Source organism: Armatimonadota bacterium (genome assembly GCA_022563855.1).
In the GTDB taxonomy this organism is placed as follows: Bacteria; Armatimonadota; Fimbriimonadia; order Fimbriimonadales; family Fimbriimonadaceae; genus JADFMN01.
In genome coordinates this window covers 1-115,343 of sequence record JADFMN010000002.1, presented here as the reverse complement: position 1 = coordinate 115,343, position 115,343 = coordinate 1, and the positions used below count along the sequence as shown (strand labels likewise).

The window sequence follows — 115,343 nt, the reverse complement described above, 5'->3', positions numbered from 1 at the left end:
GGCCCCCACCTAACCTCCCCCGGCCACGGAGGTGGTCGGCGTCGGAAGCTGACAGGCCGGGGGAGGGACTTGGGAACTGTCGCGCGGTTCCCTGACGCCTGCAGGCTGACACTCGCGGTGCCCTGATAAGGGTGAGATTCCGTCGAATTTGCCAGCCGAGCGGGAAACGGGCCGGACTCTCGGCGGCGCACCGTCGCCGCAGGCACCCTCCTTCCTATGGACCTTCTCGTTATCGGCTGCTCGGGCTTTCTTGGCAGGCCAGAGCGGATAGACCGTAGTACACGGGTGCGTCTGGCCGCCCCTCCGATGCCTGCGCTTGCGGGTGGAAGGTCGGTCAAAGCTGACAATCGGCAGGCTCAGTGCGAGCCTGGACGTATCATTTCCCTAATAGACAGTGGAGTAACGTCCGATAATAATCATCGGAGCTCTTCTCTGTTATGAATTCAAGGGTTTTTGACGGAAGGTCGATCCGGCCGCGCGATGGCTTTATGTCTAGGGGCAAAGGTCGCGCTCTGTGGCGCAAGGTGCTCGCACCGATCGCCGTGCTGGTTGGCGTCGCGATAGTAGAGGTTCTCACTACCACGTTTTCCGGATATCCGGAAGCTGCGCCCATCGTTCTGGTGGCAGTCATCGTCTCGGGTTTCGTTGCAGGCCTCGAGTCAGGCGTGCTCAGCAGTTTGATCGCCGTGGCGTACGCCTTATTCATGGTAGCTAGCCGGCACCCGCAACACGACACGGACGCGTTGATCTGCGTGCATGCGGTGTTCCTTGCTACTGCCGCTCCGGTTCTCGGCATCATGGCAGGAGCGTTGCGCAACAAGGTCAACCGCACCGCAGAGACGCTGCAGAATCATCTGGGCAACACACCGCTCGGAGTCATCGAAATGTATGACGACTTCGAAATTCGGATCTGGGCTGGCTCTGCCGAGTCAATCTTCGGATTCGGAGGCGAAGAGGTGGTCGGAAAGAACTTGTTCGACCTTCCTGGCATATTTTTTGGGGACGACGACAGCAACGAGGCGAAAAAGGTCTTAGAACAGCTGGGAAAAGGAGACGCTTCATGTGCGGTACACCACTCTCGGAGCGAGGGCACAAATGGGTCGCCTGGACACTCGAGATGGTTCTGGTCTAGCACCTTAGAATCCCGTTGGAAAGAGAGCCGGTATCTCGTCTTAGTCGAGGACATAACGGAGAGGGTGCACGCCGAGGAACAGCTGGAGAAAAGCAAGTCTGAATTGATAGATCGACTTGTCCGCGCTGTAGAGTGTCGCGACGATAAGACCGGTTTCCATATCATACGAATAAGCCTCTTCTGTGAGGCGCTCGGGCGGGCGGTTGGCCTAGCAACAGAGGAATGCAAGCTGTTGCGTCAGGCCAGTCCGATGCACGACATAGGGAAGATCGGCATCCCTGACAAAATTCTTCTTAAACCCGGCAAATTGAGCGATGAGGAGCTTGCGATCATTAGAAAGCACCCGATCATAGGCGCCAACATTCTCGCCGGCAGCGATCACTCTCTCATCGAAATGGCCGAGCAGATCGCGTTGACCCATCACGAAAAGTGGAACGGCACCGGCTATCCGAGTGGCTTAAGGGAAAGCGACATCCCGTTGTCCGGCCGCATTTGCGCGGTCTGCGACGTCTTCGATGCGCTTGTATCCTCCCGTCCCTACAAGCAGGCATGGGGCGTCGATGAGGCCGTGAAAGAACTAAGGAACCTCGCTGGCATCCACCTCGATCCGCAGCTCGTCGAACATTTCTTGGAGATACTTCCAGAAATCGAGGAGCTCATGGCAGAGTACTCTGACAATACCCAAGCGAATTTACAGCGTCGCGCCGGATGATCCCCGCGAGCAAACGGCCTGGGCGCACGAAAGCGAGTTCCTCGCGTTAGGCGTGCCCGTCTGCTCAATCAAGTCATCGACCGCAAGGAGCTCGGCGCACCAAAAACAAGCAGCCTCACGGCACTAAGCGGTGAGGCTTCCCAGAGCAGTAGTTGCGAAGACTATCCGCCGCCGGTGGAGCCGCCACCGCGACCGCCGCCGCCTGTCCGATCGCCTCCGCGACCGAACCCGGCACCACCCCTTGTCTGGATGTTCGGATCGGCCTCGAACGGCTTGCCCTTCATTTCGCTCCAGATCGCAAGCTGCTCTTTCGTCAAGACCTTGTCGATCTCAGCGTTCATGATCTCGTTGTTCTTGGCAATTTCGGCGTTAATCTGCGCCGAATCGATGCCGTTTTCACGGCCGTTGCTGCGAATCTGCCCGTTGGCTTGGTTCAACGCTTCGTTGAGCTTGTTGATCTCGATCTTCTGCGTAGCCTTCAGGCCAAGCTTCTTTTCGATCTCAGGATCCATCACGGCTCTAACGCTGGCCAGCTGAATCCTGATCTGACCGAGGCGAGTCCACTGCTCATCGGTGAGGATGGCCTTCGTCTTTTCGTTGACCTCCTTGCGGACGGCGTCCATCTCCTCTCGCATCGCCTCCCTATCGAAGGTACCGCCGCCGCTGCCGCCGCCATCGCGACCGCCGCGCCCGCCAGCGAAGCGAGCGCGCATCGCTTCTCCTAGCTCCTCGCGCAGGGCTTCCAACTTGGTCTTCTGGTCGGCGGTCAATTTGATGTCCTTCTGCACATCTGAGCGGTTGAGAAGCTCCGCCTCGCTCCTCATTCCTCTTTGACCCATCATCTGGAAGTTGCCGCCGCGCATGCGACCGCCCTGATCGCCGCCGCGTCGCTGACCACGGTCACCGCCGCGCTGGGCGAACGCCGTTGCCGTCATCAACAGAGCCGCGATCATCGCGACGATTACAATAGTTTTAGTTGCCATTTCCGTTGCCTGTTTTCTTGTCGTCGCCGCCCGTCTTCGGCGGGCGCACCTTGTTATAATCAGATTTCGACTGATCGGAAAGCCTGTCGACCGAATCCCTCCTCAATCGCTCGGCGTCCTCAGGGCTGCGAACCACGCGCGGCGTCAGGAAGACGATCAGTTCGGTCATCTCTTCCCGCTTGTCCGTCGATCTGAACAGTTGACCGAGGATCGGAATGTCGCCGAGGATCGGAATCTTCTTGACGGTCGTCCGCACTTGGCTGCGCATGATGCCGCCAAGAATGATCGTCTCGCCGTCCATTACGCTGACAGTCGTTCTTGCCATTCGCTGATTGACGATCGGAGCGTTGAAGTCGGTGAAGCCCTGCAGATCGTTGGCCGTCTGGACCACGTCGAGCGTCACCATGCCGTTGGCGGAGATGTGCGGAGTGACCGTCAGAACGATTCCAACGTCTTGGAAGGAGTAGTTGAATATGAAGTTGCCGTTGACGTCCACGCGCTGGCTCACGATGAACGGCACGCTCTGGCTGATGTTGATCTCGGCCTCGACGTTGTTCGACGTGAAGATGCGCGGAGTGGACAGCACCTTGAACTTCTCATCGGTCTGCAGCGCGTTCAGGAAAACGCCCAAATTACCGCCAGTAACGGTGTAGCGGAACCCTTGTGCGGGCGGATTCTGGTTGCCGAGCCCGAAGTCGGTCTCGCCAAGGCCGGTGGCACCGCTGCCCAGGAAGTTGCCGCTGACCAAGCTCCACTCGACTCCGAGCTTCGTGCTCTCGTCGAGGGTTGCCTCGACAATGATCGTCTCGATCATCACCTGCTCGGGGATTCTGTCGAGCTGGGACAGCAGGTTGCGGACCATCTCTGCGATTTCGGGCGAGCCGATGACGATCAGGCTGTTGGTGTTTGGGTCTGCGATGATCGTGACCTGGCCCTGCGCCTGCAACGTGTTGATAACCTGCCCGCCGAGCCCTCTCCCGACTCCGCCCTGGTTCTGCGCCTGGCCGAATCCGCCTCCGCCACCGTATGTGACCATCGTCAGCAGCTCGCCGTAGTCGAGATCGGGGTCTTCCAACTCGTACTCGAGCGAGTTCGAGCCTTCCACTCCCCGACCGCCTCCGCCACCACCGCGATTACCTTGGTTTCGGTTGTTTCGGTTGCTTTGGGTTCCACGATTCGTGGTGCCGCGGTTTGTTCCTCCACGGTTCCCGCCGCGCTGCTGCTGGAACGCCTGGTTCAGAAGCTCTGCGACATCGTCCGCCCGCGCATTGTCGAGCGGGAATACGAACGTCGTGGCGACGTATGGCACGTCGTGGTCCAACTCGCTGATGACCTGGGCCAGCGTCTCATGGTTCTGGTCGGTCGCCGTGATGATGAGCGAGTTCGTGCGCACGTCGGCGATGACCGAACCGCCTGCCGTCACGCCGCTGCGCAATCTGCTGATCCGGCTGAAAAAGTCCGCGTTCCCCGACTGTCCGCCCCGCCCGGTTGTCTCATTCGCCGCCATGACGCTCTGGATCGTCGGCACGACGTTCTCTGCCAGCGCGAACTCAAGCGGATAAACCTTGACGGTCTGCGGAGTCTCGGTCTGCTGATCGATCTCCTCGATCAGCGCCTCGACTTCTAGCTGCTTGTCGCGCGGAGCGTTGACGATTACGGTGTTGCTGAAGTCGTCTGACGATGCGCGAACCGTCGCGCCAGTCTGCGAACCGGAACTCTGGCCGCGGAACGAGAAGCCCCCGCGACCGCCGCGACCGCCGCGACCTCGGCTAAACATCTGAACGAACGGATTGGTCTGATCCTGCTGGAGGAAGACGTCGTTGACCACGCGTGCGACCGCGCTCGCGTTGGCGTACTGAATGCGATACACCTTGAGCACGTTGTTGTCGCGGTTCTGACCAGCACCTTCGATCATGCGACGGATCGCGTCTTCGTCCATCCCGCCGCCGCGCTGCTGACGCGCCCGGATCACCATGACGCCCTCATCCTTGGCGAGTTCGTAGTTCATCAGCTTGAGCTGGGCGTTCAGCGTTGCGAACGCCTCTGCGAGCGAGACTGGCTTAGGAGTGATCAGAGTCACCTTTTCAGTCAGCTTCGGATCCTTGACGATCGTGACGCCCGATTCGCGGGCCAACAGCAGGATTACGCTGTCTACGCTCGCCTTGCGGAAGTTCATCGTGATCCGCTTATCTTTGTCCAGTTCGAACTGCTCCCACACGGGAGTGCCTTGCATGTTCCCGCCATCGCCAAACTGGGCGAGGGCCTGCATCGGCACAAAGACGGCCAACGCCAGCAGCAACAACATCAACTTAGTTCTCATTAGTATCCTCAATTCTGTCCGAACCCGATTCGAGTTCAAAGTTTACACCGTTCAATTCGTCTGTCCCAAGAAAACCGGCAACGTCCGGCCTCACGGGCTCAATAATCGCTCCCTCAAAGAGGTCGTCGGACTCGTCCGGGCCGCCCATCAGGTTCAACCGCTTCTCCTGACCGCCAATTCCCCGTATCTCTATGTACGAAGGCGCGATCTTCGTTATCGTCGCTTCCTTCACTTTTTCGCCCACATATAGGTACAGTCCCTCGTCCGTCGCCAGGTTCTCGAGTACGGCAAGGGGAACGCCGTCCACGTAAAACGAGCCTGTATAGAACCAGCCAGCCTCACCGCCAGTATACGACGCCGGAATCTCGTTCGGCGCCAGCCCGCCGCCAAAGCCCGATCCTGCCCGCGCTACTACCGGGTAGAACGCATTCTTCAGCTCTTCGTTCAGTCTTTCGAACCTAGCATCGAAATCTTCCTGCGTGAAGCCATCCGGCAGGTCGCTGTTGGCGCTGGAAGCGGTGCGGGATTTGGCCGTCAAACCGTCCGTCCCAGTATTTCTCGTGAGCCACAAGCCGAGGGCGGCGATAACCAGCACTCCCAGCCAGACAAGCGGCCTCGTGTACTTACTTTTCATCGGTCGCTCCCTCGACGAACGTGGCGATGCCGATCGTCGCCCTGACCCTGTCCGTGACCCCATCGACGCCGGAGAGCTGCACCAGCTTCACGGCCATGAGGCTATCTTCATCCTCGAACGCCCGCACGAAATCCATCATGTCGGGAAAAGCGCCCTCGGCGATCACGAGGTAGTTGAGTTGGACAAGGCCGTCGACGTCCGTCCTTCTCTGCGGCCTGAACGAGCTGACTTCGATGAAGTGCTCGCCCGCGTGCTCGGTCACCCATTTCATCGCAGCGGGAGCGATCTCGTCAACCGTCAGATACCAGGTGAGCTTCGAAACCTCAGCAGTCGCATCGACGAGATCTGCCTGCAGGTTCTCCGTGTCACGTCCTGTTTTTTGCAGATCTGCGGCGCGCGAGCCGTCGTCGATTTCGGCCACCGGCTTCGACACGAGGACCTCGGCCGCCACGACGACAACGAGGACGACTGCCGCCGCAATCGTCGCGAGGCTATACATCTTGGCTTTTGGCATCATCGTCGCGTCCTCCTAGCTTTCCTCGTCGTCTCGGCGAGCGGCAGGTTGCCGACGACGTGCGCGGTCACGTTGAACTGCACGACCGGTGTGGTTTCTATTTCGCCGTCGTTCGCATACTGCAGCTCAACATCGCGCAATCGCTCGTTCAAGGCGAGGCTGGCGATCAGCCCGGACACGAGATCCCTGTTCAGCGCGGTGCCGCGAATCTGGATGGGCTTGCCCCTCTCCCAGGTCAGGCCGGTCAGCCATGCTCCTTCCGGCATCGAGTTCGACACCAGCGTCAGAACATCGACCGCCGGCTGCGACGGAGCGAACGCCTGATTCAGCACGCTGACCTTGCGCGTCGCGGAGTTGAGGCTATCCCGCCTGCCGGCGAGCGCACTCTCGGCGCTCGACTGGCGCCTGTTCGCAACTACGGTCGCGTCGGAGATGACCTTTGCCGCGTCGTACCGGCCTAAATAGAAGAACGTCCCGACGATCAACACGGCGGCCCAAGAAAAAACCGCGAGGCGCGCCCGGTTTTGGATCGATCGTTTGACCCGCTTGGCATAGTGCTCGGGCAGCTCGATGTCGAGCAAGCCCGCAGAGTGCGACGCCATCGCCTTCAACGCGCTGCTATCCGTCCGGGTGGTATCGCTTCCAAGGTCGACACCGGATGCGACGAGCACAGTAGCACCATTGAGGCTAGCTGCCGCGATAGTGCGCTCCAACTCGGCATTTCGCCCATCGACGTCTCCGGGATCAGTGACGATCCTGCTGTGCACGACCTTCCCGCGCTTGACGACGTCCAACGTCAGGTCGCCGTTGTGCGCGTCAACGATCACCGCTTCAGCGCTGTCTCCAGCTAGGCTGGCAGAGCCGACTGCGGAAGGAGCGCTCCACGCGATCTTTGCCCCCGCCTCTTCGACGGCCTTGCGCGCCGCGCGCAACGTTTCGCCCGATGCAGCGGCGACCGTCGTGATTCTGCCTTCGGACGTCAGCTCTTCGCTGGGCCAAAAGTCGAACGCGACGTCCGCTGGATCAAGCGGGAACAGCTGCTTGAGCTGGAGCTGAATAACAGTGCGTGCGTCTTGGCGCGACACGTTCGGAGTGTAGAACTCCCGCACGAAGGACGCGCGTCTGCCGAGGCAAAGCCCAACAACCGGCGGCGAACCGATCTTTGCCAGCGCCTCCCGGACATCGGCACCGACGACGGTCTGATCGGCGAGCGGATCGTACGCCCGTACGCCGTTCTGAGACCACTCAATGACGGGAATCGGTTGGTCAGCCCTCATAGTCAGTTGATCAGCTCGGAATCGAAGCCGGCCTCCTCATTCCAGCCCCAGCGAAACGCCACGTCAGCAAACGGAAACCGGACTGTGCGACGGATTTCTGGGCCGAATTCGCCCAGCACGACAAACGCCTGCAAGGCTACCGACCTGCCGCCGAAAACGCCCATCGCGCGAATCACGAACGACTGGGAGCCGGTCGTTGTCATGCCAGCGATCCCACCGAGGGCGTCAAGGGTTATGCCGGGGATACCCGCCAGGTCGCCTAGCGTGATGAACGTGCCTTGGCGGTCGAGAATCGCTTGGATGATGTCCGAAGTCAGCCCCGGGATGGAGAACAGCGTCGCTTCGGTCGCGGTGTTGACGTTGATCATCCCGCGTGATTCGTTAGTCGTCGCAAACGTCAAGATATCTAATAGTACGTCGACGTTCTGCAGCGTTACGCCCGGAACTTGAAACAGTTCGGCCCACGACGCAAACGTTCCTTCGTCGCGCCGCCGATCGGTGATGGCGTCGGCCAAATCCTCCGGTATGCCGAGGTCGACCATTTCGTTCTCGGCGCCCGTGTTCACGTTCAGCTTCGGCTGTCCTGAAGGCGTCACGTTCGGCGACTCGGAATCGACGGTGAAGATATCGTACAGCGGGGGCAAGTCCTCGACCGCGCCACCGAGAAGGGTCAGCGCTCCGCTGGTCTCGGTCGGCGGTTCGTACAGCGTCTGCGCATCGATACCCTTGACCATCAGCAGTTCGTCTACGGTGTCGAAGTCGGCCAGCTTGACGTTGTACGGATCTGTCAGAGCGTTGTAGTACTCGTCCTTTGCGCCCTCGATGCGCGGTTGCAAGTCGGGCTCGCGCCAATCGAGGATGGAGTCGATCTGGTCTGGAAGGAGGCCTAGGATCTCGAACTGCTCTCGGGTCGCCAAATTGAGATTGACCCGCGATCCTGCGTCGATAATCTCGACTCGAAAGTATCCGTCGCCAACGTAGATCGCTTCGTCTCCGGCCTCGCCTATGAGCGCCCAATCGTCATCGAATGTGACCGTAGCGGTATCGACGGTCAGCATCTGGGCGATCGCAAACTGAATTGCGGCTTCTGCCATTCGCTCGGCTCGCTGCTCGTCGATTCGGTGCGCCTGGCCCTTCAACATCGTGCGCGTATTCGCTGCCGCTGACGCCAGAACGGCGGCAAGCACGACGATCGCGACTAGAGCCATGATGAACGCGCTTCCCCGCTGCCTCATTGGATGATCTCCTGAGTCAACGGATCGTCAGCCGTCACGTCGCTGTTCGGAAGCCTGACGATGAACGAGCGAAGGTCCTCTTCATCTTCGAGCTGATACTCGACAAGAATCGCGGCTGGGATTCGCCGCTGACCGGTGAACGTGTCCCACTCCTCGATCCACTCGACGCCGTCGAAGAAGTAAACGCGGAACTCGATGATGTCTTCGCGCAACACGGATTCATATCCGCCCTGCGTAAAGTCGCCGTCCGACGGAGATTGAACGCGCAGGAACACGCCTTGATCGACCGGCGCGTCGCCGACTGGATACGTCGAAATGGAGATCTCCACTATGCCCCCTTGCGGCCCAAACTGGTCGTTCAGGTCTTCGAACTCCTCTTCGGAATTGAGGAACGCGCCGATCGGCGGTATCCCGACGCAGGTCATCACGAGCGTGTCCGGCTCCGCCAGGTTTCCTCCGCTCGCGTACATCAAGAAGTACGTCGTGAAGTCGGCGTCGTCGCTGCTGAGATACGCGGCCTTGAACAGAGTTTCGAGTCTGCGCTCGAAGTCCAGGTCTGCCTGAAACCGCACCTCCGCCTGAGGAACGTTCTGCTGGAACTGCATGCCGACCTGGTAAGCGGCGACGATCGCGGTGACGAGCAAGCCGTTGATGCCGAGCACGACCAGCAGCTCGATGAGGGTCAGACCTCGACGCTTCACTGTGCGCCGCCCTCGCTGGCCACCAGTGGCCGGTAGACGAGCCCCTCGGCGACGACGGCCGCGTTGTCTCCGGCGTCAATAACCCGGACTATAACGCGCAGCGATTCGAGGTCCTCGACCTCCGTCGTCGAGGTCTCAACCTCCCACTCGTACTTCGCGTACCGAACGTCTTCGAAGTCGCCGTCAGAGACCGTGATCCAGTCGCCGGTCGCCAGCAGATCCTCGTACTTCTCGTGCGCGAGCCTGTGCATGATCTCGCGCTCCTGTGCGCTCGAGTAGCTGCGCGTCAGCGACCCAAGCCCCGCGACCAGCGACGCCAAGCCGACGCCGACCAAAACGATCGCCACGAGCACTTCGACGAGCGTCAGTCCGCGCTTATGCACGTATTTCAAGCTCCCCGGCAGGCCAAGAGTCATCGACCTCCTCCTCTTCCAACTCCTCGCCGACCGTCACGCGGCCCGTCGCCGGATCGAGCGTTACTAAGACGACAAGGGAGCCGTCGAGCATCTCGAACTCGGCAGCGTCACAGCTGCCGTCAGGATAGAACCTCACTTCCCACTCGACGGAAGACACCAGTTCGTCGCCCAATAGGAAGCTCTCAGCCGCGACGAAGTCCGGAACCTCGTACACGTTCAGCTCCACCTGCTGCTCGGTAACTGGATCGAAGCTCTCGGCCACCAGTTGACTGCCGCTGTTGTCAAATCGGACGACGACTATTCGGCCCGAACCGATCGCCTCGACGCGGGCGGCTGTAAAGAAGCCGAACACGTCCTGCCGCACAGCCTGGGCGTCTTGCGACCGTTTTGCCGCGAATACGCTCGGGATGACGAGCGTCGCCAAGATCGCTACCAAAGTGATGACGACCGCGACTTCGATCAGGGTAAAGCCTCGTCTATTCACTTCCAATCAAGTCTTCGCTCGGTCCATCACCTTCCGGAGCACCGTCCTTGCCAAACGACATGAGCAAGAAGCTGTCGTCAGTCACGCCGGGATACTCGTACAGGTATTCGAAGCCCCACGGATCCAGCGGAATTTCTAACTTGCGAGAGTACGGTCCGCGCCAACCATCAACGTCCTGCGGCTCTTCGACCAGAGCGTACAGACCCTCCTCATCTGTTGGGAACCGCCCGGTATCGAGTCTGAACCGATCGACCATATCAGCCAACATTGCAAGATCGCTCTTCGCCGCTGCAACCTTGGCGTCGTCGGCTCGCCCGATCACCCGAGGGACGATCATCGCCGCGAGTACGCCGAGAATCAGGATCACGACAACCAGCTCGATGAGCGTGAAGCCGATCCGTTTCCGATTATTTTTCATTGTTCTGTCTCGCATGATCATTATCTGATCAGTTCTTGCGCCTGGAAGATCGGCAGCATGATCGAGAGCACGATGAATGCCACGAACGCGCCCATCCCCACGACGATTATGGGCTCGACCATCGATGTAAGACGTCGGAGCCCCTGTTCCACTTCGAAATCCAAGCTGTCAGCGACGCGGCCTAGCATCTTCGGCAGGTCGCCCGTCTCCTCACCGATCGCCACCATGTGCGTCAGAACGGGCGGGAATTCGTCAGCGTCCACGAGCGCGGCAGCAATCGTCTTCCCCTCACGAATATCGTCCGCTACCAGCTTGTTCTTCGCTTCGAAAACCTTGTTGCCGGCCGCAAGCCCAGCCAGTTTGATACTGTCCAAGATCGGCACGCCGCCCTTGATCAGCGTACCTAGAACTCGCGAGTAGCGCGCAATGATCGCCTTTCGCAATAACTTGCCGAAACCAGGCGCGCGCAGCGCAAACGTGTCCCTGGCCAACCTGCCCACATCGGAGGAGAGCCAGATACGGCCCAAAACGATCACAGCTGCGGTAACGATGACGATCGGCAGCCAATTCGCGATCATGAACCCTGACGTGCCTAGCAAAATCTTCGTCGCCAGCGGAAGGGCCTCGCCTTGATCCGCAAATACGCCCGACAGCTTCGGGATTACGAACGTCAGGAGGACAATGACGACGATGATCGCAACGAACGTCAAGACCATCGGATATATGAGCGCCGAAATGATCTGGCTGTGACGAGCAACTTCGTTCTCCTGCAAGTCAGCAAGCCTGTCTGCGGATTCTGAAAACTGACCGGACTGCTCTCCAGCCCGCAGCGTCTGCGTGTAAATCTGCGGGAACAGCTTTGGGAACTTTGCGAGAGCCTGGCTGAGCGGAAGCCCCTCTTTCACGTCAATCAGCGCTGCCGCAGCCACCTCGACGAGCACTGGGCTCTCGGACTGTTCACCAAGGACCTGAAGGACGCGATCGATCGGCAAGCCAGCTCCCGTGAGATCGGACAGTCGCCTTGAGAACAGCGCTAGATCGGCCTTCGAGGCCCGGCGGGCGAACAACGCGATCGATTTGGACTGCGGTCCCTTCTTTGTTCCGCCATCTTGCTCGCGGATGTCAAGGACCTGCCGGCCGGCAGCGGTGACGGCTGCGATGGCCGAAGTGGCGTCCATCGCCTCGATGAATCCGCTCTTCTTGCGACCGCTCGGCTCAACGGCTGTGTATGCGAAAGTCGTCATCGTCTAGACATCGTCCCTCTGGCATACGCGCAGAACCTCTTGCGGCGAGGTGATGCCCGCCAGCGCCCTGGCGCGGCCATCCGCCAGCAGGGTCGTCATTCCCTGATTCTTCAAAGCGTGGCGCTTGATATAGCTCGACGGTTCGCGCTCCACCGTCATGTGACGCACCTCTTCATCCACTATGAGCAGCTCGAATACGCCCTGCCTGCCCCGATATCCAGTGTCGCCGCACTTGTCGCAGCCTGCGCCCCGCATGAACTCGACCTTGTCGAATTCTGAACGGTCGATTCCGAGAGCGTACATTTGATCCTCGTCCTTTGGCGCGCGCTCTTTGCAGTTCGGGCAGATTACGCGGACAAGCCTCTGAGCGAGTACTCCGACGATAGAGGACGCTGCAAGATACGGCTCGATGCCCATATCGAGCAAGCGAGTGATGGCCGACGCCGCGTCGTTGGTGTGGAGCGTGCTGAAGACCAGGTGCCCGGTCAACGCAGCGTGAATCGCGATGTCAGCGGTCTCGTGGTCGCGGATTTCGCCGACCATGATCACGTCCGGATCCTGGCGCACAATACTCCTCAAACCGTTTGCAAACGTGAGGCCGATGTTCGGCCGGACCTGGATCTGTCCGATGCCCGCCACCTGGTACTCGACCGGATCCTCGATCGTGAGGATGTTGAGCGCCGGCGAATAGATCTGCTGCATCGCCGCATAGAGCGTCGTCGACTTGCCGGAGCCGGTCGGGCCCGTCACGAGGAGCATTCCGTACGGCACGTTGATGATGCGCTCGAACACCTTGAGCGTGGAGCCCGACATGCCCAACTGTCTCAGGCCGAGCATGGCGGTCGTCTTGTCGAGGATTCGCATGACCGCCCGCTCGCCCAGCACCGTCGGGATGATAGAGACGCGCACGTCGATCTGCCGACCGGCGATCGTAATCTTGATGCGACCGTCCTGCGGCAACCGCCGCTCGGCGATGTTCATCTCGGCGAGAATCTTGATGCGCGAGACGATCGCCGCGTGCATGCGCTTCGGCGGAGTGAACGCGTCGGACAGGATGCCGTCAACCCTGAACCGAATCTTCACTTCCCTCTCGTACGGCTCGATGTGGACGTCGCTCACGCCGTCTCTGACCGCTTGCGCGAACACCAGATTGACGAGCTGCACGACTGCGGCCTCGCCGGCCATCTTCTGGAGATCAGCGAGGTCGGTCGTCTCGTCGACGTCGATCACGCCAGCCTCGTCTCCAGGCAGGTCGGCGATCATGCCCTCGAGGAATCGATCCTCGATGCGCTGCCTGATCAGGATTGGGTCGGCCAGCACTGGCTGGATCGGCTTGCCGGTCAGGACGCCGAGATCATCAGCCGCGCGCAACGAGTCTATCCCGCCTATCGCGACGACCAACGTATCTCCTTCCAGCCGAAGAGGCAGCACCTGATGGTTCAGCGCGAAGTCGCCCGACACCATGTCGAGCGCCTCGGACTGAGGCTTCACCTCGTCCAAATCTACGAATTCAAGTCCTAGTCGTCCGTTGTCGGTGCTCTGCCCTTCCTTGGCGCGTACTTTGACGTCGTCGATCACCTGTTCTCGCTCCAGGTCATGGAAGGTTGAAACGAACCTGAGCGGCGAATGTTCAGCGAGGTCCTGATTGGCATTCCAGCGATAGTACGGTTTGGCGCGGCGGAAGTTCCCGAATTCGCCTGATTCTCACGCCCGATTCTCGATGTGCCAGAATCTTGCCGATCCGTTATCCGCTGGAGATTACATGAAATCGATACCTGGATTTGGTTTGCGCTCGGCTCTCGTAGTCGTCACCGTTGCGCTGATATCCTCCTTTGCTGCGGCAGAGAAGGTGGCGATCGTCAACGCTCGGATCGAGATCGGCAACGGCTCGATCATCGAGCGCGGTTCTATCTTGCTCGATGGCTCGCGCATAGAAGCCGTCGGAGCCGACTTGAGCTTCGACGAAGCTGAGTACCGCGTCGTGGACGCCGCAGGCATGACCGTCTATCCGGGGTTCATCGACGCCTACACCAGGGCGTTCTTGGATCTGCCAAAGTCGCCCGAAAACGACGATCCGCCGGATTCAGTGGCGACGGCGCCAGCGACGTTCTGGCACGAGAACCGAAAGGGCGTGTTCCCCGAACTGGTCGCTGCTGAGCACGTCGACGCCGAGGGTTTTGACGATGAGTTTTGGGGTCAAGGCATCACCACGGTCCAAGTATCGTCGGGACGGGCGGCGTTCGGCGGATACTCCGCGATCATCAACCTCACCTCTGACGAGTCCGAGGTAATCCTCCGCGCGAAGTCTGGCCAGTACTTCAGCCTGGCATCGAGCAGCGGATCGGGATATCCCGGAAGCCTCATGGCGCGAACGGCGCTGATGAGACAGCTGCTGATCGACGCTGGGGCGTACCGACCGACTGGCGACGAGAACCCGGTGCTCGCAGCGCTTACAGACGCGACGTCGAGATTCGTGCCGACTCTCTTCGCCGGTCGATCGGCGCGGGACATCCACCGCGTGCTCGCCGTGACCGACGATTTTGGCCTGAAAACTATCATCGTCGGTGGGGACGAAGCGTGGATGAAGGCGGATGAACTCCTGGCACGACGCATTGCGGTCATCCTCGACGTCGAGCCGAACAGGGAGCCATCGACAGAGTTGAACGAAGATCCGGTTCGCCGGTTGAACGATCCTCCGATCGAGGTAATGCAAGCCCGCCACGCAGAGTGGGAAGAGGAGTCGCAGTACGTGGTCAAGCTTTACGAATCGGGCGTGCCGTTCGCGTTTACGGGAGACTCCGACAGGGACGCATTGCTGGAAAACGTCCGCTGGCACATCGGGCGAGGACTCCCGCGTGAGGCAGCGCTCCGCGCCCTGACGATCGGAGCCGCGGCGATTCTCGGCGTCTCCGACGACGTCGGCACGATCGAGGCGGGCAAGATCGCAAACCTTGCAATCTTCACCGGCGATTTCGCGTTGGACACCTCGGAAGTTCGCACGGTCTTCGTCGCAGGGGAGCAGCACGATATCGAGCAGGAGGAACAACAGTGATCAACGCAGCAGCACTCGTTTTGGCGCTATCGGCCACCGGACCGCTTCAACAGAGCGGGCCGTTCGAGCTTCCGGAACACAGGGTTCCGAAGACCGTCACCAACGGCAACGCACTCATAAGAAACGCGACCGTGTTGACGGTCACGAACGGCGATTTGGAATCGACCGACGTGCTGATTCGCGACGGCAAGATCGCGGAGATCGGCCGCAGTTTGTCTGCGCCAAGCGGGTTCGTCGTCATCGACGCGACTGGGAAACACCTCATGCCCGGCATCGTGGACACCCACTCGCACCGAGGGATCGACGGCACGAACGAGGGGTCCGAGTCGATCGTCGCCGAAGTCCGCATGCAAGACGTGATCAACCCGACCGCGAAGTCGATTTGGCAAGCGCTGGCCAGCGGCCACACCGCCGGCCTGCTGCTGCACGGCAGCGCAAATCCGATCGGCGGCGAGAGCGTCGTCGTCAAGTACAAGTACAACACGTCGGTCGAAGATTTCCTGATCCCCGACGCGCCGCGAATGATCAAGTTTGCACTCGGCGAAAACGTCACGCGCAAGAGCTCCACGAGCAACAGGCGCTTCCCGTCGACGCGCATGGGCGTCGAGGCCGTCTACCGCCGCGCGTTCGAGCAAGCACGCGCATATCGCGCAAAGCAGGACGCCGGAGAGGAGGTCGCGATGGATGTCCGGCTGGAGACGCTCGCCGACATCCTGGCCGGAAAGGTGTGGGTGCACTGCCACAGCTACCGAGCGGACGAAATGCTGATGATGGTCCGGCTGAGCCAGGAGTTCGGGTTCAAGATCGGCGCGATGCAACACGCTCTCGAAGCGTACAAGATCGCCCCGGAAATGGCGGCTGCTGGAGTCGGCGCAGGGATGTTCGCCGATCACTGGGGTTACAAGATCGAGGCTTACGACGCGATCCCGTTCAACGCCGCGATCTGCTACCACGCGGGCATGACCGTCTCGATCAACACGGACGGATTGAGCGGCACGAGCGCACTGAACATCGACGCCGCGAAGGTGATGAGGTTTGGCGGAGTGCCGGCGAACGAAGCGCTGAAGATGCTCACGATCAACCCAGCTTCGCAACTGGGAATCGATCACCGAACCGGCAGCATCGAGGTCGGAAAGGACGCCGATCTCGCCCTATGGGACGGCCATCCGCTCTCCGTTTATTCAAAGCCGATCATGACGATGATCGAGGGCGTCGTGTACTTCGAAAGACGCGATGCTTTTGGTGTTGACGGCATCACTCCAACCGTTAAGAACCTGCCGCCTGTTAACTACGAACGCGAGCCGAATGTGCCCGCAAGTGCAGATACTTATGTGATAGTCGGCGCGACGATACACACGGTCACTGGCGGAGTCATCGACGGCAAGTATCTGATCGTTAGCAACGGCAAGATACAAGCGTTCGCCGACTCGTTCGAAGTCGGACCGGATGGAACGGTCATTGACGCCACGGGAATGCACGTCTATCCGGGATTCATCGACGGCGGCACGCAGATCGGACTCGTCGAGGTGTCTGGAATCAGACAGACGAACGACGGTCGAGAGCTCGGCACTCACCAGCCGGACCTGCGCGCATCGACGGCGCTTTACGTAGAGAGCGCGTACATGGGGACCGACCGCTACGCCGGCGTGACCCACTCGTTCACGCGCCCCAGCGGCGGCACTATTTCCGGTCAGGGCGCGCTCATCCAGCACCACGGCCTGACCACCGAGCAGATCGCGATGCAGCCGGACGCCGCGCTCGTCGTCAACTTCCCCAACACGTCGAGGTACCCGAAGTTGAGTCTGTTCAATCAGCTTTGCTGCGACGCAGACGACTGGGCGAGCATCGGGCTGGAGTGGCTCGACGGTCTCATTCCCCCGCCGAGCGAGCACGATCACGACACGGTTTTCCCGACTCAAGAAGAGCAAGAGCGCGAACTGCCGAGGCGGATCAAGGCGCTGGATGAGTACTTCCAGAAGGCACTCGAATACGCGAAGAACCGTCCGTCGGAGCGAGACCTGCAGCTCGAAGCGATGATCCCGTATGTGACCGGCCAGAAGCCGGTGCTGCTGCGCGTGCGAAGCGCCGCGACGATCCGCGCGGCGGTGGACTTCGCCAAGCGGAACAACCTCAGGGTGATCCTCGCGGGTGCGGCGGAGGCGTGGCGCGAGGCCGAAATGCTGGCGCGCGAGAACATCCCGGTGCTGATTCCGCCAGCCGGTCGCTCGACTCTTTCTGCGAACAACACGACCAACGAATACGACCCGTACGACACGCCGTACGTTGTGCCGTATCTGCTAGCAAAGGCTGGCGTCAAGTTCGGCTTCGAGAGCGGCGGGAACGCGACGTCGATGATGCTTCCGTTCCGCGTCGGCATGAGCTGCGCGTACGGACTTTCGCACGATGACGCGATCAAGGCGCTGACGATCTGGCCCGCCGAGATGTTCGGCGTCGCCGACCGGCTCGGCTCGATCGAGGTCGGCAAAGCGGCGAACTTCATCATCACCGACGGCGACCCGTTCGAGCTGACGACGAACATGAAGTACGTCTTTATCGCCGGGCAGCCGGTGCCGCTGGTGAGTCGGCACACGTACTTCCGCGACAAGTACTGGGCTAGGCTAAAGGACCGTCGGTGACCCTTTATGGTGTAGTTATATGACACTTGAGCATGCGAACATCTGCGTCCGGAATGTGGACGCGATCGTGAAGTTCTTGCAGACCGCCTTCCCGGAGTTTCGGGTGCGCGGAGAGGGCAAGACGACGAGCGGCGACCGCACCTGGATGCACCTCGGCACCGACGACACTTACATCGCGCTGAGCCCCGCGACACAGGACACCGACAAGACGTGGAAGCCGTACTCCGGCGCGCCGGGAGTAAACCATCTCGCGTACGTCGTCGACGACGCGACTGCGCTGCGGGAGCGGATGCTCGCCGCCGGATACAGCGAGTCGACCCCGCCGAACAACCACCCTCACCGCATGCGCGTTTACTTTCACGACCCCGAGGGCAACGACTGGGAATTCGTGCAGTACTTCAGCGACGACCCAGCCGAGCGTAACGACTACGATCTGCCCGACAAGTAGCGAGCATCGCCCAAAGCTCAGCGGTGCGAAGAATAGGTCTTATACGACCTATAAGACTTATAGGACTTGTATTCCCTTGCCGGTTGCCAGCAGATCAATCTATGTGGATCGTCTCGATCCGGCGGATGATGCCGGACGAGCGCATGACGATCGACTCGGTCTGCGCGTAGCCGCGCTTGTACATCACGCCCTTCAGCAGGTCGCCGGACGTAACGCCGGTCGCGGAGAACACGACGCTCCCCGAAGCCATCTCCTCTGTGTTGAACACGCGGTCGACGTCGCCTTCGACCATGCTCTCTGCCCGTGCGCGCTCGGCATCGTCCTTGAACGCGAACCTCGCCTGCATTCCGCCGCCGGAGCAGAGCACCGCCGCCGCCGTCAGCACTCCCTCCGGCGCGCCGCCGATGCCCATCAATCCGTCAACGCCGGAATCAGGATCGAGAGCCGCGATCGCGACGGACAGGTCGCCGTCTGGTACCAAATGTACGCGGCACCCTGCGTCGCGCAACTCCTGTATCAGCGCGTCGTGTCGCGGACGATCCAAAATGCCGATGATGCACTCGTCGACGTCTTTGCCGAGCGCCTTCGACATCAGTCGCACGTTCACGCGCGGCGGAAGAGTGATATCGACAACTCCCTGACACTCTGGCCCGACGACCAGCTTGTCCATGTAGCAGTCCGGGGCGTGCATGAGGAACCCCTCGCCCTCGACCGCCGCGGCCAGCACTGCGATCGCGTTCGGGGTGCCGTTGGCGCACAGGTTAGTTCCTTCGAGCGGATCGACGGCGATCTGGATGTTCGGGCCGTCGCCCTGGCCGAGCTTCTCGCCGATGTACAGCATCGGCGCCTCGTCGCGCTCGCCCTCGCCGATGACGATCGTCGCGCACATCTCCATCTTGTTGAGCTTCTCGCGCATCGCCGAACATGCGGCCTCGTCTGCTTCGTCGCGCTTGCCCTTGCCGACCCAGCGCGAAGACGCGAGCGCCGCCGCCTCGGTCACCTGCAAGAAATCTAAGTGTTTGTACCCGTCCATGACTGTTCGCGCGCCTCCTCAGCTACAACGACATGTGGGCAGTTTACAGCACAATGCCGGCCAAACGTCCTCTACCTGCTCAGACCCGGCCCTATAGTTCATAGGCGAGGTGTCAGAGTGATCGAAATGAGTGAGTATCTAACGGGCCGCGTCTCCCCTATCGACCTGTCTGCGGACGAGTTCCGCCGGGCCGGGCACGATCTCATCGACGATCTCGCGGATCTCCTGGATGGCGTTCGCGACAGACCGGTGACGTCCGGCGACGATCCGTCTGCGGTCTGGCAGCGGCTCGTAGCGCGCGATTTGCCGGAGGACGGCCGCCCGGCGAACGAGATCGTGAAGCAAGCGTTCGAGGTTCTCCGCGACGGGTCTTTGCTCAACGGCCACCCTAAGTTCTTCGGCTACATCACCGCGTCGGCGGCGCCGATCGGGATATTGGGCGACCTGCTGGCGGCGGGGATCAACCCGAACGTCGGCGGGTGGCCGCTTTCGCCGACCGCCAGCGCGATCGAACTGCAGACGGTTGACTGGATCGCCCAACTGATCGGCTACCCGACTCCGTGCGGCGGGCTGCTGTGCAGCGGCGGCAACGTCGCCAACATGCTCTGCTTCTGGGCGGCGCGACGTTGGAAGTTCGGGGCAGGAATTCGACAAAGAGGAACAGGCGATCGGCGGCTCACGGCGTACGCATCCTCGGCGACTCACACGTGGCTGCAAAAGGCGAGCGACCTCTCGGGACTCGGAACCGATACGGTCCGCATGGTGAAGGTCGGAGACGACGAACGCATGGACGTCGATGACCTGCGACGGATGATCGAGCAAGATGTCGCAGCCGGTGCCGAGCCGTTCATAGTCGTCGCGTCGGGCGGTACGGTGAGCACCGGAGCGGTGGACCCGATCATAGAAACCAGTGAGTTGTGCAAAGAGAAGGGGCTATGGCTGCACGTCGACGGTGCTTACGGCGCGTTCGCGGCCGCCCTCCCGGAGGCCGACCCTGATCTCAAGGCGCTCTCATTGGCGGATTCGATCGCGCTCGATCCGCACAAGTGGCTCTACGCGCCGATGGAAGCCGGCTGCGCGCTGGTGCGCGATCGACAGCTCTTGTACGACGCTTTCCTGTTCCGTCCGCCGTACTACCGCTTCGACGAGCATAAGTCTGGCGAATATGTGAACTTTTTCGAGCTCGGGATACAGAACTCCCGTGGATTTCGCGCGCTCAAAGTTTGGCTGGCGCTGCAGCAAGTCGGGAGAAACGGTTACGTAGAGTCGATCCGCCAGGACATCGCGCTTGCCAAGGCGATGGGTGAAGCCGCCGAGCAAGCACCCGACATCGAGTTCCGGTCGCAGAGGTTGAGCATCGTCGTCTATCGGTACGTGCCAACGGATCTTCAGCCGGGCGAATCGACCAAGTCTTACCTGAACGAATTGAACGAGGAGATTTTGCGGCGTATGCAGGCGGGCGGCGAGGTGTTCGTCTCCAACGCCGTTTCAGAGGACGACTATCTTCTGCGCGCCTGCGTCGTCAATTTCCGCACGCAACTCGCCGACGCGCTCGCCGCCATCACCGTCGCCCAGCGTCTGGGCCAGGAGATCGACCGAGAAATGCGGCCAGCCAAGCTGCGATAAGGCTGTCGGTGCGACCTCGATTCAACCCTGATGAAACGTCCTGATCGACCGAACATCTTAGGTAAAATCGGTTCAAGCTGCCGCATAGCTCAGTTGGTAGAGCAGCTGACTGTTAATCAGCGGGTCGTAGGTTCGAGTCCTACTGCGGCAGCCACTCCCTCTTCAGGTTCGGCTTGAACTTATAAGCTGTGTGTAGCTCAGTCAATAATGCGCGGCGTAGATAAACCGATGTCAGACTAAATGTCAGGTTATCCGCCGGGTCGCGCGCGCGAGGGGACAGCGATGTCCGCTTGCGCCCAGATTCAATCGATGCCCCCTGGCACGTGATTTCTCGTTGTAACAAGGGGTCGATCGCTCACCCGCTACATAATTCGCCCCGGAAGACCGTCGCAGAACGACCATGAACGGGATTGCTGGTCGCCGAGAGCATTGTGCTGCTTACCGAGAGTTCCGACTACTACAACTACTGACTACTTGTATCACTCCGGTCAGCCAGGTACTCGTCGATCGTCTTGATGAGCCGGTACTTCTTGCCGATCCCTTTTGCGAAGCTGTAGTATGAGTCGGCGACTTCCAGAATTTCTAGTTTGACCAGCTTGTTGATAAGTCGGTGGACATTCGTTCGCCCGACACCAAGGACTTTCGCGACGGCGGTCGACATTGGAATCATGAACGTGCCGTCATCCTCTAACCGCAGATGCATCTCCTGACATATAGCGAACAGCAACGCGCAAATCGGTTTTAGAGGCGGTACGAGCCGCTTTGCTTCCCGAGCCACACTCGCCTTGCTAGCCGCGGCACAAAACGGCAGGAATCCGGCCGGAGTGCGGACATTTTCCAGTTGTGCCAACAGCTCGACCTCCACGAGTTCATCCGTCACTTCGCATTCAAACTCATGCGCGCCCGTGGAGATCAAGATTAGCGCCTGCTCTAGCGGCTGTTGCAGAGTCTCAATCAGTACCGGCTGCTCGAACCGATCCCTAAGATCGCCGTCGGCGTCCGCAATCGCGAACCGGACCAGCAGAAAACCGCTCAAGTCGAACGTCAGCCCCTCGCGATGCTTTTTTAGAAAGTGAGCGCACGCAAACAGCCGAGCCGCCGCTCGAATCTCCCATGACGCAGGGCTGGCTGACGCTAGCCAGTCTCTTGCATGCCCTTCACACGAGGCCTTGCGAGCAGCAGTCAGGATTTCCTGCGTCTCCGTTGGGTCGATCCGATCACGCGCCTTCATCTTTCGCAATCGTCGCCCAACCGTTCAATGAAGTCTTCGAGATCTTCGGGCCGAATACGGGGCGACTTGCCAACGTACACAGTACGAAGATCCCCGCGACGGATGAATTGGTGTAGCTTCGACCGGCTTATTCCAGTCTCTTCGACGACTTCCTTGATTTTCAATAATCGGCTTGCCATATTTGTTGTCCTCGGTGCGCCGTCGTGCACAGGCACACTCGATTGATAGATCAGTAACAAGGTGTTTGTGCACCGATATCGCTGATTCAGTAAGAATCGCTGCTTGGATCCGCAGAATTCGACCGATCCGGGGCTGCCCGATCTGCCCCGATTCCGTATACTTGACTCCAAGGATGGCGAAGGGTTCGCAAGTAGGCGGAACAGCGATCAGCAGTTCCGAGCTTCAGACCTGGATTGACAATCGACCAGGCAACACGATGCTCGACGCCGTTCGGCTGCTACTGCCCAGCACACAACGACTCGACATCGCATCTGGATACTTCGAGGTCGGCTCCCTTCTCGATCTGGACGGCGATTGGCAAACCGTTCGCAAGATTCGCTTGCTCATGGGCGACGAAGTGACTAAGCGCACAAAGTCTGCAATGGTCGAGGCGCTACGAGAGAAGGACAAGAACGGAATCGAGCGCCAGCAGGAGGAGGACGACTGGCGCGCGCTGGAAGGGCTCGCAGCTATCAAGGCAGGAATAATCGCAGACGCGATCGAGACCAGGGTGTACACAAAGGCCAAATTCCATGCCAAGGCAATGCACTTTCACACTACCGGTGTCGTAAACCACGGACTCGTCGGATCGTCAAACTTCACGCGACCCGGCCTGACGCAAAACATCGAGCTCAATCTCTTCACAAGCGATCCCGCTCACCTCGCCTTGCTCGAAGAGTGGTTCCAGAGATCATGGGATGAGGCAGAGGATCTCAAAGCGGAACTCCTCGCCATCATTGAGCCGCATGTCCGCGAGTACTTTCCCTTCGAGGTTTACGTCAAAGCGATGCGAGAGCGCTTCCACGGCATGGAAGCCGACGGCACAAGCTGGGAGGCCACAGAGAGCCGTGTATACCCCGTGCTGGCCAAGTATCAGCGCGATGCTTACTTCGATCTCAAGTACATGGGCGAAAAATGGGGTGGCGGACTGCTTTGCGACGGTGTCGGCCTTGGCAAGACCCACGTCGGCCTCATGTTGATTGAACAGGCGATCAGCAACCGCGAGAAGGTGCTCGTCATCGCCCCAAAGGCGGCAATCCCCTCGGTTTGGGAGCGGAACCTCAAGCGCTTCTTTCCCGACGACTTTGGCAAGTTCACCGACGACATCAGGATTCTCGCCCACACGGACCTCGGACGAGAAGGCGGTGTGACGGATGAGCAGATCGAGAAACTGCGGAGTCGCTATCAGATGATCATCATCGATGAAGCACATCACTTCCGGAACACTCACCGCAATCGGAGCAAGAAGCTCAAGGCTCTGACAAAGGGACGCAAGACTTTCTTGCTCACCGCGACCCCAATCAACAATAGCCTGCTAGACCTCTATGTCTTGATCAACTACATCGCACAGGATCGCAAAGACCATTTTCAAGAGAAGGGCGTCGCAAACCTCCGCGGCTGGTTCGCCGCCCACATGGGCGAAATCGACCAGGAGCGGCTCAAGCTTGACCTCAGTGGCGAATCGACCTTCCACGAATTCCTCAAGCACATTCTCGTCCAACGGTCTCGCGTCTATGTCAAGAGCCTTGAAAAGGACATCGACGAGACGATCAAGTTCCCTCAGCGCCAGCTCCCTGTCGTCATCGAGTATTCGCTTGGAGAGGTCTACGGCGACCTGCTCCCCGAGCTGTTCAACGCGCTCCATCCCCAAAAGCCAGAACTCAACCTTGTCATCTACGAAACAGAGAAATTCAAGAAAGAGGAGAACCAGGACAAGGACACCCTCGACTTCCAGTCGAACGTAACCAGCCTGATCAGAACGATGCTCCTCAAACGACTTGAGTCGAGTGAGAAAGCTTTGGAAGCCTCGGTCGAGAGCCTGCTCTGGAAGCACGTCGCCCTCATTCAAGAACTCAGACCCCTGAAACACGAGGCCTGGATCGCTGAGAACCTCGATCTGTTCGAGCGTATGAAGGCCCACCGGGAAGATCAGCCCAGTCGGGATGACGACGAAGAGGAAGACGAACTCCCGCTCACGAGCTACGAACTCAAGAAGCTCGAAGAAATCAAGGAGGACATCAAACTCTTCGGCAAGCACGAGGAAGAGTGGGTCGATACGCTAGAGCGGGATATGCGCACCCTTTCGCGCATCCTCTCGCACCTTCATGACGCAATCCATCCCGAGAACGACGCCAAGCTCCAAGCATTCATCAAGAAGATCAAGGCCACGCCGAGATTGATGACCGACAAGTTCGTCGTCTTCACGGAGTTCAAGGACACAGCGCGTTATCTCGAAGAGCAGCTAAAGCTCGCCTTCCCAGACGAGGCGATCGTCGAAGTCGATAGCGGCCGGCACGTCAGCGACAGAGAGAAGGTCATCAAGCGTTTTGCCCCCTATTACAACTGCGACAGCGACGATGAGTTGTCACAGGCGCTCGAAGACCCGATTCGCATTCTCGTATCGACCGACGTTCTCAGCGAAGGCCTCAACCTGCAAGACGCGAACATCATCGTAAACTACGACCTCCACTGGAACCCTGTCCGCCTGATGCAACGAATCGGCAGAGTGGATCGGCGCATGGACCCGGACATACCGGTCGATTACGATAAGGTCTACGTCTACAATTTCCTGCCACCGGACGAGCTTGAGCGCTTGATCGGCCTGCATCACCGGCTGACCGGCAAGCTCGCCCAAATCAACCGTGCGCTCGGCATCGAGGCTCCGGTTCTCGATCCGACCGACGAAACTCAGGTCGTAGACTTCTACCTAAACCTTGGCGAGGGCAAGATGTCCGTTGCCGAGACTCTCAGGCGTGAAGCCGCGAAGCTAGAGCGCGACCACCCCGAGATTTGGAGCAAGGCTGCCGACTACCCGAACCGGATCTACACAGGCAAGCCAGGAGAGAAGAGGTACCTCTTCCTCTGCTACCGCGTCGTCGCAGGCTTCGAGCCCGATGCTGAAGAGAAGACCCCGGTCTACGACACGAAGTGGTACATGGTCGATCGCAAGACAGGCGATGTCACCGAGGACATGGCGAAGATCCACGAAGTGATCCAGTGCGCCGAAGGCACACCCCGCGACTTGAACGTTCCGAAAGAAGAGCGAACGAAACTTCGCAAAAGCGTCGAAGAGGGCGACATAGCCAAGCACCGCTTCACCGCTCAGATTCCGCAAGGGTACAAGGACAAGCTCGTTTGCTGGATGGAGATTTAGGGAGACATGCCACTAAGCCCGGAAGACTTGCAGACAATCGGCTCATACGAGTCATTGGCCCTGGTGCTGAACCGAGAACTCGACTGGCCTGAAGGCCCGTGGGACGAATTTCGGATCGAAGACCTGTACGGTTTGAACGACCTCGGTAACCTTCATTCGCTCTCCGCGATCAACCTCAAAGGACAAGAATGGGGCATCTTTCTCGCTGATTTCGGGGAGGAGAAACTCGAGCGCAAAGGCCTGGGGAAAGCTCTCAAGGCTCTGGCGGAAAAAGCCAGAGAAAACCGCCCGTGGCCGACGTGGCCGATCGAGACGATCCTGTTCATCTGTCGCTCGGAGAACGACCACTGGACGTTCGCACGATATTCAGGCACCCGCAACAAGGCGAAATTGGAAACGTTCGGATGGGACGATCCACGCCACTCAAGGACGGTTGTCGAATTTAACCTCGCCGGTCTCGACTGGAACAAGCAGGATGAATGGCACAAAGCGTGGGACGTCAAGCGCGTCGTCAGGAACTTCTACACGCGGTTTCGCGACATATTTGAGGCGCACGAAGAAGACGTCGTTATCGACCGGAACAAGGGCAAAGGTAAGCCCAAGAAGATGCCTGCTGGCGAACAGCGAACGCTGTTCCTCCAGAGGATTACGAACCGCCTACTGTTCCTTGCGTTCCTACAGAAGAAGCGCTGGCTCGAAGTTGACGGGCACAAGCCCGACTATCTCTTCCACCTCTACGACCGTTGGAAGGCTGACCCGCAGGGTCGGACCTTCTTCCAGGTTCTGCGCGTTCTCTTCTTCAATGTCCTCAACGAGCCTGATGATGCAAAGAGGGCGACAGTCGAACCGATCGTCGGAAACGGCCCCTACCTGAACGGTGGCCTGTTCCACGAGGAAGCGCACGAAGACGAATCAAAGTGGGATAGCGACGGCCTTGCGATCCCGCCTGACGAACTATTCGAAGACCTCCTTGGCGAGAAGGGCCTTTTCCGGCAGTACAATTTCACGGCGATCGAGAACTACGACGAGACGGATCAGGACGTCGCTGTCGATCCCGAGATGCTCGGCAAGATCTTTGAAGAGCTTGTCACCGACCGCCACGACGGCGGCTCGTACTACACCCCGCGACCTATCGTCGCTTTCATGTGCCAGGAGGCTTTGCGCGGCTACCTGGAGACCGAAGGCTTCGAAAATGACGCCACGCTTAGGCTAGTCGCTGAGCGCGAACCGGCTGGCTTCGACCCGAAGGACTTCAGGCCGCTCCTACAAGCGCTTGCCAGAGTCCGGGTCGTCGATCCGGCATGCGGTTCGGGCGCGTACCTCGTCGGCATGCTCCACGAGATCATCACATTGATCGAGGCACTTGAGCACCGGTTCGAGCCGCTTGAGCCACACGACGAATACCAGCGCAAACTCAACATCATCAAGAACTCGATCTACGGAGTCGACCTGAAGGACTTCGCGGTCAACATCGCACGTCTACGTATGTGGCTGTCGCTGGCGGTCGAGTTCCGGGGCAAAAACCCACCTCCCTTGCCTAACCTAGACTTTAAGATTGAAACAGGCGACGCCCTCCTTGGCCCCTCTCCAGAAGCTATTGGACAGCTCGCACTTGGTGACGACAAACTGGAAGAGATCACGAAGAAGAAGGCCCAGTTCATGAAGGCCGATCCAGAGGATCAGGACGCTCTCGAATCTGAAATCCGTGAGATGATCGACAAGGCTAAGTCCGATATGCCGAATGTCGGTGGGGAGAAGCCGTTCTACTGGCTGGCAGAGTTCTGTGAAGTTTTCGAGACAGGCGATGCAAACCGTGACGGTTTTGACATCGTCATCGCAAACCCACCTTATGTTCGCCAGGAGCTGATCAAGGACATCAAGCCCTACCTGAAGAGTGTCTACGGGGAGTTCTATTCAGGCACTGCAGATCTGTACACGTATTTCTACTGCCGTGCCGTACAGCTCTTGCGAACTGGCGGAATGCTCTCCTTTATCAGCAGCAATAAGTGGTTTAAGGCTGTGTATGGCGAAGAGCTGCGTGGTTTTCTAGCGAGCCAGACCAGCATTCGATCTATAACTAACTTCGGCGATCTTCCCGTGTTTACAGCAACTGCCTACCCGATGATCTTTGTTGCACGGAAAGAGTCGATCGAGGTCCAGTCCACAATACTCACCTTGGTACGCACCCTCGATCCGCCTTACCCGGACGTGAAAGCGTTGGTCGAAATGGAAGGATTCCTGCTTCCGACCGACGCGATTCAGGGCTCGGTATGGAGGCTGGCAGACAAAGAATCCCTTTCAAAGTTGCGGCGGATGGAGCAAGTCGGTATACCGCTTGGCAAATACGTGAAAGGCAATATCTATCGAGGAATTCTTACCGGATACAACAAGGCATTCATGATCGATGATGCTAGGCGCGACCAGTTGATAGCCAGTGATCCAAAGAGCGCCGATCTCATTAGACCGTTGGCGTTTGGAAAAGACATTCGTCGGTGGGTCGTGTCGAGAGAAGATCAGTGGGTTCTATTCATTCCCTGGCACTGCCCCTGGCAACACGAAAAAAGTATTTCAGGTGCCTCAAAGGGTGCTGAGAAGGAGTTTGCAAAGACCTACCCCGCAGTCTACAAGTATCTCAAGTCTCATCGTGCCGGCCTTGAAGCTCGCAACCAGGCTGAGACGGGCATCCGTTATGAGTGGTACGCCCTACAACGCTGGGGTGCAGAGTACTACCGCGAATTCGATAAGCCGCGTATCGTCTTCCCTGATATTGCTAAGGAAGCAAGGTTTGCTTTTGCCCCTCCTGGCTTGATGATCAACGACACGTCTTTCATGATTGTCCTGGAAGATCTCTATCTGGTCGGCATCACAAACAGTCTGCTCTTCCTCTCGCTGGTCGATATTTTTGTGCCACAGATTCAAAATGGGTTCTATAGGTTCAAGCGAGCCTATCTCGAACCGATTCCTGTTCCGAAAGCAGGCGAAAAGGACCGAAAGGCAATATCGGATCTCGTACAGAAGTGCCTCGATGCAAAATCAGCTCTTATTGACGCCGACGTCAGCGATCATGAGGCCAAGATCGATAGGCGCGTCGAGTACCTCTACTTCCACCAAGACGAGTTCGACACCTTCGAGGCCTGGCAGGAGCATCTCAAGACTGAGAAGCACAGATTAGAGCAGGACACCCGCGCTTTGATCAAGGAGCACGAGGGCAAGCAAGTTGAGCTCAAAGAGACCCTGGAGTTCGTCGACCGGCCCCCAAAGGGCGTTACTGGCGAGGCGCTTGCTCAGTGGCGCAGCAAGAAGCAAGCAGATTGCGTTCATGGTGTTCTCAAGACAATCGTCGCCTTCCTCAACAGTAAGGGCGGCACTCTGCTGATCGGGGTCCACGACAACGGAACCATCCCAGGCATCGAGCCCGACTACAAGCTCTGTGGTCAACGCCAAGACTGGGACGGCTTCGTTCAGAAGCTCGTCGCTTTGGTCAAGGATCGAATAGCGCCGCTCTATCACGAGTTAGAGCCACTGCGCGTGCGGCTCGACGGCAAAACTGTTTGCCGCATAGATATCGAGCCAAGCAAGACCCCTCGGTACCTCGATGGCGTACTCTACATTCGACTTGCTGGTGAGACGATCGCGCTCGAAGGCAGAGAGCTTGAAGACTGGCTTCGCGATCGCGAGGACAAAGGATAATGGTCAGCGAGAGGGCACTCTCTGTTTGGAACAGGTCTCGCGGTGACATCAAAGAGCGTTTCACCTTTGCCGATCTAAAGGACATTGCGGGCAAAGCCGGGCTCCCGATTCACGAACTCACCCACCTGCAACAACGCCAACTCCCTGCAAAGGGCGCATCGAAGGCACAGCTACTCGACGCGATCAGTGAGCTAATGTTGCGGGAATCGTCCAAGAGGCAACGGGAAGTCGTCCTTACGTTCTTGAATGCTTGGCGAGACCGCAGACCCGCAGACGAGCAAGAAATTGAAATGCTGTCGTCACTCCTTGGCCGCGATCAATCTGATGACTTTCGCGCTGCGCCAGTCACTGCTCCAGCATTGCCGAGCACGGGAGAACTGGTTTCCGGTGGCGCGAGCGCGCGGGTGGAGTTCAAGCAGAGCCTGGAGTACATCGACTCGGCGCACGGCAAGTACGCGAAGGTCCCCGACGACCGCAAGTCGCAGCTGATCGCCGAGGACAGGAAGGGCGTCGTCCACTCCGCACTCAAGACGATCGTCGCCTTCCTCAACAGCAATGGCGGCGCGCTCCTGATCGGCGTCCACGACACCGACGGCCCGGTCGGCATCGAGCCCGACTACACTCTGTGCGGAAACAAGCAGGACTGGGACGGCTTCCAGCTCAATCTCACCGACCTAGTCAAGAAGCGGATCACTCCGCTATTCCACGACATAGACCCGCAGTGCGTCACGATCGACGGCAAGACGGTCTGCCGTATCGACGTACCTGCCAAGCCCGCGACCCACTACCTCGACGGAACGGTTTACATCCGCTTCGGCAATTCAACTGAAGCCATCGAAGGGCAGAAGCTAGAGGGGTGGCTCCGCGACAGGCGGGAAGACTAGAATGGCACGTGTCCGCAAGATAGAGCGAAATCCCGCCAGAGGAAAAAATTACTACTTGGTCGATGCGTGCTTCCTAGCAAACTACGCCCTACCATTTAACCAACACCGAACGACCCCTGCGAATCGCCCCCAAGCAGACCGCGACCGGATCAAGGCTTGTCGACTCTGGTGGAGCGAGATTGAATCACAAATGAAGGTCAATAAAGCCCGTGTTTACGTGCCCGACATATGTGTCGCCGAGGCATTCAAGGCTTTGGCCAAGAACTACTACAAGGCAACCGGATGCTGGTGGACTTCCTCTGACGGGTATCAGAAGTCACGAGCGCGGCTACGCGATCTGGTTTCGATGTCACACAAGAAAATGAAGGCGACGCGGCGCAAGGTCCACGTTCACGATGTTCAGTCTGATAGAGAAATTATCATCGGCGTCGACCGGTTTCACGAGGCCTTTCTAAAGCAAAGGCCGAGGTGGTTGAACGTGGGCCTACCAGACCTGATTCTAGCTTCTACCGGCAGATACTTGATGGACTACTACGACATCCCCAAGGAACGCCTGTTCATCGTGACGATGGACACGACGCTAATAACTGGAATCAATAAGTGTTGCGCCGAACTCCCCAATTGTCATAACCCTACGGATCCCGCCCATTCAGCTGCAAACATATTCGTATGAACACCGGAACAGACCATGACTGAACTCGAAGCAGAATTCCACGTTTTGATGCGTTCGATCTACGATCGAGCGAAGTCAGAATGCAAGTACAACGCGACGCGCTTCATGAGGATGCTGGAGGAGCACCAAGGCCTGGAAACGGCGCACATCCTACTACGGGCACCGGAAGTTTCACACGGCTTTGTCGAACTCTACATGCGCAAGCGAATCGACCTCACCGTCGAAGCCCAGATACTTGCGAACGAGAAGTTCTGGCCCCTCTTCACGGAGACCGAACTCGACACTGCCCGGCGTTGGCTAAAGCAATACGACTACTCACCTTAGGCTCGATCCAATGAGAAGAAGTACGGATGATCTGCGTAAAGTCAAGAGCCTGAAGTGGCAGGAAAGGGTTCGGAGGCTCCTACAACAAGGACGCGTTCAACGAGCACTCAATCTCCTCGACAAGATCGCGCGGGAGCCCCAGTACAATTTGTTCGATCAAGATGGGATCGAAAGACAAAAGGCGTGGCTGTTCAAGATTGACGTCTTGCGATCTAAGAATAAAGTCCGGGAGGCACTTGCATGGACGTTGTTAGAATGTGAGATCCACCCGGAAAACGTGACCGCTCAAGCAATGAAAATCGAACTCAAGGAAGACCTGGGCTACGAAGAAATTCCACACTGGGAAAGTTCGCGTACGAGAGAATCTACCGATAGCGGGATCTGGCACGGCGTCGCAGGAATGCGCGAACTAAAGGTCGAACTCGAATCCAGTGTAATCCTTCCGCTACGCCAACCAGCTCTCTTCAACAAGTTCAAGCTCGCTCTTCCCAACGGCGTGATACTCTACGGACCGCCGGGCTGTGGAAAGACATTCATCGCGAACAGGCTGGCGAAGATCCTTGAGTTTGAGTTCTTCGACGTCAAGCCCTCCGATCTCGGGAGCATATACATACACGGCACCCAGGGCAAGATAAAGAAGCTCTTCGATGACGCGCGGGAAGCGGCGCCAAGCATGATCTTCTTGGATGAGATCGACTCAATGATTCCTAGACGAACTGATGTACACCAACACGCTGTTGGCGAGGTCAGCGAATTCCTAACGCAACTAAACAAGGCTGCAGAAGATAGAATTCTCGTGGTAGGAGCAACGAATAATCTCGACTCGCTCGATCCAGCTGCGATCCGTCCAGGCCGGTTTGACAAACTCATCTTTGTCGGCCTGCCAGATTTCGAGGCTCGGGAAGAACTCTTCCACGTCCATCTCGATGAACGCCCGATCGATGAGCTCGATTACAAAAAGATGGCAGAACAGTCTGAGGGTCTGACCTGTGCTGATATCGAAGTCACATGCAGCGAGGCGGCACATTCAGTAGTTTTAGATGAACGTAAGATCCGAACGGACGACGTCTTAATTGCTCTAGGTCGCCGAAAGCCGAAATTTGACGAGGAGGAATACCGGAAGATCGGATTCGACCTCACAAACAAGCGCGAATAATCCGCTGAAGCTCGAACGCCTAGGCTAGACTGATCTGAAGAAGAACTATGTCTGAAGGCACTGAGATCGTACGGACTACAGGAGCATTGTTCTCACGCGTCGACTTCAAAGTGGAGGCCGACCTGGAGGAGTCGATCATCAAGCTATCCCGTGAATTGTTCGGGCCAGATCGCATTTACGTCGACACCAAGAAGAAAATCAGCGCGAGCCATGGCAAAGGAAGCATTCCTGATGGATACCTCGTCGATCTTTCTGGCCATCGCCCACGACTTTACGTAGTTGAAAATGAGCTTGCAAGCCACGACCCTCTTCGTCACATCGCCGTCCAGCTCCTCCAATTTTCTATGGCATTCGACGACAGCCGCAACGCCGTCCAGCGCATCGTCCATGAAACGCTACAATTCCAACAGCAACTTGACCTGATCGAGGATTACGCAGAGAAGAGCGGCTTTCGCAACATCGACCACGTGCTACACACGGCGATCCATGATGAACCGTTCCGGGTGCTTGTAATCATCGATCAGATCCCCGACGGCCTGGAACGAAGCCTGACCGAGAAGTTCAAGTTCAGCGTGGACATTCTCGAGCTTGCTCGGTACGCAAATCCTGACAACGAGGTCTGCTATAGGTTTACGCCGTTCCTTGCAGAAGTTGCGCCGACGCCAACTCGATCAAGCGAGCCAACCGCCAAGAAATACGAAGTCGGCGACATCGACACCGTCGTCGTCCCTGCGCATGAAGACGGCTTCCAAGAAACTTTCCTCGGCGAGGATCGCTGGTACCAGATCAGGATTGGCGGAACGATGCGCTCCCAGATCAAGTACATTGCTGCCTACCGAACGGCGCCAGTCTCGGCGATCACACACATTGCCGAGGTCGCGTCGATCGAGCCCTGGCAAGACACGAATAAGTACGTGTTGAATTTCGTCAGCCCGGCAACGGAGATCGGCCCGATCAAGTACGTTTCAAAAGGTCGCGTGAAGCACCTTCAGAACATGCGGTACACCACGCGCGCCGACCTTGAGAACGCCAAAACGCTCGATGATGTTTGGTAGCTAGTTCTACCGCTGCTCAAACGGGCGCGGAACCGCTGCATCCTCTACCTTGACTTACAAGGCATGACCACTAACGTTGAGGCGAAGTTGGTCAGACAATTCGCCGGAGAGATGGTCACGACGTATACTGGAGTTGGAGCGCTTCAGCGACGCTTTGTTCAGCAGGCTTCAGCAAGCACCGGTCATCCTCCATGACGACTTCGCCAAGCCATGCGCGAGAAAGAACACTTGCGGGAATCTGATTCAGATGTATCAGAGGTAAAGGCTACGAACCAGCCTGCCTCAGGGCACGTTGCGCAGACACCCCCGGCATCGTTGGAAACTCATCCCACGTTCGTCCATCCAACTCACGACCTGTAACATGCTTGCGCACACCGCCCCACTGCTTGAAAAAGAAAGCAACGTCGCCCGTTTCGCACTGTGTGCGACTACTCCGCACCCAATCTTTTTCAATCGGTCGCGAGCGAGGTCCGGACTCGCCGCCCACAATCACCCACTGAATGCCATCAAGGTTGAGATTATCGAGAGGACCAATCAGGGGCTCTAGCGAGAGGAACTTGACTTGGGCAGGAGTTGTACGAAGATCGTCAATGCGGTGAACGACGCGCTCGTCCTCGACGCTGACCCTCATCCAAACGTTTGACGGCCAAGGAAGTTCGTCCGCCAGCTCCGCAAGGCGTGCACTTCGTTTCGTCAGCACCTGGAAGATGTGGTGGTCACACTCTTCAATTGTTTTGAAGACCTTCCGAATGAAACTCAGCGGCACGTCTTCATGGATGATATCTGACATGCTGTTAACGAAGATCAGCCGACCTTTACGTCACCGCTTTGGCTCGTCGACAAGATCGTGGTGCACTGACACCTTGAAGCCGTCCCGTTATCGGGGTGAACGCATAGCCTTTAGCCGCTTTGCCAACCGCTCCGCATAGAAGTTCTTGCACCCCTGGCTGACCTTGGTGCAGCCAGTGACCGGGTTCCACGTCCAAAGCGTCCATTCGATGCTCGATTGTCTAGGCACGGGCTTGATCCTTAAACGTCAACCGGTAGCTATGTCCATCTGGAAAGATACCGGACTTTCGGTTTGGCTTGTTTGTGACAACCTTTGCAAACATCCCTGCGGGCACCGTATACGCGCGGCAGCAGCCGAGGACGCTTTTGGGCCAGACCCGTAGTTGAAGTGACTCAACCTAGGAATAACTTGCGTAGCTCACCCTTTTTGGCGAGTCTCTCCGGCGTGTCGTGCAAGGCGATGCGGCCTAGTCTCAGAACGTATACACGCTGCGCGATGGTGAGCACTTCCTTGACGTTCTGCTCGACAATGAGAATTGCGGTGCCCAGTTCTCGGTTGATCTGCATGACGGTTTCGAGCGCGACCTTGGCCAACTGAGGTGAGAGGCCGAGGGACGGTTCGTCCAGGAGAAGTAGCCTCGGTTCGACCATTAAGGCCCGGGCAAGCGCAAGGATCTGCTTCTCGCCGCCGCTCAGTTTGCCGGCGAGTTGTCGCTTCCGTTCCTCGAGCCGAGGGAAGAGCGAATATGCGCGTTGCAGTCGCCGCCCGACCTCGTTTCCGTTCTGGAGTGTGTAGGCGCCCATCTCCAGATTCTCCTGCACCGTCATGTCTGTGAAGACCCGGCTGCCTTGTGGTACGTAACAGAGGCCGTCTTCGACATTCAGAATGGGGTTGCGGCCCTGGGTCTCGGTGCCGTCGAAACTTACGGTTCCAGACCACGCGGGCAGCAAGCCGAAGATCGCCTTCAGCATGGTGGATTTGCCACTTCCGTTCGGCCCGACGAGGGCTACGATATCCTGTTGCCCAACGTCCAAAGATATGCCGTGCAGCACCTTTAGATTCCCATAGCCTGTTTCAAGGTTCCGGACTTCGAGCAGCGGCTGAGCGGTGCTATCTACCTGTGTCATTCCAAATAGGCCTCGATCACTCGCGGGTCGTCTCTGATGATGCTCGGTGCCCCTTCCGTAAGTTTCTTTCCCTCGTCCATTACTATCACTTTGTCCGCCACTTCCATAACGGCTTCCAGGTTGTGCTCGATGAATACGACCGTCTTCCCCTGCTTAGGGAAGCCTTGCATCATCTCGAGAATCTTCTCGACAAGTGCCGGATGGATGCCTGAGACTGGCTCGTCGAGCATGAGCAAATCCGGGTCGGTCGCCAGGCAGCACGCCAATGCCACCAGTTTCTGCTGGCCGTAAGAGAGTTCAGAGCCCAGGTGGTTCGCCTGGTCAGCGAGCCCGACGAACTCCAGAAGGTCCATCGCCCTCGGTTCGTTTCTCCGTCGCCGGTCAGCCAGCCAGCGCGGAGAAAAGAACGGAGACCAGAGACCTTCTCCCAGCCCGCCTGTACCGGCAAGGAGCAGGTTGTCAAGCACCGTCATCTGCCGCAGCAACCGTAGGTCTTGGAAGGTGCGGCTAATGCCCATTCGTGCGATTCGGAAAGGGGCGTGGCGTGTCAGTTCTCTGCCGTCCAGCGACACGCTTCCTGCGTCGGGAGCGATGAAGCCTGTGATGACGTTGAAAAGGGTGGTTTTGCCGGCGCCGTTCGGCCCGATGAGGCCGACGATGGTTCGCGGCTCGATCCGGCACGAGAAGTCCTGAAGCGCGCGGACTCCGCCGAACGCCTTCGACACCCGCTCAACCGTCAAGACCAGTTCTTCCTGCACAACCTATCTCTGTCTGAATGAGTGCTCTCCTATTATTCCCTGCGACCGATACATCATGAACAACATCAGAAGCGCGCCATACAGAATCTGCCGCATGTTCGCCGCGATGTCGCTCGGCATGCCTACGAATCGTAGCAGCTCGGGAATCGCCACAAGCATAACGGCACCCACCACCGATCCCCACAGGTTCCCAGCGCCGCCGATGATGACCACAGAGAGAATGAAGATGGACTCCATTAGGGTGAAACTCGTCGGGTCGATGAATGTGATGTACTGCGCGTAGAGCACGCCGGCCACCGACGCCAGCGCCGCCCCGGTTGCAAACACGACCAACTTATACTTCGCCACGTTCTTGCCCAGCGACTGCGCGAACACTTCGTCCTCGCGGATCGCCTTCAGCACGCGGCCGAACGGCGAGCTGACCAGCCGGTGGGCGAACAGAAACGTAAGTGCCGCCAGCCCAAGGCTCAGCGCTAAGAACTCCGCGTGTGTGTTCACCTCCCACCCAAACAGGTTCGGTTGCGGAATTCCGGGCAGACCCATTGGGCCGCCGGTTAAATCTATCCAGTTGTTCATGACCGAAAATATGATGATCTGCAAGGCGAACGTCGCCAGGATGAAGTAATCGCCATGCAGCCTCAGCGACGGCGCGCCGACGACCGCGCCCAAAAGCGCCGCAAGAACGATGGCAGCGACGATGTTGGCCAGAAACTGGGTGCCGTAGTGCAACGAAAGCAGCGCGGCGGTGTAGGCACCCACACCGAAGAAAGCGGCGTGTGCCAGTGAAAGAAGCCCGCCGTAACCGGAGATGATGTTCAGCGAAACGGCAAGGATGATGTAGATGCAGATCAGGATGAGGACGTGGAGCAGGTAGTTCATACCTGCGCCTTCCGTAGCGGCTTGCCGAAGAAGCCCTGGGGCCGAAACAGCAGGAACAGCAGCAGGATGCCGAATGCAATCGCGTCCTGCCACGCGGAGTTGATTTGCCACACGCCGAAACTGCGCGCCAGGCCCAGCAACAGCCCCCCCAGTGCCGCGCCGGGCACGCTGCCCACGCCGCCGATGATGACCGCCACCACGCCCATCAACAGCGCGTTCATCCCCATGGTCGGCGTCATGTCAACGTCCAGGGCGATCAGGATGGCCGCCACCGCAGCCAGGCAGGAGCCGATGAAGAAGGTACACAGGATGATCCGGTCGCTCCCGATGCCGGAAACGTACGCTAACTCGGGGTCGTTCGCCACCGCGCGCATCGCTTTTCCCATGCGAGTTCGGGACAGGAAGAGGCTTACCGCGACGAACAGTATGACCGCGATGGCGATGGTCCAGATCTGAATAGGCGTGATGCGCGCGCCGAGGATCGGGATGCCTTCTTGAACGACTCCGGATCTCAAGGTCTTCACGCCGTCGCCGAAGATCATTGAGATGACGTTCTGAATGACCACGAACAACCCCAGGGACGCTAGCAACAGCACGAACGGCGTCGCCCCCTTCTTTCGCATCGGCCGAAAGACGCCCAGCTCCATCAACACGCCCAACACACCGGCCAGGATGATCGCCAACACCGCCGCAACCCACAGCGGCCAGCCGAGAATCACGGCGAATAGGAACGTCAGATACGCCCCCGCCGTCACCACCGCCCCGTGGGCGAAGTGGAAGAAACGGGTCGTTTGAAAGATGAGCGCGAAGCCCAGGGCGAGCAGCGCAAATGCGGAGCCCGCGCTTAACCCATTTCCCAGGATCTGTACCACGATGTTTCGTACAGTGTAGCCCAACCCGGGCAGTAAGGCGAGGATCTACTGCCCGCTGCCCGTTGAGCGCGTCTTTAGCAGCCACAGCAAACAGCGGCCGCCGTCGCCGAATTCGCGGGTCACCTGAAAGCCAGAATCCCACAGCCGTATCTTCAGCCTATCGGCGTCATACTTAGTTGTTTTCGTCAGCACGATATCCCTGCTGTCGAACTCGTACCGGACTACTACACTCTTCGACCCATCAATATCACTAAAGCCATCTTCGACGGTAGCTCGCAACTTCTCCCCATCGGGAGGTGTAGCACCTTCTAAATAATGGAATGGAGTCGATAGAAAGGTCATTAGCTTCCCAGTGTCCGAATACTGTTGTAACAGCTCGTCATCAGTACGGTCAGCGTGCAGTTCGGCGTCTATGAGCAACCAGTCATTTTCGGACATTGCATGGGCAATGGCCCGAAGTAATTTCAGTTCGGCAAAATTGCCTAGTGTGCTCCCTAAGAGCGCAAACAGCTTGGGCCATCCTGTGTTCCAAAAACCGTGATCAGAGTCTGGAAGTTGTAGGAAGTCACACAGGAAAGGGCGCTTGTCTACTTTATGGGTGTACCAGTCACCTATGCTTCCCCCCACCATGTGCGTTTCCAGATAGGCCAATGTCCAACGAACAAGATGGTAGCTGAAGTCGACGGGATAGTACGTACACGTTCGAGAGCTACCAAGCCTGCGATACAGTCCCTCCAGCATTAGTGCATCCTTTTCACCGTCACCCGGGCCAAGGCTCACGTAATCCATGCCCGGTAGTGTGTCATCCACAATATCGTCAAGCAGGGAGTCCAGCGCATTGTGCACCTGATCGTACGTGAGCCTCGCCAGCTCGTATCGGCGATCGTTGGTGACTTTTAACCACGCCTCTGCTCCTTCCAACCCCCAGTATAGATACCGGTGATCAATCTCGTCGGACCTCTCCAACTGTTCGCAGAGATGCTGCTTGTAGTAAAAAGAGGTCCGACGCAGATCGGGGAAACTAAGTACTCCCCAGCCAGCAGAGGCTTCTTCTGGCTCACGCCTGTCTCTTGTGCGCTGTTTGCCGTCACCGGACTTAGTGGCTCCAGAGCCACGTTTGCTGACTTTTCGCTTTGTGGAGCGTGCTTTCACCGGTGTCTCCAAATCAAAGTCGTTCGATTCTCCCCTTCGTTCCAGGAGGAACTCGTGAGGTAACAATATTCTGTCCGTCCGCAGTGTTTTCCCGTGCATGTACGTGGTGGGAACGTTTAGCATGAGTCTCTTATGATCGTCTCCCAGTTCTGCGTTCATCTTTACAACGTATTTGAAGACAAGATCCACTAGGCGTTTATCCTCTGAATCGCAAACGACTTTGACTACTGTTGGGTACTGTGGGTGAATCTCAATGCGCGCTATCGCACTCCTGATTTCAGCGACGGGTGTATACTTTTCTATTCCGGGGATTTTCTCCTCTATGAGGCGTACGGACACTCTATCCATCGTGGTGTCCATCATGTCTGCCATTCTGAAAATGGCGGCTAACGCCATTGGGTGAACCAGCATTGCGGTTCTTCCCAGTTCCACGCTGTCCTCCAACTGGGAGGTGTCACCTCCTGAGTGATACAGGGCGATGCCGGCGACGATTTCACGCGTTGCTACATCGTGGAAAAATCCCTTATCGTCTTTCCGAATGATCTGGTAGGCCAGTTTGCCGTGATCCGGTATCTCGCAACCCAGCTTGCCAATATCGTGGAGTGCAGCACATGCAGTAAGAATATAAAGGGACTCCCAAGAAAATTGGTCCCAGTGTTTCCGCAGAAGGCGCCACAGGTTCAGTTCAACCCTCCTGCAGTGATCCCACCCTTGCGATATGTCCTTCTTATTGCCAGCTTGTACAAACCTGGTCCAATGGTCGTACGCTGTGTCCCATAAGTCTTCGTACCCGCGGCCTAGCTCGGAATGGCCACTGAGAGTTTTCTTGAATACGTCCAAACCGGAAGTAACAGGGGGGGGGTCGAGGTCATAATTACGGCTCCTAAGCCCTTAGCATTTCATCACGAATGCGGTGAATACCTCTGCAACACGCTCGTACTGAGGTCTGGCTGGATCACTTTGATCATGACATCCTTGTGAACGTCGCCTCTTTCGTCAAATGTCGTTACGCCTGTCACTCCATCGAAGTTTGCAATCCCATAGAGCTCCTGTTTGAGTCTGGCGAGGTCAAAATCAGCTCGCCGTAAGGCTTCGATGAGTATGTTTCCAGCGTCAAAGGCATGCCCAGCCACAATGCCAGGGGGGTCACCGTATTGGTCGCTAAAGGCACGGACGAACTCCTTGACTGTAGGTTCGTCTGAGGATGGGTCAAAGGCAGGTGTGCTATAGATGACTCCCGCCTGTGTCCCCGCAGCTGCGGTGACGAAATCTGGGGACTCGACGGACAGATTGGCCAATAGGGTTGCCACGATATCCAGTTCGCGGCACTGTCTCACAATCGTCCCATTTTCGCTGGGCTGACCGGGAAAGAATATGCAATCAACTACGTAGTCGCTCACTTTGGCCAAAAGCGGTCTGAAGTCTGACTGACCCTGCGCATAGGGTTCCATAAGAGAAACCTCGCCACCAAGCTCCTCGAATGTGATTCTGAATGCCTCAGCAAGGCCTAGTCCATAATCATTGTTAATGTAAAGGACGGCCGCTCTTCGCTTGTTCAGAGACTCGAATGCGTAAGCTGCCATAACACGCCCATCATAGTCGTCGGAGGCCCAATTCCGAAAGATGTAATCGCCTGCGTCTCTTACCTTGGGATTTGAGGAGCCTGGAGACAGGACAATCACTTGTTCGCGTTCAGCGATTGGCGCTATTGCCAAGGTGACAGAACTCATTAAACCGCCCACGACGACTTTTACGCCGTCCACGGCCACTAGTTTCTGAAACGCGGTTACCCCGTCCCTCGGCTCGGACCTTGAGTCCTCAACGATCAACTTAATGCGGTACGTGTCGGCGGTTTCGTTATATCTGTCAACGGCCAATTCGAGCCCCCGTAGCGCCTGCCGTCCGCCTTCCGCAAGGCTGCCGGTTAGCGGTAGGATTACGCCCACTTTCAAAACATCTCGCTCGTTGGGGTCTGCTGTGCGTCGCGTCGCAAAGTACGCGATGGCCGCGACGACGATAAAGGCGGCGACGATGATGACGGCCCAAGGGGCCCGGCGTTTTACGGTTGCGCTCATTCGTACACCCGCCTGTCAGTCAGGGCATGGAAGGGGGACAGGCGGAGCGCATCAAAACGGCCGTCCGCCGAAGCCGACCTATGGCCTCTGCCAGGCGTCCCGGCCTCGCTAGGCCAAGGAGACCGATAAACCCCTCGCATATACGACCTTTCCTGCAGGTTCCCCACGCTGTCAAGCCTCCTTTCTACAGAGTACCAGAGTTCCACCAAACTTCCCCCTGATCCATGAGCGTTGCCCCGGAACGGCACCGGCTCCGGCAGGAGTTCCAGGATGAAAATTCCATGAAATGAAATGCAGAAGATTCTTTACACCTGCAAGTCCGTGTAGAATCATTGTTCTCCTGTTGGGCTTGGGACTGAGTTAACTTCGCTGGAGACACTGAGATGGCAAAATTCACAGCGACCGAATGGCAGAAGATTCGCGTTAGACTCAACGCCGATCCGCAACGTTATGGAATACCGGCCCGCGTCTATGGGTCGGCCGTCGTTGCCTCCGCCAACATCCGCAAGCTGGGGGCTAAAAGCAAGCGTGACGCTCACACTTGGCAATTCTTCGCGGACGTGTTTCGGCACTTCGACTTGCTGGCAGTGCAGGAGGTGCTGGAAAAAGTTGACGGCCTGCGCCACCTCAAGCAATTGATGGGCGACGAATTTGGAATGGTGATATCAGACACTACGGGCTCATTTCCGAACGAAGGTGGATTGGCCGAACGATTGGCGTTCATATTCAACTGGACAATCGTGAACCGCAAGGAAATGGTAACGGACGTTACTTATGATCGTTCCAAGGTTCTGCAGATCATCGGAGAAAATGAGCAGTCCATCCACCAAGCCGTGGAAAAAGCGAAGAAGGACAAGAAATACGTCAAAAAGCTTAAAAAGTATAACGAGTTGTTTGACAAATTCAAGACTGATGGCGGCAGTGCGCCGAGGAAACCCGTTTTTCCGATAAAGATGCCGGTGTTCGTCTCGTTCATCCGCACGCCATTCGGCGTGATGTTTGAAATTCGCGGTCATCCAGGCGCTGAATGTTACACCTTCATGGCGATAAACGCGCACCTGTTCTTCGGAACCTATATTGAAGACCGTCGCCAAGAGTTCGAGGCCTTGATGGCCTGGATCATGGGCCGCGTGCAGCAGGGAGACGTCAACGACTCGCTGAACATCTTGCTGTTGGGCGACTTAAATCTGGATTTCGACAAACCGGAAAACGATCGCCGGCGGATCATAGAGTTGATCGACGAGCTGAACAGGAAAGGAGGCAGAGAGGTAAACGTTTACTTTCCGTTCCTCCATTCGCACCCTAGGCGTGAAGGCCAGCAGTTTATGGGTAGCGACGGAAGGCTGTTGCGAACCAACGCTCGCTTGAAGGAGACCTTCGACCAAATCGGCTTCTTCTCGCGAGACGAGCGGCTCAAGCAACTCAAGAACGAAGAGGCAGGATCGACCGAGCGAGGGCAGGATTATGGCGTGTTCGACTTCGTCAACCTGTTTAGCGAAGCGCTGAAAGGCAAACCGTTCGAGCAGTTGTCCGAGGCAGATCAGAAGGCGTTCGTCAAGCGATTCGAGCACAAAGTCAGTGACCATATGCCGATCTGGTTTCGTATCCCGTTGCCTGACGTGAAGAGACCCGTAGTTTCGGCTCCGTCCTAAGAACGAGCCGACTGGCGCTTTAAGCCCTCGATCAGCTCGGCCTCTCACACCGGAGATAGCCGGTCATGAGCGCGTCTCGCGTTGCCACCGCCGATTGTCTATAGATGCCCCGCACATGCGATCCTCAGTCGGCCAAAATGCTGAATGCCTGGAGAAAAGTACAGGCATCGGCGAGTGCCGAAGTACTGAAGCAGGAAGGCCTTCATCAAGGATTCCAGTGGTAACAATGCCACTAAATCATTATGGATACTTCACAGCCTAACCTTAAATTATCATGAATTGTGGACTGCAAGAATGACAGTGGCAACAAATCACTGAGTGAAAGGCTCCCTGAGGTGCAGGGCCTGCTATGATCAAGGCGTTGTGAGCCTAGATCGGTTTCAGATCCAAGCCCGACGAATCGTATCAGTTTACTCTGAGAAACCTTGAGTTAATCTAAGCTATGGACAACAAAGACAAGCAGGCTGTTCTCCTGATCCACGGGGTAGGAGAACAACGCCCGATGGAGACTCTGCGCGGCTTCGTGAAGACCGTATGGTCCGATGACGAATCGGTGCACCACCCGTACGGAGTCGACACGGTGTGGAGCAAGCCGGACACGATTTCCGACAGTTTCGAGCTACGACGGTTAACCACCGGTCAAAACGCGGACGGCGTCAGAACCGACTTCTTTGAGTTTTATTGGGCGCACATGATGGAGGGCACGTCGGCTGCCCATGTTATTGCTTGGGCGAGGATCATCCTTCTCCGCTGGCCCTGGAAATTGCCCGGCCATCTCGTCCTGACCTGGACCCTGATCGTAGGTCTGATCTTGGTTTTCGCCTACCTCGTCTTCATGAGATCGCTCCCGGAACACTTGCAATTCGAAATCCTCCGTGAGTCGTCGGCCAGAGTCGTTAGTGCGCTGGTGGCCTTGGTCGTCGTACCAGTCATTAAGAAGGTTGTCGGAGACGCTGCCCGCTACCTCAACGCAACGCCAGGCAATATCAAGAGACGACAGGAGATCAGAACGAAGGGTGTGGACCTGCTGCAAAAGCTCCACGAGGCCGGCTACAAGCGCGTCATCGTCGTCGGTCACAGTCTTGGGAGCGTCATCGGTTACGACATTCTGACGTATGCGTGGGCACTCCACAATCGCACTGCAGACAAGGACAAGGATCACCCAAAGCTCGGAGCGCTAGAGAGCGACCTGGCAGCTCGCAAGTTCCGGTCTGACGCGTATGAGGATAGGCGGAGTAAGGCCTTAGACCAGTTGAAGCTTGACCAGGATGCCGGTAAATTCAAGCCTGGCGACTATAAGGCTCGGGAGCGAGTAGTCCTGGACAAATTGGAGCAGGACCCGGTGGCCGGAGAGTTCAACGCCGTGAAGTATCAGATTCGACAGCGAGAAGTGTTGAGAGAGCTGACCGAGAACGGTCTGACTTGGCGAGTGACCGATTTTGTCACGTTGGGCAGTCCGCTTGCTCATGCTGAGATCCTCATGGCCAAGCATGGAGAGGACCTGGACCGAAAGCAGAACGATCGCGAGTTTCCTATCTGCCCTCCGGTGCTCGAGGACGGCAGGTTTTCGTACAAACCACCTGGGCAGGCTCATCGCGCGCCCCACCACGCCGCTGTCTTTGGCCTTACCCGCTGGACGAACCTCTACTTTCCTACGCACTTCGTCATTCACGGCGATCAGATTGGCGGTCCTGTTTCCAGGATCTTTGGGCGCGGAGTGCGTGACGTTCCCGTCTCGACCCACAAGCGTCTCGGATTCTTCAGCCACACGCTCTACTGGAATCCCGGGTCTAGCACCCACACCGCGAGTCACATCGATGAACTTCGAAATGCCCTAAATCTACTTGACACGTGACCACAAGCGACCGGTTCAGAGGAGTCCCAGGCTGAGTAATCCTTGGCCCGCATGCAAAGTAACCCATGATCGTTACTCGCCACGGCCCAGACAAACAGAAAAAGCGCCCCCCGGCCATAACCGAGGGGCGACTCTGGCTTCGGCACACCGTTGGCGCAGGGGCCGTATCCGTAGCAGTCCAATTCGCCGCTAGATGCAAACAAGCTCAGCATCAGTGCTGAGATCATTCGGTGAGTCTACATCAGCGAGCCTGTTCGGCGTTCGAGGGGGGTCTCGAAGCTATGTCCTTCTCACGCACTAACTCCAGTGGTAGCAAGAAATCGTCCGAAAAGTGAATTGCTTCCACAGTCACTTCGTAGTCATCCTCCACCTTGTCGATGTATTTCAGCACAAAGGCGAGCCTATGAATTTCTCCAGGTTCATGTTGAAACCAGATGTTGTCAATATATGGAGCGTCCATATAAGATAATTCGAATGCTGGTGGAGCCTCCTCGCTCTCTTCGGGCACCTGCAAGTTCCGAACTATGATCTCTACAACATCCGCTACGTCGTCAATCACCTGGGTTCCGTCGGCCAGATAGCTCGTGCGGCGGTCACTGATTACATTGGGCCTCGACATAATGGTCACATAAATGTCGTGCCCAGCAAGATTGATGTGAGTCGGCTCTGGGTCTTCGTCCGCGACCCAACGCAATGTCATCTCGGCTTTGGTTCCGCCGTGCGATGCAATGAATTCTGCTTGCCTCCTAGCCACACGCTTCGCGAGCCGCCTCAATTCATGCCTGGCATCATGGTTTTCGATCGGTATCGATCTGGTAAATGCTTCGAAGACTGGTCGCGTGTCGAACACCTCGCTGAAGTTGCTGTGAAGAGCGGCCAAAAGCGCGACTTTTTGGTCATCCCCTTCAAGCTGTGGCAGCATGTACTCGCCGAAGGCAGCAAACACTGCACTGCGGGTCTGATTCGCGGCCGACTCACGATTGGAGAAGAGCTCTATTTCGCGCGTCCTTTGCCTTGCAAGCTCCATCTCGTTCTCCCAGACTTCGGTGCGTACACTGATCTGGTTACCGAAGTGCCACACGACAATTGTAGCAGCGGTCGCAACAAGTGAGCCGGCTAACCTTCCGAGGGCACCAATGATATCCCACACGTCCTTCTTGTCTTTCGACGGCTTATCCCTGCCACCACCTGTCGATTCAATTGCTCCGCTTTCCATGTTCTCGTTTTCCTGCATCTCTATCTCCTCGGGGCCATCAGCACTACGGCCTGATAAGTTGGTCTGCGCTTGCTGCCCGCCCCTCCTCTGCATTCTACACGTGAACATTCGAGCAAAGCCTAGAATCCTAATGGCATCATGAAATTACCCTGAAATCGTGGCAGTAATGATTAGAATGTCCGGAAATCACGACGCGATAGACACTGGGATGACGCAGTATGTTACAATATTAGCACTGTGAGCCTGGATCGGTTGATGGCTCAACCGAAATGGAAAATATCGGATTTGCCGACCCACATCGAGATTCGCGTCAGTCAACCGGCCGCCCCATGACTGAAGCACGCTTCGACATCAGCGAGAAGCAGCGAGATCGCGGTCGAAAAACCGCGACCCCATCTGAAAGCCACGTGACGAAGGGGTGAATAGATCATGGCCTTACTTTCGATTCCGCCCGTATTCCTGCAATTCAAGACCTATGCTGAATTCACTCGGAACGTCTACTGGACCAGGTCCGATAAGGCTGCCTCGGTCGCCAGCTTCGTTGTTGGCATAATACCTCTGCACTTCAACGGAAGCCAGAAGATAACCAGCCTGCGAGTGACCGGGCGCAACCCCGGCGGAACCTGCTACATAGGCATCTGGGAACACAACGTGAGCAACGGACAATGGAACAAACCCATCGTTCAGCAGTTCCCTTCCGGAAATCCCTTCGATGTCACTGCCGTACCTGCAGGCGGGTACTACGTGACAAATCCCACCGACCATCACTACGACCTCGCCGCCTATGCTATCGGGCCCGGGATTGAAATAAACGTCTACAACATCAAGGTCGAGGCGACTCCGATTGGATGAGGAGGTGCACCGGATGAGGAAATTCACAGTCGGCAAACGTTATAACAGTGCAGTCATACAGGTCTCGCGTCAAACGTACGTTAAAGTCTATGACGCAGAAGGAATCGTTCTCTTTTCTGACGAGTCAGTCACACGCGAGGTGAAACCGCTGCTTTCTCCTGGCGAGTATGTTGTCGAAACAGACGGAACAGTGAAGTCGATCAGGGCAGCAAAACACGGAGGGCTAGATGATCTTAAACGACCCAAGCGTAGTACTTAATCCGCGCGAATTCGACAACGCTCTAGCAAGAGCGAGGAAGGAGCTGATAAAGCTCCCGAACGTGCTCGGCATCGGCTATGGCTTTAAGGAAAAGAAGGGCAAGTCGACCGGCGAGTTAGCGATCGTTGTATTCGTGAAAAGGAAGAAGAGTCCTCGGTCCCTTGATCCGAAAGAGCGAATACCGTCGAAGTTCGACGGCGTAAAAACGGACGTCGTCGAGCTCGGAAAGCGCGAGCAGGAGGGCCACGACGACTCCGATATGATGTTCGTCGATTTCGCCAAGATTCATCGCGAGAATCTTCCCAATATCAAGAAGGCCAAGACCCGAAATCCACCGAAGCACACGGATTTCGGAAATCTCGCAGTCGTGGTGGACGACGGCGCTCTCGTCATCGGCGGCAACATTGACTATATTCATGCGTTCGAGATTTTTCGAGACACCCATCCCGACGTTTATGACTTCCTGATTTTCTTTTCGGACACGGCCTCCGGAATGCCGTTCACGGGCTCATTTCATAGTGCGATCTTCAATGCCACGTCAGGAATCAATTACTATGCAGGCAGTAGTTTCAACATCCGCGCCGCCTGGGGCACCAACAAATTGCTGGCATTCAACGTTATATCGACCGGCGCCTGGAGTTGGCCCGGCAATATGCGCACCATTCTGCAGGAAGTAGGCCATTATTGGAGCGCATTCGAGCGATTCAAAAAGTACGCGGCCGAAACGACCGCTCATTTCGACCTCCTTCTCGGCTCGTCCGGCCAAGGGCTCTATCACTGGGGCCGTTATTTCGACAATGCTCACTCGCCAGTTGACTATGACGGCGTAGATTGGACGCAGGCGGGCAGCAACGAATTCACTATGCACCCGATTGATAACGACGACTTTTATTATTGCAATCTAGACCTTTATAACATGGGGCTATTGGCTCCTAATGAGGTAGGGCCTCTGCGGATCATTAAGAATCCGCAGCCCCTCGGTGCTCCGACAGTGTATGGATCTCTCGAGGAAATATCTGTCCAGAACATAATTTGGGAGCACGGCCCACGGAATCCAGATCACACCGCTGCCCAACGCTTGTTCAAGACCGCTTTCATCATCCTGACAAAGGATGTCGATTCAGCCGCCGCGAATGTGGTTCCAGTGCTCGATGACGTCAGACGGGAGTTAACTTGGCAGTACCACAAGGCGACGGGATTCCGAGGAAAACTGGATACGACGATCTCTCCCGAGTTGAAGACATTTGTCTTGAGATAGTTCTCTTGGCCATGCCTGCCCCTCGCCGCCTTCAGTGAGCGTTGAGATTCCTCGGTCCGAGGCACGCGATCGGCAGTGACGATGACTGAGCTTGACGCGCTCCCAGAGTCGGGCGGCCTTGAGACCAACGAAGTCAGCCCGAGCAGCACATCGATGATCCTCGATATAGTCGGTGGCATCGACGTCGGGGAATCCTTCGCTGAGGCGCTTCTAGCCAACAGCGAGAATGCGAGGCTCTTCACAGGAGGCCTGATCGGAAACGGTCAGATCCAGCGCATCATCGGCGTCAACATGGTGCTCCCTCGAAGCAACGCAGGGATTCTGTTCGGCCTGGTTCCGGACGACACGAACACCCTCTTCCCAGCATCCAGGCGGGCGTGTTCACGCTCGGAGTCGGGGCGAGGGTCTTTGGGCGGCAGGACGGGACGACCTCCGCAAAGCTCGCGGGAGTTCTCTCCATCGACCTCGCTAGGCTGTTCATAAGACCTTCGACGCCAAAGACCATATCTATGGCTCCGACCGACCCGTCGTCCTCCTTTTGGAGCGAGTTCCCAGAAGCATCGTCGAACGCTGAGTCAGTCTCCGACATGGTCTCCGCCACGTTTGGCTTCATGATGGTGGGGACGTTCGATTTAACGACGGATTTTAAGATCGTCGAGGCGGACGAGAACTTCGTGGCGGTCGAGGACGGAGAGACCGTGTCTTTCCGCTGGCACAATCCAGCGGCGATCCAGAGATCTGGTCGCTGACGACATTGCTTCCGAGGCGGCGATATGTGCTCGTGCCACCTGCCGGCGCACTGGTTTTCGATTATGTAGGCAACGGAGAGTTTGCACCTAGAGATCCGAACGATACGTTGAAAGTGGATCTGACGACAGGCGGAACTACGCACTTCAATTACAAACTACAAGTACCCGCAAGTGACTAAAGTACGTGCCAGGCTAGAGTCCGGGGCGAAACGGAAGACACTGTGGAGAACGCCGCCGGTCGCTGCCGTGATCGTCGCATCCGAGTGAGTTATCTTCTTCATGTGGTTGTCGTCATCATACACATATCCCGTTGTGACCCCGCCACGGTTCTCGGTTGTCTGGTTACCGTTGTCGTCATAAGTGTACGTGACGAGGGTCGGGCCGTCCTGCAGCGTCGTGATCTGCCCGAACGCGTTGTACGTGAACGTCAGCGGCTCGCCGCCCTCCTAATGTTTCAGGGTCATGTTGCCGAGGTTGTCGTAAGTGAACGTCGCCCGTTCCCCAGTGAGCAACTGGCCAGTCAGCCGCTCGTGCCGTAGGTATACGTCTGCTTGACGCCCGCTAGCGATATATCGGATCGACTTCTGGCCCGCTCTGTGTGCTCTATATGCGTTTCTTACGCAGTGCTTTCGGCAACTCTAGTGCTTGATTAATGCAAGTTCGCTTATTGAAGTTACTTCATAACCCTGTGTAAACCACTCAACGTCATCGATCACCCGAAATTCCATGTGCTTTAAAATCTTGAACCTTTTCCGCAACGTGTCATCAATCGGTATGTATTCATAAATTTTGACAACAATGTCGCTTGCCTTAAGTTCCCACACTTGCAAATAGCAAGCTTGCCCTGCAACGATCCGCTCTTTCTCGTCATCAAGAATCGTCGTGAGTCCTGAAATCTCCTTTACTCCTTCGAGACCAGGTATCCATGACCACGTAGATGCAACGTGAAGCTCGCTTAGCGTATCACCATCTTTAGACAAAACAAAATCAACCGAATCGTCACCTTCACGAACGTACATCGTTGCGTCTCCTAAGGCAACAGACCGTTGCTCAACATCACCTTCACCATCAAGAGATACCTTGAACTCGACTTCCCAAAGCTCAGGCCAAGATTCCGACGATTCCGACTGCAGTCCGAAGAGTGTCGATGGCCCGTAGGTGGAAACCTCCGCAGACTGGCTCCACTGCTGTGTACACAGGATCGAACTGAAACCCAATATAGTTAGAATGAACATATGGCCAGGATACCTTCCTCACAGCGGCATGATGTACCAAATGGAAACGTTTTCCCCGCATCGCTACAATGGGAATTGAGGCAAGAGGAGCATATGTCCTGAAGAGCTTGCTGTGTCATGACAATCGTATTGTGATGTTCAAGACTGTCAAGCCAACCTTATGTGTATAGGACCATGCTCATCGACGGCTACCGTACGAGATTCCCCAAGTAGTACCTGGAATTGCAGCGTATGTGATTGTGAGGCCGCCGCGCTTACCCAAGCCCTTGCCACCAAAAATCAAGCATCTGAGCAATACGCATCTCCAGACGCAACTCCAATCTGTCGGTCTGTTCTTCGAGCAATCAAAAATGCATTTCTCAATACAATCCTCCAACGAATCTTCATTAGGCGGCGGCGGCGGCCTCTTAGGACACTTCTTCTTGATAGGCTTGCCTTCGCAAACCTGGCCCGGACAAATTGTAAACTCTTGGCCCATAACACCGTCACAGCATTTGCATACTATCGTCCCGTCGGGACATACCCAGTAGATGTATGAATCGAAGCCGTCTTTAACGCATTTCGCTCCACAATCTCTTGGGTTGTCAATTGGCTTTGGATCCTCTTTTGGCTTTGGATCCTGTTTAGGAATGCCCAGTCCCCATCGATCTTGGCCACAGCACGATAGCCCTAGAGGATCTATCAAGGATTCCGGAGACGCGTTTGCATACTGATACGGCAGCAGGCTCGGCCAGAGTGGGTCTGAAGTCGTCCATGCCCCGTGAGAGCCGGAGTACCAGCGCGCTCGGACATAAGTGCCGCCTGCGTCACCGCTGAAGTAGCCGTATGCGCCGACGAACGTGAACGGCGTGACAGATGCGCCGGTGTGGCTCTTCTCCTCGCCGTACGGCCAGTAGTCGTAGGTGTCGGTCTGCGTCTGGCTGCTGTTCAGCAGCGCGCGAGTAGAGCCGAGCGAGTCGGGGACGTAGTCCCGCTTCGTGCCAGCCCTGTTCTCTGCGAGGATCTCCCCGCCGAAGACCGTGTATCTGTTGGTTGCCACTGTTATGCTCCTTTAGCTCCTTTCGATCAGGCAATCACCGTCTTTTCTGTCAGGTAGTCGGCTCCGTCCCAGACGAACGTGGTCGACACATCGGACTCTTGCTCGCTATTGGTCTCGTGTGCGGTGCGGCGCAGGCCCGTACCGGAGTAGGTGTAGGTCGTCGATATCGATCCGGCCTTCACGTTCGTTAGCCGTTGGGCATCGTCGTAAGTGTTGGTCGTGAGGGTGCCTCCGACATTTTGGATCGTCATGCTGCCGTCGTCATCGTAGGTGTATGTGGTGAGCACCGCGCCCTGCAGCATCGTAACGATCTGGCCGAACGCGTTGTACGTGAAGCTCATCGGGTCGGAGCCTTCGTGGTTCTTCACCGTCATGTTGCCGACGTTGTCGTACGCGAAGGTCGCAGCCGCTCCAGAGACGTCCTGCTCGGACAGCCTGTAGCCATTGTCGTACGTCCAGGTCGTCAGCGTACCGTCCAGATCGCGCGTCAGGCGGTTGCCGACTGCGTCGTAGCCGTCGATCATCGTGATGATCTCAGCGTCCGCCGCGTTCAGCTCAATCTGCGTGGTCAGCTGGCCGGCTGCATCGTACTCGTACTGCCGCTTCGACCCGAGGCCCATGAGAAGAGTCGTTCGCTGGCCGGCTGCGTCGTAGGCAGCCGTATAGGTGTCGTCATCCGGGTCTTTCGCTGTCAGGCGCTGGTTCGCAGCGTCATACGTATACGTGAACCGTCCAGCGTCGGGGTCGATCATGAGATCGCGATTTCCGACCGCGTCGTACTCATAGGTGATGACGTCGCTGTCGGGGAGCGTGACTTTGGTGTTGTAGCCCGCACTGTCGAACGCCCACACCCAGTCGCCTTCGTCGTCGACCATCGTCGTCTGCTGCCCTGCCGCATCGTAGGCGAAGGTCAACACGTCGCCGCTGGCATACAGGATGCTGGCAAGCTGTCCCGCATCGTCGTAGGACATCGTTTGACGGTCTCCCGAGGGCATGATTGCCGCAGTGACCTGTCCGGCGGCATCGTAAATGGACGTCGTGACCTTGCCTATCTGGTTCTTGATCGTCTCCTGCCGACCCGCGTCATCATACGTATACGTTATCCTGCCGTCATCGGCGTCGACAGTCTCGGTCAACTGATCCGCGTCGTTGAACACAGACGTCGTGCGATTGCCGAGCGCGTCTATCGTCGCCTCAGGTCGATTTGAATCGCTCTCGTAGACCACAGTGGCGACGTTGTCTAGCGCATCCTTGACCGTTTCGACAGCGCCGACCTTGTTGTAGGTCGTGGTCGTGACGTTGTTTAGCGGATTCTTGCTCAAGACGACTCCGCCGTTCGACAAGTAGGTCGTGGTCCAGACTTTACCCAGCGGGTTCTTCGTGGTGGTCTGGCGTCTAATTGCATCGTAAGTGTATGACGTACGGTTGCCCAGCGCGTCAATGTGCGCTTTGATCGCGCTATCTTTGAAGTAGACGGTTGTCGTGAAGTTGTCCCGTGCGTCTTTCGTCGATTCAGGCCGCCCTGCAGCGTCGTAGTTGTACGACGTGCGGTTGCTTAGCGGATCGATGTCGGCGGTCTTCTGCTTGGCATCGTTGTAGACCGAGGTCCAGCGGTTGCCGAGCGGGTTCTCGGTCGCGGTCAGGTACCCCATGTTGTCGTAGTTGTACGTCGTGACCTTGCCGAGAGCGTTCTCGGTGGTCGCGATTTTGCTCCACCTGTTGTGGGTGTTGGTGGTGCGGTTGCCGAGCGGGTTCACCGTCGCCTGCAGCAGGCACGAGTCATAAATATACGTGGTTGTCTCATTAAGCGGATTCTCGACGGTCTTGACGTTGTCCGCGTCGTCGTACGTGTAGGTGGTAACCAGCCCGAGAGGGTTTTTGCTGGTCACAACCCTCTGCAGCGAATCGTATGTGAAGCTCGTCCTGCCGCCATCCGAAGCGACGGTAGCCTCGACGAAGCCGTCAGCGTTGTAGACCGTGGTCGTTGTCAGCCCTCGTTGGTCGGTGGCCGTCTCCCTCAGACCGGCTGCGCTATAGGTAAACGTCTCCTTGTTGCCGCGCACATCGGTCCGGCCTGTCATCAGGCGGTCGGCGTTGTACGACATCGTGGTGGTCTCGCTGAGAGCGTTGGTGATCGTGGTCAGGTTGAGGTCGGAGTCGTACTCGAACGTCGTGACGTTGCCCTCGGGGTCTTCGGCGGTCTCGATTTGGCCGAAGGCGTTGTACGAAGTGGTGTTGACGATGCCGAGCGGAAGCGCTGTGACCGTGCGCCAGCCGTTCCCATCGTAGGTGTAATTCTCGGTGTACCCTTCTGGTCTGTTGACCGATTCGACCGCGCCACCTGCGGAGTAGTTGTAAGTGGTCTTCGCGCCGGTCGGCGAAGTCGTGATCGTCTGATTGTCCTGGCGAAACCCGCCAAGGTACGTGTACGTCCAGATCGCCGTGCCCACAGCCATGCTCGCGACCTGCTTGTTCGTGGTGTACATGTACGTCGTTATGTAGCCGCGCGGATCTTCGATCGTGTACAGCATCGTGTTCGGACTGCCGGCGCCCGCGAACGAGTAGCCGTATTTGGTGGTGCAGCCTATGGGCGTCGAGAACTGCGTCAGCTCGTTGTTGGCGTCGTACTGCATCGTCCACCGGCGATTGCTCCAGTCCTCGACGCTCTGCAGAAGAGAGGTCGGAGAGCCTGCGATGTATGCGAAGGTGACCTTGTCGCCGCTGGGGACCTCGATGGTCTTGAGCAGCCCTTCCTCGACTCCAGTGCCGTAGGTGTACGTATGCTTCACGCCCGCAGGAGTTTCCCATCTGATGAGTTCGTGCCGCTTGCCCGCGGCTTTCTGCTTCTTGTAGATCGCCTTCATGCCGTCGGTGAAGTACTCGGTGAACTCCGCACCGTCGAAGCTGAAGGTGGTCTTGGTGGCGTTGAATACCGACGTGTAGGTCGTTATGCCGCCAGCGGTGCCGACCTTGTCGTAGGTGTAGGCCTGGAAGTTGCCGCGGTAGAGCGTGATGTCGTCCGTTCCCGAGATTACATGGTTGTTGACATTGGCAGACCGGTGCTTGCCATACATCTCGTTGACAGATGACTTGGCACTGTAGAAAAAGCTGATCGAGAGATCGAACGCCTTCGCTCTCAGATAGATCTCGGGGTCGATCAAGAGGTCGCCGGTGACCGGATCAGGGGTAGGGCGATGCGGATGAGTCCTCTCGGCGTCAACTTCGATTCCCATGTCGAAATCGGTTTTCTGACCGCTGCTGTGTCTCGGATCGGTGTGCATTTCTCGTCCTTACTCTTCAGCCATCTGACAAGAGAGGCTGATGAACTCCGAAGGGGGCGCGCATGGACCGATGTCGGGGTTGTTGGGCCCGGGAGTCGGTTGCGCTAGGTTCATATCGGAGCAGAAGCTGTTGACGGGACATTTGTCGTCGCAGTCTTCGGGTGGTGGCTGTGGTCCTCCGAAAAGGGCTACGCCTGGTCTGCCGCAACAGTCGTCGGATGGGCCTGGCCCTGTGCCGCCGCCGCCGTTACCTGGATGTGATGGCATTCCTGTTTTCCTCTCGATTCGGTCAATCTTGCGGAACCGGCGTCTCAAGCACCTTTTTCAGCGCAGAGACGACCTTGAGCGTATGCTCGGTGTCCTTGAATCACGCTAGCAAACCTAGCATCCAGTTGTCAAGGGCAACTTTGAAACTGTCACGGGCAACTATGAAATCTGCATGAAATGCCCAAATATTCCCACGTTCCTTAAGCGTTTCAAGCTGCAAGACTCGAGACGCGGGCAACAGATTGTGTCGGCATTCTTGTTCTCCTCTCTGCTCAGTCAGTCTTGCGGAACCGGCGTCTCAAGCGCCTCGTTCAGCGCAGAAACGGCCATGTCTGCCATCGGTGCTTTCCCTTCTGGCAGACCCCGTAGAATTACTATAACGTCCTTTCCACCGATTTGGCGGGCGTTTTCAACGGGCTTTCCACACACGAGCTGGCAGACCAGGCTGGCGCTGGCTATCGAGGCAGGGCATCCGTTGCTCTCGAAGGATGCTGCTTTGATCGTGCCGGCTTCGACGATCAAATGAATCCTGATGTAGCGCCCTTCTCCAGGCACTCCCATCGTTCCGGTGTGTGATGCTCCTTCCAGTTTCCCTTCATTGCGAGGGCTGTTTGCGAGGATCATCACGGTGTCGTTGAATGCCATCTACTTCTCCGCCGCAATCGCTCGCTCCAAACCCTCGACCTGCTTCAGGGTTTCCTCGTGACCAGGGTTTAGGGTTAACGCCCGCTGCATATAGTCCAGCGCTCTCTTAAACCTGCCTTTGCGCGTTTCGCTGATTCCTAAGAAGAACGCGGACTCTGCGTCGCCTTGGTCGCTCAGGGCCGGCCAGAAGCTCGACGCCTCCTGTTCCATCCCTTGCTTGAGCAGCCAGGTTGAGTAGGACTTGGCTGCATGGATGTTTCTTTCAGAAAGTGCTGTGAATGTTGCGTGTACGTTCTCCGGGCCGCCAACATTTTCCGCCAGCTTCAATCTCATCTCGGCCCAGCTCTTCCGTTCACCTTCGTTGCTGGTGACGTGTTGGATTGCGTATTGCGCTGTTGCGATATCTTGCCTCTTTAACGCGTGGTCGAACAGGGCGAACGCACTCGGCATGTAGTGAGGCGCAAGTTCCAAGGCAGATTTGTACTCTACTTTCGCCTCTTCGTACCGATCGAGTTCTATGAGAACGCCCGCCATGTTGTGCTTGCACTTGAAGCCGAGAATGCCGACGTCCATGCTTGTATAGTACGTCGACGGATCGCACTTTGCAACCATCGTGTAGTGGTGCAACGATTCCGAGCACCGTTCAGCATTCGACAGCATCAATGCGAGATGAAAGTGCAGCTCTGGGTCGTCGCCAACGATACTCAGTCCTTCTTCAAGAACATGAATCGCTTCTCCCGTCTGCCCGAGTTCTCTGTGCGAGACCGCCTTCAGCGAGTAAGTCTTCCTCACATGAGAATCGTTCGGATTCGATACTTCGAGGCATCGGTCGAACCACTTGAGCGCTTCCTCGTGGCCGTCGGTGTAATGCGCCGTCATGCCGAGGTTGAACAGCACGAACGGATGATCCGGCCTGTCTTCAAGATCTAGCTTGAGGAGCTTCTCGTCGCGCACTCTCTTCTTCCTTTGCCCGCTTTCGGACGTGTCGTATCCGGAGTGGAGCACGTGTGCACTGCATCTCGCGATCTTGCCTGGATGTTGTTTTAATTTGCCCAGAATCTGCTCATGGATGCGACCTTCAAATTCAAGGCCTGGAAGGTTGCGGAAGAGTTTGACGTGGTCTACCCGCGTGCCGCCGCTTGGACCGTCCTCGACAAACTGCACCGGTACGACAAATCCAATCACATCGTCCTTGGCATTCATCACAGCGTCAAGAATCGCCTCACCGCAATCGAGAGGCAACGTGTCGTCGGCGTCGAGCCAAAAAAGCCAGTCTCCTTTCGCGCCACGCATCGACTCGTTTCTCGCCACAGAAAAAGAGTCCGGCCATTCCATTTGTCGCACTTCCGCTCCAAATGACTTCGCAATCTCGACAGTCTTGTCCGTAGAGCCTGTATCGACAATGATCATCTGCTTGAAGAACGGCTTTGCGCTCTCAAGACAATTTGCAAGGACGCGTTCTTCGTCGCGAACAATCATACAAAGTGATATGTTGGCGGCAGTTCTCTTTCGACCAATCTCTTTAAGACGAAGCTCCGGCTTGCGCGCTTCGTCAAATTTGATCGGTTCGGCAGACGTACCTGCAAGATGTGATGCGTAACCCGACTCGATGTCTGTTCTCCACTTCTCGCGGAACTTCTTCTCGTTTGTCCGTAGCAGTTCTCCGGTCTCGGGCGCAACTTTCCGGAGTGTTTGAGATCCTTCGTGGTGGACGAAGGAATTGGAAGCAATCACGAGCCGCCAGCCCGACCGCCGCAATCGATGACAAAGGTCGTTGTCCTCGAACGTGCCCAAACCGAACCGCTCGTCAAAAGGGCCGACGTCTTCGAGTGCTGTGCGTTTGACAGCTAGGCAGAAGCCCACGAGCATATCCACCTCTCTTGGTTCCTCATCGACGTTTGCGAAATCATCTGCGAACAGGTCGATCCTGGTTCTGTCCGTATAGGTCGGATCGATGCGCTGAAGATGACCGCAGTTGTTCGTGAGAGGGCCGCTCGCCGCGATCGTACCGCTCGGTATTAGTGGCTCGATCAGCCGGATGAGGCCAGACCGGGGGACAATCGTATCGCTGTTCAAGAAGAGCACGATATCTCCCGTCGATTCGCCGAAGCCCTGATTGCAGGCCTTGCTGAATCCGAGGTTTTCATCGTTCTCCACCCCCACTACGAAGTCAAAGTCCTGGCGGACTCTCAGGCAGTCATCTGGCGACGCGTTATCGATGACGATCACCTCGTGCACCAAATCCGCGCATTTTGACAGAGATTCAAGACAAGACCGGAGCAAAGCTGCGCCACCATGGACAGGAATGACGATAGAAACTCGTGGCCAAACCTCGGGCGCGGCAGCTGGCCATGGAGAGCAAATGCCGGACGTCCGTCCGTTCATCAAGTCTGCAAGTACCTGCGGGACCTCGATCCTCTCAGCAAACCTAAAGGACTCCGGGCGCGTCGGGTGAAGGTTCCTGAGGCACTTATTTGACTCCCAAGACCTCCATACGCTCTGCCACCATCCTGAAACGAGTTCGTCGTTGTCGCTCCAACAATCTAACCTGTCTCTAACCTGATCATCGGAGCCCACGAACGTCAGCCGGTGGATCAAGCCGTAATCCTCCCCAAGGACCAAACGCCGTCCACGTTGTTGATCGTGCAGACTCGTATGGTCCGCGCTGTATAGATCAACGAGAATGCAACGCGGCGTATCTTCCCTCGGTCTAACTACGTACTCTACAGTCTTCCAATATGCATCCGACATAGCGTACACACGATCAGCAAGATCGTTCTCGGCAATTGCTAATAGGTGTCCCAGCAGTTTGGAGTCCAGGACTTCGTCTGACTCTGGTATGAGCGCATGCGAATACCCTCTGGACTTAAGCTCTGCGATCGCCGCACGTTTGTGCTCGTCCTCGCTGACCCATTCTCCCTCGATTACCTCCGCGCCGGCGCCAGCAGCGATTGCAGCGGCCTCTTCCCAGTCTCCCGGCTCGCCGCATCTAGACAGCCTGCTCACAAATACGAAAACTGGAACCCGCCCTTCGAGCGCTGCTATCGAGTCAGCAAGAAACGCGCTGTCAGCATGTAGGCGGTATACGGCGGCAACGCCGCCTTGACTCTCGGCTTTCATAAACGCGACCCTGGCCTTTAATTTACTCCACACTCGTCTGATCCAGCTCGCAATCGGTGAGAATCTGACTGAAAAACAGACGAAGCATGTAATCGTCGTGCTCTGCCAAACCCCCAACGTGCTACACGTTCACGGCGCGAGAAGCCTTGGCGCAGCCGGTGATAACGACATTCTCTCCATCGTTGCAGGACTGGGCCGAGGCCTTGTCTCTGAGTAGCTGCTCATCGCGAACCGGTGCCAGCGCACAGCCGCTGTCAGAGGCGGTAAGAGGTAGCATTGAGTGAAGATGGGCCTCAAGTGGGCAGATCGCCTGAGCGACAGTATTGCCTGCCGGTTAAATTCACTACATGGAGCTGCAGCCTGCAAAGTCGTCTATCGTAATCGTCACGTTCAACTCGATGACGACTCTTGAACGTTGCGTCTCCAGTGTTCTAAACGAGACAGCTGACAGCACTGAGATCATCTTCGTCGATAACGGATCTGCAGATGGCACGGCAGCATTTCTCAAAGAGCTTGCCACAGGTACGCCGCGAGCAACCATCATCTGCAACGATGACAACCTCGGCTATGCCGCGGCCGCGAACATTGGAGTCCGCGAAACCTGCGGAGAATTCGTTGTACTGCTAAATCCGGATACGGTCGTTCGCTCGGGCTGGCTGAACCAAATGCAAAAGGTGTTCCGCCTACCGAAAGTTGGAGCGGTCGGCCCGCTCTCAAACTACACAGCCGGGCAGCAGTACGTCGAGTTCCACATTCCCAAGCAGGGTGACAATCGCCTGAATTACGACCAATTGCATGAAATGGTCCGTGAAAGAAACTGCGGCCAGTCCGTCGGGACGAAACTAATCATTGGCTACTGCATGATGCTCTCGCGAAAGGCGCTTGAAGAGGTCGGCCTGCTCGATGAGGAACTGTTCCTCGGATGCGACGACTTCGACTACTGCTGGCGATTGCGGTATCACGGCTACCAGCTGCGCGTTGCAACGGACACGTTTGTGGAACATGTCGGCCATGTCAGCTTCAAGACCCTGCCAGCGGAGGACACCCAGCGCATGCTCGCAGCGAGCAACATAGCCTTCGCGAAGAAGCTAGAGGCCCAATACGGCCGGGGAAACGTTCCGACGTCCGAAGAACTGTTCGGCATCAACATCTTCACTCCGCCATACGACTTGTGGCCGGGCAAAACCTAGATGAATGATGTTGGACATGCCCTAGCAAATCCATGAACATCCCCAACATCGATAGAATCGCATCGTTGACCGACTGGAACGCGAAGCCAGTGCTCATTGCCGGCAAGGGTCCGTCGTTCGCAGCGAGACCGAACGACATCGCTGACAAGTTCCACGTCGTGTGCATAAATCAGACGGCGTCATTCCAGCATTGCCTTCTAGCTGTGATGAACGACTTCGAGTCGTGGCTGGATACCGAACCGAAGAACCCCGATACGGCGGTTGCGCTGCCAGCGATTCCGCATTGGTACCAATCCCCGGGCAAGTACAGTCTTGAGCACTGGGTGTCAATCGAAAAGTCAGCTAGAAGCTTGCACGAACGCGGACTCCTTTACGCGTTTGATATGAGGACGACTAGATTTAGGAAGTACCCTGACAAGCAACCAGTTTTGGCTATGTACTCTTCGACGGAGAGTGCCATTGAGATACTGGCACTGATCGGAGTCAAGCACATGTTCACGATCGGCGTTGATGGTGGAAGCACGAGGTCTAAGGAGTTCCATAGTACGGAGGGTGGGCCGGGCTCCTACGACATGCAGTTCAGGCGGATCAGTGAGCTTCAAGAGCAGTACGCCATAACGGTCGAACCGCTTCTTGGAGACAAGATAGTGCATACCGCTGAGAACCTGTTCGAGGCGTGCCAGACCCGGGATGACATTCCGTTGGCGCTCAAAGAAGCAGAATTGACTGGTCAGTGGGTTGAGCTTGGTGTCGATCGCGGTACTTACTCGCGACTCCTCCTTGAGAAGGGCAAACCGGACATGCTTTGGTCGATAGACCGCTGGGGCGGTGACAGGGGGCACGACACGGCACGGTACGTGAGCGCGGTGAAGCTCCTGCAACCGTACGCTTCCAACAACACGGTAGTCCGCGCCTCGTTCTCTGAGGCCGTCAATCTGTTCCAGTCCGAGTCCTTGGATTTCATTTACGTCGACGGGTACGCCCACACCGGTCAGGAGTCAGGCAACACGTTGAGCGAGTGGTGGCCGAAGGTCAAGCCCGGAGGAGTGATGGCCGGGCACGACTATCACGAGCGTTGGCCCGAGAATCTGGCTGCCGTGGATCGGTTCGCTGCAGAGCACGGTCTGTCGATCCATGTTACGAAGGAAAAGGAGTGGCCGTCTTGGATAATTGTCAAGAGCCCTCTCAATCCTCCTGTAGCGCCGTAATGCTGTCCACGCTAACGCCTTTGTACGCGATCCAGCGACTGATGCCGTCTGCCGCTTCAGGCTCGATCGCCCGCTGGACGTTGGTCATGAACACTCGACAGGAGTTTCTGATGCAAGTGGCGGTCAATGCATCATCCGAGCAGAGGACTCGCCTCCACGTGTACTTGTTAGATCTGATACGCTCAGGCGGGAGCGCAGGCTACGCAGACAGAGCACAGCGACAGGCGAGGCTACGACATCCTACTCGGCTGGCACGTTCTACCATCAGCCTCGGTCTGTTGATTACTATGAACTCAGGGTCGCTCCGAATCGTTCGTTCCACAGCCTCTGATGTTAGGAAGATGCCCATATCCTCGAATCGCCTTTCAATCTGCCCGCGGACCTCCCTAGACTTGTCTTCTGCGTCTAGTCCAGCGATCTGACCGAGCTGACCAGACCCCTCAGGATCCGCTTGTTCCTCGTCCATACGCTTTGCGCGTTCCAAAAGCCGATCCAATTCACCTTTTTCCATTGTCTATCCCCGACCTGCATGTTATCACGAATCTTCGACGTTGATCGAGTTTCTGGCCGTGTTGCTAGACTCATATTCATATGCGGAGGCCTGCTTCGACTGCAGCAAGACCATAGAAGGTCGGATGGTAGTATGTCGTGGTCAGCCTTTATTGGCTGGCTGCCCCGGGTCTTTGTCTCCCCAGAGCCTGCGGCGTTTGCCTCAATAGGGCCAGACTCCTCCGAGGCGGGACGTTACGAAGCGATCGCAGTCAACATCTACCAATCGATTCGTCCGATTTCCTGTTCGGACGTACACCTCGTGCTGCTTCTTCCCCGAATCATTCTTGCCGACGACGTACGTAACGCCTGGTATCGCCGAGACGCTGACGACGCAGACAGTCCGTTTTCCCCGCATCTCCATCGAGACCGTGTAGCCCGCGTGTGGGTGAGGATACAGGGAGTTCTTCACGTGTTCGTGCAACAGAGCCTCGTATCTGTCGAGGTGCTTGTCTTGGAACAGCTCGGCTACCTCGTCGTCGATGCCTTGAACAGACCCGTCGTCTGCAATTCCAATAATGAGATCGCCGCCGTCAGAGTTGGCGAACGCTGCGATCGTCCTGAGCACGCCAGCACGCAGCTCTCCTTCCTTTCGACCGCTCCTCCTGTTCCAAAGCAGCGCAGACTTGTACTCAAGCCTTCTTGTTTCTACGGATCTGTCTTCGGGGCTTTATCCATATTGAACACGGCACCGGATTCCCGGTGCCCCTCAAGTTTCGGAACGAAGCCGCCGCTATGAGTGCTTCCGTTTATCAACGGTGACCGCGTGGGCTTGTGGCTGTTCAAACATGGCGACGTAATAACCGTCATAAGGACGATGAGCCGCTGGCGACATATGACACTGAAGCAGTTCGAACCGCCCTCTCCTCGATCTGGCTCAGAACACGCCGGTAGCGTCGGCGGCTTTTGAGACATCAGTTGGGACTGGCACGCCGCCACGATGACGTCCAAGCGCGATAGGGGCCGTCACCGGAACCAAGGCAAGGGGAGAGCAAATCCTTGGTCGATAACGGCCCCTATCGCTACGCAAATAAATCCCTACTTCCAAAGACGAACTTACCACATTCCATCGTGAAATGTCTCTTAATGCGGTCAGTTTCTACCAATTCCTTTGCGACCTCAATGAACATACTCGGCTAGCAGTTTCTTCATCCTCAATGACGTCCAGAACTGCGGTGTAGCTGTTGAAATCATGAACATAAGCTCGCTGGTTCCAGCTTTCAACCTGCCGACAAGCTTGCAGTTTTGCTTCACGTTGCAAGCCTTCCTTGAGCAGATCGCTCATTTTGATCTGTTTCGCCTACTAGCGCAACGTCTCGCTGACAGTCACATCATCAGTATTCTTTCTAGATAGGTAACGAGCCCTTCTTCGAGAAGGGCTCGTGAAGTGGATCTGCTTACGTGCTCAGGCGAGCATCGCAGTCAGCGGATCAACCCTGGACCGAAGTCCGAGCTATTGGCGAGTTGCCAGAGCTTCAAAAAGCCTGTCGATGGTCGGGTTGGAGCAGGCGAAGGTCGGCTTCTTGTCCAGAGCCCGCCTTGAAACAGCGAGGTCTGTCCGAGAATCCCAATTGTACCACCAGAGCCTTGCCTCCCTCCTGTGTGAATCGTTGTGGATACCACAGACGAGCACTCGTTCATCAAGAACTAACCGCTCCTCTGCTGCTTCGATCTCTTCAAGAAGAGATTGCGAAGATTCCCTTGCTCCCAATGAACACGCTACATAAGCCATCGTGAGGCGACAGGTTCGTACGCTCCATGAAAAAACCGTGAAATGGGGAGAAGTTACAGAGAATCACAACGAGAATGATGGTTTTCTGTTGTAATATTTTCTTCTAGGGTCAATGGTGCATGCGTTCTTGCAGCGCTTAGGCCATTCGAAGGTGACTGAAAAACATGAGCACAATTGCAACACTAATTCTATTGAGTTCTCTTGCGACTCCGTTGCAGAGCCACGGTCGGGATCAGAGCGGGTGGGTGCAGGAGATGGTGACCCTCTACTATTTTCCGAACCCGATCGTTCTGGCTGCGACGCTCAACTCAAACGGGAAAATGGTCAGTCCACTCGATACGAAAACCCCTGACGATCGAGCGGGTGACCAAACAGGGGCCGATGCGAAGAAGCCCAAGTCCGTGGCGGGAGCCTTGGGGGAACACATCGACGCCCTGAACGCCTTGCAACAGAAGCTTCAGGCGGTCGAGGACGCGAAGGTCAGGCTTGTAGCAACGAAGGACGCCGAGGACATAGCCAAGAATAAGCAGTTGGACGCGAACAGTAAAGTAGAGGCTCTCGAGCCAGAGGTTCAAATAGCCCAGCGAAACGAACGCGAGGCTAAAGCAGAAGTCACCGAGGCTGAAGAAGACGTAAGCACACACTCTAATGAACCGCCCGATGAAACTCAAGAAGAACGGGCTGCACGTGAAGCGAAGCTCGAAGATGCCAAGAAAAGGAGAGAACAAAAGGAACAGACGTGGCTAGCGAGTCACCAGCTACTATCAATAATCGAAAAGAACAAGGATGAACTCGCCATCAGGCAGGAGCGGGCGACCTTAGATCTCGAGGGGGCGACGGCGGAAAGGACGGCGGCAGCGACTGCGCTATCGAGCGCGCAGACAGCCCTGAACACTGCCCGGACTTCAATTGCGGACGCGACGAAGGCTCTCAGGGACGCTAGAGAACTGTCACAGATCGAGGCTGCCGGCCGGATGGAGAAGTTCAGCAGGGATCGGGTCGCAGCGAAGTATTGGAAGGCGGAGGCCAAACCTCACGCGAAAGATCCTGTAGAGCGCGTGGAGATCTTCGTCTATCCGGACAGCAGCACTATCTACCTGCGCGGTCTGCCAGAGGACGTGAGGATCGTGAAGGAGATCATCGCCGACTTCGACCGCCCGACGCCGCAGGCACGAATCACGCTGTGGACACTGGAGCTCAACTTGATCGGAAACCGGGGACGGAACGCCCTCTCAGACGCGAGCACGAAGATTGAGGCCAGGCTGACAGAAGCCCGAATGAAGATGGCACGAGTAACGATGCATTTTCGAGCAGCTCTCAATAAGCGGGTCAACAAAATTCAAGCCAGGGCGCTCAAACTGCATCCTGGCTTGGGCAACGGGCCGGACGGTTCGAGGTTCGCCCGGTGCTTCTTCTATGAGCCCGAAGTGGCCTTCCAACTGGGATTGAACTTGTCCGAGGTCGAGAATACGCCCACGTACTACTACTTCACCCGCTGGACGCTCCCGGATCCTGCGGCGTCTACGACGCTAGGGGAGGCGTTGCTCATCTATATGCTGGGAACACCTTACCACCGCGAGGCGGTGATGAACGAGTTCAAGTGCTCCATCGAGAAAGACGATAAGATCCAGCGCTGGAAGAAGAATAATGAGGCGTGGTCTCCCGAACAGTTCATGGAAGAGATCAGCGTCGGGAACTCAACTTCGCCGAAGGCGGGGCTGACAGGTTATCAGTTGGAAGTCCTGCGTGCGCTGAAACGGACCGCTCTGGAGAGATTCATTAAAACGAGTCCGGACATTGTGGGTCTCTATTCGCAGTTCAGCCATTACTTCCCTAGCCTTGCAAGGGACTTCGTGCTGGACATGCCGATAGGTGCTAAACCTAACTACTGGTTTTGCGAACTCTACATCCCAGCTGAAAATCCGAAGAGCACGCCAGATTGGCACCGTGTCCCGCTCGACCGACAGATAGAAGCGGCCGGTATCGCGGAGACGATGGCCTATGTGACACCCGCGCTTCTCTGGTTCAGACAAGAGTTTGGGATCAGTATCCAAGCTATGGCTGGGCTGGGAAGGTATCTGAAGCGAATCAAGGAGAGCTACGAAAGCGTTGCTCGAGTCGACCAAGCAAAAGCCGACATGCTGATCGCAAACGAATTCAGGAAGACATGTGAGGACTGGTTCCGGCGATCGTTCCCAACGGACGAATCGAACGCGCGGATCGCGGCTGCGGACGAGATGCTCAAGCGAATCATGATCAGCCTCGAGGACGATATGCAAAAGGAGTTCGTCATACCTACGCTAGACGGAATCAAGAAGGACTTGATTGGCCCAGGCATCAGCGTCGGCAAGATCGACCGGACTTCGTTGCTCGCCACGAACAGGTACGCGTCGAGGGTGGAGGGCAACGCGTCTGCGGAATTGGACCTGGCCGGGCAAGAGCGCCTGGTGGACGCCGCACTGGCCCTGGCGGATATGATCTCAGCCGCTAACGGCTCGAAAGTGCCGGACATGCTCAGAAAATTGCAAGGTTTCGACCAGGAACCGACGTCGGAATTCTACGCGGTTGCATCGGGCATGCAATTTAAAGTAACGCCGGTGTTCGATCCGACGGGACAGGCGCTGAGGTTCCAGTTCGACTACGTCAAGAACACTAACGTTCTCGACTCCGACGGGACGAACCCATCGCTCCCGCGGATCGACAGCCACACAGCGAGTATGATGGTGCAGATATCGAACATGGAGATCAGGGAGCTGACCCGGTTCGAAACGAACGTGAAACTCGGAGTACCCGAAAAGCGCTGGGGGGGGATCCCGTTCCTCAACAGCATCTATCCGCTCTCGGAGATTCCGATTATCGGCTGGTTTAGCCGGAAATCAGGCAGGGACGCAGTCTCGCAGACGAGCATCATCTTCGTGCAGAACGCAATGTATCCGACGATCGGAGATTTGAGCAACCTGCTCTCATCGGGGTTCGGCGTGCCACCGCTCGGCGGCGGGACTGACTGGATCACACCACATCCAAGAGTGGAGTCGATACCGGAGGAAGCACGAGATGACGGAACAAGAAGAACCTGTGGAGCCAGATAAAGAATATCCGTGGAAACCGATGGTGGCCACCAAAATCAAGCGGCTCAGCCCTTCAAGCCGCAGAGCATGGCAGGCTCTACTCGAAGACAAGGCTAACTATCCATCGGAACTGGTCGGTGTATTGTCAAAAAGCGCTACGCGCGAACTCATTGACAAGACTCGCGCTTTCCGAGAGAAGCATGAAGGAGAATACAAGGAGAAAGCGCGTGAGCACAACATTTTAGTGAAGGATCGCAAACCCACATATCTCTATGACATCGACGTGATCGTGGCCCACGCCGTTTGGCCGGAGTGGCGTGAAAGACGGTTCTTCATGAGTCCGAGCTTTCACGATGCACATTCAACGTCCAGCGTATTGTCCACAGAGGGCGTTGAAGAGGACATCTACGATCTAGAGCGCATAGAGCTACGAGACGGTCTGTTCAAAGCCAATTCGCCAAGTCAGGGGACGGCCGACTTACCAAGTCAGGGGAATACCAAAGATGAGTGATCTTCGCACGAACAGACCATACTTCCTATTGCCTCTGGGTGATGCAGCCTTGCCGGGGGACACCCACATAGTGCAACAGGATATCCTTGGGCACGCGAGTACGCTGCTTGATCCCTACACTGACGTATACGTCATCAGCCACGGTTGGCACAGAAACCTGTTTTCAGGAGTAGCCGCGTACGATCGCCTACTAAGCAGGTTTTCAGTTCTGATGGCCCGGGGGAGACTTGCCAAAAGACCGTCGGTAGCCCCGCCACCGAACTTTCGTCCTCTATTCATTGCCCTGCACTGGCATTCCGATCCAGGGGACGACCGCTGGGTCGACAAGAGTGGCCGTCGTCAAAGGAGTAGCTTCATTGAGAACTGCCGGGAAGAGTTCGACCTCCCTCCGATCAGAACCAGCGGAACCGAAGCCCAGTTCCTCAACGACTTCGAGGACATGTTCGAGTTCATGGCACGGATATCCTCCTCCGAACTAAACGCCTTAGGTCCTGACATCGACGCACTCTCCAAAAATCTAACGGAGGCACTGGAAAAATATCCCATACGTCTCTGGTCTCTGTCTGTGCCGGCCACGACTGATCAGAAGATCTGTAGCCTTTGGAAGTGCTATACCGAAGCGCAGAACAAGGCGTACCTTTCCGACCAGCAAGAAGAGGCTCGCCCCGTAGGCGGTCCCTTCAGGGCACTTCGCACAATCGGTAAGTTCCTGCTCGGAACGTTAGGGCTTGCGGCAATAGTAGCCCTAATCGGAATCCCAGAGATACTGCTTGCCTATGTCGAGACGGCCTGGAATGGGCTGCTCGACTTCACACCGGGCGGATCGGGTTTCGTACTGTGGCAGAAGGTATTGACGGGGCTTGGGCTATACGTCGTTGCAATCGCGGTTTTCGGGCTCTTGCTTTACTTCTGCTGGTATCTTATCTACTACCGTAAGGACTCCGAAAGCCGTCCGCAAGGAAGCCCTCTAATCCCGATCCTACTGTGGGCGCCGTTGCAGCTACTCACTTCACTGCCGATACTCTTGGGTCTGATCGTCACCTTTGTTTTTCGATCTGGACTTGTCTTGGTGGGCTTGGGCCTGTCCATTTATTATGAAAACTGGTGGTGGGTGGGCGGTTTCGCGGTGGTTATCGGATTTATCTCGTTCATATTGTCGATAACTGGGAAAGTCCCTCTGGGGTTATACAGCGAAAAGGCCGCGAGCAAATACTTCAATTGGCGGGACTGGCTTGCGAAGTTTGCGAGAGTTCCTATTCGCTGGCTTCGAAACATGGTCTCAGAAGAATCGGCGGTGATGCGGCTGGCCGAGGCCGTGGACAGCCAGCTTGCGTTCTTTGAAATGCAGCGCAAGGGAGCTGAAGTCGGGCGCGAAGCAGGTGAGTTTCTACTGAACCTCATGGCTGAACTGGCTTCAAATGAAAGTGATGAAGCTGGCCCCAGAATCCACCTTATCGGCCATTCGTTTGGAGGCTTGGTCATTGCAAACGCGGCTCGTGAGTTTGTACGCCTGCAAGGTGCGAAATCATCGACTAAGGCTGTTCTGCAGGACCTGATATTTGTTCAGCCAGCGATGGCGAGCAACTGGTTCGAGCGTGAGAAAGCCCTTATAAATGAAATCAAAGCGCCGGTCTCTTGTGTGTTTTCTGCTTACGATTCAGCCAACGGTTTCTGGTATCCGCTCGCCAACAACGGGAGACTTGCTGCGGGCTACGTCGGTTTGAGCAAAGTTGCTAGTACCACCCGTCTGGGAGAAAGAGGCGTCTTCTCGACGCTTGTTGCGCCACCGCCGTTGCAAGAATTGATGCCCAAACCTCAGCCGAACGCCGTGAATCTCGATGCTAGCCGATTGATCTATGAGGGACCTGTGGTCACGGGCGGTGGACACAGCGATATCTTCAAGGACGACGTCGTATATCTTATATGGTCTGCAAGCCGACTTGAAGCCAAGCCTTAGGCTAAGCGGAATCAATGAGACCGGACGTCGGATACTAGTTTCTGCCGTGTGTCTTCGTCGAGTGATCCCATTCAAGCACGTAGGCAAGGAATCGATGTGGCAGGATCTGAATTGACGGCCGGATCCCGGAGTGTGAGTTCGGGTAGGTTCGACCTGCCTTAGCGGCGTTTTGAAGTGCATTCCGCAGGGGCAGCCAAACAGGGTTCTTAGAACCCCTGAGATCCTCCATGCCGTCCAACCCACACAATGTGGGCGCTAGCGGTTCAAAGTATCGAGCGCCGTTTCGGCATCCGGTGGCCGTCTGTTCAATTCCTGGTCTTGGTTGGCAGTACCAGTCGTTGGACTGGTCATCCACTCGCAGATCTCCAATTTCAATAAGGGCCATAGGTTGAATTACTTAGCGCAATATTTGAAAATTCTGCAAAGTAAGCAAGCCATGGGAACCCAATCGGGGTCTTGGGACTCCGGCAACGGCGGAAGGGGGGTCAAGTCACTTTGCCGCTGCGCAACGTATCGTCGAGAGCCTTAGCAGTGATCCTTCCGCCTGCCCTGATCAGGTGTCCGTAGGTGTCGGCAGTCAACTTGATCGAGCTGTGGCCAAGTTGTTGCTGGATCTTCGCAATGTCGATATTGTTGGCGATCAGCAGGGTCGCAACTGTATGACGAAGACTGTGCGCTGAGATCGGCTCCAGACCAATTTCCTTGCAGAGCGCTTTGAGTTCGTCGTTGAAGTACTTCTGATGCATCGGGCCTCCCTCGGGGCCAAGGACGAATTCCCTTCGTTCCAGCTCCTGAAGAAGCCATAGGAGTGCCGCCTGAGTCCATCGGCCCGTTTGCTCACCGCGCCCTTACTCCCCCGCGAACGGGTTGTCCTCGTCGACCTTCGCCTGCAGCCGCCTATACCCCTCACACGATCGGAACATACAGCGCCCGCACTCCCTCAAATCGTCCGTCAGCGGAAAGTCTTGCTCCATCGCGGCGATGTTCGCTCCTGTCCGTTCCATGCGCTCGAACAGCACGTCGTAGGTCTTCCTCAGGTCAAGGACGACCCTGTCAAGCACGGACTGCTGCACCGGGAACGAATGCATATCCCCGCTCACGGAGAGCCACACGGGCACGAGCCTGATCCTCTCCTGCTGCACGCCCCACTCGTTTATCGCGTACAGCGCGTAGATGTGCAGCTGCATCACGGCCTTCTTCTCCGACAATTCCGTGAGCCTCCCGGTCTTCCAGTCGAAGATCGTCACCTCCTCCTCGGTACGCACGATGAAGTCGTAGCTCGTATACGTCGGCACTCCATCAATGGTCGTCCAGGGGATTCCCTCGCCCTCGGCAGGCGGCACGACGAGCGTCGCGGGATTCTGCTCGAAGATGAATCGCTTGACCTCGCCCTGCTCGAACCGGGCGGTGCACTCGCGCGCCCGATCGCGGACGTCCTTCAGCTCCTGCACGGTCGGCTCGTCGCCGTAATAGATGCGGTCAAGCGGCTGGTATTCGGACCTCGGCCACTTCTGCCTGCTGCGAACCGCATCAGCCCACTTCCGACTGAACGCGATGAAGCCATCGACGTGGTCCGCGGCAACCTGGGGCAGGTCGTCGGGCCAGGGCTCCCCGTTGCGCCGACACCGCAGCGCCGCTGTGATCGCTTTGTCCACAGAACTGCCCGTGATAGTGTTCCAAGGAGCGAGCCGCCCCTCTCTGTGCAGCGCCCAGTGCAGTTCGGTCTTGCCGTGATCAATCTTGTTGACGGCATGCGCGTTGTACCATCGCCGCTCACAGTCGCGGAACCGCCGCATCCCCAACCAGGAGAGGTTGGGGAACAGCGCGTAGCGACTCGTCTCGCCTGGATCCATGAAGATTTATCGCTTCAACCTTACCTAGGAACATTCACAGATCTTCAACCGATCCCGGGACGGTAGAGTCGCTATGGCGAGGCAAATCCTGAGACCCATTGAGTAAAATGAGAGCAAATCCTCGATTGGCTTTCGTGGGTGCTGAGCCGCTCAGTGGATGAAGGAGTAGGTCGACTCAAAGTTGCGCAATATTAAGTCCCGCTGGAATGAGAGACATAGGCAGATCGAGGGGGGCGTAGGCAGCGTTGCTGGCGTGCATGGAGACTTACTGGCACGCGAGAGTTGGGATGTGCTTGAACTACCACATTTCGGCTTTGAGGAGGTGTCAGAATAGACTTCAATCGGCAATAAACCAATGCCTACAATTTTCGTAAAGACAGAGTTTATGGCGAGTACGCTAGCCCACATTCCCCACGTGTTCCCCTCAATTCGTGATCCAAATGAGCGCGTTGTGGTGCTTATTGGGGCCGGGCTTTCGTTTGGAGACGCGCCGTCATCGGCTTGCCTGTTGAAGAACCGACGAAAAAGTGCAGAGACTTTGCTCGGAGTCAGCTCACCGCTTGCAGAAAAGGTAACGTATAAGAAGAGCGATCTCTATAAGTGGGCTGATGACATCATCGATTTACTCAAGAGCAATCTTGAGGACGAGCCGAAACTCAAGCTTGCGGTTGCGCTTGAAGTGCACACCGATCCTGCATTCGGCGCACTGGAGTCGATAGCACCAACTCGAGCCCGACATCGTATTTTGGCGAGATTCGCGAAAGAGGGTCTCCTGGACAGCGTCTGGTCGCTGAACTGGGACTGCCATCTAGAAAATGCAATGTTAAGTGCTGGCATGGACAAAGAGAATCCTAGAGACGACGAGCCCTGGTGCAGCGCCTACGTGACCATTGTCGCTATTAGCGACCTTCCGAAAGCCCATAACAACAAAGTGTTTCGAGTCCACAAGCCGCATGGCTGCGCCCGTGTGATCCTTGACGCAAAGCGAGCACGGGACCGCGATCCAACATCCGCGACAGACTGCGATGAAAGGTTCTTAATAGGCGAGAAGGAACTTAGAGATTTGGTTCCAACGAGCACAGCACAGCTCGGCATCTATGCTCCGCTCATAGCAGACATAAACTCAGGCCACTTGACAATTATGGGATGGTCCGCATCGGAAAAGTACTTCAGGCAACTCATTTGTGACCACATTGGGCGACCGGGAGGACCTGGAATTCAGCCGGAGGACGACTTTACGTGCATCGATCCAGAATGGCAAGTGCCAGGTCACGACCTCTTGTGCGAAACATTCAACACGACGAGACTCAAGGCGCATGTCAAGATTGTAACGGATAGTGCCGGCATGTCCGGAGACAATCTCATGCGTTGGATAAACGCACTTTACGCATTGGATTGCTTGATTTGCTACGCAGACGATGATGACAAAGCCGAACTTGAAGCCCTCCAGGAAAAGATTGAAGACGAAAGAACTGCATCGAAGCGAGTTCTCGACTGGTTCGATTTTTTTCTACCGACTTGGATAAGATATTGCTGGAGGCAGGGTCTTGTGCAGTTCCAGCTTCTTGGGCAACCCGTAGACCCGGCACTATTCAAGATGGGAAGCCTGGAGTATGTTATCCCCATGATATTGAACGGTCGACCGGGTGACGACGTGAGGGCCGCGGCACGTATTCTGGTCACCCAACTTGAGGATAACTCGCTAGAGACATATGACTATGAAACGTGCCCGGGTGCATTCAAGCTAGATCAAGAAATGACAATCCCACTCCCAGCGAATATCGGCGCGAAAGCGAACACACTACTAAGCGACAATGCGCTCCGAGCAGTTTGGAATCCGAGTCTCTCGATGCTCAAGACGATGAAAGTCCTTTTGGTACCCTTCGTTCGGGGCGAACTGGTGAGCGATGATGAAAGACGCCGTGTCAAAGCGCGAGTCGCGGCGATTCAGAAGGCTACCCATCTCTCGGACCCAAGTAGAATTGGAGTCGAAGTCCTAGGAGAATGAGCTGATGAGCAGCACGCTGAATCTAGTCCAACGTGATCTTGACCGCAGGTATGAGGCAAATCTCGGCATTCGCATAGGAGACGGCTTTGGAAAAGACATGGCGATCGATGCGCCGGTGTGGTTGTATCTGAAATCTGAAAACCTCAGCACGACGCTCCCTTCGACTGGCGAATTTGACACGGTCGCACTTCTCGATCCAGAAATCGGCATAATCCACTTCTTTCTTGATTACTCACCTGATGGCGACATTGAGCCAGCGATCATTCGAGCCCTGAATCATCGCTCGCTGCTGACTCGTGAGCAAGGCCTGGAGTCCAAAGACGCATCCAAGGTAGACACAGACGGATCTTGGCGCGTGGTGCTCGTGTGGCTCGTCGCGAACGAACATCGAGATAGCTGGATTGATCGGATCGTGGCGGTTCGTGAGACAAGTGGATTCTCCGAGGAGCTCTCGTTCGACGCCATATTCTATGATCAAGCTGCGCCAAATTCCGCTATTGTCGAACACTTGTTCCCGCGACTCCTTATTACTCTGCGAAAGGTCTTGCTAATGGATGCAAGCGATGAAGCATTGCTTTGGATGAGCGCCGATACGCGTGTCAAGGAAGCACTGATCGGATTCGAGCTTAAGTTCAGTAATCTTGGAGAAAGGAGACTAGCAAGAGACATCGAAAGCTTTATCGAGTCGACTAATTCGGCACAGGATTCGAGCGCGTCATCCCGGACAAGCTATGACACTGCTGCGCAGTTCAGCTCGTTTACAGTCAAGAACTTTCGCTGCATACGTTCACTCCACTTTGATGTCGGGCCATCCCCAATCAAAGGTGCGACCTTCTTTGGCCCTAACGGAACCGGCAAGTCGTCGCTTGCAGAAGCAATGTCTTTGGCGCTATTCGGCCATTCTAATAAATATGAGGACTTTTGCTCTGATAGTCCTTCAGCTGGTTTGGGCACAGGGAATTACGATCAGAAATACCTCGAACAATACATCATACCAATCGACGATATCGATTCATCGCCCACATATGTAATTGGTTCCGGGAATGAAAACAAATTCGTCTTAAGGTCAGATAGCGAATTGGAAACAGCAAGGCTGACGGCAGCTTCCAATATCCTTAGTCAAGAATTGAGCATTGATTTTTTGTATCAGTCCCCCGAAGATGCAGCGTCGAGCGTACTCCGCAATTACTCGGTCATCGCCGACTCAGTTAAGAACCAAGTCGACCGATGGATGAAGGATTCCAATGATGAGCGTCAGCGCTACCTCCGCGACCTTGGCTTGAGCGCATCAATCAAGAGGAAAGGCACTATCTACGACAAGCTGACCGAAATGGCACTGAAGGACAATGCCGCCCAATTTCCGTCAGCCCTAACAGCTTGGCTCGAAAGCCTGTCCAACATAGAAAGCGTCTCCACAGGCAATCTCGAAGAGCAGTTTAGGCAGTGGTATTCAGATGAGCATGTCAAAAGGCTGGCAGGCGATATTGTGGAAGCTCGAAATTCAAGGAGAGATACCAATGCCTACATCGAGTCATGGCTCCAAGACTACCAAGGCCTGATAAGTCGCGCCCAGAAGCTCGTCGATGAAGCGCGGGAACGGTTCGGGCCGATCCACGGCGAGCTGGACGAGGTACTGAGGAACGCCGAAACCTGGGGCAAGTGGCTGGAAAGCCAGCGGTCTAAGAAAGGTATAGAGCGCATGCCTAAAGTCAAAGCGACTACGACCGGTCTGGCAAAGCAACGTGAAGAACTTTCTCGTGTTCGTCGCCAAGGTAGAGTGACGCGTGAACGGATCGCTCACCTCCGGGCTACGATTGCGTTTATCGACGAACATTGGAGGGAAGATCACGCCTCCGAGTGTCCAACCTGCAATGCTGACTATACTCAAACTGGTGGGATCATGGCTCAACTAGAGACTGTGCTATCGCAGACCGAGTCGGAGCTTGAACATCTCCAAGCCACGGCAGAGAAATTAGCGAAAAAAACCGAAACTGCCCAATCCAAGGCCATCGAGTCAGGCGCACCAGAGAATCCGATCGGGACGGCGGATCAAAAAGCAGTCATGAGTGCTCTGCAATGGCTTACTGCTGCATCCAGTGATTTTGAGAGGCTACTTGGCGATGACGACCAGCGGAAGGCCCTCATCGCAACCGCTCAGGCGTTGGAACAGATCCCTGCCGTACCAGAGCAAATCGCGATCACAGAGGAGTTGGTTGAGATGATCGCCAACCGTATTCAAGGGGAATTGAGGGAGGCCGACGAAGTTTTTGAAGAGCCAAAAAACTGGGATGTTGTCTCCAAGCGATTCAACGAGACCCTGAGTGATATTGTGACGAAACACCTGCCGATGACAATACAGCAGCTATGGCATGAGGTCGTTTACTCACTTACTTCAGCCTCATGGGTAAACGACCTAAAGCCTGAAATGAAAGCGGATCGGTATCGTACTGGGCAGATTCTGCGAATTATAACGCGGGAGCGCCTGGCGAAATATATCTTGAACAGATCCGAAGCGCATATCCTTGGGACGGCTTGGTTCATCTCGCAGTACTTACTGCGGGGTCGATTCAATATCCCGCTAATGCTGCTGGATGATCCTGCTCAGGAAATGGATGAGACGACGTTCCGAGAGTACAGCCGCTTTATGGAGTCTTTTGTACGCTTGCATAAACGATCAGGAAGACCTCTCACCCTGATCCATTTGTTGCACCAGGAGTCCAGGGCGATAGCCATCGCTCGCGCGACAGCTACCAACCTGTTCTCGTTCCAATGGCGGGGAGCCGGCGGGTCGAAGATCAACGAAGTAACCGTTATCGACGAGCGGATGGCACCCCAAAGCCCGCTATCGTTGTTTTCCAATTCATAGCGAATTCACGGAAACCGTCGATGAGCGTAAATTTCGGGCCGAGCAAATGGACGTGGCACAGAGTATTCGCTTGAAGTGCTCAATCGCCGGCTACTTTCAGTAGCCCGTCTAGCTTTGCGCAGTCCTTGCACCCATCTCTGCCCTCACGGGGGGAGTCGAGGCGCATGAGGTCGGCGGCCATTTGCAGGAGCCCGGTGACCAGCGACGGGTCGCGCTCGACCGGCTTTATCGTGCACCTGAACCCCATGCGGAACCCGTGCTCCATAGCCGACTCCTTGCTGATGGCATTTTCCTCGGTGGTCTCGGGCTCGAAGTAGAGCAACGCCAGCGAGCTGACCGGCGAGACGCCGTTCTCCTCGCCGATGAATGCGTAGGAGTTGAGCTGCACGTCGTACATCGGCGCGAGAGAGTCCGCGTGCTTGGTGTACCGCGCAGTCTTGTAGTCGGCGATCACGTACGATCCGTCCTTGAGCTGCAGGATGGCGTCGGGCGTACCCCAGATCAAAACGCCGCTCATCGGGTCGAGCCGCTTAAACTTCGTATAGTGCGGTGGGTCGACGTACCGCGCGATGGCACCGAGCCTTTCAATATACGGCGGGAATGCGCCCGTCGTGTCGAATGTGCCGTGCACGACCTTCTTCGTATAGGAGTCGATCGAGCTGAATATCCCTGGAAAGATTTGGAACGGCAGCTTGCTGCCTAGCCTCAGCTTGATCCATCCGCACCGAGGACAGAATCCTGGCAGCGCCAGAGCGCCGAGGTTCTTAGCCGAAATCCTGAATTCCATTTCCTTCGCCTGTCCGGACTCTAGCACACGCTGCATTGATCGCGCACATCACCGCACGAGCTACGCGGCCAACGCGACTCATGGCCTGCGGAAAAACTGTTCCTCCTAACGCTGTTAGGGACAGTGTTTTGTACCGTGCGCACGACACAAGAACGATACCGAGTGATCACGGCCATTTTGAGTTACCCACGCTGTTCATGATTCTTATCGATGAACCAGAATAGTCGAGAGGGCGCGGCGACGAGTTTCAGGTGATTCAAGAAACTCTTCCGGGCTCAGATCGCTCAAGAACCCGTACGAGAGCCGCTGTGGATCAAAGTCCGCATGACTCTTGCCAGCTTCGTGTTCTTGCAAGTGATCGTCGAGGTCCGAGAGCCACGTTCGGAACTTTGGCACTTTCTTCGCAACGTCTACGATCGTCAATCCACTTCGCGATTCGTAAGCTTCCGGGAGACTTGTAAAAGCCTCCCCCGTACCCAAGGGTGCCGCAGCTCTTTGAATTCGCTTCAACCGATCTTCGCACCACTGGCGCATCGAGCCTTGGTCTAGCGAGCCGGTATATCCATGCTTTGAGATAGACCTGTTGATCCTTGTACTTAGGCTGATGACCAGCAACCAGTAGCCAAACGGAAGCAGCGCAACGAGGATTGTTAACGCAGCACTGACGAATCCACCAGGCAAGTCATCCGGTGCAACAGCCGCTGCCCTGATCAATCCAATAACAGGAAACCCCTGAAGGACCATAAGCACGAAGTAAAGCGTTGCAGAAAGATCGCGGTCAGCAATTGCCGGACTAATTTGAATCGCGATGAATGAAACGACGGCGAGCGAAATCCACAGAATAACACTGTTCCCAAGCCGCCCTTTCGCTATGTAGAGATCTTCGATTCTCCGAATACTGGAAGCGGTTAGCTCATGCTCCGGCGAATGAGAGGCACTGTCCGCCATGACCCAAGGTACCTCATCGGTCACAATAAATGACCATCGTTGAAGTCAGGCTAATTGTGTGCCTCGCGCTGGAGAAAGACACGCCCACAAGAGAGCCGAACAGCTGATCAAGATCCTTGCCGCTGCCAGGGCGAAGCGCGGCCTGTCGCAGCGAGAAGTTTCCAGAATGCTCGACCTCCACCCGGCCACGATCGGCAAGATCGAACGCGGGGAACGCAATCTGACGATCACAGAATTTTTTAGTATTTGCGCATGCCTAGATATGCCGCCTGTAGACGTGCTGAAACAGATATAGACCCGGGCTCCGCCGCGAGGCTCGTGCGCAGAAGGGCTTCAATGGATCGTTCCACCCCCCGGGGTCATGTGCTAGGGGGAGCCCCCCCGGGGGGGGTCAAGACACGTCGCCAGACCTCAGCGCATCGTCGAGCGCCTTAGCAGTAATCCGTCCGCCCGCGCGTATCAAGTGCCCGTACGTGTCGGCTGTTAACGTGATTGAGCTGTGCCCAAGCTGTTGCTGAATCTTCGCAAGATCAATGTTGTTCGCGATCAGCAGGGTCGCAACAGTATGCCTAAGGCTATGGGCCGAGATCGGCTCCACGCCAATCTCCCTGCAGAGTGCTTTGAGCTGGTCGTTGAAGTACTTCTGGTGCATAGGACCTCCTTCGGGACCAACGAATACCAAGTCCAGCTTCCTTGCAACTGCATTTGACTGCACTTGCAAAGTCTTCGCAGCCTGCAAGGCACTCGCAACAGTGTCGTTTATCTCCAATGTCCTGCGGCTTGATTCCGTCTTCAATCGATCCAAGCGAAAGCCTCCCGGTCCTCGCTTGAGTTGGAAATTCAATCGTATGTACCTCTGACTCTCGTCTACGTCTTTCCAGCGCAATCCCAGCACTTCGCCAAGGCGCATTCCGGTACCAAGCGCAACAAGCAGCGGCCCAGCGATAGAACTCGATCGGCCGACTTCTATGAGAGCCTTGGCTTGGCCGGGTTCTAGATACTTGACCTCTCTTCGCTGTCCTTTCGAGGCCTTTAACCCGGAGGCAGGATTCGTTACCAACACGCCATTGCTGATGGCGTATGAGAAGGCGGATCTGATGGTCGCCTTTATCCGATCCACGGTGCTTGCTGACAATCCAATACTCTTTCGCGTTCGCAATAGTTCTCGAACATGCAAGAGGGTGATCTGATCCAGTCTCATCTTGCCGAGTTTCGGACCGATGTGATTCTCGTACAGCTCGCTGTAACTTCGATACGTGTCGGCTGCACGATTAGGCCTGATCTCATTCTCCAACCACTCCGCAACAAGCGCATCAAGAGTGCCAGCGTTCTCCCGTCGACCGTATGTGCCGTTTTCTATCGAATGCACGCGACGATTGTGCTCGGCGACGACCGGGCCCTTTTTCATCCTTGTGAACGTGGCGACCTTTCGTCGCCCATCGGGCGTGCGGTAGGCGATCTCTGATCGCCAACGACCATCGTTGAGCTGAAAGATTGCGCCCGTGCCCTTGTCCCGTCGTAGTCTTATCCTCGCCATGATTGCACGTTGACCTCACTCCGAAGCTGACAGAGAATCGAAAATGTCAGTCTATTTGTCAGACTATACCATGCACAACTGCGGACAGCCGCACACACTTTTCACCAAGTTTAGCCTAGGATCAGGCTCGTAGTGTACAACTACGGATGCCAACGCACACACCATGTTGCTGACTGTTAATCAGCGGGTCGTAGGTTCGAGTCCTACTGCGGCAGCCATATATTTGAACCTAAAACCGTCCTTCGGGGTGGATTTCTCTTTTGCAAGTCTGCTAGCTGCATCACTTAGAAGTCGAAGTCGTCTATGTTTTCTATCGTGAAGATCAGCATGTCCCCAAGAAGAATGTTGTCGCCTTCGATGGTTCGTTCGCCCAGCCTGCCCGCAGCGAAGGTCGTGTCACCCGGTTTGAGATCGCCTTTAACGAGCGCGCGCGCCGCGTAGACCGTCAGGTAACCGAGGTCTCGCGTGTTCCACAGAATGACCGACTTGACCGTGCCGTCCTTGACGAAGGCACGCATGTCATTTGGTGTGCTGAGGCCCGTGACCATGACTTCTCCTGAGCGATTGGCTTGCTTGACCGCTTCTGCCGCTCCGGGGAACGCGACCGAGCTAATAGCGAAAATCCCTTTGAGGTCAGGGTAAGCGTTCATGAGATCTTTCGCGGTCGAAAACGCGAGAGTCTGGTTTTCGTCCGAAGGTTTGACGTCGACGAGGTTGAGGCCTGGATAATCGGCCAGTCGAACGCGCATGTGCTTGATCCACTCGTTCTGGTTTGCGGCCGTAAGCGTGGCTGTGATGATGGCGACGTCGCCCGTGGCGCCGCTGCCTCCGAGGTCTTGCGCCATTGCGTCGACGAGCGCGAAGCCAATGTCTCGTGCCGTCGCCTGGTTAATGAAGAAGTCGCGGGTTTCTGCATCGGCGTCAGCGTCCCACGTGACGACCTTGATGCCTGCTGCCCGGGCTTTTTCCATTGCAGGACCGACGACAGCGGGATCGTTGGGCGAGACTGCGATGACGTCTACTCCTTTGAGGATCCACAGCTCGATCATCGCCGCGGCTTTCTCCGGCGACCCGTCCGTCGGACCGTCGTAGATCAGCTCAACATCGCCAAGCTCGGCAGCGGCCTCTCGTGCACCGTCTGCGCAGCTCGTGAAGTAGGGGACGCCCTTCTTCTTCGGCAAGAGCGCGATCGTGATCTTGCCGTCGTCATCGTCGCTTGAAGCGGACTTGTCCCCGCAACCCACGACGAGCCCAAGACACAGGATCGTAACGACGACGAGTGAGATTCTTTTAAGCATGGAGTCCTCGGCTACAAGCTCATTATACTGGGCTCGACTCGACACGGCTCCCCCGTGCGAACGCGCGCTGAAGAAGTACTGAGAGGATGAGCATCCCGCCGATCATGAGCAAGTTGACCTCGCTCATTTGCCAATGCCAAGTAACGAACTCGCGTAGTTCGTGGATGAGAAGAATCCCTAGGACAAGCCCTGGAACAGTCGCTTTGCCGCCGTGGATGCTCACACCGCCTAGCACGACCGCCGTGATGACTTCAAGCTCGATTCCAAGGCCCAAGTCTGCTTTGGCCGTGTTCTGGCGCGACACCATAAGGACTGCCGCGATCCCGGCTGAGAGTCCAGCGAGAGAGTAGGCCATCCACTTGATTCGACCGACGGGAATCGCCGAGAACGTCGTCGCCAACTCGTTGAGACCGATCATTTTCAGCACACGCCCGAATTTTGTCTTTGTCAGCAGCACGGTCGTGACTCCCAATAGAATGAGGAATATCCAGCCTGGGATCGGCAAGCCGAGCCAGTCCCCTTGGCCGATCTTCGAGAACCCTTCTGGGAAATCGCTGAACGACTCCCCGTGGGAGACGCCCTCGGCGATACCGCGGAAGGCAGCGAGCGTAGCGAGAGTGACAATGAGCGGGTGGATGTTCCAGCGCGAAACGAACAGTCCGTTGAGCGCCCCGCAAACAAGGCCGGTGAGCAGCGCTCCAATGATCGCAACTGAGATCGGAGCGCCGTTTCGATGGAGCATCCCGAGGCTCACGGCGCTCAGCGCAAGGGCTGATCCGATCGAAAGGTCGATGCCCGCTGTCAGGATCACAAGGGCCATTGGAAGAGCTAATATCGCCAGCTCCCAGACGTGCCGCGACAGCTCGAGCTGGACGTGCGGCTCGACAAACTTCCGATCTGTGATGGCTGCCCAGACCATGAGGGCGACGAGCATCGTTAGGAGCGCGGCTTCGTGCAAGCCGAACTGTCTTCTCACCTCTTCTTCCTCCTTCTATAGTCGATGAGAACCGCGGCGAGAATGACGGTGCCTTGTATCGCGCGCTCCCAGAAGCTCAGCGCCTCGCCCAGCTTGAGGAAGATGAGAAACGTGGAGGTCAGTCCGAGCAACGCGACCCCGACCACTGTTCCGAATATGGTTCCGCGGCCACCCTGGATCGAAGTTCCGCCGACCACTACGCATGTGATGACGAGCAGCTCGAACCCTGTTCCAATCCCGGATTCGATGACTGGGATCTGTGTCGCAGTAATCAACGTTGCGATCGACACGAAGAGTCCAGAAATCGCGAACACCGTCCAACGGATTTTCTTGAGTGAAACACCTGACAGGTGCGCGGCGTGAGCGTTGCTGCCTACTGCGCGAACTCTGTGTCCAAAGGGTGTCCAAGCAAGCACGAAAGAGCTCACCGCAACAGCCGACAAAGCTAACAGAATGCTTACTGGAACCCCGGCGACCGAGCCCGTGCCGAAAAACCTCACGCCGCTTGGAACGTCGGTGATCCACTCGCCCTGCATCGCCAACTCTGTGACCCCCTTCAGCACGCTGAGCATGGCAAGCGTGACGATTATGGATGGAACCCGTGTGACGGCGACTAGAAATCCGTTGAGGGCACCGATGATCGTGCCGACTGCTATCGCTAAGCCAATGCCTGCCCAGATCGGCCAGCCCCACCGCTCTGCGGAAACTGCCAGCCCTAGCATTGCCGCGACAAGCCCCATCATTGAGCCAACTGAGATATCGATCTCCTTGGCGAGGAGAACGAACGTTACTCCGCACGCGGCGATGACGACAGGAGAGATTTTGACGAGCGAATCGACGAAGTTTGCAACTGTCAAGAAGCCAGGATTGACCACGCTCACCGCTGTCAGTGCGAGGAGGAGGAGGGCCAGTACTCCGTACTCTCTCCTTGCGAATATCCGTGACAAGGTTGATACCTCTTGTTGTGTTCGTCTTGCCTCGCTCCTTTCGCTCGGCAAGGCAAGTTTCAAAATCGACTCCTCTGTCGCTTCCTTGCGGTCGAGCTGGCCGGAGATTCTCCCCTCTCGCATCACGATGATCCGGTCTGCAAGCGCGAGCACTTCCGGCAGCTCGGAGGAAACGACGAGCACTGCGGCACCGTCTGCCGCTAAGGACTTGATGAGTCGGTGGATCTCTGCTTTTGCGCCGACATCGACGCCGCGTGTCGGCTCGTCGAGAATCATGACGTCAGGCTCTGTTGCGAGCCATTTTGCGACGAGGACTTTTTGTTGGTTGCCGCCAGAGAGGGACTGGGCAGGATCTTCCGTCGTTGCTACTCTAATGTCCAGCTGCTTGATCTGATCGTCGGCGAGCGTTTGTTCTTTGCGCCTGTCGATGAGACCGACGCTGCTTATTTCATTGAGTGAGGAGAGGCTGATGTTCTCGCTGATTGGAGCTTGCAGGACTAGCCCCTGGTGCTGCCTGTCCTCTGGGATGAGGGCTACCCCTGCCCGCTTTGCTGCCTCTGGGGAACCTAGTTCGAGCTCTTGGTCGTCGATTCTTATAGAACCGTCGGTTGGATGATCGATGCCGAAGATCGCGTTGACGACTTCTGAGCGACCAGCACCGACGAGCCCTGCTAGGGCGACGATTTCGCCCGCTTTGACTTCGAAACTGACATCGCGAAACGACCCTGGGACCGACAGGTTCTTGACGACGAGCCGTGGCTCACCTGTCTTGGTCTCTTCATGAATATGGGGACCGATATCGCGGCCGACCATGAGCTTGATCAGCTCTGGCTGCGTCAGGTCTGCAGTCGGTGACGTTGCAACGAACCGACCGTCTTTCAAGACGGTCACCCGGTCGGCGATTTCAAAGACCTCGTTGAGCCGGTGGCTGACGTAGAGGACGCTGATACCGTTCGCCTTGAGGTCGCGGATGACTTGGAACAACACTTCCGTCTCGCGCGTGGAGAGCGACGCAGTGGGCTCGTCCATGATGAGCAGCTTGCTTTCTTGCGCGAGCGCTCTTGCGATCCCGATCATCTGCCGGGCAGCTGTCGAAAGGTCTTCTAGGTTTTCTGTTAAGGATATTTCTTCTTTTAATCTTTCGATGAGATCTTTGGATTCGCGGTCCATTCGTGCCCGATCGAGAAGGAGTCCAGCTAGCTTCGTCGGTTCGCGTCCGATGAAGATGTTGTCCGGCGCTGCTAGATGCGGGAACGCGACCAACTCTTGGTGGATCATGGTCACACCCAGTTTTTCTGCGTCACGAACGGACTTGACGTTCATGAGTTCGCCCATGAAAATGATCTCTCCGGAATCGGCTTGCACGACGCCCGCGAGTACGTTGTTGAGCGTGGACTTGCCTGCCCCGTTTTCGCCGCAAAGGGCATGGACCTCTCCCTGTTCGATTATCAACGACACGCCGTCGAGCGCACGAACGCCACCGTACGCTTTGGATACGTTTCTCAGTTCGGCAAGCGGAGCACCCACCTGCTGTTTGGACGTTGTGCAGCCCAGCAACGCCGCTCAGCTCACCCTCGGTGCAGGGGTGGCTCCACTCTTTAGAGTGGTGAGTGCGCCGCTGTGAGACGAAGTCACACCATGCTAAAGCATGGAGCCACGCATGACCTCGCAACAAGAGGAAGGGGGCTGAGAACCCTCCACACTGCGAGTGTGGAGGGATGCGGGCTATCTGTGGATTTGCAATGAAGTAGAAGACGGTTACTGCGACAGGTAACATCTGCCAATCGCTACCGGCCTCTTTCCGACACGACTGCGCTGTGAGCGGCTGATTGATCCGCTCGCTATAGCTGATGCCCGGCCGCGTCTTTCCTGGGTGCTCGAGAGCACGGAGGGCGACAGCCAAAACGAGATGCAATCCGCGTACCGCATCCAGGTCTCATCGCGCCAGCGCGGCGAAGCGGTCCTCTGGGACAGCGGTCGTGTCGAATCAGATCAGACATTCGACGTCCGCTACGAAGGCGAGAGGTTGGAGCCGCGCAAGACTGCCTATTGGAGGGTCAAAGTCTGGGACAGGAGCGGAGTCGAGGGACAGTGGAGCCGAGAAGCGGCTTGGACTGCTGCACTGGACGATTGGAGCGCCGAGTGGATCGGATTTGACGGGCCACTGTCCGAGGATACGCCACCGGAGTTTATGGGGGCTTCGTGGATCAACTATCCAAACCCCGAGCCGGACAAGATGCCAGCCGGCAAATATCACTTTCGGCGCGCATTCACCATCGAGCAACCGCTGCCCGACCGGCTCGACGTTCTCATCACAGCCGACAACACCTTTGTCGTGCGCATCAACGGGCAAGTGATCGGAAAAAGCGACGGTAAACAAGATGCTTGGAAACGGCCAGTCCTCCTTGAGAACATCGAGGGACTGAAGGTCGGCGAAAACATTATCGAAGTCGAAGTCGAGAACACCACGGCCGGGCCAACAGCGCTTCTCGCGAATTTTCAGTTGTGGCGCGGCACCCAGCAAACAATAATAGAGACCGACACAACCTGGCAAGTACGCAGAGAACAGGACACGGACTGGATCAAGTCGCGGTCGATGGGCGTCCACGGCGTTCCGCCTTGGGGCAAGCTGCGCACGTCTCCCATCTTCTTGCCGGCACCTCGCGTATTGAGCAGTTCGTTCACCGTCAGGAAGCCCGTCTCGCGAGCCATCCTTTATGCGACCGCTTTCGGCATCTATGTGTGCGAGCTCAACAACCGGCTGATCAGTAACGAGTGGTTCGCCCCTGGCTGGACAGACTATAGAAAGAGGCTCCACTACCGGGCTTACGACGTCGGTGCACTGATCAACGACGGCGAGAACAAGATTCAGGTCCTCCTTGCCGACGGATGGTTCGCTGGCCACGTCGGATCTGGCAAGCGCGAACATTACGGAGACCAGATACGGTTCAGCGCGATGCTACACCTGGAGTACGAGGACGGCACCACTGAAGTCTTTGAAACAAACGAAAACTGGCGTGCAGGGGTTGGACAGATCAGCCAGGCAGACCTCCTTATGGGCGAGTCGACGGACTACACCGTGGGCGAGCCGGACTGGCATCCCGTTGTCATCGGAAAGGAGCTAGATCCTAAGCTCGATCCGTATCCCATGATGCCTAGCCGCACTTACGCGCAGCTTCCGGCAAAGAGCATCAGTGAGCCAGTCGCAAACACTTACGTCTTCGATCTGGGCCAGAACTTCGCCGGTGTCTCTGCACTTGAATTCGATGGCGCAGAAAGCGGCACGACGTTGACTTTGAAGCACGGCGAGACACTGGCTGAAGACGGAACTGTTTACACCGAAAACCTTCGGGGAGCGCGGTGCACAGACGTGCTGAAGCTGCGCGCGGGTGACGTCGATTGGACGCCGAGAACGACCTTCCACGGCTTCAGGTACGTCCAAGTCGAGGGTCTGACTGAGGCTCCTCCGCAATCGGCGATCTCGGGACAGGCCATCAGCAACATCAACAAGCCTGCGTCGAGTTTCGAGTGTTCCGATCCGAGGCTCAACCAGCTGTGGAGCAACATCGACTGGACGTTCCGGTCGAACTTCATAGAGATTCCGACTGACTGTCCGCAACGCGACGAGCGGCTAGGCTGGACAGGCGACATCCAAGTTTTTTGCCGCACCGCGACTGTCCTCGCGGACGTCCAGCAGTTCCTTAACAAATGGCTGGTGGATTTGGAAGACGCACAGGGCGACGATGGCAACTATCCGAAGGTCGCACCGGTCATCAACAACATGGGCGACGGCGGGCCTGCGTGGGCCGAAGCAGGACTCATCGTGCCGTGGGCTTTGTACGAAGCGTACGAGGACAGAGACGTTCTGGAGAAACAGTGGGACTCGATGGTGCGGTTCATGGACTTCTGCGAATCCCGCTCACAAGACGGCACCGCGCCCGAGGAGTTCCACTGCTTCGGGGACTGGGTGAACGTCAACGTCCCCACGCGGCACGAGGTTATCTTCACCGCCTACTATGCGCACTCGGCAGACCTGATGGCGCGGATCGCAAGCGTGCTGAGCAAAGACGCGCAGCGCTACGAAACGCTGTTCGAGAAGGCGCGCGCAACGTTCGTCCGAGAGTTCATGGCCGAAGACGGTACGGTCCAAGGTGACACCCAGACTGGATACATTCTTGCTCTTGGATTTGGACTCCTAGATGAACCGCTGAAGCAGAAGGCAACTGCGAAGTTCGTCCGAAATATTGAAGAGTACGGTCACCTGACGACAGGCTTTGTCGGGACAAAAGACCTCATGCTCGTCCTGCGCGACATCGGGCGAACCGACGTCGCATACAAACTGCTTCTCAGCGACGAGTACCCCGGCTGGCTCTTTAGCGTCAAGCACGGAGCGACAACGATCTGGGAGAGATGGAACGGCTGGACGCCGGAAGACGGCTTCGCAAACCCGGGAATGAACTCCTTTTCACACTACGCGTACGGCGCGGTCGGACAGTTCATGTTCGAAACGATCGGCGGTATCCGGGTGATCGAACCAGGCTACAAGAAGCTCCTCATCGCGCCCGTGCCAGGCCCGCTGACGTCGGCTAGAGCAACACTCGACTCGGTTCGTGGCTACATCAAAACTGACTGGAAGATCGAAAACGGTCTGTTCGAACTTGGAGTGTCGGTGCCCCCGAACAGTGAAGCAGTCGTGCGGTTGCCGAGCGGGAAAGAGCAGACAGTCGGCTCGGGTGTTTGGAACTTTGATGAGGAAGTCTCCGACTGATCGTAACCCTCGCCCGGTAACGTCGTCAAACGGCAGAATCAAGGCGGGCAGTCGTCTAACAAAGCGATCTTCAAGCCGGTTCAAGACGCCAACGCCCCGCCAGTACCAGCAAGGTCGCAACTGCTTGTCTCCGGCTGTCAGCCCCGAGGATTGGGGTCGAGGGACACTCCGACCAGAACGCTAAACGCCGCCCAATTCCGGGGATCGCGAGTGTTCGGGTCCGCTAGCATCTTGCGCTGTGCGAAGCTAAGCGCATCTGAGACCCGTTGCCCGCCCAGCCAGCTCTCATAGAAGGCGATCATGAGCAAGACCGTCGCCTCATCAGGCACTCGAAAGTGGCTCATGACCACGTTCTTGGCGCCCGCGCCGAGTACCGATCGCTGAAGTCCGATAACGCCCATTCCGTCCGCAACGACTCCCTGGCCCGTCTCGCACGCGGAGAGGACGACCAGTTCGGTACCGCTCAGGTTGATCTGCAACAACTCCCTGCTGTCCAATATGCCGTCTTGATCGAGGGTCGCCCCCGGCACGTTTGCTCCGGCAAGCACTAGGCCAGATCTCTTATAAGGGTTCCGAGAGAACATGCCGAAGCTACCTGTTGCCTGATCGGCTTTGGCGCTGGACGTCTCAAAGAAACCGTGGGTCGCGATATGAAGTACTCGTGGAGATTCCACCGCTTTCAAGGCGTCTTCCGTCGCCTTGGGGCCGGTCACCGGCACGACGCCGAGCAACTTCGATATTTCGTCGCCTTCAGTAGACGTGCCATTTAGCTGGGTCCACGTCACGGTTCCAACACGGTTGGCCGGGGTCGCGGCGATCTTGAAATCATAATCGGGGTTCGCAACGACTAGGCTAGGGCCGGCCTCGGCTGAAGAGTTGCGCAGTCGGCCCGGCATCCATCGCTCGAACGTGACCTTCTCGATCAAGAACTTCTCACCGTCCGACAGGGCTGGGAAGACTACGTTATGGATTATCCCGTCTCCGATAACGATGAGCCGGTCCGACTTGGCTAGAAGATTCTCGACAGGACGTATAAGCAGATCGTAGAGCTTTTTGGCGGGCTCTTCCCAAATCGGCCCGATATTGCCAGGGGGGGCCAAAACAGGTTCCGATCGTCCTTCCGAGTTGAGCGCGTCGACAAGCCTCTTCACCCGGTTCGACAGCTCTTCGAACGATGCGTCGACAACAAACGACTCTTGAAGGCCGCTCTCCGTCGCGACGTAGACGACGACCTTTCGCCAGTCTTGTACGCCGACCTCATAGAAGTCCAACAGCAGATCCCCGGCCTCGAGCCTATCGCTCCAGTTTCCGGCCGAGGGTTCAAGGCTGTAATCTGCGACATCAATCATCGCCGCCAGTTCCAAGTACGCTTGGGCCAGCCGTGCGTCCGCGGTACGCGCTGCGATTCCTTGCCCAGAGTGCGGTGGTCGGGATTCCAGCCGCTGGATCTCCTTGAGCAATTCAGCTCCTTCTTCTGTTGAGGAGATTGCCATCTTCGCACTAGCTTGGATAGACCAAAGCGAGTTACCGATGTTCTTCAGGTACTGGAGCCGCTGCCAAAGCTCACTCTCTTGCAACGCTCCCTCGTCACTTGACAACCGTAGCAGCACGGCCTTCAGGTACTGGGCACTAATCATGCGACCGATGACGATCTGCTCCGGAAGAGAAATGAAGTTCCTTTCCAGGTCGTCTGAGAACCAGTCAAAGGCGAGGTCGACAAGGTCCTGCGCCTCTTGGGTCATGTCCAGGAGCAGCGCAGCGACAACGGCCTGCATGAGCAACTCTGGAACCCAGCTGTTGGTCAATCCGGAAAGCTGAACCTCAGGATCGATCGCCATTTCAAGCCGTCCCAGCGCCGTGCTCGCAGACTCGACGTCCGATGCGGCCAGCGCGGACAGTACTTCCGCCCAGGCAACGTAAAGTGCCACATCTGCAGCCGGAAGACCGGATCGAAAGAGGTCCTCCGTAGCTGACATGGCGTGCGCTCCAGCGGATAACGCGTCGCCTTGCGCCATGTAATGACCGACCAGATTCAGGTGAAGCATGGACGACCACATTGGGTAGCGCTTCCCGACCGCACTCAACGCATGCTCCGTAACGGCTGCAACTTCAATTGACCGTTGCGTTCGGAAGCTGTTGGCGGTTGCGACCAACAAGTCGTTCAACATACTCAGATGCAGAATAGAGTCCAGGGCAGTCGTGCCTGCAACGAGTTGATATGCATGCTCCAAGGTGTCGGCCGCGGCGTCGTATCGTCCCGTATTAATGTATATCCCTGCGAGCAGCTGTGCAACTCCAGATGCGACTATCGGATAGAGAATGTCGTACTCGGGATCTGAGTACACGCCCAGGACGATAGCTTCGGCTTGACCAAATTCGCCGATCATGAGCGCCGCGTATGCGGCAAGCATATCGACTTGAGCGGCAACATTGGCTTTCGATACTGCTCTTGCCGCCAGCTGAATCGGATCCAATCCCGAATAGAAAGCAGACCCGGTCGTGAGCCTGTCAAATACGAGATCTGGCTCCTTCCCAGCAGCAAGGAGGACGTTCGCTGAGACACTAAGAGCCAATGCGGAATCGTGCCTGACAAAAACTGAAAAGTGGCTGGAGCTAAGTTGACCGAAAGCCGTTTCGAGCACGCTACCGGCTGCATCAACCGCAGTTTCACTTGACAAAACAAAGAAGTCCCAAGCGACAAGTTGCGCCTCTAGACGAATTCGAATTCCGGGGTCATCGACCCTTGGCAGGACTTCGGTCTTGATATGATTGATCGGCATGTCGCCGCCACCAGACAGATACGACCGCTGGAATACCAGCGCTTGATCGTAAAGAAAAGCGACCTGATCGAAGAACCCGGCGGCCTCAAGGTTCGAAGCGGAGGAGAGCGCGATCTCAACCGCATCGGCGTACCTCGATTGCCTCTGAGCCAAAAGCATGCGGTTAGCCGGGATAAATGACAACCACCTCGGACCATTCCTCGCTTCATCGTCGACGATAGGACGTGCGACTTCAAGCGCCTCCTCGACAATGTCAAACCTGCCTACGATGAGCCCGAGTTCACAGGCTTTGGCCAAGAGCTGCATGCGGAATTCGTTCGGGACGAATGAAGACCTTAGCGACGATTTGCACGTGTTGAGGTTAACCAGCGCCGCCTCTTCTTGGTACTTTCCTTTCAATGCCTGCTCGTTGAGTCGAACCGCTATTTCAATAAGATAGAGAATAGGAACTTTGTCGCTTGTCTGGCTGTACTGGCTGATTTCAACAAACGACGATACTTGAAGCCCCTCCCTGTCGTTCTTCTCAGCGTTTTCTCCTAAGCGAAGGGTCTGGAAAGTCCATCTTGCGGGATTGTCGTCTCGTACAGCGGACAGCTTGTCGTGGGCTGCGCCGTAAACGGTGTCGAGCAGGTCTGCGTTCTTCGCGGCCGCACATCGGTCTGCGAGTTCTATGCCGTCGTCCACGATCCGGATCGCCCGGTCGTATGACTTAGCGATGAACTGGGCGACTGCTTCCTCGAGGCTCTGCTCTTGCGGTCGGGCAGGCTGAGCCTCTGCACCAGCAATGGAAGCTGCCACGAGAACGACGATCGCCAAGAACTGCGCCAGCCGCCTGCGGAGCTGGCACAGGTGCCGCTCAACGACTACGAAGCGACCGGCAAGTGACCTGTCAGCGAACATTCTCAGCCTGTCGATGAACCTCCTATTAAGCACTGATCGAAAGCGACAAGATGACCCCGTCAGATGGTCGCCGGGCAATAGTCAAACCGTTCGCGAAGTATATTTTGTGACCACCCAGTACGTCAGCTTCATCGAACAGTCCTGAACCGAGCATATTCGATCGAAGGTCAATCATCGTGAGTGCCCCGCTTGAGGAAGCGACCGCATGTTCGAGCGTCTTGCCGACTTCAAACGTCACCGTCCGAGCGTTCGCAGTTCGATCAGAACCTAAACGTACTGTTATGGTTGCGCCAACCCTAGCGGTTGAGAATGCCATGGTCTTGCCGTCAACGAGTAGAACTGAGGATGCGTTTGCTCCAATCCAATACAGTCTCCTCAGGCCTGGCCTACCGGGATCGATATCTACCGCTGATGACGGCGCACCTAGCACCTTGACCAAGTCACTCTCCTCATCCATCAGTGTCACCTGACCTTCAGCGATCTGCACCGAAATCGTTGTGGCCAGCGTTGGCATAGCTGGCTCAACTGGTTCAGGTTCAGCATCGATTGCCGCACAGAGCCGCTGATACTGTTCATTAGTTCTATTCCAGATATCCGTCGCCGGATTGAGCATGAGCCAATTCATCAATAGCAACGTCCCGTCCTTCCACTCCGGGGCGGTGTTCTGGTGGCTGAGAAGGCTTGCTATGTTCGGAGTCTGGCGCAATAGGAATCCCCATTTGTCTTTCGATTCGTCTTTCGTCAGTCCGAGGTCGAGTGCCACCTCTCCCATCATGTCCATGTAATGATCCATCAGGGCTGCGCGATACGTATTGGCGACGGTCGTAGACAGCTCAGAGCGATCGTAGTAGCTCATGAGAGCTGTGTCATCCACTCTCTTGTCTTCCCAACTCATATTCACACCTGGCGCTTCCCATAGGTCCAGCAGCTTTTGACGGCTTTCAAGGAATTCGGCTTTTGGCACTTGATCAGGGTGCAATGATAGAACTTGAACAGACATACCAAGCAGCTTTCCGTTGGTCGGAAACTTTCCTAGTCCTTCCGAGATATAGTTCTTAGCCTCCGCGTACCGCTCTCGGTCCTTGACATCAATCCCACCGCCTCGTGCCGTTATTGTCGACCACTTCAGCCAGACGCCGTAATAGAACTCGGGAATCGGCCAAGACGCTCGCACGTCATTGGACAGCAAGTCGTAATAGTGCCTCAGAGAACATATCGCACGATTGACGTAAGCTTCTTCCAACCCGTCTTCTTGCCGGATAGCGCGATTGAACTGCCGAATTGCGCGAGTCCATTCACCGAACTCCATCAGAGCAAGGCCGGTCCTGAATGTGAGCAGCGACTCCCATACGGCAGGGTCTTCTGCGATGGATGCCATACGGTCGATCGCCGAGGGATGCGTTGCACTTAGCAAGTGGAGCAGCGCGTAGCCGTCGTTCCGGCCGCGTCGCTGGTCGTTTTCCATCCACCGGAACGCCTTCATCGCGTCTTCACGCGTACCGCCGGTTTGAAGCAAGTATCGAAGTCCGATCTTGTCGGCCTCTGTTTCCGCGAACTGCGAATGACCCCTGGATTCAACGTCGGTTCGAATCTTTCCTGTCACGATGTCCACAAGCCGGTAATACGAATGACCTTTTGCCAAGTGTGCGAATTCGTGGCACAAGACCGACATTATCATGCCCTCGTCGTATTCGAACGCCTTGATCATTTCAAGTTCAAACTCGACGACTGCGCGCAGGTCATCGCCTTCTGCTTCAACTGTCGAGAAAGCGTTTATCCGATCATTGAAAGTCAATCTCACGGTTGGCGGATAGAGGTATTTGTCAAACTTCTCGGCCACAGCACTCACGCGATCGACTAGCAGCTGGAGGTCAGCCTGCGTAAATTCCGGGTCTTGAGCGGTGCCGGAGAGCAGCAAAAGCAAAGGCAGAAACGTCATGTCGGTTCTCCTTTGGTCCATCGATCCAGTGGAAAGAATGGACCTGTGAAAGTTATACCTAGTTCCGCAGCGTATTCTCGCCCGGTATCTTGTGGCCCGCGTTGGCACAATAGGTTCTGAACAGCGATTGATCCTACCTGCAGTGGTGCAGTCTTCCGGACAAGATCGCTTGGTGCTGAGTATGCGCGTCCCGCTAACAAAAATCCCCAGTGCGAACCGCTACGAAGCCATGGCAATGACCTTTCCAGAACGATGCGTCAGAGGAGACCTTTTAACCACTCATGCGGGAAAGCTCTCTCTGCCATTTACCGAGTTCCGGATCGTCCGGGTTAGCTGCGATCAGTTTTGCTAAGACCTCTTCCGCTCCTTCCAGGTAGCCGCGCTCGAGCAGCCACCCGAAGCCCTCAAGCGTCGGCTCGCCCAACGTGAAGGAACCAACCTTGTCCCACTCAGCGGGCTGTCCGATCTCGAACGTCGCAGGCAGCTCATCCCGGACCGTCGCTAATTCAATCCCGCCCGCCGAATCCTCAACGTTCAAGTACCACTGGTACGTGACCCCGGGTTCAAGCTCGATGCTGCAAGTCCATTGCTCGCCGTCAAGCCACGGACTCGTGATGACAGGCTGGCCTGCGATCGTCTCGACAACGACCTGGACGCGGACTGCGCCTTCGACCGGCTCCCACTGGAAAACAGGTTTGTCCGTCGGCACCTTTGATTGAATCGGAGTCAGCCCGACAGCGCGGAGATCGCCCCCGCGAGAAACGCCCCCTTCTACCGCCACCGGCACCGTGAACGCAATCTCGGAGATCGCGCGGCCGCTGAGCAGTGCCAATACCGACTCTGAGGCTGGCTCTCTCTTCTCGATCAACCCGTTCGCAGATCTTACGTACCGTGCTCCCGCTTGCTCAAAAACGGACTCAGGCGTCGCTCCTTCTAGCGCCTCGTTCAAGTCGCCTATTCTTACATTCAAGTCACCGATTTCTCCTTCTCGCTCATCGATGTTCTTTTGCATCTCCTCTAGCGCTGCCTCAAACCCCGATCTTGCATGGTCTGATTCTTGACCGAGGATCGCGACTTCCGACTCGAGTCCATTGATCCGTTCGCTGCGAGGGTTGGCGATGAACAGGAGCGTTGCTGCGGCCGCAGCCATCCCGACGGCACCAAAGGAACCGAACACCCAGTTGGTGAGCGAAGCCCGGCCCTTCTTTGACGGCTTCGGAGAGAGTGCAGTCTGTCCTCCGAGCTCAATCTTGCCTCGAAGTTCTAATAGCTCTTCGACTTCTTGCCGAACGGTTGGGTCGCTGGCCATGTGCGCCTGGACAATCTCTCTCGTTACATCGTCAGCAGTACCGTTGACGTACTGCTCCAGAAGCTCGAACTCGACGCCCGATTCGGACTGTTCGCCTAAGAGGCTCTGGCGAAGCGCTGAGTAGTGGCGGGTATCTTCGAATTCGCTGCGCGCAGATTCGTCCGCGAGGGTCTTAGCCAGATTCTCGTAGCTTGCAACCCTGTCGATTCGCTTGCTTTCTTCGTCGCCGTTCTTTTTTCGCTTCATAGCCTAAAACCCCGCTCGCGCAAACCAGATGCACAGGCCGTCTTGCAGTGCCGAGATGCGAACAAATGCGCGATATGACCACCGGTCGAGACTTTTTTCAATTTTTCGCCTCCATTCTTCTATGCAGCCTCGCCCGCCCCGCCCGCCTGAGCCCAATCACCTGTACTGGGGTTACGCCGATCCGTTCGGCTATCGCCGAATCATCGAGCGGAAGATCGTCCCAGAAGGACCGGAGATCGTCGAGGTTAGTTTCAAGCGCCTCCGCGATCTGATCCAGGCTCGCTACGTCGAGAATCGGCAAGAGAGCGACGATGCCCTTGCCGCGATGGTCTCGAAGGTTCAACAGTATCGCGCAACGCTGATTCACAGGGAGTCCACACAGTTCGCTCCATAGCAGTTCAAGCTGCTGCCTCATCTCAGTCAGGACGTCGGGACCGGATATACCGGAAGAAACGATGTCTTCGGCATGGCCGGCACCAAGGTCTTCGTGAGACACCGGCTCTTGGTCGACAGTTCCCGTTACGAGCGCGATCGAGGCAACGAGATCGCTAAAGCTCGCAGGCCCGCCGTTCTCGCGCAGCAGCCAGACTGCAAGCGCCTGAAAGTCCTTTGGGTCTTCTCCGGCTGCGAAAACCGCCTGGAGTACGGCGTTGGCGTCACGCTCCGCGCGCAGGCGGATGCGACCCTTCACAGAAACCTGCTCTGCTTTCCACTGTTCGAATCCCGAGACAAGCCCGCCTTCGGAATCGGTCCACAACGCAAGCCCTGTCCGGTTTCGCAACAGATACCGCAGCTTGTTACTGATGGAACTGCGCAACGGGCTTTTGCGGCGCAAGTACTCGTCGAACACGCGGTGCGCGGTCTTCGCTACATACCCATCAAGGTTTTGGATCACATCCGCATCGCCCGCCGCTGCCGTGCGGATTCTCTGAATGACGAGCCGAACGCATTCGCCCTCAAGGTCTGCCATGTCCTCTTCCACAGTCATTCGCACGTTTGGACCGCGGCTTGGAAAACCGCCAAAGCGGCTCTTCAGCACGCGACCAGCAAGAGGAACGACATGGCGCTCGATAAGGCTCTCGAATTCGATCTCATCGATCAATCCCTGGTCGTCTCGCAGCGTGCGCGAGACGACCGGATCCCATTGGAGTTCTAGAGTTGCATGACTCATGGCCAATACTGCGGCGGCTAGTCGGCCGGACGCTTCTTGCCAACGACGAACGTCATCTCGGTCGCGCCCCAGCCTCGTAACGGGGAAGTGCGCTGCGTGCCCGGTAGAGCATCTTGCAGCAGCGAGCTCAACGCGTCGCCCCTGCGAGGCCCGGTCCCTGCGATAGCCCCGTGAATTCCAATGTCACGGGTGGCGAGAATCACTTTGATAGTCTCGTTTCCGCCCGCTTCGCCGACTTTATACAACGCTACTTTTCCTACGACTGTTCCTCGAACTTCCCGATTGACCATGAACTGTTTCCAGCCGACCAAGTCATCTTTGATCGCAAGTTCATCCAGTGGTTGGGCTGGTTCGTTGCTTTGGTTTCTAGGAGGCCAGAGAACATGAGTGCTAAACGCAGGATCGATCGATAGAATATGGTAGTACGTTTCACGTGGAGACAGGTTCTTGACTCTGATCGTAAAGTAGCTACCCGGCTCCATTACGACCGCTTTGTCGGCGTTTCCAGACTGTCTTGGTAAGTCGGCAACATAGCACAAGAATCTTCCCTCCTTTGTTTCTCCGCCGGAGACGTCATACTCGAGCGTCCGGTACTCGACCGCGCAAGGAGTGACGCGGAGTAGCGAGACGAGCCGGGTCTCCTCCGGATTCTCCAGCACGGCAAACCTTTGCGCTAGCCTGAACCTATTGATCGCATCCGTGAGAATACCGATGCCTTCATCCGTGTTTGGATCAACTGAGGTCACATAGCTCTTATCTGCCTGGATCAGCGGAATAACTGCGCCAAATCTCGCTAGCGACACGCGACCGCTCCCCTGCTCGCTGGCTGGCACGATCGATAAGTCTGCAATAAGGTCGTCGGCAGTTACGGCGAACCTCTTATCGTCAAGCCGCTGCGACAAGGCTAGCCGCAGTTCTTCTATGTCGGAGTAAACACGCGTTTGATCTGTCGCGACAGACCGCTCATACATGAAGGTGACGAACTTCTTCGGTATCGAGTCAAAAATGCCCTTATCGAGCGGCTCGAGTTCCGACTCCAGCATCCCAGCTTTCGTGACCTCAAACTTACCGATGACGGCTTCATCGTCATCGTTGGGACTGAATGTGCCGAGTTGGCATCCTAGCAGTACGCTGCCGACTGTGATCCCGTGCACTGTGCCCGCCCGGAGCAGAACGGTGTTGCCGTTTAACCCCGCAGGCCAGCTAGTCGGACGCTGCTTTGTGCCCCCAGCAAAAATGATTCTGGTTCTGTCGCCCTCGACCTGGGGCTCCTGGGTGTGCCCCTTCGACATCAGGACTCGTCTTACCTTTCCGAGAATTTCTTCAATCGTGGTGTCTGGACCAGCGGAAGACTCCAGTGCAGACGCCAGCGCGAACGTAAACGCTCCGATCTTTTCATTCCTAAGCTCATACGCCCTTTCGTTCGATCGAGCGGCCGACATGACTATCGCACCCGACATCTCGTCAAGCAGAAAGCTTGTATCCACGATTGCATCACCGGCTGACTCTTGGTCGATATCGCCCCGCGCCAGCGGTCCACCGCGCATCATCGAACCAGAGAAGCAGCTGTCGAACGTGAGCAACGTTTGCAGTGTTTGAAACTGTTCTAGCTCCTTTAGCAGCACGGCAATGTCGTCATCGAGTATGTACCGCTTCTTCACTCCGTCCTGCCAGACGTCAGACGGTACGAACGCCTCGTCTTTTCCGTCGATCGCCTCGTCGCCGCTCTCATCGCGGACCTGTTTGCCATGGCCGGAAAAATGAATGAACAGCACTCCGCCCGGCTTGACGTGTTTCTTGGCGATGTCTCTGATTCCGTTCAGGATTGCATCCTTTGTGGTTTCTTCTGGAGTGACAAAAGTGAACACCTGGAATCCGAACCGCTCCTTCTCTAAAACGACTTTCAGCGCCTCGACATCTTGCGCGGTGTGTAGCATTTTGGGATTGCCTTCACACAATTTGTAAGAGACGCCGATCAATATGGCGATCTTGGTGGGCTCCGTTGCCAAATCCCGCGAAACGGGATTCGTGGCCGGCAGAGAGGTGGCGGTCAGCGCCACGAGAATGACGGAACCACACAGGGCCAGCGCTGGCCGATGGAGACGCGCGAGGACTGATTGAGCGATTCGCATTACGTTTTCCTTTGACGCTTCAGTCGCCAGCCTGGCACCTCAGATCGAGTATATACCTATTGCGTTTTTATTACCATAGAGCGTCCATGACATCCTTACCGACCGAAGATACGCCGCCACTGCCGGTCACAGCGATGCCGGAGCGGCGCACGGTGCTCGCATGGGCTGCATTCATAGCCTAAACGCCGAACGTTCTTGACTTCTCAGCCAGCATGGACTATCTTATTCGTGTAACGGTGGAGGGATGATGATGCGGATACTGCCGACGCTGGCTGCTGGGATCGCCGTTGCTTGTGCGTCCTTGTCTGCCTCGGGCCTATTCTCGGTTGGAAGCGACCTGTCGCAGGCCGTGCTGGTGAAGGGGCTGATCGTGGAGAGCGTGGAGGCGGGCTCCACGGGGGAGAAGGCGGGGATCGAGGTCGAGGACCGGCTGCTGGAGTATGACGGCAAGCCGCTGACCTCGCCAGCGAAGCTGGAGGCGTTGGAGGAGAACACGTTCGGTCCAGATAGCGTGGAGTTGCGACTGCGGCGAGGGGATGAGACGCTGAGCCTGCAGGTGCCGCTGAGGCCATTGGGCGTCAAGGTCCGGCCCGATCTTTCGCCCGAGGTACTGGCGCTGTACTCCGAAGGCTCTTCGCTGCTCGAGTCGGGCGTTGTGGATGAGGCGATCGCGAAATGGACCGAGGCAGCGGATCTGGCGGAGAGAGAGGTCGACAAAACGTCTGCGGCCTGGCTATATCGCCGGGTGGCCGGGGTCTCGTTCGACCAGCGGAACTGGGAAAAGGCGCTTAAATCCAACAAGCACGCTCTGGAACTGTTGTCGGATAGCGGAGATATGGCGGCAGTATCGGATGTTCTGTCATCCCTCGGTCGATGCAGCCGGAACCTGAATGATTTTGAGGCGGCCAAGGAGTGGTATGACAAAGCTTGCGAAGCAAGTGAAAGTGCAGGATACGAACTCTGGTTAGCGGACATGTTAACGAGTGTGGGCATCATCGCAGACATGCGTGGCGACCCTCGGGCAGTGGAATCGTATTTCCTGCGCGCACTGGAGATCAGGGAGCGTCTCGCTCCCGATTCGCTCGCCTTGGCCGCAAGCCTCAACAACCTGGGGATCGCCGCACGCGGCCGAGGGAACCTGCAGGCGGCAGAGGAGTATTACGAGCGCTCGCTGGAAATCAAGGAGCGTCTCGCTCCCAATTCGCTCGGCGTGGCCGCAAGCCTCAACAACCTGGGCATCATCGCAGACATGCGCGGCGACCCAGGCGCAGCGGAATCGTATTTCCTGCTAACACTGGAGATCAGAGAGCGTCTCGCTCCCAATTCGCTCGCCGTTGCCGCGAGCCTCAACAACCTGGGGATCGCCGCAGGTGGCCGAGGGAACCTACAGGCGGCGGAGAACTATTACGCGCGTGCGTTGGAAATCAAAGAACGTCTGGCCCCCGGTTCGCTCGACGTGGCAATGAGCCTCAACAACCTGGGCAACGTCGCTTCCAACCGTGGCGACCTTCAGGGGGCGGAGGAGTACTACAGCCGCGCGCTGGCGATTAGGGAGCGTCTCGCCCCCAATTCGCTCGCCGTGGCCGCAAGCCTCTTTAGCCTGGGCATCGTCGCCGCCGACCGTGGCAACTTCCAGGCGGCGGAGGAGTATTACAGGCGCGCGCTAGCGATTCAAGAGCGTCTTACTCCAGATTCTTTCGACGTGGCAGATACCTACAACAACATGGGTATCGTCGCGTACGATCTTGGCGACTTACAGGCGGCCGAAGAGTATTACAAGCGCGCACTGGCAACTTATGAGCGTCTCGCTCCCGATTCACTAGACGTGGCCGCTAGCCTCAACAACCTGGGCAACGTGGCATGGGCGCGCGGGGATCTGCAGGCGGCGGCGGAGTATGACAAACGCGCGATGGCAGTTTACGAGCGTGTCGCTCCCGATTCGCTCCACGTTGCCGCGAGCCTACACAACTTGGGAGTCATCGCGGGATCTCGTGGAAACCTTGAGGCGGAGGAGGAGTATCACAAGCGTGCGCTCGCGATCAAGGAGCGTCTGGCTCCCGATTCGCTCGACGTGGCGTCGACCCTCAGCAGTCTGGGTCACGTAGCATGGGAGAGTGGGGATCTGCAGGCGGCGGAGGAGTATGAAAGACGCGCGCTGGCAATCTATGAGCGTCTCGCTCCCGATTCGTTAGACGTGGCCGACAGCCTCAAGAACCTGGGCGTTGTCGCATACGGCACGGATAACTTCGCCGATGCAGTTCAGTACTACTCGCAAGCGATCGAGATCATCGAGTCGCAGAGGCAGCAGATACGCTCCGCTGAGGCCCGTTCTCTGTTGCTGGGTAGTAAATTCACGGCGTATGCGCTGCTGGTCCGCGCGCACGTGGCGCTCGCGGATGGAACTGCGGCCTTCGACCTTGTCGAGCGGAGCCGCGCACGCGGGCTGTTGGACGAGATCAGCGAGCGAGGATTGGACTTCGCGGCAGACGCGCCGCAAGAGCTGGTTGAAGAACAGGACGAAATTGACGCGAGGAGGGCTTCCACCTACTCCATGCTCGCCAAGCTCGCCGGCGGAGCCGGCTCGCCTGAGGCAGAGGATCTGCGGGCGGAAATACTGAGGCTCGGCGTCCAGCAGCGCGAGCTGGACGCCGAGTTCCGCAGGCAGTCGCCGAAGTACGCGTCGGTCCAGTACCCGCAACCCCTCGACCTCGAAGGTTCGCAGGCGGCGCTCGATGAGGGGACGTTGCTGCTCACCTATTTCGTGGACAAGGAGGAGACCTACCTCTTCACGCTCCTGGGCGGTGAAAAACCCCGAAAGGAAAGAGAGTTCGGCCTCAAGCTGTACCGTTTGAACGTCGGCGCCGAGGAACTGCAGCAGCTCGTCACCGATTTCAGATACGCGATCGTTGCGCTGGGGGCGGTCGTGCAGAAAGGAAAGGGGCTCTACGACCTTCTGGTCCGGCCAGCCGAGTCCGAAATAGAAAAAGCCGAGCGCGTCCTTGTCTGTCCCGACGGCCCCCTCCACAACCTGCCGTTCGCTGCGCTGGTCGCCAATGTCAAAGATGCCAGCACGAGCAAAAGCAGCCAAAGTGAAACCGCGCGGGGCGGCTGGCGTTCAGGACAAAGACGCAGCGAGTTCGCGGGAGTAGGGGCATTAGCGGACAAGGAGGATCCTCGGGCCCTCGCAAACGCCCGCTTCTTCGGAGAAACGAAGCCTCTGCACACCATCGTCTCGATGACGGTCTACGCGGAGACCCGCCTGCAGTGGGAGGAATCCCCGAAGGAGTATGAGTACGAGCTGCTCGCCTTCGGCGATCCCGCGTACGGAGAGCATTCCAACGGGCAGGAGGCAGAGGCCGACGAGAACTTTCGCACACGGCGCAGCCAGCTAAGGCAACAGGAGCTGTCCCGCCTTCCGTTCACGCTGCTGGAAGTGGAGTCCATCGCCGCGCTGTTCGGCGACGCCGCGGTAGTCCGTCTGGGCACGAAGGCGACTGAGACGGAGGCGAAGAAGCTGTCCGCAAAGGCGCGCATCGTACACTTCGCCAGCCACGGGTTGCTGGACGACGAAGACCCGCTAGCGTCCGGCATCGCACTGTTGGCATCGGATGACGATGACGGCATCTTGCAGGCCTGGGAGATATTCGAGAGCTTCCGATTAAACGCAGACCTCGTAGTGCTCAGCGCGTGCGAGACCGCGCTCGGCGAAACCACCAAGAACGAGGGCGTGGTCGGCCTTACGCGCGCGCTGCAGTACGCGGGCGCGCGCAGCATCGTCGTGAGCCTGTGGAGCGTTCAAGACGACAGCACTTCAGATCTGATGGTCGCGTTCTACACGGAGCTGCTAAAGGGCGCGGCGAAGGACGTCGCCCTGCAGCGCGCGATGGCGTCGGTCCGCGAAGACGCGACATGGCGGCACCCGTTCCACTGGGCGCCGTTCATGCTCGTTGGGGATTGGCGATAGGCGGTCCTGCTCCCGCCTGGCCGCGGACCACTGCCCTCGGACTTTCAGGCTGCTCATGCTCCGATTATGCTTCTGCAGAAGAAAGGACTATATGTCGTATTGGACGTATACGATTTATGATTTTCGGCCTCGTGCTGGTACGCGGCACACAACACTTCGACCAGCTCGGGGCCAGCCGCAGGCATCATTAATCGCCATAGCATGAATGGTCGAGGCACCGGTTAGCAAACGGTTCCAAATAGAGAAGGGAGTCTGCCTCCGGCAGACTCCTGTGAGCGCGTATTTCTGATCGTCACGTTATCACTGATTGCTCCTTGCGACCAGCTCGAGCTCGTCGAGCATCGTCAGTATCTCGTCCGTGTTCATGTCGTCGTCAGATACCAGATCGCCTAGAGCGGTCAGCACAGGGGCGAGGAAGGGCTCGATCTCATCAGGAGCCATGCCGAGGGTAGCCGCCAGGTCTTCAAGGGCCTCTACGATCCAGTCCAAGTCTCCGACCGTCAATGAGATGAGGAACGCTGTGAGATTCAGGCCGAAATCGCTGTACCACAGCTGCTCGTCGTCGAGCGAATACAGATACTCTATCGAGCTGTACGTGATCAGGTCGAGCACCGGCTCGACTCCTTCTTCGGTCCACTCGATCTGGCCGACCGCCTGCTCGATGGCTAGCCGGTACTCATCGTTGGCGTAGGCATTTGCGTACTCCAGCATGTGGGCGGCAGCGTCTTCGCGGCCATCCTCGTCGTAGACGGCGCTGTAGACCTCGAATACGAGGCTCGCGTAGCTATAGGCTTCGCCGAACGCCTCGCGATTGTCGGACGCTTGAAGCGTCGGGGTCGTTGCTCCGGCAACCATGGTGGCTGCGAGGAGGGAAACTGCAAAGATTGACTTGATTCGGGTTGTGATGTTGTTCATAACGCCCTTGCTAGATGCGAATGCGCAGCGCGTATGACCACGGTGGCGAAAGGTCCCAGGAGACGACCGGGCACGAGGCTGGAAGCTATGGCCGAGATCGGCGCCATGGGGTTAGCGATCGAACAGGGTTTCCTCGGCGCGCCGTTCCGCACAGGCTGATGTGCTCCTTGGCGCTCGGTCGATGTAATCAGCTGTTCGCAATACTGATCCATGACCGGCAAAGTGGGCCATCTTCTGAGTGAAGTGATAGACTGAGTCTTAGATCGAGGGTCTAGATGATAGTGATTTGTTTGCTCTTGGCCGCGGCTGGTCTCACTTCACCGACTATCCAGGCAGATGATGGACCAACTATGTCGCTGATGGTGCAGACCGGACACAGCGGCGGTTTCTATAGTATTGACGTGTCTCCAGACGGCTCGCAGTACGCAACGGCTGGTAAAGATAGTGTCGTTCGAATTTGGGAGAGCAGAACTGGACGCCAGCTGTTCGCACTTGCTGGCCATACGGATTATCATCTATCAGCGATCACCTCGGTCCGGTACTCAGGTGACGGACGGTCGATCGTTTCTTGTTCTGACATGGAAGTTATAGTTTGGTCCGCAACGACAGGCGAAAGATTGTTGACGTTGGAGTGGGACGTGACAGAAGAAGCCACATGGGCTGAGCTATCGCGAGACGGCACGATCGTTGTTACCGGCGGCAGCTTAGGTGCGACTCGGTTCTGGAATCGAACGACTGGCGCCCTATTGGACGAAGTCAACTACGCTGCAAACGACGGAGCAGTTTCCCCTGACGGATCGATGCTCGCCAACGCTGGCACTGGCGGAATCGTACGCATCTTGAACACGGAAAGCAGGAGCCAAGTCAATGCTTTGCACTGCGGAAACGAGGTCAATTCCGTAGTGTTCTCTCCGGACGGTTCGATGATCGTCATTGCTGGCGAACTAAACCGAACAATGTCTAAACCTGCGATCGTGCGCGCTTGGGCCACAGCGAATTGGAAGCTGCTGTACACCATTGAGGATCCGCTTCGCTCCTTCGATAAGATCGCCTTTGCACCGGACAGTTCAAAGTTCGCCACGACCTCGTCTGCGACTGACGTCGTGCGAGTCTGGGATTCAGCCTCGGGACGATTGCTAGACCAAATTGATTCTCAATTGGAATATGTCTGGGACGTTGACTTCGCCTTGGATGGAACTCTCCTGAGCGTCGGTACTAGGGCACCATTTGCATCTTACAACTACCTCTCGACAGGCTTTGGTAGAATCCAGGCAAGCCGAGTATCACGGCAGCGATCTCTAAGTATAAGTGAAGACGGTTCATTCTTCATCACTGGCAGCGGAGGCGTTCACGTGTGGAATGCCGATTTCTCCTACAGAACTTTGCAGTACGCCGAAGATTGCCAGTCTGTTGCAGTATCACTGGACGGCACTTTCATCGCAACCGGTGATGATCGGGGAGTCGTCAGAATTCGAGATGCAGAGACAGGCTCTCTGATCCAGACAATGGATCTTGTAGCTCTTGAGGACTCAATTCTGTCTGAATCAGATTACCGCACCCACGAAGACAGAAGGAACGTCAACCATGTCGAGTTTTCAAGCGAGGGCTCGCGATTTCTTGCTAGCATGTGCAGCGTCGTCCACGTCTGGACAAGGCAGAGGGGAGGGCAACAATACGAATATGACGCCGAGATTTCCAGGCAGCAACGAATAATCTCTGACGAGTATTTCGACGACCCCCATTTTTCTCCAGATGGTTCGATTATCATGAACCAGGGATTCTATCTCACATCCTACGATTTCTCCACTGGAGATCTGGTGAATTGGGAACACTTGGAAGCTGCGACCGCTCGCCAGTATTCTCCCGATGGCTCTAGAGTCGTTACAGGCTATTGGAATGGTGAAGTTCAAACTTGGAACGCAGAAACTAAAAGCGGCCCGATAAAGAATTTTCTTGGTCATACAGATTCCGTTTACTCGGCCGTCTACTCCCATGACGGCTCGAAGATTCTGACGTCTTCGAGCGACAATACCGCCCGAGTGTGGGACGCAGAGACTGGAAGTTCGCTTGCTGTACTGTCGGGGCATAGTAGAGTAGTTCTTCAAGCGTTCTTTACACAAGACGACTCGCATATTGTCACGCTCTCGCTAGACAACACGATCAGGGTCTGGAAGACCGAGACGGGAGAGGAGGTTTGCGCCCTCGTGTCGTTCGAAGGCGGAGGATGGGCCGTCACGACGCCTGACGGTCGGTACGACCTCAGCAACACCGGTAACACGGACGACCTGTACTGGGTTTACACCGACTCCGGGCGCGGCATCCTGGAATCTATCGACCTCGACCAGTTGAAGGACGAGTACTACACTCCAGGGCTGTTCGCTCAGGTCGTGGGGTACCGCGAAGCTGAAAGAGCCCTGCCCATCCCCATCCAAGAGCGCGCGCTCAAGCTGTTCCCATCGACGACGGTCGAAAGGAACGGCGACATCGTGACAGTGACCGCTCGCAATCGCGGCGGCGGAATCGGCGCGGTCGAGGTGTTCCTCAACGGAAAGAGCGTCTTGCGCAAACGGCCGAACAACCCCTCGAAAGACGAGTTCACCTTTATTATCGATACGAGCGAGAAGAGATACTCTCGGTTGCTCATTCCTGAGTGGGATCTTGCCGAAGGAGTCACGAACAACATCCGCGCAGAGGCGTACAACTACGACGCCGAAGCTGTCGGCAACAAGCAGTACTGGAGCAGCCGCTCCAAGCCGGTCAACGTGCCGCCCCCTCCCGTGACCACCGCGCACAAGCCCAAGGTGTACATACTGGCGGCCGGCGTGTCGGACTACGTCGGCAACGGGATGGATCTGAAGTTCGCCGCGAAGGACGCGCGGGACTTCGCAGACGCCACGACCGCAGCAGCAGTGGCATGGGTCGGCGAGGAGAACGTCGAGACGCACCTGCTCGTCAGCGACGAAATCGAGGACGGCGCAAAGCCCGCCACCAAAGAGAACATCAAAGCGGCGTTTGAGAAGATCAGCGAGACCGCCAGATTGACGGACATCTTCATCGTGTTCCTCTCGGGCCACGGCGTCAGCGCGGGCTCGGCGAGCGACGAGTACTACTATCTGACGGCGGACGCCGCCGACGCGAACCTGCAGCTCCTCTCGGCGGACGTCGCCCGCAAGACCATCACCGGCGCCGAGCTGAGCGCGTGGATGCTGGACGTGCCGGCGGCCAAGCAAGCCCTCGTGCTCGACACGTGCCCGGCGGGAGCGGTCGCATCCCTGAGCGAGGACAAGAGCGTGACGGGAGACCTCAAGCGCAGCTGGGAGCGGCTCAAGGACCGCGGGGGAGTGTTCGTGCTCGCCGGTTGCGCAGCAAACTCCGTCAGCTACGAGGCGAGCGTCTACGGCCAGGGGCTGCTCACCTACAGCCTGCTCGAAGGGCTCAAGAGGGACGACGGCATCTTGAGGACGGACGGCGAGACCAAGTTCATCGACCTGTTCGCCTGGTTCTCGTACGCCGAGGACCGCGTTCCCCAGCTCACGCGCGAGGCCGGCATCGGCGGAGTCCAGAAGCCCGAGCTGAAGTCGGTCAAGTACGGAGCGCGCACGTTCGACGTCGGAGTCATGAACGACGTCGTTCGCGCAAAGGTCCGTCTCGAAGAGCCGAGGCCTGTCGTGCTGCCTTCGCTCCCCTTCCCAGACGAGAACGACCGAAGGCTCAACGACACGCTCGGGTTGGCAAAGGCGATAAACGCACTCGATAAGAGCTCTGGAACACGAGGCGGAAATCCTGGCGTCTCGGTCTGGAAAGTGGACGAACATCCCGGCGCATACGTCGTCGGAGGCAAGTACTCTCTCTTAAATGGCACGCTGACGGTCACCGTCTTCGTTGACCGTTGGTCCGATCCACTAGAGGGAGCATTAGAGCCGTCACCGATAGAAGAGTTCGTCCTGGTCACCGATGAAACGGACGTCGTGAAGGTAGCTGAGGAAATCTGGAACAAGGCTGCGGTCATCATCGCTGAAGATCACGCGAAGCCTCGCCGCGCTGGTGAGACGAACATGAAGCCGGCGATGAACGCTGTGCACGTGACAACTACGCCTCTTCCTATACGAATGTCAATGCGTGCTTTGCCGCTACTTTGCCTCAGTCGTCTCGGGATTGGCCGAGCGCCGCGCATTGCGAGAAGTTCTCGCAACGTCCTCCTAGCCCACGGCTTCAACGCTCCACGAGCGGCGTAGATCACCACACAGGCGGACAAGGACTTCGTCGAGGTTCGACGGGTTTGCGGTCGGCGCAAGAGCCAGTGAGATGAAGAGCGCGAGCGCCTCGTCTTGCGAAAGGACCAGTCGAACGGTCTCGCTCTCGGTCGGCGTGTTCTTCGGATCGTGGATTAGTTCTAGGTTTTTCATGCCTCCACAGATGCGCACCCCTGTTCCATGTGACCAGGTCCCATAAAAGTCCTCCTTTATGGCTGCCTTTGCTGGGTAACGCTTAGTCCTTGGGATATTTGAACGAGGCGCGGTCATATCGCGGTCCAGTCACCATCTGTGCCTGGCACTCTGAACTTTGCAAGAAGATGCCCTTGCAATGCCCGCACTCGATCCGTGCCTGATCGACGCGATCGACCGCCAAGTCGACGTGTGCGCTGCACGTGTCATCCGATTCGTGGAACCATCGCTCGCAACAAATCGAGACAGACTGTATGGCAGCTTCCTGTGATTGGCGGTTCCGATTCAGAATCAGACGTTTCGGTTCTTAGGCGTCTCAGAAGCGGATCATCTTTGATGACATTCAGTGCCGCTTCGCGACGATGGCTGACATGATCGCCTGTGCAATTCGAGGCCAAACGACACGCAACAGATGCTTGATCGCGTCCGTGCCAGCGTGGACGTAGAGCTGGTCGCGCACCGATCCGAACGGACTCCCACACCTGTCGGATAGCGCTTTGAGGACGATCTCGTTTCTCGGGGTCAGAGCGTACACTTCGACCCGGTTGCAAGTCGAAAGCGCGAAGCACTCTTCAACGCCCTGCTCTTGCAAACCCCTCAAGAACGGCCCTAGGCAATGCTCCGTGATCGCGAGCGAACTACGAACCGCGAGGTTGGCTGTTCGAAAGTTAGCTCCTGCTACGATCAGGCGGCCCAGAACAGGGCAACCGTGCTGAGTCTGCGCCGTTTCGTCACCGTTATCGCTTGTGTCCTCGGGCTGTCCTTGCCCGACTTTGTTGAACGATCCCTGTCTTGTCTCAAGCATTTTCCCTAGCTGTCAATCGTTAATTTGGCTCATTACCTACGATCCCTACAGTGGGAAAATGATGGAGAGTTGACTCTTGTAACGATATGTCTATTCTCGCTCCCTTTCACAGGCGGTCCGTCGTGCGTTGAGATGGCCACTATCGGCGGCAATAGGGCGTAAAACCGCGTGGGTTTTGAACTCGGCTCCGCTGAATGCCGCCAACCCGCGCCGTATAAGTCATAATTAGGGTGGCATGCAGCGCACAGACGTTGACAAGCCCGACTATTACCACCAGGTCGTGGACTGCCAATGGGCATGCCCGGCCCACACGAACGTACCCGAATATATCCGGCTTATCGCTCAAGGGCGCTTCGACGACTCGTACATGCTGAACCGCGAGTCGAACGTTTTCCCCGGCATCCTCGGGCGAACGTGCGACCGACCTTGCGAACCGGCTTGCCGCCGCGTCCGCGTAGAAGGAAAGCCCGTCGCGATCTGCCGGCTAAAGCGCGTTGCGGCAGACAACAAGTCGGACATTCGTAACCGCCTGCCGAAAGCCCCCAAGAAGAAGAACGGCAAGAAGATAGCCCTCATCGGTGCGGGGCCTGCCTCTCTGACCGTTGCCAACGACCTCATACCGCTCGGCTACGACGTGACCCTTTTCGAGGCGCTGCCGCTTCCGGGCGGGCTCATGCGAATCAACATCCCCGCCTTCCGGCTCCCAGCAGAGGTGCTGGACGAGGAGATCGCCTACATCATCGACATGGGCGTGAAGGTCCTCTACGACACGCCCATCAAGAGCCTCAAGAAACTCCTCGACTCCAAAGAGTTCGACGCGGTGTTCGTCGGCACCGGCGCCCCGAAGGGCAGGGAGTTGGACATACCGGGCCGGCACGACTCGGACCAAGTGTTCATCGGGATCGAGTGGCTCGAGTCCATCCATTTCGAACACGTCGATTCGGTCGGCGAAAGGGTGCTCATCATCGGCGTAGGCAACACCGCGATGGACTGCTGTCGCTCTGCCAAGAGACTCGGAGCAAAAGACGTCAAGGTCGTCGCGCGCAAAACCCGCAAGTACTTCAAGGCCTCGCCGTGGGAGTTAGAAGACGCCGAGGAGGAGCATGTTGAAATTCTGGAAAACCTTTCGCCCGTCCAGTTCGTGCTCGAGAACAGCACGCTCGTGGGCATGGAGTTCGAGAAGTTCACGTCCGTCGAGATAGACGGCAAGCTCGTGCAAGAGCCTGCGGGCCACGTCGTCATCCCTTGCGACACGGTGATCGTCGCGATCGGCCAGGAGAACGCGTTCCCGTGGATCGAGCGGGACATCGGCATCGAGTTCAACAAGTGGGACATGCCCGAAGTGGACGAGACGACGTTCATGTACACCCGCGAAGGCGTTTTTTCCGGCGGCGACGCGGCGTTCGGCCCGAAGAACATCATCTGGGCCGTTGAGCACGGGCACCAGGCGGCGATCTCGATCCATAACTACTGCAACGGCAAATCCGTCGATGATCGTCTGCCGCAGGGCCAGACGCTTTCGAGCACCAGCATGGGTCTGCACGAGTGGTCGTACAGCAACGACTACGACCCGGCAAAGCGGCAGAAGATGACCCACATCGAGATGCCCGAGCGATTTCTGAAGATGACGATCGAGGTCGAGGAGGGGTTCACGATGGAGCAGGCGAAAGTCGAGGTCGAACGGTGCATGAACTGCGACATCCAGACGCACTTCACCGAGTCGCTTTGCATCGAGTGCGACGCCTGCATCGACGTCTGCCCGACCGACTGCCTGACGATCACGAACAACGGCGATGAAACGGACCTGCGCAGCCGGCTGATCGCACCCGCCGACGTCCACGATCAACCGCTGTTCGTGTCGGGCGCACTCAAGCAGACGGGCCGCGTGATGGTCAAGGACGAGAACATCTGCCTGCACTGCGGCCTTTGCGCCGACCGGTGCCCGACCCACGCGTTCGACATGCGAAAGTCCATCCTTCAGCTGCCGTACGCTGGCCAGCCGGTGCCCGAAAAAACTCTGCCCGCCGCCGAACCCGCACCCGCGAAATGAAATCCAAGACCAACGACTTCGCGTTCAAGATCGCCACGGTCAACGGCACTGGATCGACCAGCGCCAACGGCCTCATCATGCAGGCGATCTTCCGCATGGGCGTGCCGGTCACCGGGAAGAACCTGTTCCCATCGAACATCCAGGGGCTGCCCACTTGGTACGAGATCCGCGTCAGCAAAGACGGCTACACCGCGCGCACCCCCGTGTTTGACCTGATCGCGGCGTTCAACAAGGCCACCTTCGACGACGACGTCGCGGAGGTGCAGCCTGGCGGCTGGCTGCTTTACGATTCGACGTGGCCGCTCGCCGAGGAAGGACGCCGTTCCGACATCGTTTACCTTGGCGTGCCCCTGTCGGAGATGTGCATCGCCGAATTCAGGGGCTTCCGGGAACGCATCCTGCTGAAGAACATCGCGTATGCCGGGGTTCTGGCCGCGCTCTTCGGCATCGACACCGAGATCCTCGTCGGTTTGACAAAGGAGAAGTTCGGCAAAAAGCCCGAGCTGCTCGAATGGAACCAGAAGGCGATCGACCTGGGCTACAGCTACGCCAAGGCCAATTTCTCCTGCCCGCTCCCCATCAAACTGGAGCCGTTGGACGCCACGAAGGACTCAATCCTCATCGACGGCAACACGACCGCCGCGCTGGGGTGCCTCTACGCAGGTGCGACGGTCGGCGCTTGGTATCCCATCACCCCCTCGTCCTCGTTGATGGAGGCGTTCAACACGTTCTGCCACAAGTACCGCAAGGACCCCAAAACGCAGAAGAAGCTCTTTGCGACTCTCCAAGCGGAGGACGAACTTGCGGCGATCGGCATGGTGGTCGGCGCCTCGTGGGCCGGCGCGCGCGCATTCACCCCCACGTCGGGCCCCGGCATCTCGCTGATGAGCGAGATACTAGGCCTGGCGTACTACGCGGAGGTGCCGGCGGTCGTGTTCGACGTCCAGCGCGTCGGTCCGTCGACGGGCATGCCTACGCGGACCCAGCAGGGCGATCTGCTACTGTGCGCTTACGCGTCGCACGGCGACACGAAGCACATCTGCCTCTACCCTTCAGATCCGCGCGAGGCGTTCGAGATGGCCGTCGCGTCGTTCGACCTCGCGGAGCGGTACCAAACGCCCGTCCTGGTGCTGAGCGACCTCGACATCGGAATGAACGACTGGATGATTCCGAAGCTCGAGTGGGACGACGCATACGTGCCCGACCGAGGCAAAGTGCTGACGCCAGAGCAGTTGGAAGAGGGCAGTTGGCACGGGACGGGGTCGAGGGTCGAGGGTCAACGGTCTAGGGTCGAATCCGAACCAAATTCTCAGAACTCAGAATTAGAACCGCACGGCCAGGAAAAGTCCCCGGACAAGTTCTACCGGTATCTCGATGTCGACGGTGACGGTATCCCGTACCGAACGCTGCCGGGCCAGCACCCCAAGGGCGCGTACTTCACCCGCGGATCGGGGCACAACAAGTACGGCGCCTACACTGAGGACGCAGACGAATACCAAGACGTGCTCGACCGAATCGCGCGCAAGATCCAAGGAGCTGCAAAGGCCGTTCCCGCGCCCTTGATCAAGCGGAACAAGGGGGCGACCTTCGGCATCGTCACCGTCGGCGGCTGCCACGCGGCGTGCGTCGAGGCGATGGATCGGCTTGCCGATGAAGGGGTCATCGCCGACTACATGCGCGTGCGCGGTTTCCCGTTTGGAGACGACGTTCGCGAGTTCCTCGACGCGCACGAAAAGAACTTCGTCGTTGAGCAGAACCGGGACGGCCAACTCCGCAGTCTGCTGTTATTGGAAACCGGCGTCGAGCAGGCGAAGCTCGACTCGGTGCGGTACTACGCGGGGTTCCCCATGAGCGCGCACCACGTCCTTGAGGGCATCAACGGCAAGATAAGGAGCTACGCATGAGAAACGAGTTTTCAGTTGGCAGTTTGCAGATTGCAGTTGGTTCGGGGTGGTTCGGGTTGGATCGGATTGGTCCGGATTTGTCCCTAGACCCTAGACCCTCGACCCTTCCCGCCTGCCGCCTGCCAACTGCAATCTGCCAACTCCGGAGTAACGCATGAAAAAGACCGCTAAGCCCAAGGTCCACCACCCGTCGCTCAAGCGCAACGCTGTTGGGCTGACCAGGCGCGACTATGAGGGCACCGTTACAACACTGTGCGCCGGGTGCGGGCACGATTCGATCACGGCGGCGATCATCCAGACGTTTTATGAACTCGACGTCGAACCTCACAAGGTGGCGAAGATGTCGGGGATCGGGTGCTCTTCGAAAACGCCGGCGTACTTCTTACGAGAGGCGCACGGTTTCAACAGCGTGCACGGGCGGATGCCCGCCGTCGCCACTGGGGCGTCTGCGGCGAACAGAGATCTGATGATGATCGGCATCTCCGGCGACGGAGACTCGCTGTCGATCGGACTCGGTCAACTATGCCACGCAATGCGGCGCAACCTGAACCTTCTGTACGTGCTGGAGAACAACGGCGTCTACGGCCTGACGAAAGGACAGTTCTCGGCGTCGGCTGACCCCGGATCCACCAGCAAGCGCGGCGTTCCGAACACGATGGCGTCGATCGACAGCGTGCTGATGGCGCTCAGCCTTGGTGCGACGTTCGTCGCGCGCAGTTTTTCGGGCGACAAGGAGCAGCTCGTACCGATCCTGAAGGCAGGAATGATGCACAAAGGGTTTGCGTTCGTGGACGTGATCTCGCCGTGCGTGACGTTCAACGACCACGTCGGTTCGACGAAGAGCTACGCGTACATGCGCAAGCATCAGATCGAGCTCGTCGGGGCAAACCTGGTCGCGCCGCGCGAGGAGATCACGGCAGAGTACGGCGACGGACAGCGGCTGAGGCTACAGTTGCACGACGAGAGCTGGATCACGCTGCGCAAGGTCTCCGCCGACTACGACCCCACCGACCGTGACCGGGCTTATTCGCACATCCGCGCCCACCAGCGCGCCGGCGAGGTGCCGACCGGGCTGCTGTTCGTCAGCACGGACTCGCGCGACATGCACGAGCAGATGAGCACGGTCCCCGAACCGCTGGTCAAGATCCCCCTCGCCGACCTCTGCCCCGGCAGCGCCGAGCTAGACAAGCTGCAGGAGCGATTCCGGTAATCGTCGTGTGAGCGGGGGTTTGCAGCACAGGGATGGCCGCGGATTCTGACCCTCGACACTCGCAGTGTCGAGGGTCAGAATCACGGCCAGCAGTCGCCGATTCGTTGCATACTAATTAGAGTGCGGAAGAAGAGGAATTTCTGGTGGATCGTTAGCGAGGTGGGTTTCGTCGTTCTGTTTACCGTTGTGATGCTCGTCATGGAAGGGCATTCTGCCGACGCGAAAATGGAGGCGACGCTCAGTGAGGTTATCGACAAGTATGGCTTTGAGCACAGGGAGGAATACGAGGCAACCCATCTTATAATGTCAGATGGAACTCGCTTTTACCAGGCCGAGGTGCTGAGCGATGCAGAGTTCACGGACCTTGTTGCTATGCTCCGCAATTCTTGCCAAGAGTGCATGATCAGTAGCAAAGCTGCAGAACCGCCGTACGGTGCTTCGGACAAGCTCATTCTTAATGAGGACTTCAAGAGCATCGAATCGATTCATGTCATGCAAGGCGCTAAAACCGGGCTCCTATTTTCTTCATACGCTTCCTACATCGTCGTCAAGCCGCGGTACCCGTCCCTCTGGGCACGGATCAAGGATTGGTGGCCCTGGTGAGTGGTGTGTGCGGTGAGAGCGGCGGCGCCGATGAACGTGGCACGGCCATCATGGCCGTGAGTAGCTTGGGCATCTTGCCCAAGCCGCCGGATTCGGGCTGGAAGCCCGAACTACTCATGGGCTAGAAGCCCATGCTACACCCGTACCGAGGGTTTGTCCCCCTGCCCCTCGCGGCTCAAGGGGTGGTGGGTTCGGGTGCGATAGCGCCCAACCTTGAGAGAGGGCGGAGGACTGGCGGATCTTCGGTACAATCAGTCAGTGTCCAACCTTGAGTTCTGTGGAAGCTGGGGCGAGTAAGAAGGTCTCATCAATGAAGAGGTGCCCTGTTCTGTTAGTCGTCGGTTTGGTTGTCCCGTTGCTGGGATGCAACGATAGCAGCGAGAGTCGAGGCATCGACCATGGAGCCAGGATCGTTTTCAGTTCCATGCGCGACGGGAACTCCGAAATCTACGTCATGAACGCGGACGGGACAGGTCAGACGCGATTGACGAATAACGAGGCTAACGATTCCTCCCCTGCGTTCAGCCCGGACGGGTCGAGGATCGCTTTCAGTTCCATGCGCGACGGGAACTCCGAGATCTACGTCATGAATGCGGACGGCTCAGGAAAGACGCGGGTGACGAACACCCCTGCCAACGAGTCCATGCCTGCGTTCAGTCCGGACGGCTCGAAGATCGCGTTCATATCCGACCGCGATGGGATGTTTGAGATCTACGTCATGAATCTTGACGGCTCTGGACAGACGAAGTTGGCGACCGCGCCTGAGATAGATCTCGAACCCACCTTCAGCCCGGACGGTTCTTTGATCGTGTTCATGAGACTCCACAACGATAACTTGGAGCTCTACATCGCAAATGCGGACGGCTCCCGTGTTGACCGCCTGACGAACAACCCTGCCGCCGACGGCACGCCCGCTTTCAGCCCGGACGGCTCAAAGATCGCGTTCGCGTCCGACCGCCACGGCAACAGAGAGATCTACGTGGTGAACTTGGACGGCCCGGCGGCTCGGCTCACGAACAACGCGGCGCAAGACGAAGCTCCCTCGTTCAGCCCGGACGGTTCCAAGATCGCGTTTGCCAGCAATCGCGACGGCAACTATGAGATCTACGTCATGAACGCGGACGGAACAGGTCAGACGCGGTTGACGGATAACGAGGAAGATGATTTCTCGCCTTCCTTCGCGCTCCGGCAGAAACGATAGGAGGTTTCTGCCCCATGACGCCCGGGGTGGTCGCGGCTGACGGTTGCAAGACCCAGCCGGGGGGGGTTCATCCCTCGGCACTCGCAGTGTGGAGGGTATTAACGTAGCACGGCCATCCTGGCCGTGAGTGGCTGGGGCATCCTGCCCCAGATCCCCGACTCGGGCTAGAAGCCCGAACTACTCATGGGCTGGCAGCCCATGCCACACCGTGTCCCCGTCCCTCCCGGCCTCAAGGGGTATTCGTCGGTCAGTCGTCTACGGGACGATAGCCCACACGGTCTGGTCGAAGCTGATCAGCCACGGGAAGAAGAGTACAATCCCAGCTTCTTTGTAGCTGATCTTCGCCTTCATCTCCTTCGTGCCCGCCTGTATGAAGCGCTCTGGATTTGTCGTGATGCTCACTTCGACGATCGAGTCGACCGTCGTCGCGATCATGAAGTCGACTTGCTCGTACGAGTTAGTGTCGTAGTTCCACAGCTCGATCCACTGTCCGATGTTGTTGATCTCGGCGTGCGCCTCCACTCTGATCCGAAGCTCGCTCGGCGTCTCAGTCGGAGAAGTTCCGACGATGACGAGCTGCACTTGTCGCTCAGCCTGGTTCAGCGTGATCCCCGGCAAAACCGTCATCCAACTGTCTTCGCTGGCGAACAGGTCGCTCAGCCCGCCGCCGGTCAGCATCCCGCGGAACAGGGAGAAACTGTCGGGCGTGATTTCGCGCGCGCCGTCGAGGAACAGAATCCACACCGCGCCGCGGTCCGGGCCCCCGTCGTCATCGGCCTGGGCCCCCACGGCCAGGTCGCCGATTCCGTCGCCGTCGAGGTCACCCAGCGAGGCCACCGTGATGCCGAAGACATCGCCATTATCCAGCGGGCCGGTAAAGCCGCCCTGCGTGTCGCTGATCTTCTGGTGGGACTTGACCGTGCCGTCCGTGTTGAGGAACAGGATCCACACCGCACCGCGGTTGGCCCCCCCGTCGTCATCGCCGATTGCCCCGACGGCCAGGTCGGCCACGCCGTCGCCGTCGAGATCACCCAGCGAGGCCAGCGAGAAGCCGAAGTTATCCCCATCATCCAGGATGCCGGTGAAGCCGCCTTGGGTGTCGCTGATCTTCTGGTGGGAGTTGACGGTGCCATCGGGGTTGAGGAACAGGACCCATACCGCGCCGCGGTCGAAGCCCCCGTCGTCATCGCCCAGTGCGCCCACGGCCAGGTCGCCCACGCCGTCGCCATCCAGA

At 57.2% G+C, this 115,343-nt stretch carries 80 protein-coding genes, 1 tRNA gene and 2 pseudogenes; 35 read left to right on the top strand and 48 right to left on the bottom strand.

Translation table 11 applies throughout. The features are described from left to right. Positions 1–488: 488 nt before the first annotated feature. Positions 489–1,844 (top strand): HD domain-containing protein, encoded by a 1,356-nt coding sequence (locus IH944_02970; GenBank protein MCH7903510.1) that lies wholly within the window; start codon positions 489–491, stop codon positions 1,842–1,844. 161 nt (positions 1,845–2,005) lie between these two features. On the opposite strand, the gene IH944_02965 is transcribed toward IH944_02970, so the two are convergent. The 12 genes and pseudogenes from IH944_02965 to tadA form a co-directional block, all read right to left on the bottom strand. Beyond that, the gene (locus IH944_02965) at positions 2,006–2,827 is read right to left on the bottom strand and encodes a hypothetical protein (protein ID MCH7903509.1); all 822 of its coding nucleotides are present in this window, start codon (positions 2,825–2,827) and stop codon (positions 2,006–2,008) included. Further along, positions 2,817–5,147, bottom strand: a complete 2,331-nt coding sequence (locus tag IH944_02960) for a hypothetical protein (GenBank protein ID MCH7903508.1) — start codon at positions 5,145–5,147, stop codon at positions 2,817–2,819. Before IH944_02960 ends, IH944_02965 begins: the two co-directional genes overlap by 11 nt. Then, positions 5,137–5,781, bottom strand: coding sequence for a hypothetical protein (locus IH944_02955; GenBank protein MCH7903507.1), 645 nt, complete (start codon positions 5,779–5,781; stop codon positions 5,137–5,139). Before IH944_02955 ends, IH944_02960 begins: the two co-directional genes overlap by 11 nt. Further along, a complete protein-coding gene (locus IH944_02950) occupies positions 5,771–6,298 on the bottom strand; it encodes a hypothetical protein (protein ID MCH7903506.1) in 528 nt (175 codons plus the stop codon). The genes IH944_02955 and IH944_02950 overlap by 11 nt, the downstream gene beginning before the upstream one ends. Continuing rightward, on the bottom strand, positions 6,295–7,572 hold the full coding sequence (locus IH944_02945; protein ID MCH7903505.1) for a PilN domain-containing protein: 1,278 nt from the start codon (positions 7,570–7,572) through the stop codon (positions 6,295–6,297). Before IH944_02945 ends, IH944_02950 begins: the two co-directional genes overlap by 4 nt. Before the next feature lie 2 nt (positions 7,573–7,574). Beyond that, positions 7,575–8,807 (bottom strand): general secretion pathway protein GspK, encoded by a 1,233-nt coding sequence (locus IH944_02940; protein ID MCH7903504.1) that lies wholly within the window; start codon positions 8,805–8,807, stop codon positions 7,575–7,577. Then, positions 8,804–9,508, bottom strand: a complete 705-nt coding sequence (locus IH944_02935) for a prepilin-type N-terminal cleavage/methylation domain-containing protein (GenBank protein ID MCH7903503.1) — start codon at positions 9,506–9,508, stop codon at positions 8,804–8,806. Before IH944_02935 ends, IH944_02940 begins: the two co-directional genes overlap by 4 nt. Then, positions 9,505–9,924, bottom strand: a complete 420-nt coding sequence (locus tag IH944_02930; protein MCH7903502.1) for a prepilin-type N-terminal cleavage/methylation domain-containing protein — start codon at positions 9,922–9,924, stop codon at positions 9,505–9,507. The genes IH944_02935 and IH944_02930 overlap by 4 nt, the downstream gene beginning before the upstream one ends. Next, a complete protein-coding gene (locus IH944_02925; protein MCH7903501.1) occupies positions 9,884–10,408 on the bottom strand; it encodes a type II secretion system protein in 525 nt (174 codons plus the stop codon). The genes IH944_02930 and IH944_02925 overlap by 41 nt, the downstream gene beginning before the upstream one ends. Then, a complete protein-coding gene (gene gspG / locus IH944_02920; GenBank protein ID MCH7903500.1) occupies positions 10,401–10,826 on the bottom strand; it encodes a type II secretion system major pseudopilin GspG in 426 nt (141 codons plus the stop codon). The genes IH944_02925 and gspG overlap by 8 nt, the downstream gene beginning before the upstream one ends. Before the next feature lie 20 nt (positions 10,827–10,846). After that, positions 10,847–12,070 (bottom strand): type II secretion system F family protein, encoded by a 1,224-nt coding sequence (locus tag IH944_02915; GenBank protein ID MCH7903499.1) that lies wholly within the window; start codon positions 12,068–12,070, stop codon positions 10,847–10,849. A gap of 3 nt (positions 12,071–12,073) precedes the next feature. After that, a pseudogene (tadA, locus tag IH944_02910) lies at positions 12,074–13,594 on the bottom strand (Flp pilus assembly complex ATPase component TadA). Positions 13,595–13,832: 238 nt separating this feature from the next. On the opposite strand from tadA, the gene IH944_02905 reads away from it, so the two are divergent. Genes IH944_02905 through IH944_02895 form a run of 3 tightly spaced genes read left to right on the top strand, consistent with a single transcriptional unit; the run spans position 13,833 to position 18,206 of the window. Beyond that, on the top strand, positions 13,833–15,122 hold the full coding sequence (locus IH944_02905) for an amidohydrolase family protein (GenBank protein ID MCH7903498.1): 1,290 nt from the start codon (positions 13,833–13,835) through the stop codon (positions 15,120–15,122). Further along, positions 15,119–17,758: an amidohydrolase family protein gene (locus tag IH944_02900; protein ID MCH7903497.1), complete on the top strand. Its 2,640-nt coding sequence runs from the start codon at positions 15,119–15,121 to the stop codon at positions 17,756–17,758. The genes IH944_02905 and IH944_02900 overlap by 4 nt, the downstream gene beginning before the upstream one ends. Positions 17,759–17,777: 19 nt before the next feature. Continuing rightward, entirely contained in the window at positions 17,778–18,206 is a 429-nt protein-coding gene (locus IH944_02895) for a VOC family protein (GenBank protein MCH7903496.1), read from the top strand. 94 nt (positions 18,207–18,300) lie between these two features. On the opposite strand, the gene glpX is transcribed toward IH944_02895, so the two are convergent. After that, positions 18,301–19,239: a class II fructose-bisphosphatase gene (glpX, locus tag IH944_02890; protein ID MCH7903495.1), complete on the bottom strand. Its 939-nt coding sequence runs from the start codon at positions 19,237–19,239 to the stop codon at positions 18,301–18,303. A gap of 126 nt (positions 19,240–19,365) precedes the next feature. Here glpX and IH944_02885 point away from each other — a divergent pair, with 126 nt between their 5' ends. Both IH944_02885 and IH944_02880 read left to right on the top strand, forming a co-directional pair. Then, positions 19,366–20,865, top strand: coding sequence for an aspartate aminotransferase family protein (locus IH944_02885; GenBank protein ID MCH7903494.1), 1,500 nt, complete (start codon positions 19,366–19,368; stop codon positions 20,863–20,865). 78 nt (positions 20,866–20,943) lie between these two features. Further along, positions 20,944–21,019, top strand: a tRNA-Asn gene (locus IH944_02880). A 309-nt stretch (positions 21,020–21,328) separates the two neighbouring features. Here IH944_02880 and IH944_02875 read toward each other — a convergent pair. Together IH944_02875 and IH944_02870 are read right to left on the bottom strand one after the other, a co-directional pair. Then, positions 21,329–22,096 carry a hypothetical protein gene (locus tag IH944_02875; protein MCH7903493.1) on the bottom strand — a complete coding sequence of 256 codons (768 nt, stop codon included), beginning with the start codon at positions 22,094–22,096 and terminating at the stop codon, positions 21,329–21,331. Then, complete coding sequence (locus IH944_02870) at positions 22,093–22,275, bottom strand: helix-turn-helix domain-containing protein (GenBank protein MCH7903492.1); 183 nt, start codon at positions 22,273–22,275, stop codon at positions 22,093–22,095. The genes IH944_02875 and IH944_02870 overlap by 4 nt, the downstream gene beginning before the upstream one ends. A gap of 173 nt (positions 22,276–22,448) precedes the next feature. Between IH944_02870 and IH944_02865 the strand changes: the two genes are divergently transcribed. The 7 genes from IH944_02865 to IH944_02835 all read left to right on the top strand — a co-directional run bounded on the left by IH944_02865 (position 22,449) and on the right by IH944_02835 (position 33,251). After that, positions 22,449–25,469: a DEAD/DEAH box helicase family protein gene (locus IH944_02865; GenBank protein MCH7903491.1), complete on the top strand. Its 3,021-nt coding sequence runs from the start codon at positions 22,449–22,451 to the stop codon at positions 25,467–25,469. 6 nt (positions 25,470–25,475) lie between these two features. Then, positions 25,476–29,159 carry a putative DNA binding domain-containing protein gene (locus IH944_02860; protein ID MCH7903490.1) on the top strand — a complete coding sequence of 1,228 codons (3,684 nt, stop codon included), beginning with the start codon at positions 25,476–25,478 and terminating at the stop codon, positions 29,157–29,159. Continuing rightward, positions 29,159–30,043: an ATP-binding protein gene (locus IH944_02855; protein ID MCH7903489.1), complete on the top strand. Its 885-nt coding sequence runs from the start codon at positions 29,159–29,161 to the stop codon at positions 30,041–30,043. Before IH944_02860 ends, IH944_02855 begins: the two co-directional genes overlap by 1 nt. Before the next feature lie 190 nt (positions 30,044–30,233). After that, positions 30,234–30,716: a hypothetical protein gene (locus IH944_02850; protein MCH7903488.1), complete on the top strand. Its 483-nt coding sequence runs from the start codon at positions 30,234–30,236 to the stop codon at positions 30,714–30,716. Between the two features lie 15 nt (positions 30,717–30,731). Then, complete coding sequence (locus IH944_02845; protein ID MCH7903487.1) at positions 30,732–31,040, top strand: hypothetical protein; 309 nt, start codon at positions 30,732–30,734, stop codon at positions 31,038–31,040. Between the two features lie 10 nt (positions 31,041–31,050). Next, on the top strand, positions 31,051–32,196 hold the full coding sequence (locus IH944_02840) for an ATP-binding protein (protein ID MCH7903486.1): 1,146 nt from the start codon (positions 31,051–31,053) through the stop codon (positions 32,194–32,196). A gap of 47 nt (positions 32,197–32,243) precedes the next feature. Beyond that, positions 32,244–33,251 carry a hypothetical protein gene (locus tag IH944_02835; GenBank protein MCH7903485.1) on the top strand — a complete coding sequence of 336 codons (1,008 nt, stop codon included), beginning with the start codon at positions 32,244–32,246 and terminating at the stop codon, positions 33,249–33,251. 265 nt (positions 33,252–33,516) lie between these two features. Here IH944_02835 and IH944_02830 read toward each other — a convergent pair. The 7 genes and pseudogenes from IH944_02830 to IH944_02800 all read right to left on the bottom strand — a co-directional run bounded on the left by IH944_02830 (position 33,517) and on the right by IH944_02800 (position 40,904). Further along, positions 33,517–34,269, bottom strand: a pseudogene (locus tag IH944_02830) (phage Gp37/Gp68 family protein). Positions 34,270–34,433: 164 nt separating this feature from the next. Continuing rightward, positions 34,434–35,168: an ABC transporter ATP-binding protein gene (locus tag IH944_02825; GenBank protein MCH7903484.1), complete on the bottom strand. Its 735-nt coding sequence runs from the start codon at positions 35,166–35,168 to the stop codon at positions 34,434–34,436. Further along, positions 35,165–35,914, bottom strand: coding sequence for an ABC transporter ATP-binding protein (locus IH944_02820; protein ID MCH7903483.1), 750 nt, complete (start codon positions 35,912–35,914; stop codon positions 35,165–35,167). The genes IH944_02825 and IH944_02820 overlap by 4 nt, the downstream gene beginning before the upstream one ends. Positions 35,915–35,929: 15 nt before the next feature. Beyond that, on the bottom strand, positions 35,930–36,805 hold the full coding sequence (locus IH944_02815) for a branched-chain amino acid ABC transporter permease (protein ID MCH7903482.1): 876 nt from the start codon (positions 36,803–36,805) through the stop codon (positions 35,930–35,932). Then, entirely contained in the window at positions 36,802–37,680 is an 879-nt protein-coding gene (locus IH944_02810) for a branched-chain amino acid ABC transporter permease (protein MCH7903481.1), read from the bottom strand. Before IH944_02810 ends, IH944_02815 begins: the two co-directional genes overlap by 4 nt. 42 nt (positions 37,681–37,722) lie before the next feature. After that, a complete protein-coding gene (locus tag IH944_02805) occupies positions 37,723–39,669 on the bottom strand; it encodes an L-histidine N(alpha)-methyltransferase (GenBank protein MCH7903480.1) in 1,947 nt (648 codons plus the stop codon). A 62-nt stretch (positions 39,670–39,731) separates the two neighbouring features. Continuing rightward, positions 39,732–40,904, bottom strand: coding sequence for a penicillin-binding protein activator (locus tag IH944_02800; GenBank protein ID MCH7903479.1), 1,173 nt, complete (start codon positions 40,902–40,904; stop codon positions 39,732–39,734). Between the two features lie 383 nt (positions 40,905–41,287). Between IH944_02800 and IH944_02795 the strand changes: the two genes are divergently transcribed. Beyond that, positions 41,288–42,556, top strand: a complete 1,269-nt coding sequence (locus tag IH944_02795) for an endonuclease/exonuclease/phosphatase (protein MCH7903478.1) — start codon at positions 41,288–41,290, stop codon at positions 42,554–42,556. A 442-nt stretch (positions 42,557–42,998) separates the two neighbouring features. After that, on the top strand, positions 42,999–44,411 hold the full coding sequence (locus tag IH944_02790) for a hypothetical protein (protein ID MCH7903477.1): 1,413 nt from the start codon (positions 42,999–43,001) through the stop codon (positions 44,409–44,411). A 241-nt stretch (positions 44,412–44,652) separates the two neighbouring features. Here the strand turns inward: IH944_02790 and IH944_02785 are convergent, their stop codons facing one another. Further along, entirely contained in the window at positions 44,653–45,735 is a 1,083-nt protein-coding gene (locus IH944_02785; GenBank protein MCH7903476.1) for a hypothetical protein, read from the bottom strand. 321 nt (positions 45,736–46,056) lie between these two features. On the opposite strand from IH944_02785, the gene IH944_02780 reads away from it, so the two are divergent. From IH944_02780 to IH944_02765, 4 genes are all read left to right on the top strand, one after another. After that, on the top strand, positions 46,057–46,479 hold the full coding sequence (locus tag IH944_02780) for a hypothetical protein (GenBank protein ID MCH7903475.1): 423 nt from the start codon (positions 46,057–46,059) through the stop codon (positions 46,477–46,479). A 320-nt stretch (positions 46,480–46,799) separates the two neighbouring features. Beyond that, entirely contained in the window at positions 46,800–47,996 is a 1,197-nt protein-coding gene (locus tag IH944_02775) for a hypothetical protein (GenBank protein MCH7903474.1), read from the top strand. An 81-nt stretch (positions 47,997–48,077) separates the two neighbouring features. After that, a complete protein-coding gene (locus IH944_02770) occupies positions 48,078–48,479 on the top strand; it encodes a hypothetical protein (protein MCH7903473.1) in 402 nt (133 codons plus the stop codon). Between the two features lie 26 nt (positions 48,480–48,505). Beyond that, the gene (locus IH944_02765) at positions 48,506–48,745 is read left to right on the top strand and encodes a hypothetical protein (protein ID MCH7903472.1); all 240 of its coding nucleotides are present in this window, start codon (positions 48,506–48,508) and stop codon (positions 48,743–48,745) included. Positions 48,746–48,900: 155 nt separating this feature from the next. Here the strand turns inward: IH944_02765 and IH944_02760 are convergent, their stop codons facing one another. From IH944_02760 to IH944_02735, 6 genes are all read right to left on the bottom strand, one after another. After that, positions 48,901–49,176, bottom strand: a complete 276-nt coding sequence (locus IH944_02760; GenBank protein ID MCH7903471.1) for a hypothetical protein — start codon at positions 49,174–49,176, stop codon at positions 48,901–48,903. 207 nt (positions 49,177–49,383) lie between these two features. Further along, positions 49,384–49,980 (bottom strand): hypothetical protein, encoded by a 597-nt coding sequence (locus IH944_02755; GenBank protein MCH7903470.1) that lies wholly within the window; start codon positions 49,978–49,980, stop codon positions 49,384–49,386. Positions 49,981–50,158: 178 nt separating this feature from the next. After that, a complete protein-coding gene (locus IH944_02750; protein MCH7903469.1) occupies positions 50,159–51,019 on the bottom strand; it encodes a hypothetical protein in 861 nt (286 codons plus the stop codon). A 26-nt stretch (positions 51,020–51,045) separates the two neighbouring features. Further along, entirely contained in the window at positions 51,046–54,252 is a 3,207-nt protein-coding gene (locus tag IH944_02745; GenBank protein ID MCH7903468.1) for an RHS repeat protein, read from the bottom strand. Positions 54,253–54,843: 591 nt separating this feature from the next. Then, positions 54,844–55,212, bottom strand: coding sequence for an iron-sulfur cluster assembly scaffold protein (locus IH944_02740; GenBank protein ID MCH7903467.1), 369 nt, complete (start codon positions 55,210–55,212; stop codon positions 54,844–54,846). Then, entirely contained in the window at positions 55,213–58,332 is a 3,120-nt protein-coding gene (locus IH944_02735) for a glycosyltransferase (protein MCH7903466.1), read from the bottom strand. Positions 58,333–58,679: 347 nt separating this feature from the next. Here IH944_02735 and IH944_02730 point away from each other — a divergent pair, with 347 nt between their 5' ends. Both IH944_02730 and IH944_02725 read left to right on the top strand, forming a co-directional pair. After that, positions 58,680–59,522 carry a glycosyltransferase family 2 protein gene (locus tag IH944_02730; protein ID MCH7903465.1) on the top strand — a complete coding sequence of 281 codons (843 nt, stop codon included), beginning with the start codon at positions 58,680–58,682 and terminating at the stop codon, positions 59,520–59,522. A 65-nt stretch (positions 59,523–59,587) separates the two neighbouring features. Beyond that, positions 59,588–60,730: a class I SAM-dependent methyltransferase gene (locus IH944_02725; protein ID MCH7903464.1), complete on the top strand. Its 1,143-nt coding sequence runs from the start codon at positions 59,588–59,590 to the stop codon at positions 60,728–60,730. A 712-nt stretch (positions 60,731–61,442) separates the two neighbouring features. Here IH944_02725 and IH944_02720 read toward each other — a convergent pair. Both IH944_02720 and IH944_02715 read right to left on the bottom strand, forming a co-directional pair. After that, the gene (locus IH944_02720) at positions 61,443–61,898 is read right to left on the bottom strand and encodes an ATP-binding protein (GenBank protein ID MCH7903463.1); all 456 of its coding nucleotides are present in this window, start codon (positions 61,896–61,898) and stop codon (positions 61,443–61,445) included. A gap of 480 nt (positions 61,899–62,378) precedes the next feature. Continuing rightward, a complete protein-coding gene (locus IH944_02715) occupies positions 62,379–62,564 on the bottom strand; it encodes a hypothetical protein (GenBank protein ID MCH7903462.1) in 186 nt (61 codons plus the stop codon). Positions 62,565–63,175: 611 nt separating this feature from the next. On the opposite strand from IH944_02715, the gene IH944_02710 reads away from it, so the two are divergent. The 3 genes from IH944_02710 (at position 63,176) to IH944_02700 (ending at position 68,547) form a co-directional block, all read left to right on the top strand. After that, entirely contained in the window at positions 63,176–66,100 is a 2,925-nt protein-coding gene (locus IH944_02710; protein MCH7903461.1) for a hypothetical protein, read from the top strand. Then, positions 66,066–66,590 carry a hypothetical protein gene (locus tag IH944_02705; protein MCH7903460.1) on the top strand — a complete coding sequence of 175 codons (525 nt, stop codon included), beginning with the start codon at positions 66,066–66,068 and terminating at the stop codon, positions 66,588–66,590. The genes IH944_02710 and IH944_02705 overlap by 35 nt, the downstream gene beginning before the upstream one ends. A gap of 211 nt (positions 66,591–66,801) precedes the next feature. After that, positions 66,802–68,547: a hypothetical protein gene (locus IH944_02700; GenBank protein ID MCH7903459.1), complete on the top strand. Its 1,746-nt coding sequence runs from the start codon at positions 66,802–66,804 to the stop codon at positions 68,545–68,547. A gap of 485 nt (positions 68,548–69,032) precedes the next feature. On the opposite strand, the gene IH944_02695 is transcribed toward IH944_02700, so the two are convergent. Further along, complete coding sequence (locus tag IH944_02695) at positions 69,033–69,293, bottom strand: tyrosine-type recombinase/integrase (GenBank protein ID MCH7903458.1); 261 nt, start codon at positions 69,291–69,293, stop codon at positions 69,033–69,035. A 102-nt stretch (positions 69,294–69,395) separates the two neighbouring features. Further along, the gene (locus IH944_02690) at positions 69,396–70,400 is read right to left on the bottom strand and encodes a PD-(D/E)XK nuclease family protein (protein MCH7903457.1); all 1,005 of its coding nucleotides are present in this window, start codon (positions 70,398–70,400) and stop codon (positions 69,396–69,398) included. A gap of 508 nt (positions 70,401–70,908) precedes the next feature. On the opposite strand from IH944_02690, the gene IH944_02685 reads away from it, so the two are divergent. Together IH944_02685 and IH944_02680 are read left to right on the top strand one after the other, a co-directional pair. Further along, positions 70,909–72,408, top strand: coding sequence for a hypothetical protein (locus tag IH944_02685; protein ID MCH7903456.1), 1,500 nt, complete (start codon positions 70,909–70,911; stop codon positions 72,406–72,408). Between the two features lie 4 nt (positions 72,409–72,412). Continuing rightward, positions 72,413–75,274 (top strand): AAA family ATPase, encoded by a 2,862-nt coding sequence (locus IH944_02680; protein ID MCH7903455.1) that lies wholly within the window; start codon positions 72,413–72,415, stop codon positions 75,272–75,274. Between the two features lie 79 nt (positions 75,275–75,353). Here the strand turns inward: IH944_02680 and IH944_02675 are convergent, their stop codons facing one another. Together IH944_02675 and IH944_02670 are read right to left on the bottom strand one after the other, a co-directional pair. Then, on the bottom strand, positions 75,354–76,061 hold the full coding sequence (locus IH944_02675; protein ID MCH7903454.1) for a PD-(D/E)XK nuclease family protein: 708 nt from the start codon (positions 76,059–76,061) through the stop codon (positions 75,354–75,356). A 204-nt stretch (positions 76,062–76,265) separates the two neighbouring features. Beyond that, positions 76,266–77,009, bottom strand: coding sequence for a hypothetical protein (locus tag IH944_02670; GenBank protein ID MCH7903453.1), 744 nt, complete (start codon positions 77,007–77,009; stop codon positions 76,266–76,268). A 58-nt stretch (positions 77,010–77,067) separates the two neighbouring features. Between IH944_02670 and IH944_02665 the strand changes: the two genes are divergently transcribed. Further along, on the top strand, positions 77,068–77,304 hold the full coding sequence (locus IH944_02665; protein ID MCH7903452.1) for a helix-turn-helix transcriptional regulator: 237 nt from the start codon (positions 77,068–77,070) through the stop codon (positions 77,302–77,304). A gap of 96 nt (positions 77,305–77,400) precedes the next feature. Here the strand turns inward: IH944_02665 and IH944_02660 are convergent, their stop codons facing one another. The 4 genes from IH944_02660 to IH944_02645 form a co-directional block, all read right to left on the bottom strand. Next, a complete protein-coding gene (locus IH944_02660; protein MCH7903451.1) occupies positions 77,401–78,546 on the bottom strand; it encodes a site-specific integrase in 1,146 nt (381 codons plus the stop codon). 284 nt (positions 78,547–78,830) lie between these two features. Further along, positions 78,831–79,844: a substrate-binding domain-containing protein gene (locus IH944_02655; protein MCH7903450.1), complete on the bottom strand. Its 1,014-nt coding sequence runs from the start codon at positions 79,842–79,844 to the stop codon at positions 78,831–78,833. A 22-nt stretch (positions 79,845–79,866) separates the two neighbouring features. Continuing rightward, positions 79,867–80,820, bottom strand: coding sequence for an ABC transporter permease (locus IH944_02650; GenBank protein MCH7903449.1), 954 nt, complete (start codon positions 80,818–80,820; stop codon positions 79,867–79,869). Beyond that, complete coding sequence (locus IH944_02645; GenBank protein ID MCH7903448.1) at positions 80,817–83,294, bottom strand: ATP-binding cassette domain-containing protein; 2,478 nt, start codon at positions 83,292–83,294, stop codon at positions 80,817–80,819. Before IH944_02645 ends, IH944_02650 begins: the two co-directional genes overlap by 4 nt. 346 nt (positions 83,295–83,640) lie before the next feature. Here IH944_02645 and IH944_02640 point away from each other — a divergent pair, with 346 nt between their 5' ends. Next, positions 83,641–86,535, top strand: a complete 2,895-nt coding sequence (locus IH944_02640) for a family 78 glycoside hydrolase catalytic domain (GenBank protein MCH7903447.1) — start codon at positions 83,641–83,643, stop codon at positions 86,533–86,535. Positions 86,536–86,672: 137 nt separating this feature from the next. Here IH944_02640 and IH944_02635 read toward each other — a convergent pair whose 3' ends face one another. The 5 genes from IH944_02635 to IH944_02615 all read right to left on the bottom strand — a co-directional run bounded on the left by IH944_02635 (position 86,673) and on the right by IH944_02615 (position 97,012). Continuing rightward, on the bottom strand, positions 86,673–90,215 hold the full coding sequence (locus tag IH944_02635) for a CHAT domain-containing protein (GenBank protein MCH7903446.1): 3,543 nt from the start codon (positions 90,213–90,215) through the stop codon (positions 86,673–86,675). 25 nt (positions 90,216–90,240) lie between these two features. Beyond that, entirely contained in the window at positions 90,241–92,175 is a 1,935-nt protein-coding gene (locus tag IH944_02630) for a hypothetical protein (protein MCH7903445.1), read from the bottom strand. A 250-nt stretch (positions 92,176–92,425) separates the two neighbouring features. Beyond that, complete coding sequence (locus IH944_02625) at positions 92,426–93,709, bottom strand: hypothetical protein (protein ID MCH7903444.1); 1,284 nt, start codon at positions 93,707–93,709, stop codon at positions 92,426–92,428. A gap of 97 nt (positions 93,710–93,806) precedes the next feature. Then, entirely contained in the window at positions 93,807–94,880 is a 1,074-nt protein-coding gene (locus tag IH944_02620; GenBank protein MCH7903443.1) for a hypothetical protein, read from the bottom strand. 17 nt (positions 94,881–94,897) lie between these two features. Beyond that, the gene (locus IH944_02615) at positions 94,898–97,012 is read right to left on the bottom strand and encodes a caspase family protein (protein ID MCH7903442.1); all 2,115 of its coding nucleotides are present in this window, start codon (positions 97,010–97,012) and stop codon (positions 94,898–94,900) included. A 244-nt stretch (positions 97,013–97,256) separates the two neighbouring features. On the opposite strand from IH944_02615, the gene IH944_02610 reads away from it, so the two are divergent. Continuing rightward, a complete protein-coding gene (locus tag IH944_02610; protein MCH7903441.1) occupies positions 97,257–100,976 on the top strand; it encodes a tetratricopeptide repeat protein in 3,720 nt (1,239 codons plus the stop codon). A 300-nt stretch (positions 100,977–101,276) separates the two neighbouring features. Here the strand turns inward: IH944_02610 and IH944_02605 are convergent, their stop codons facing one another. Continuing rightward, on the bottom strand, positions 101,277–101,891 hold the full coding sequence (locus IH944_02605; GenBank protein ID MCH7903440.1) for a hypothetical protein: 615 nt from the start codon (positions 101,889–101,891) through the stop codon (positions 101,277–101,279). 275 nt (positions 101,892–102,166) lie between these two features. On the opposite strand from IH944_02605, the gene IH944_02600 reads away from it, so the two are divergent. Beyond that, positions 102,167–106,126 carry a caspase family protein gene (locus IH944_02600; protein ID MCH7903439.1) on the top strand — a complete coding sequence of 1,320 codons (3,960 nt, stop codon included), beginning with the start codon at positions 102,167–102,169 and terminating at the stop codon, positions 106,124–106,126. Here IH944_02600 and IH944_02595 read toward each other — a convergent pair. Further along, positions 106,091–106,297 carry a hypothetical protein gene (locus IH944_02595; protein MCH7903438.1) on the bottom strand — a complete coding sequence of 69 codons (207 nt, stop codon included), beginning with the start codon at positions 106,295–106,297 and terminating at the stop codon, positions 106,091–106,093. The genes IH944_02600 and IH944_02595 overlap by 36 nt on opposite strands. Before the next feature lie 382 nt (positions 106,298–106,679). Continuing rightward, positions 106,680–107,141, bottom strand: a complete 462-nt coding sequence (locus IH944_02590; protein MCH7903437.1) for a hypothetical protein — start codon at positions 107,139–107,141, stop codon at positions 106,680–106,682. Positions 107,142–107,376: 235 nt separating this feature from the next. On the opposite strand from IH944_02590, the gene IH944_02585 reads away from it, so the two are divergent. The 5 genes from IH944_02585 to IH944_02565 all read left to right on the top strand — a co-directional run bounded on the left by IH944_02585 (position 107,377) and on the right by IH944_02565 (position 114,109). Then, complete coding sequence (locus IH944_02585; protein ID MCH7903436.1) at positions 107,377–109,191, top strand: FAD-dependent oxidoreductase; 1,815 nt, start codon at positions 107,377–107,379, stop codon at positions 109,189–109,191. After that, positions 109,188–111,095 (top strand): 2-oxoacid:acceptor oxidoreductase subunit alpha, encoded by a 1,908-nt coding sequence (locus IH944_02580; protein MCH7903435.1) that lies wholly within the window; start codon positions 109,188–109,190, stop codon positions 111,093–111,095. The genes IH944_02585 and IH944_02580 overlap by 4 nt, the downstream gene beginning before the upstream one ends. 154 nt (positions 111,096–111,249) lie before the next feature. Continuing rightward, complete coding sequence (locus IH944_02575) at positions 111,250–112,305, top strand: 2-oxoacid:ferredoxin oxidoreductase subunit beta (GenBank protein MCH7903434.1); 1,056 nt, start codon at positions 111,250–111,252, stop codon at positions 112,303–112,305. A gap of 120 nt (positions 112,306–112,425) precedes the next feature. Beyond that, positions 112,426–112,908, top strand: a complete 483-nt coding sequence (locus IH944_02570) for a hypothetical protein (protein MCH7903433.1) — start codon at positions 112,426–112,428, stop codon at positions 112,906–112,908. Between the two features lie 310 nt (positions 112,909–113,218). Next, positions 113,219–114,109 (top strand): PD40 domain-containing protein, encoded by an 891-nt coding sequence (locus IH944_02565; GenBank protein ID MCH7903432.1) that lies wholly within the window; start codon positions 113,219–113,221, stop codon positions 114,107–114,109. A gap of 255 nt (positions 114,110–114,364) precedes the next feature. On the opposite strand, the gene IH944_02560 is transcribed toward IH944_02565, so the two are convergent. Next, positions 114,365–115,343: FG-GAP repeat protein (locus IH944_02560; protein MCH7903431.1), on the bottom strand; the 979-nt coding region annotated here is incomplete at its 5' end.

Coding starts and splice junctions, on each gene's coding strand:
- IH944_02945 (MCH7903505.1), bottom strand. CDS start 7,572: ATGAGGGCTGACCAACCGATTCCCGTCATTGAGTGGTCTCAGAACGGC.
- IH944_02740 (MCH7903467.1), bottom strand. CDS start 55,212: ATGGCATTCAACGACACCGTGATGATCCTCGCAAACAGCCCTCGCAAT.
- IH944_02940 (MCH7903504.1), bottom strand. CDS start 8,807: ATGAGGCAGCGGGGAAGCGCGTTCATCATGGCTCTAGTCGCGATCGTC.
- IH944_02970 (MCH7903510.1), top strand. CDS start 489: ATGTCTAGGGGCAAAGGTCGCGCTCTGTGGCGCAAGGTGCTCGCACCG.
- IH944_02565 (MCH7903432.1), top strand. CDS start 113,219: ATGAAGAGGTGCCCTGTTCTGTTAGTCGTCGGTTTGGTTGTCCCGTTG.
- IH944_02695 (MCH7903458.1), bottom strand. CDS start 69,293: ATGCATCAGAAGTACTTCAACGACGAACTCAAAGCGCTCTGCAAGGAA.
- IH944_02670 (MCH7903453.1), bottom strand. CDS start 77,009: ATGGCGGACAGTGCCTCTCATTCGCCGGAGCATGAGCTAACCGCTTCC.
- IH944_02675 (MCH7903454.1), bottom strand. CDS start 76,061: ATGGAATTCAGGATTTCGGCTAAGAACCTCGGCGCTCTGGCGCTGCCA.
- IH944_02635 (MCH7903446.1), bottom strand. CDS start 90,215: ATGTTCGCTGACAGGTCACTTGCCGGTCGCTTCGTAGTCGTTGAGCGG.
- IH944_02710 (MCH7903461.1), top strand. CDS start 63,176: ATGAGCACAATTGCAACACTAATTCTATTGAGTTCTCTTGCGACTCCG.
- IH944_02905 (MCH7903498.1), top strand. CDS start 13,833: ATGAAATCGATACCTGGATTTGGTTTGCGCTCGGCTCTCGTAGTCGTC.
- IH944_02855 (MCH7903489.1), top strand. CDS start 29,159: ATGGTCAGCGAGAGGGCACTCTCTGTTTGGAACAGGTCTCGCGGTGAC.
- IH944_02845 (MCH7903487.1), top strand. CDS start 30,732: ATGACTGAACTCGAAGCAGAATTCCACGTTTTGATGCGTTCGATCTAC.
- IH944_02825 (MCH7903484.1), bottom strand. CDS start 35,168: ATGACACAGGTAGATAGCACCGCTCAGCCGCTGCTCGAAGTCCGGAAC.
- IH944_02745 (MCH7903468.1), bottom strand. CDS start 54,252: ATGGGAATCGAAGTTGACGCCGAGAGGACTCATCCGCATCGCCCTACC.
- IH944_02840 (MCH7903486.1), top strand. CDS start 31,051: ATGAGAAGAAGTACGGATGATCTGCGTAAAGTCAAGAGCCTGAAGTGG.
- IH944_02930 (MCH7903502.1), bottom strand. CDS start 9,924: ATGACTCTTGGCCTGCCGGGGAGCTTGAAATACGTGCATAAGCGCGGA.
- gspG (MCH7903500.1), bottom strand. CDS start 10,826: ATGAAAAATAATCGGAAACGGATCGGCTTCACGCTCATCGAGCTGGTT.
- IH944_02795 (MCH7903478.1), top strand. CDS start 41,288: ATGGCAAAATTCACAGCGACCGAATGGCAGAAGATTCGCGTTAGACTC.
- IH944_02865 (MCH7903491.1), top strand. CDS start 22,449: ATGGCGAAGGGTTCGCAAGTAGGCGGAACAGCGATCAGCAGTTCCGAG.
- IH944_02960 (MCH7903508.1), bottom strand. CDS start 5,147: ATGAGAACTAAGTTGATGTTGTTGCTGCTGGCGTTGGCCGTCTTTGTG.
- IH944_02615 (MCH7903442.1), bottom strand. CDS start 97,012: ATGCGAATCGCTCAATCAGTCCTCGCGCGTCTCCATCGGCCAGCGCTG.
- IH944_02950 (MCH7903506.1), bottom strand. CDS start 6,298: ATGATGCCAAAAGCCAAGATGTATAGCCTCGCGACGATTGCGGCGGCA.
- IH944_02800 (MCH7903479.1), bottom strand. CDS start 40,904: ATGAGCGCAACCGTAAAACGCCGGGCCCCTTGGGCCGTCATCATCGTC.
- IH944_02875 (MCH7903493.1), bottom strand. CDS start 22,096: ATGAAGGCGCGTGATCGGATCGACCCAACGGAGACGCAGGAAATCCTG.
- IH944_02895 (MCH7903496.1), top strand. CDS start 17,778: ATGACACTTGAGCATGCGAACATCTGCGTCCGGAATGTGGACGCGATC.
- IH944_02955 (MCH7903507.1), bottom strand. CDS start 5,781: ATGAAAAGTAAGTACACGAGGCCGCTTGTCTGGCTGGGAGTGCTGGTT.
- IH944_02965 (MCH7903509.1), bottom strand. CDS start 2,827: ATGGCAACTAAAACTATTGTAATCGTCGCGATGATCGCGGCTCTGTTG.
- IH944_02575 (MCH7903434.1), top strand. CDS start 111,250: ATGAAAAAGACCGCTAAGCCCAAGGTCCACCACCCGTCGCTCAAGCGC.
- IH944_02610 (MCH7903441.1), top strand. CDS start 97,257: ATGATGATGCGGATACTGCCGACGCTGGCTGCTGGGATCGCCGTTGCT.
- IH944_02660 (MCH7903451.1), bottom strand. CDS start 78,546: ATGGCGAGGATAAGACTACGACGGGACAAGGGCACGGGCGCAATCTTT.
- IH944_02785 (MCH7903476.1), bottom strand. CDS start 45,735: ATGTTCACGTGTAGAATGCAGAGGAGGGGCGGGCAGCAAGCGCAGACC.
- IH944_02585 (MCH7903436.1), top strand. CDS start 107,377: ATGCAGCGCACAGACGTTGACAAGCCCGACTATTACCACCAGGTCGTG.
- glpX (MCH7903495.1), bottom strand. CDS start 19,239: ATGGACGGGTACAAACACTTAGATTTCTTGCAGGTGACCGAGGCGGCG.
- IH944_02600 (MCH7903439.1), top strand. CDS start 102,167: ATGATAGTGATTTGTTTGCTCTTGGCCGCGGCTGGTCTCACTTCACCG.
- IH944_02765 (MCH7903472.1), top strand. CDS start 48,506: ATGGCTCCGACCGACCCGTCGTCCTCCTTTTGGAGCGAGTTCCCAGAA.
- IH944_02655 (MCH7903450.1), bottom strand. CDS start 79,844: ATGCTTAAAAGAATCTCACTCGTCGTCGTTACGATCCTGTGTCTTGGG.
- IH944_02580 (MCH7903435.1), top strand. CDS start 109,188: ATGAAATCCAAGACCAACGACTTCGCGTTCAAGATCGCCACGGTCAAC.
- IH944_02620 (MCH7903443.1), bottom strand. CDS start 94,880: ATGAGTCATGCAACTCTAGAACTCCAATGGGATCCGGTCGTCTCGCGC.
- IH944_02790 (MCH7903477.1), top strand. CDS start 42,999: ATGGACAACAAAGACAAGCAGGCTGTTCTCCTGATCCACGGGGTAGGA.
- IH944_02700 (MCH7903459.1), top strand. CDS start 66,802: ATGGCCCGGGGGAGACTTGCCAAAAGACCGTCGGTAGCCCCGCCACCG.
- IH944_02780 (MCH7903475.1), top strand. CDS start 46,057: ATGGCCTTACTTTCGATTCCGCCCGTATTCCTGCAATTCAAGACCTAT.
- IH944_02730 (MCH7903465.1), top strand. CDS start 58,680: ATGGAGCTGCAGCCTGCAAAGTCGTCTATCGTAATCGTCACGTTCAAC.
- IH944_02770 (MCH7903473.1), top strand. CDS start 48,078: ATGACTGAGCTTGACGCGCTCCCAGAGTCGGGCGGCCTTGAGACCAAC.
- IH944_02625 (MCH7903444.1), bottom strand. CDS start 93,709: ATGAAGCGAAAAAAGAACGGCGACGAAGAAAGCAAGCGAATCGACAGG.
- IH944_02860 (MCH7903490.1), top strand. CDS start 25,476: ATGCCACTAAGCCCGGAAGACTTGCAGACAATCGGCTCATACGAGTCA.
- IH944_02850 (MCH7903488.1), top strand. CDS start 30,234: ATGAAGGTCAATAAAGCCCGTGTTTACGTGCCCGACATATGTGTCGCC.
- IH944_02835 (MCH7903485.1), top strand. CDS start 32,244: ATGTCTGAAGGCACTGAGATCGTACGGACTACAGGAGCATTGTTCTCA.
- IH944_02590 (MCH7903437.1), bottom strand. CDS start 107,141: ATGCTTGAGACAAGACAGGGATCGTTCAACAAAGTCGGGCAAGGACAG.
- IH944_02755 (MCH7903470.1), bottom strand. CDS start 49,980: ATGTTCATTCTAACTATATTGGGTTTCAGTTCGATCCTGTGTACACAG.
- IH944_02715 (MCH7903462.1), bottom strand. CDS start 62,564: ATGAGCGATCTGCTCAAGGAAGGCTTGCAACGTGAAGCAAAACTGCAA.
- IH944_02605 (MCH7903440.1), bottom strand. CDS start 101,891: ATGAACAACATCACAACCCGAATCAAGTCAATCTTTGCAGTTTCCCTC.
- IH944_02690 (MCH7903457.1), bottom strand. CDS start 70,400: ATGGATCCAGGCGAGACGAGTCGCTACGCGCTGTTCCCCAACCTCTCC.
- IH944_02735 (MCH7903466.1), bottom strand. CDS start 58,332: ATGAAAGCCGAGAGTCAAGGCGGCGTTGCCGCCGTATACCGCCTACAT.
- IH944_02705 (MCH7903460.1), top strand. CDS start 66,066: ATGACGGAACAAGAAGAACCTGTGGAGCCAGATAAAGAATATCCGTGG.
- IH944_02915 (MCH7903499.1), bottom strand. CDS start 12,070: ATGACGACTTTCGCATACACAGCCGTTGAGCCGAGCGGTCGCAAGAAG.
- IH944_02630 (MCH7903445.1), bottom strand. CDS start 92,175: ATGGACCAAAGGAGAACCGACATGACGTTTCTGCCTTTGCTTTTGCTG.
- IH944_02680 (MCH7903455.1), top strand. CDS start 72,413: ATGAGCAGCACGCTGAATCTAGTCCAACGTGATCTTGACCGCAGGTAT.
- IH944_02595 (MCH7903438.1), bottom strand. CDS start 106,297: ATGAAAAACCTAGAACTAATCCACGATCCGAAGAACACGCCGACCGAG.
- IH944_02885 (MCH7903494.1), top strand. CDS start 19,366: ATGAGTGAGTATCTAACGGGCCGCGTCTCCCCTATCGACCTGTCTGCG.
- IH944_02815 (MCH7903482.1), bottom strand. CDS start 36,805: ATGAACTACCTGCTCCACGTCCTCATCCTGATCTGCATCTACATCATC.
- IH944_02870 (MCH7903492.1), bottom strand. CDS start 22,275: ATGGCAAGCCGATTATTGAAAATCAAGGAAGTCGTCGAAGAGACTGGA.